Source organism: Candidatus Limimorpha sp. (genome assembly GCF_056203535.1).
In genome coordinates, this window is record NZ_JBADWU010000105.1 from 1 (window position 1) to 115343 (window position 115343).

100 protein-coding genes and 2 pseudogenes (1 of these 102 running past the window's edge) are annotated in these 115343 nt (G+C 45.4%); 43 read left to right on the plus strand and 59 right to left on the minus strand.

The features are described 5' to 3' along the window. A partial coding sequence (locus AC06MN_RS12290) for a leucine-rich repeat domain-containing protein (protein WP_475672680.1) occupies positions 1 to 612 on the minus strand: 612 nt, incomplete at its 3' end. Between the two features lie 409 nt (positions 613 to 1021). Between AC06MN_RS12290 and AC06MN_RS12295 the strand changes: the two genes are divergently transcribed. The 3 genes from AC06MN_RS12295 (at position 1022) to AC06MN_RS12305 (ending at position 3242) form a co-directional block, all read left to right on the plus strand. Beyond that, positions 1022 to 1693 carry a YggS family pyridoxal phosphate-dependent enzyme gene (locus AC06MN_RS12295; protein ID WP_475672681.1) on the plus strand — a complete coding sequence of 224 codons (672 nt, stop codon included), beginning with the start codon at positions 1022 to 1024 and terminating at the stop codon, positions 1691 to 1693. Positions 1694 to 1696: 3 nt separating this feature from the next. Then, the gene (locus AC06MN_RS12300) at positions 1697 to 2653 is read left to right on the plus strand and encodes a calcium/sodium antiporter (protein ID WP_475672682.1); all 957 of its coding nucleotides are present in this window, start codon (positions 1697 to 1699) and stop codon (positions 2651 to 2653) included. Between the two features lie 85 nt (positions 2654 to 2738). Continuing rightward, positions 2739 to 3242, plus strand: a complete 504-nt coding sequence (locus tag AC06MN_RS12305; RefSeq protein ID WP_475672683.1) for a hypothetical protein — start codon at positions 2739 to 2741, stop codon at positions 3240 to 3242. Between the two features lie 78 nt (positions 3243 to 3320). Here the strand turns inward: AC06MN_RS12305 and AC06MN_RS12310 are convergent, their stop codons facing one another. Beyond that, the gene (locus tag AC06MN_RS12310; RefSeq protein WP_475672684.1) at positions 3321 to 3872 is read right to left on the minus strand and encodes a hypothetical protein; all 552 of its coding nucleotides are present in this window, start codon (positions 3870 to 3872) and stop codon (positions 3321 to 3323) included. Between the two features lie 78 nt (positions 3873 to 3950). Between AC06MN_RS12310 and AC06MN_RS12315 the strand changes: the two genes are divergently transcribed. The 3 genes from AC06MN_RS12315 to AC06MN_RS12325 all read left to right on the plus strand — a co-directional run bounded on the left by AC06MN_RS12315 (position 3951) and on the right by AC06MN_RS12325 (position 6663). Further along, the gene (locus AC06MN_RS12315; RefSeq protein WP_475672685.1) at positions 3951 to 4871 is read left to right on the plus strand and encodes a DMT family transporter; all 921 of its coding nucleotides are present in this window, start codon (positions 3951 to 3953) and stop codon (positions 4869 to 4871) included. 11 nt (positions 4872 to 4882) lie between these two features. After that, positions 4883 to 5659 (plus strand): TrmH family RNA methyltransferase, encoded by a 777-nt coding sequence (locus AC06MN_RS12320; RefSeq protein WP_475672686.1) that lies wholly within the window; start codon positions 4883 to 4885, stop codon positions 5657 to 5659. A 113-nt stretch (positions 5660 to 5772) separates the two neighbouring features. Then, positions 5773 to 6663, plus strand: a complete 891-nt coding sequence (locus AC06MN_RS12325; RefSeq protein WP_475672687.1) for a DMT family transporter — start codon at positions 5773 to 5775, stop codon at positions 6661 to 6663. Between the two features lie 9 nt (positions 6664 to 6672). Here AC06MN_RS12325 and AC06MN_RS12330 read toward each other — a convergent pair whose 3' ends face one another. From AC06MN_RS12330 to AC06MN_RS12370, 9 genes are all read right to left on the minus strand, one after another. Beyond that, on the minus strand, positions 6673 to 8295 hold the full coding sequence (locus tag AC06MN_RS12330) for an ABC transporter ATP-binding protein (RefSeq protein WP_475672688.1): 1623 nt from the start codon (positions 8293 to 8295) through the stop codon (positions 6673 to 6675). Beyond that, complete coding sequence (locus tag AC06MN_RS12335) at positions 8292 to 8558, minus strand: PqqD family protein (protein ID WP_475672689.1); 267 nt, start codon at positions 8556 to 8558, stop codon at positions 8292 to 8294. The genes AC06MN_RS12330 and AC06MN_RS12335 overlap by 4 nt, the downstream gene beginning before the upstream one ends. After that, positions 8555 to 8992, minus strand: a complete 438-nt coding sequence (locus AC06MN_RS12340) for a S24/S26 family peptidase (RefSeq protein ID WP_475672690.1) — start codon at positions 8990 to 8992, stop codon at positions 8555 to 8557. The genes AC06MN_RS12335 and AC06MN_RS12340 overlap by 4 nt, the downstream gene beginning before the upstream one ends. Next, a complete protein-coding gene (locus AC06MN_RS12345; RefSeq protein ID WP_475672691.1) occupies positions 8989 to 9861 on the minus strand; it encodes a hypothetical protein in 873 nt (290 codons plus the stop codon). The genes AC06MN_RS12340 and AC06MN_RS12345 overlap by 4 nt, the downstream gene beginning before the upstream one ends. 23 nt (positions 9862 to 9884) lie before the next feature. After that, on the minus strand, positions 9885 to 10997 hold the full coding sequence (locus AC06MN_RS12350) for a nucleotidyltransferase domain-containing protein (protein ID WP_475672692.1): 1113 nt from the start codon (positions 10995 to 10997) through the stop codon (positions 9885 to 9887). Further along, positions 10994 to 11752 (minus strand): hypothetical protein, encoded by a 759-nt coding sequence (locus AC06MN_RS12355; protein ID WP_475672693.1) that lies wholly within the window; start codon positions 11750 to 11752, stop codon positions 10994 to 10996. The genes AC06MN_RS12350 and AC06MN_RS12355 overlap by 4 nt, the downstream gene beginning before the upstream one ends. Positions 11753 to 11770: 18 nt before the next feature. Continuing rightward, on the minus strand, positions 11771 to 13351 hold the full coding sequence (locus AC06MN_RS12360) for an AAA family ATPase (protein ID WP_475672694.1): 1581 nt from the start codon (positions 13349 to 13351) through the stop codon (positions 11771 to 11773). Positions 13352 to 13396: 45 nt separating this feature from the next. Continuing rightward, positions 13397 to 14590: an MFS transporter gene (locus tag AC06MN_RS12365; RefSeq protein WP_475672695.1), complete on the minus strand. Its 1194-nt coding sequence runs from the start codon at positions 14588 to 14590 to the stop codon at positions 13397 to 13399. Positions 14591 to 14653: 63 nt separating this feature from the next. Further along, positions 14654 to 16825: a glycoside hydrolase family 3 N-terminal domain-containing protein gene (locus tag AC06MN_RS12370; protein ID WP_475672696.1), complete on the minus strand. Its 2172-nt coding sequence runs from the start codon at positions 16823 to 16825 to the stop codon at positions 14654 to 14656. Between the two features lie 31 nt (positions 16826 to 16856). On the opposite strand from AC06MN_RS12370, the gene AC06MN_RS12375 reads away from it, so the two are divergent. After that, the gene (locus AC06MN_RS12375) at positions 16857 to 17003 is read left to right on the plus strand and encodes a hypothetical protein (RefSeq protein ID WP_475672697.1); all 147 of its coding nucleotides are present in this window, start codon (positions 16857 to 16859) and stop codon (positions 17001 to 17003) included. Positions 17004 to 17005: 2 nt separating this feature from the next. On the opposite strand, the gene AC06MN_RS12380 is transcribed toward AC06MN_RS12375, so the two are convergent. The 14 genes from AC06MN_RS12380 to AC06MN_RS12445 form a co-directional block, all read right to left on the minus strand. Further along, positions 17006 to 17905 carry a diaminopimelate dehydrogenase gene (locus AC06MN_RS12380; RefSeq protein WP_475672698.1) on the minus strand — a complete coding sequence of 300 codons (900 nt, stop codon included), beginning with the start codon at positions 17903 to 17905 and terminating at the stop codon, positions 17006 to 17008. A 264-nt stretch (positions 17906 to 18169) separates the two neighbouring features. Further along, positions 18170 to 18319 carry a hypothetical protein gene (locus tag AC06MN_RS12385; protein WP_475672699.1) on the minus strand — a complete coding sequence of 50 codons (150 nt, stop codon included), beginning with the start codon at positions 18317 to 18319 and terminating at the stop codon, positions 18170 to 18172. A 9-nt stretch (positions 18320 to 18328) separates the two neighbouring features. Continuing rightward, the gene (locus AC06MN_RS12390; protein ID WP_475672700.1) at positions 18329 to 19039 is read right to left on the minus strand and encodes an FHA domain-containing protein; all 711 of its coding nucleotides are present in this window, start codon (positions 19037 to 19039) and stop codon (positions 18329 to 18331) included. Positions 19040 to 19079: 40 nt separating this feature from the next. Next, on the minus strand, positions 19080 to 20621 hold the full coding sequence (locus AC06MN_RS12395) for a PP2C family protein-serine/threonine phosphatase (RefSeq protein ID WP_475672701.1): 1542 nt from the start codon (positions 20619 to 20621) through the stop codon (positions 19080 to 19082). 11 nt (positions 20622 to 20632) lie between these two features. Continuing rightward, complete coding sequence (locus AC06MN_RS12400; RefSeq protein ID WP_475672702.1) at positions 20633 to 21232, minus strand: FHA domain-containing protein; 600 nt, start codon at positions 21230 to 21232, stop codon at positions 20633 to 20635. Between the two features lie 92 nt (positions 21233 to 21324). Continuing rightward, positions 21325 to 22545: a hypothetical protein gene (locus AC06MN_RS12405; protein ID WP_475672703.1), complete on the minus strand. Its 1221-nt coding sequence runs from the start codon at positions 22543 to 22545 to the stop codon at positions 21325 to 21327. A gap of 410 nt (positions 22546 to 22955) precedes the next feature. Then, positions 22956 to 25034, minus strand: coding sequence for an SUMF1/EgtB/PvdO family nonheme iron enzyme (locus AC06MN_RS12410; RefSeq protein ID WP_475672704.1), 2079 nt, complete (start codon positions 25032 to 25034; stop codon positions 22956 to 22958). A 99-nt stretch (positions 25035 to 25133) separates the two neighbouring features. Then, complete coding sequence (locus AC06MN_RS12415; RefSeq protein WP_475672705.1) at positions 25134 to 26708, minus strand: AAA family ATPase; 1575 nt, start codon at positions 26706 to 26708, stop codon at positions 25134 to 25136. A 498-nt stretch (positions 26709 to 27206) separates the two neighbouring features. Beyond that, positions 27207 to 28937 carry an SUMF1/EgtB/PvdO family nonheme iron enzyme gene (locus AC06MN_RS12420; RefSeq protein ID WP_475672706.1) on the minus strand — a complete coding sequence of 577 codons (1731 nt, stop codon included), beginning with the start codon at positions 28935 to 28937 and terminating at the stop codon, positions 27207 to 27209. Continuing rightward, the gene (locus tag AC06MN_RS12425; protein WP_475672707.1) at positions 28930 to 30105 is read right to left on the minus strand and encodes a PP2C family protein-serine/threonine phosphatase; all 1176 of its coding nucleotides are present in this window, start codon (positions 30103 to 30105) and stop codon (positions 28930 to 28932) included. Before AC06MN_RS12425 ends, AC06MN_RS12420 begins: the two co-directional genes overlap by 8 nt. Next, a complete protein-coding gene (locus AC06MN_RS12430) occupies positions 30106 to 30606 on the minus strand; it encodes an FHA domain-containing protein (protein ID WP_475672708.1) in 501 nt (166 codons plus the stop codon). It lies immediately after the preceding gene. A gap of 20 nt (positions 30607 to 30626) precedes the next feature. Beyond that, entirely contained in the window at positions 30627 to 31889 is a 1263-nt protein-coding gene (locus AC06MN_RS12435; protein WP_475672709.1) for a DUF1330 domain-containing protein, read from the minus strand. Between the two features lie 160 nt (positions 31890 to 32049). Next, positions 32050 to 32793 (minus strand): caspase family protein, encoded by a 744-nt coding sequence (locus tag AC06MN_RS12440; protein ID WP_475672710.1) that lies wholly within the window; start codon positions 32791 to 32793, stop codon positions 32050 to 32052. Continuing rightward, positions 32790 to 33164, minus strand: coding sequence for a LytTR family transcriptional regulator DNA-binding domain-containing protein (locus AC06MN_RS12445; RefSeq protein ID WP_475672711.1), 375 nt, complete (start codon positions 33162 to 33164; stop codon positions 32790 to 32792). Before AC06MN_RS12445 ends, AC06MN_RS12440 begins: the two co-directional genes overlap by 4 nt. A 110-nt stretch (positions 33165 to 33274) precedes the next feature. On the opposite strand from AC06MN_RS12445, the gene AC06MN_RS12450 reads away from it, so the two are divergent. From AC06MN_RS12450 to AC06MN_RS12465, 4 genes are all read left to right on the plus strand, one after another. Next, the gene (locus AC06MN_RS12450; RefSeq protein WP_475672712.1) at positions 33275 to 34939 is read left to right on the plus strand and encodes a BspA family leucine-rich repeat surface protein; all 1665 of its coding nucleotides are present in this window, start codon (positions 33275 to 33277) and stop codon (positions 34937 to 34939) included. Positions 34940 to 35006: 67 nt separating this feature from the next. Beyond that, positions 35007 to 36791 carry a BspA family leucine-rich repeat surface protein gene (locus AC06MN_RS12455; RefSeq protein WP_475672713.1) on the plus strand — a complete coding sequence of 595 codons (1785 nt, stop codon included), beginning with the start codon at positions 35007 to 35009 and terminating at the stop codon, positions 36789 to 36791. 225 nt (positions 36792 to 37016) lie between these two features. Continuing rightward, positions 37017 to 38324: an ATP-binding protein gene (locus tag AC06MN_RS12460; protein ID WP_475672714.1), complete on the plus strand. Its 1308-nt coding sequence runs from the start codon at positions 37017 to 37019 to the stop codon at positions 38322 to 38324. Positions 38325 to 38417: 93 nt separating this feature from the next. Further along, positions 38418 to 41795 carry a C25 family cysteine peptidase gene (locus AC06MN_RS12465; RefSeq protein WP_475672715.1) on the plus strand — a complete coding sequence of 1126 codons (3378 nt, stop codon included), beginning with the start codon at positions 38418 to 38420 and terminating at the stop codon, positions 41793 to 41795. Between the two features lie 99 nt (positions 41796 to 41894). Here AC06MN_RS12465 and AC06MN_RS12470 read toward each other — a convergent pair whose 3' ends face one another. Beyond that, the gene (locus tag AC06MN_RS12470) at positions 41895 to 44204 is read right to left on the minus strand and encodes a glycoside hydrolase family 95 protein (RefSeq protein ID WP_475672716.1); all 2310 of its coding nucleotides are present in this window, start codon (positions 44202 to 44204) and stop codon (positions 41895 to 41897) included. Between the two features lie 53 nt (positions 44205 to 44257). Between AC06MN_RS12470 and AC06MN_RS12475 the strand changes: the two genes are divergently transcribed. Genes AC06MN_RS12475 through miaA form a run of 4 tightly spaced genes read left to right on the plus strand, consistent with a single transcriptional unit; the run spans position 44258 to position 48661 of the window. After that, positions 44258 to 45424 carry a putative manganese transporter gene (locus AC06MN_RS12475; protein ID WP_475672717.1) on the plus strand — a complete coding sequence of 389 codons (1167 nt, stop codon included), beginning with the start codon at positions 44258 to 44260 and terminating at the stop codon, positions 45422 to 45424. A gap of 50 nt (positions 45425 to 45474) precedes the next feature. Continuing rightward, complete coding sequence (locus AC06MN_RS12480) at positions 45475 to 46254, plus strand: universal stress protein (protein ID WP_475672718.1); 780 nt, start codon at positions 45475 to 45477, stop codon at positions 46252 to 46254. 23 nt (positions 46255 to 46277) lie between these two features. Then, complete coding sequence (locus AC06MN_RS12485; protein ID WP_475672719.1) at positions 46278 to 47759, plus strand: CCA tRNA nucleotidyltransferase; 1482 nt, start codon at positions 46278 to 46280, stop codon at positions 47757 to 47759. Next, entirely contained in the window at positions 47759 to 48661 is a 903-nt protein-coding gene (miaA, locus tag AC06MN_RS12490; protein WP_475672720.1) for a tRNA (adenosine(37)-N6)-dimethylallyltransferase MiaA, read from the plus strand. The genes AC06MN_RS12485 and miaA overlap by 1 nt, the downstream gene beginning before the upstream one ends. Here miaA and AC06MN_RS12495 read toward each other — a convergent pair. Beyond that, positions 48639 to 48902 carry a DUF1905 domain-containing protein gene (locus tag AC06MN_RS12495; RefSeq protein ID WP_475672721.1) on the minus strand — a complete coding sequence of 88 codons (264 nt, stop codon included), beginning with the start codon at positions 48900 to 48902 and terminating at the stop codon, positions 48639 to 48641. The two genes, miaA and AC06MN_RS12495, sit on opposite strands and share 23 nt — an antisense overlap. 182 nt (positions 48903 to 49084) lie before the next feature. Between AC06MN_RS12495 and AC06MN_RS12500 the strand changes: the two genes are divergently transcribed. Both AC06MN_RS12500 and cdaA read left to right on the plus strand, forming a co-directional pair. Beyond that, positions 49085 to 52456, plus strand: coding sequence for a C25 family cysteine peptidase (locus AC06MN_RS12500; protein ID WP_475672722.1), 3372 nt, complete (start codon positions 49085 to 49087; stop codon positions 52454 to 52456). Between the two features lie 234 nt (positions 52457 to 52690). Continuing rightward, positions 52691 to 53461, plus strand: coding sequence for a diadenylate cyclase CdaA (gene cdaA / locus AC06MN_RS12505; protein WP_475672723.1), 771 nt, complete (start codon positions 52691 to 52693; stop codon positions 53459 to 53461). A 96-nt stretch (positions 53462 to 53557) separates the two neighbouring features. Here cdaA and arcC read toward each other — a convergent pair whose 3' ends face one another. Then, entirely contained in the window at positions 53558 to 54496 is a 939-nt protein-coding gene (gene arcC / locus AC06MN_RS12510) for a carbamate kinase (protein WP_475672724.1), read from the minus strand. Positions 54497 to 54641: 145 nt separating this feature from the next. Between arcC and AC06MN_RS12515 the strand changes: the two genes are divergently transcribed. The 3 genes from AC06MN_RS12515 to AC06MN_RS12525 all read left to right on the plus strand — a co-directional run bounded on the left by AC06MN_RS12515 (position 54642) and on the right by AC06MN_RS12525 (position 58849). Continuing rightward, a complete protein-coding gene (locus AC06MN_RS12515) occupies positions 54642 to 56834 on the plus strand; it encodes a RelA/SpoT family protein (protein WP_475672725.1) in 2193 nt (730 codons plus the stop codon). A gap of 124 nt (positions 56835 to 56958) precedes the next feature. After that, positions 56959 to 57402 (plus strand): Fur family transcriptional regulator, encoded by a 444-nt coding sequence (locus AC06MN_RS12520; protein ID WP_475672726.1) that lies wholly within the window; start codon positions 56959 to 56961, stop codon positions 57400 to 57402. A gap of 163 nt (positions 57403 to 57565) precedes the next feature. Further along, a complete protein-coding gene (locus AC06MN_RS12525) occupies positions 57566 to 58849 on the plus strand; it encodes an adenylosuccinate synthase (protein WP_475672727.1) in 1284 nt (427 codons plus the stop codon). Between the two features lie 84 nt (positions 58850 to 58933). Here the strand turns inward: AC06MN_RS12525 and ftcD are convergent, their stop codons facing one another. Genes ftcD through AC06MN_RS12550 form a run of 5 tightly spaced genes read right to left on the minus strand, consistent with a single transcriptional unit; the run spans position 58934 to position 62804 of the window. Further along, positions 58934 to 60634: a glutamate formimidoyltransferase gene (gene ftcD / locus AC06MN_RS12530; protein WP_475672728.1), complete on the minus strand. Its 1701-nt coding sequence runs from the start codon at positions 60632 to 60634 to the stop codon at positions 58934 to 58936. A gap of 57 nt (positions 60635 to 60691) precedes the next feature. Continuing rightward, on the minus strand, positions 60692 to 61096 hold the full coding sequence (locus AC06MN_RS12535) for a HEPN domain-containing protein (protein WP_475672729.1): 405 nt from the start codon (positions 61094 to 61096) through the stop codon (positions 60692 to 60694). Continuing rightward, positions 61093 to 61407: a nucleotidyltransferase domain-containing protein gene (locus AC06MN_RS12540; RefSeq protein WP_475672730.1), complete on the minus strand. Its 315-nt coding sequence runs from the start codon at positions 61405 to 61407 to the stop codon at positions 61093 to 61095. The genes AC06MN_RS12535 and AC06MN_RS12540 overlap by 4 nt, the downstream gene beginning before the upstream one ends. Positions 61408 to 61467: 60 nt before the next feature. Then, positions 61468 to 62190, minus strand: a complete 723-nt coding sequence (locus AC06MN_RS12545) for an energy transducer TonB (RefSeq protein ID WP_475672731.1) — start codon at positions 62188 to 62190, stop codon at positions 61468 to 61470. Between the two features lie 5 nt (positions 62191 to 62195). Then, complete coding sequence (locus AC06MN_RS12550; protein WP_475672902.1) at positions 62196 to 62804, minus strand: radical SAM protein; 609 nt, start codon at positions 62802 to 62804, stop codon at positions 62196 to 62198. A 74-nt stretch (positions 62805 to 62878) separates the two neighbouring features. Here AC06MN_RS12550 and AC06MN_RS12555 point away from each other — a divergent pair, with 74 nt between their 5' ends. Both AC06MN_RS12555 and AC06MN_RS12560 read left to right on the plus strand, forming a co-directional pair. Then, complete coding sequence (locus AC06MN_RS12555; protein WP_475672732.1) at positions 62879 to 63553, plus strand: queuosine precursor transporter; 675 nt, start codon at positions 62879 to 62881, stop codon at positions 63551 to 63553. Between the two features lie 218 nt (positions 63554 to 63771). Next, complete coding sequence (locus AC06MN_RS12560; RefSeq protein WP_475672733.1) at positions 63772 to 65130, plus strand: ATP-binding protein; 1359 nt, start codon at positions 63772 to 63774, stop codon at positions 65128 to 65130. A gap of 20 nt (positions 65131 to 65150) precedes the next feature. Here AC06MN_RS12560 and AC06MN_RS12565 read toward each other — a convergent pair whose 3' ends face one another. Next, the gene (locus AC06MN_RS12565) at positions 65151 to 65924 is read right to left on the minus strand and encodes an MbnP family protein (RefSeq protein WP_475672734.1); all 774 of its coding nucleotides are present in this window, start codon (positions 65922 to 65924) and stop codon (positions 65151 to 65153) included. A gap of 212 nt (positions 65925 to 66136) precedes the next feature. Here AC06MN_RS12565 and AC06MN_RS12570 point away from each other — a divergent pair, with 212 nt between their 5' ends. The 4 genes from AC06MN_RS12570 to AC06MN_RS12585 are packed head-to-tail and all read left to right on the plus strand — an operon-like array spanning position 66137 to position 69350. Further along, complete coding sequence (locus AC06MN_RS12570) at positions 66137 to 67231, plus strand: DUF2027 domain-containing protein (RefSeq protein ID WP_475672735.1); 1095 nt, start codon at positions 66137 to 66139, stop codon at positions 67229 to 67231. Further along, positions 67231 to 67770, plus strand: a complete 540-nt coding sequence (locus tag AC06MN_RS12575) for a methylated-DNA--[protein]-cysteine S-methyltransferase (RefSeq protein ID WP_475672736.1) — start codon at positions 67231 to 67233, stop codon at positions 67768 to 67770. The genes AC06MN_RS12570 and AC06MN_RS12575 overlap by 1 nt, the downstream gene beginning before the upstream one ends. A gap of 22 nt (positions 67771 to 67792) precedes the next feature. Further along, positions 67793 to 68770: a T9SS type A sorting domain-containing protein gene (locus AC06MN_RS12580; RefSeq protein ID WP_475672737.1), complete on the plus strand. Its 978-nt coding sequence runs from the start codon at positions 67793 to 67795 to the stop codon at positions 68768 to 68770. A gap of 43 nt (positions 68771 to 68813) precedes the next feature. Beyond that, positions 68814 to 69350 (plus strand): very short patch repair endonuclease, encoded by a 537-nt coding sequence (locus AC06MN_RS12585; RefSeq protein ID WP_475672738.1) that lies wholly within the window; start codon positions 68814 to 68816, stop codon positions 69348 to 69350. 55 nt (positions 69351 to 69405) lie between these two features. Here the strand turns inward: AC06MN_RS12585 and AC06MN_RS12590 are convergent, their stop codons facing one another. The 6 genes from AC06MN_RS12590 to AC06MN_RS12615 all read right to left on the minus strand — a co-directional run bounded on the left by AC06MN_RS12590 (position 69406) and on the right by AC06MN_RS12615 (position 75941). Further along, positions 69406 to 70575 carry an alkaline phosphatase gene (locus AC06MN_RS12590; RefSeq protein WP_475672739.1) on the minus strand — a complete coding sequence of 390 codons (1170 nt, stop codon included), beginning with the start codon at positions 70573 to 70575 and terminating at the stop codon, positions 69406 to 69408. 230 nt (positions 70576 to 70805) lie between these two features. Next, positions 70806 to 71756 (minus strand): transketolase family protein, encoded by a 951-nt coding sequence (locus AC06MN_RS12595; protein ID WP_475672740.1) that lies wholly within the window; start codon positions 71754 to 71756, stop codon positions 70806 to 70808. Between the two features lie 79 nt (positions 71757 to 71835). Further along, positions 71836 to 72678 carry a transketolase gene (locus AC06MN_RS12600; RefSeq protein WP_475672741.1) on the minus strand — a complete coding sequence of 281 codons (843 nt, stop codon included), beginning with the start codon at positions 72676 to 72678 and terminating at the stop codon, positions 71836 to 71838. Positions 72679 to 72803: 125 nt separating this feature from the next. Beyond that, positions 72804 to 73889: a phosphotransferase enzyme family protein gene (locus AC06MN_RS12605; protein ID WP_475672742.1), complete on the minus strand. Its 1086-nt coding sequence runs from the start codon at positions 73887 to 73889 to the stop codon at positions 72804 to 72806. A 152-nt stretch (positions 73890 to 74041) separates the two neighbouring features. Further along, positions 74042 to 74833, minus strand: coding sequence for a zinc ribbon domain-containing protein (locus AC06MN_RS12610; RefSeq protein ID WP_475672743.1), 792 nt, complete (start codon positions 74831 to 74833; stop codon positions 74042 to 74044). Between the two features lies 1 nt (position 74834). Continuing rightward, the gene (locus AC06MN_RS12615) at positions 74835 to 75941 is read right to left on the minus strand and encodes a Nif3-like dinuclear metal center hexameric protein (protein WP_475672744.1); all 1107 of its coding nucleotides are present in this window, start codon (positions 75939 to 75941) and stop codon (positions 74835 to 74837) included. Positions 75942 to 76176: 235 nt separating this feature from the next. Here AC06MN_RS12615 and lpxK point away from each other — a divergent pair, with 235 nt between their 5' ends. The 7 genes and pseudogenes from lpxK to AC06MN_RS12650 all read left to right on the plus strand — a co-directional run bounded on the left by lpxK (position 76177) and on the right by AC06MN_RS12650 (position 83018). Continuing rightward, on the plus strand, positions 76177 to 77226 hold the full coding sequence (gene lpxK / locus AC06MN_RS12620) for a tetraacyldisaccharide 4'-kinase (protein WP_475672745.1): 1050 nt from the start codon (positions 76177 to 76179) through the stop codon (positions 77224 to 77226). After that, positions 77198 to 78025, plus strand: a complete 828-nt coding sequence (locus AC06MN_RS12625; RefSeq protein WP_475672746.1) for a purine-nucleoside phosphorylase — start codon at positions 77198 to 77200, stop codon at positions 78023 to 78025. The genes lpxK and AC06MN_RS12625 overlap by 29 nt, the downstream gene beginning before the upstream one ends. Next, positions 78025 to 78780: a UDP-2,3-diacylglucosamine diphosphatase gene (locus tag AC06MN_RS12630; protein ID WP_475672747.1), complete on the plus strand. Its 756-nt coding sequence runs from the start codon at positions 78025 to 78027 to the stop codon at positions 78778 to 78780. Before AC06MN_RS12625 ends, AC06MN_RS12630 begins: the two co-directional genes overlap by 1 nt. Before the next feature lie 21 nt (positions 78781 to 78801). Next, positions 78802 to 79137 (plus strand): annotated as a pseudogene (locus AC06MN_RS12635) (BRO-N domain-containing protein); the annotation flags it as partial. A gap of 73 nt (positions 79138 to 79210) precedes the next feature. Beyond that, positions 79211 to 80581, plus strand: a complete 1371-nt coding sequence (locus tag AC06MN_RS12640) for a dipeptidase (RefSeq protein WP_475672748.1) — start codon at positions 79211 to 79213, stop codon at positions 80579 to 80581. A gap of 74 nt (positions 80582 to 80655) precedes the next feature. Continuing rightward, positions 80656 to 81873 carry a cytochrome c biogenesis protein gene (locus AC06MN_RS12645; protein ID WP_475672749.1) on the plus strand — a complete coding sequence of 406 codons (1218 nt, stop codon included), beginning with the start codon at positions 80656 to 80658 and terminating at the stop codon, positions 81871 to 81873. Positions 81874 to 82187: 314 nt separating this feature from the next. Next, a complete protein-coding gene (locus AC06MN_RS12650; protein WP_475672750.1) occupies positions 82188 to 83018 on the plus strand; it encodes a serine hydrolase in 831 nt (276 codons plus the stop codon). 140 nt (positions 83019 to 83158) lie between these two features. On the opposite strand, the gene AC06MN_RS12655 is transcribed toward AC06MN_RS12650, so the two are convergent. Beyond that, a complete protein-coding gene (locus tag AC06MN_RS12655) occupies positions 83159 to 83962 on the minus strand; it encodes a helix-turn-helix domain-containing protein (protein ID WP_475672751.1) in 804 nt (267 codons plus the stop codon). A gap of 170 nt (positions 83963 to 84132) precedes the next feature. On the opposite strand from AC06MN_RS12655, the gene AC06MN_RS12660 reads away from it, so the two are divergent. Beyond that, a complete protein-coding gene (locus AC06MN_RS12660; RefSeq protein WP_475672752.1) occupies positions 84133 to 84744 on the plus strand; it encodes an HXXEE domain-containing protein in 612 nt (203 codons plus the stop codon). A 578-nt stretch (positions 84745 to 85322) separates the two neighbouring features. Here the strand turns inward: AC06MN_RS12660 and AC06MN_RS12665 are convergent. The 8 genes and pseudogenes from AC06MN_RS12665 to AC06MN_RS12700 all read right to left on the minus strand — a co-directional run. Next, on the minus strand, positions 85323 to 87842 hold the full coding sequence (locus AC06MN_RS12665) for an N-6 DNA methylase (protein WP_475672753.1): 2520 nt from the start codon (positions 87840 to 87842) through the stop codon (positions 85323 to 85325). Positions 87843 to 88241: 399 nt separating this feature from the next. After that, positions 88242 to 91106 (minus strand): M16 family metallopeptidase, encoded by a 2865-nt coding sequence (locus tag AC06MN_RS12670; protein ID WP_475672754.1) that lies wholly within the window; start codon positions 91104 to 91106, stop codon positions 88242 to 88244. A gap of 127 nt (positions 91107 to 91233) precedes the next feature. Continuing rightward, entirely contained in the window at positions 91234 to 93318 is a 2085-nt protein-coding gene (locus AC06MN_RS12675) for a protein-disulfide reductase DsbD family protein (protein ID WP_475672755.1), read from the minus strand. 64 nt (positions 93319 to 93382) lie between these two features. Beyond that, entirely contained in the window at positions 93383 to 94705 is a 1323-nt protein-coding gene (gene tilS / locus AC06MN_RS12680; RefSeq protein WP_475672756.1) for a tRNA lysidine(34) synthetase TilS, read from the minus strand. Continuing rightward, a complete protein-coding gene (locus AC06MN_RS12685; protein WP_475672757.1) occupies positions 94705 to 95592 on the minus strand; it encodes a Fic family protein in 888 nt (295 codons plus the stop codon). Before AC06MN_RS12685 ends, tilS begins: the two co-directional genes overlap by 1 nt. Before the next feature lie 65 nt (positions 95593 to 95657). Beyond that, positions 95658 to 96224, minus strand: a complete 567-nt coding sequence (locus AC06MN_RS12690) for a flavin reductase family protein (RefSeq protein WP_475672758.1) — start codon at positions 96222 to 96224, stop codon at positions 95658 to 95660. Next, positions 96221 to 96814 carry a hypothetical protein gene (locus AC06MN_RS12695; protein ID WP_475672759.1) on the minus strand — a complete coding sequence of 198 codons (594 nt, stop codon included), beginning with the start codon at positions 96812 to 96814 and terminating at the stop codon, positions 96221 to 96223. The genes AC06MN_RS12690 and AC06MN_RS12695 overlap by 4 nt, the downstream gene beginning before the upstream one ends. Positions 96815 to 96871: 57 nt before the next feature. Further along, positions 96872 to 97156: pseudogene (locus AC06MN_RS12700) on the minus strand (flavin reductase family protein); the annotation flags it as partial. A 264-nt stretch (positions 97157 to 97420) separates the two neighbouring features. On the opposite strand from AC06MN_RS12700, the gene uvrA reads away from it, so the two are divergent. Genes uvrA through AC06MN_RS12715 form a run of 3 tightly spaced genes read left to right on the plus strand, consistent with a single transcriptional unit; the run spans position 97421 to position 101591 of the window. Further along, entirely contained in the window at positions 97421 to 100231 is a 2811-nt protein-coding gene (uvrA, locus tag AC06MN_RS12705) for an excinuclease ABC subunit UvrA (RefSeq protein ID WP_475672760.1), read from the plus strand. A gap of 41 nt (positions 100232 to 100272) precedes the next feature. Beyond that, positions 100273 to 101052 carry a leucyl/phenylalanyl-tRNA--protein transferase gene (aat, locus tag AC06MN_RS12710; protein WP_475672761.1) on the plus strand — a complete coding sequence of 260 codons (780 nt, stop codon included), beginning with the start codon at positions 100273 to 100275 and terminating at the stop codon, positions 101050 to 101052. 14 nt (positions 101053 to 101066) lie between these two features. Beyond that, on the plus strand, positions 101067 to 101591 hold the full coding sequence (locus AC06MN_RS12715; RefSeq protein WP_475672762.1) for a prolyl-tRNA synthetase associated domain-containing protein: 525 nt from the start codon (positions 101067 to 101069) through the stop codon (positions 101589 to 101591). Positions 101592 to 101691: 100 nt separating this feature from the next. Here AC06MN_RS12715 and AC06MN_RS12720 read toward each other — a convergent pair whose 3' ends face one another. The 7 genes from AC06MN_RS12720 to AC06MN_RS12750 all read right to left on the minus strand — a co-directional run bounded on the left by AC06MN_RS12720 (position 101692) and on the right by AC06MN_RS12750 (position 105619). Next, positions 101692 to 102606, minus strand: a complete 915-nt coding sequence (locus AC06MN_RS12720) for a tetratricopeptide repeat protein (protein WP_475672763.1) — start codon at positions 102604 to 102606, stop codon at positions 101692 to 101694. A gap of 4 nt (positions 102607 to 102610) precedes the next feature. After that, the gene (locus AC06MN_RS12725; protein WP_475672764.1) at positions 102611 to 103009 is read right to left on the minus strand and encodes a hypothetical protein; all 399 of its coding nucleotides are present in this window, start codon (positions 103007 to 103009) and stop codon (positions 102611 to 102613) included. A 1-nt stretch (position 103010) separates the two neighbouring features. Then, positions 103011 to 103379 carry a hypothetical protein gene (locus tag AC06MN_RS12730; protein ID WP_475672765.1) on the minus strand — a complete coding sequence of 123 codons (369 nt, stop codon included), beginning with the start codon at positions 103377 to 103379 and terminating at the stop codon, positions 103011 to 103013. 11 nt (positions 103380 to 103390) lie between these two features. After that, positions 103391 to 103816, minus strand: a complete 426-nt coding sequence (locus AC06MN_RS12735; protein WP_475672766.1) for a hypothetical protein — start codon at positions 103814 to 103816, stop codon at positions 103391 to 103393. 401 nt (positions 103817 to 104217) lie between these two features. After that, positions 104218 to 104526, minus strand: a complete 309-nt coding sequence (locus tag AC06MN_RS12740) for a hypothetical protein (protein ID WP_475672767.1) — start codon at positions 104524 to 104526, stop codon at positions 104218 to 104220. Continuing rightward, positions 104519 to 104719: a hypothetical protein gene (locus tag AC06MN_RS12745; protein ID WP_475672768.1), complete on the minus strand. Its 201-nt coding sequence runs from the start codon at positions 104717 to 104719 to the stop codon at positions 104519 to 104521. Before AC06MN_RS12745 ends, AC06MN_RS12740 begins: the two co-directional genes overlap by 8 nt. Before the next feature lie 42 nt (positions 104720 to 104761). Then, positions 104762 to 105619: a BRO-N domain-containing protein gene (locus tag AC06MN_RS12750; protein ID WP_475672769.1), complete on the minus strand. Its 858-nt coding sequence runs from the start codon at positions 105617 to 105619 to the stop codon at positions 104762 to 104764. Positions 105620 to 105771: 152 nt separating this feature from the next. Between AC06MN_RS12750 and AC06MN_RS12755 the strand changes: the two genes are divergently transcribed. Further along, positions 105772 to 106962 (plus strand): anaerobic sulfatase maturase, encoded by a 1191-nt coding sequence (locus tag AC06MN_RS12755; RefSeq protein ID WP_475672770.1) that lies wholly within the window; start codon positions 105772 to 105774, stop codon positions 106960 to 106962. On the opposite strand, the gene AC06MN_RS12760 is transcribed toward AC06MN_RS12755, so the two are convergent. From AC06MN_RS12760 to AC06MN_RS12770, 3 genes are read right to left on the minus strand one after another with little or no spacing between them, the layout of a single operon-like run. Further along, entirely contained in the window at positions 106952 to 108994 is a 2043-nt protein-coding gene (locus AC06MN_RS12760; RefSeq protein ID WP_475672771.1) for an alpha-L-fucosidase, read from the minus strand. The genes AC06MN_RS12755 and AC06MN_RS12760 overlap by 11 nt on opposite strands. A gap of 12 nt (positions 108995 to 109006) precedes the next feature. Further along, the gene (locus AC06MN_RS12765) at positions 109007 to 110335 is read right to left on the minus strand and encodes an MATE family efflux transporter (protein ID WP_475672772.1); all 1329 of its coding nucleotides are present in this window, start codon (positions 110333 to 110335) and stop codon (positions 109007 to 109009) included. A gap of 8 nt (positions 110336 to 110343) precedes the next feature. Continuing rightward, complete coding sequence (locus tag AC06MN_RS12770) at positions 110344 to 111123, minus strand: MBL fold metallo-hydrolase (protein ID WP_475672773.1); 780 nt, start codon at positions 111121 to 111123, stop codon at positions 110344 to 110346. Positions 111124 to 111521: 398 nt separating this feature from the next. Here AC06MN_RS12770 and AC06MN_RS12775 point away from each other — a divergent pair, with 398 nt between their 5' ends. The 5 genes from AC06MN_RS12775 to AC06MN_RS12795 all read left to right on the plus strand — a co-directional run. Then, the gene (locus AC06MN_RS12775; protein ID WP_475672774.1) at positions 111522 to 111743 is read left to right on the plus strand and encodes a DUF6140 family protein; all 222 of its coding nucleotides are present in this window, start codon (positions 111522 to 111524) and stop codon (positions 111741 to 111743) included. A gap of 1 nt (position 111744) precedes the next feature. Next, positions 111745 to 112821, plus strand: a complete 1077-nt coding sequence (locus AC06MN_RS12780; RefSeq protein WP_475672775.1) for a hypothetical protein — start codon at positions 111745 to 111747, stop codon at positions 112819 to 112821. Between the two features lie 18 nt (positions 112822 to 112839). Next, entirely contained in the window at positions 112840 to 113697 is an 858-nt protein-coding gene (locus AC06MN_RS12785; protein ID WP_475672776.1) for an MORN repeat-containing protein, read from the plus strand. 11 nt (positions 113698 to 113708) lie between these two features. After that, the gene (locus tag AC06MN_RS12790) at positions 113709 to 114908 is read left to right on the plus strand and encodes a hypothetical protein (RefSeq protein ID WP_475672777.1); all 1200 of its coding nucleotides are present in this window, start codon (positions 113709 to 113711) and stop codon (positions 114906 to 114908) included. 130 nt (positions 114909 to 115038) lie between these two features. Then, positions 115039 to 115343, plus strand: the 5' portion of a protein-coding gene (locus AC06MN_RS12795) for a hypothetical protein (protein ID WP_475672778.1). Its footprint extends 52 nt past the window's final position; 305 of the gene's 357 nt are visible here — the first part of the coding sequence; its start codon is at positions 115039 to 115041; its stop codon lies beyond the right edge, outside the window.

The window sequence follows — 115343 nt, forward strand, 5'->3', positions numbered from 1 at the left end:
TTGCTGCGTTATGCTTGCCGTGCCAAAGTCAGGGTTTGCCGATGCAACCGTGAGGACATACACGAAGCCTTCCGTTATTTTGTCGGCAACTACCCTCCAGCTGTCTTTATAGTCATTCTCCTTGCCGCAAGGCACGGTGACGGTTAGCGATTCTGTCATGCCGTCAAAAACATTATTGCCTAAAGTAGGCGGCGTGGCGGGCTTGGCAATGATATGGGTGAAATTGCAATGCGCAAAAGCCATTTCTTTAATGCTTGTCACGGCGTTGCCGATGGTGAGCGAGCCGTTGAAGCCTGAGCAATTAATAAAAGCTACCCATCCAATGCTTGTTACGGAATTTGGAATGGTGAGCGAGCCAGTGAAGCCTGAACAATTAAAAAAAGCATAGTTTCCAATGCTTGTCACGGAGTAGGACGTGCCGTCATTATCTTCTACAGTGGAAGGAATGACAAAATCATGGGCGGTAAAGCCCTCGGTGTGTCCTGTCAGCTCAACGGTGGGCGGGTTGGTGCCTGTAACGTGGTAGTTCAGGTTTTCATAAGTGAAATCTTGCGCCTTCAGCGCGAAGCAACAGCACAATAAGGCTGCAAGAATGAGAAGCATTTTCTTCATTATTTATTTATTTATTATCTGTAAAATTGGCGGCAAAGATACGGAAAAATCGGTTTGCTTTCAAGTGTTTTTTGTTGGAGACAAATCCAACACAAATCTTTCATTAATCCTTGCTTTCTTCTTTCTTTCTTGCGTCAGCCAATCAGTGTAATTTATGCGCGGTTCCTGCGCTCCCTGAGCTTAGGTTGCTGAGCATGTCGAAGCATCGAAGGGATTTATCGAAGGATGCGCATTTAAAATTTCCGTGTCAATCCGTTAAATCCGTGTTCGATTTAAAGCAGTCTATTGAAAATCAGCGAAATCAGCGGTTCCAATAAATCCGTGCATCGTATCTTTGATTGAAAATTAGCAATAACTTGCTCACTATTCTAAAAATCATTCTTATTTTTGCACGTCAATAGCAATTACCATGATTAAAGAGAATTTAGAAGCCGTCCGCGCAACGATACCAGCAAACGTCACCTTGGTTGCCGTTTCAAAGACGAAACCCGTCAGCGACTTGCAGGAAGCCTACGATGCCGGACAACGCATTTTCGGCGAAAACCATGCCTTGGAAATGCGCGACAAACACGAAGTCTTGCCCCACGACATACAATGGCATTTCATCGGTCACTTGCAAACCAACAAGATAAAATACATCATTCCTTTCGTTTCGCTGATTCATTCCATTGATTCACAGAATCTTCTGGAAGCCGTTAACAAGGAAGCGAAGAAACACGGACGCGTTGTAGACTGCCTTTTGCAGTTTCACATCGCCAACGAGGAAACCAAATTCGGCCTCAATCTGGAAGAAGCCGAAAAACTGCTGAACTCCGATTCTTTCAAGCAAATGGAGAACGTACGCCTCTGCGGCGTGATGGGCATGGCCACTTTCACCGACGATGAAGACGAGATTCACAAGGAATTCCGCCATTTGAAAACGATTTTCGACACGCTGAAACAGAAATATTTCGCCAACCAGCAGCAATTCAAGGAAATCTCGATGGGCATGTCCGACGACTACCCGATTGCCATTGCCGAAGGTGCAACATTGGTGCGTGTCGGCAGCAGGATTTTCGGCGCCCGAAACTACAATGTCTAAGCCATGTTGCTCACATTCACACTTCTTATTGTTGGTTTCGTTGCCCTTATTTTAGGAGCCAATTGGCTCGTTGATGGTGCGACAAGCGTCGGCATACGCGCCAAACTATCACCTTTAATAATAGGATTGACGATTGTGGCCTTCGGAACATCACTGCCCGAACTCATCGTCAATATCTTTTCGTGCGCCAAAGGAAGTTCCGGCCTGGCCATAGGCAATATCATCGGCAGCAACACGATGAACATTCTGCTCATTCTCGGTGTCAGTGCCATGATTTACCCGATTGATGTCAACAACATATCCATAAAACGCGACATTCCGGCAGGTTTCGTTGCCACACTCGCATTGACATTGATGGCCAACGATTTCTTCATCGGCAGTTCAAAGACGGTCAATTGGATTGAGGGCATCGTTCTGCTTTTGCTTGCCGCCGCCTATCTTTACATGACGATGGCCAAAAGCGAGTCGCCGACAGGAGATGCTGATATTGAGCAGATTCCTTTACCTTGGGGCAAAACCATCCTCTTGCTTTTCGCTGGCATCGGAGGTCTCTATTTAGGCGGTGAACTTGTTTCGCGCAACGCACAGTCGCTGGCACGTTTATGGGGCATGGATGAATCGATGATAGGCTTGACGATAGTTGCCACCGCCACTTCCCTACCCGAACTGATTACTTCCATCGTTGCCGCCACAAAGAAAAACTCCGACATTGCCATCGGAAACGTGGTTGGTTCCAACATCTTGAACATTTTCATCGTTTTGGGCATCAGTGCATTGATCATGCCACTTGAGTTCGAACCGATGATGAATATTCAGCTTCTTATACTTTTCACCGCCAATGCCCTGATGCTGCTTTTCGTATTAACAGGCAAAGGCCGACACAAACTTTCGAGGGTTGAAGGCTCATTTTTGCTGTTGGGCTATGCCGCATTTATAACTTATTCTATCATTAGCGCATAATTTGTGTAAAAACACATATTTTCGGCAAGATTTTTGTATAGTGGAAAGCATCACTTGAATTATTAACAATTAAATACTTAGAAAAATGAAAAAATTCACCCTAATTTGTTTGGCTATCGTCGCCACCATGTTTTTTGCTTCATGCAGAGGCCCACAAGGTCCTGCCGGCAATGCCAATGTCGCTTCATCAACCGTTACTGTTTCCTCGCAAGACTGGTATTGGGACAACAACACTTCGTGGCGCGTTGACATCGATTATGCCGCAATCAACCTTGACATTCACGATTACGGAGCAGTTCTGGTTTACATGAACGATAGAAACACATGGAGGCAGATTCCTTTGACATTCTATTACTCACAGACTGACAATCAAGGAGTTGAACAGTTTTATTCTTCATCGCTTGAAGTTTCGTCATACCAAGGCGGTGTCAGTATTTTCTGGACAGAAAACGACTTATACGATGGTTACAGACCTGACACGCACCAATTTAAGATTGTAGTCATTGCCTCCGGATTGTACTACGACCGCCAGGATGTCGACTACAGCAACTACGAAGCCGTCAAGACTGCTTTCCAACTTGCCGATTAACAATCAATAGAAACAACAAAAACAAGGTGGCTCAAACGAGCCACCTTGTTTTATTTTATTAATGCGATTACGTCATTTTCAGTCCGTCAGGCCGAAAGTCGACTTTACCGATTCATAATCATCATAATCTACTTCAGGATGCGCATTGTAGAGACCTGCACCTATCACTACGATTCTGAAGTCATGAGTCTCAGGCTGGTAGCCATCATAGAAATCACTCTCCGTCCAAAGCACGCTCACGCCTTCCAAATAGAAAGAAACGTCCAATGACGAAGAATAAAACACTTCTTCTCCAGCATCATTAGTTTCGGAATAGTAGAACGTCCTTGGAAGCTGATTCCAAACATTATCGGTTTTCATATACACCAGCACGGCGCCACTGCCATAAATGTTGGCATTGATGGCCGCATAGTCGAAATCGACTCTCCAAGAACCATTATCCAAATACCAATCGTTAGGATAAACCGTTAAGGTTGAAGAACATACATTTGCGTTGCCATCGTGACCATCAAGACCATCATAGCCAGCAGGACCTTGAGGACCAACAGGTCCCATGGGGCCTTCTTTTGCACACGATGCCAACATGAAAACGGCTAATAAAGCCATACTCAAAAATTTCACTTTTTTCATTTTACTGCAATTTAAAGGTTGATAATTTTTTCTTTTATAATTCACGCTCCAAAGATACAATTTAATACCTTTGCGGCCATGAAAGAAAGTTATATTTTGACACATGCGGCTGGCATAATCGCCATGACAGCTTGGGGATTATCGTTCATCTGGTCGACGCAAGTTTATGAAAGCCTGAATCCTACCACAACGATTTTCCTACGTTTAGTCGTGGCAACAATTTTCTTCACAGCCATTCTATTCATCTTCCGCCTCAACGAGAAAATCAGGAAAGAGCATCTCGCACTTTTTGCATTGGCAGCACTTTTCGAACCGTTCCTCTATTTCATTTGCGAAGGCTACGGTTTGAAAAACTCCTCACCCATCATCGGGTCGGCCATCGTCGCCATGATACCGTTGGTGACCCCTATCGCTGCGGCCATCTTCCTGAAAGAGAAGCTTACACCCATGAACATTGTAGGACTTGTCGTTTCATTCGTTGGCGTCGTAACCATGCTGCTTAACAAGAACTTAGATCTCACGGCATCACCAAAAGGCATTCTTTTTCTTTCGGGTGCCGTCATTGTTGCCGTTGGCTATTCCATCGCCCTCATCAAATTGACAAAATTATACAAACCATTGACAATCACATGGATGCAAAACATCATCGGCATGATTTACTTCATTCCGTTGGTCATAGTGATGGGACGCCTTGATCCATCGCCTAACTATGCCAACGTGCGAGCATATATCGTTCCATTGGTTTGCCTTGGCGTGTTTTGCAGCGCCATCGCCTACGCTTTGTGGGCCTTCGCCTACAGCAAATTAGGCGCTTCGAAAGCCAATGTCTACACCAACCTGATTCCCGTGTTCACCGCCATTTTCAGCTATTTCATCATTCACGAAAGCCTGACGCCACAGAAAATCATCGGCATCGTCCTTGTCGTTTTCGGTCTCGTGCTTTCGCAACTTAAAGACTTGAGACAGGCAAGATTATCAAGAGAAAAATCCACAAAATAAAGACTATCGGCATGATTACCAGCAAGACAAACCCTAAGATAAAGAACATCGTCAAGTTGCAGAAAGCCTCCGAACGCCGCGAGCAGAACCTCATCATCATCGAAGGGCAACGGGAGATTGAACGTGCCCAGAAATGCGGCTTTGAGATTGACCAGCTTTACGTCTGTCCCACCCTTTTGCGCGAGCCGTTAAGCATCACCGCCAACTGGACGGAAGAGGTTTCGGAAGAAGTGTTCGACAAAATCGCCTATCGCGAAGGCAGCGATGGACTGCTGGCTTTGTCAAGGCCTAAATACAAGAGCCTGAACGAGTTCCGTCCAAGAGAAAACGCCTTGGTCATCGTGTTGGAAACCGTCGAAAAGCCCGGCAATTTGGGTGCCATCATGCGTACCGCCGATGCTGCTGGCGTTGATGCCGTCATCGTGGCCGACCCACAGACCGACATTTTCAACCCTAACGCCATCCGCGCCAGCATAGGCTGTATGTTCAGCGTGCCTGTATATGCCTGCTCGACGGAAGAATGTATCAGTTGGCTGAAAAGCAATCACATCAAGATTTACTGCACCTACCTGAAAGCCTCCATCGATTACCTGGATGCCGATTTCCGAGGCGCATCAGCCATCGTGATGGGCACTGAAGCCACGGGCATTTCTGATGCCTGGGTGGAAGCCGCCGACCAGAACATTATCATCCCGATGAACGGCATTGCCGATTCGCTGAATGTTTCGGTCACCACGGCCATTGTCACTTTTGAAGCCATTCGGCAAAGACGGAGAGAGCAGTTTTAATGCCTCTGGCTTTTGGCTATTGGCTTCTGGCACAATGATTCCAAATATAACACCATTACATTTTATTGAATAAAGTGCCAATAGCCAGAAGCTAAAGGCCAAAAGCAAAAAACATGAAAAAAGACTACTTACTGCTGCATCTATCGGTCTTCATTGCCGGATTCACCGGCGTTCTGGGGCGTCTCATCAGCCTCGATTCCGCCGTGTTGGTCTGGTATCGCATGGCCTTTGCTGGATTGCTTATGCTGGTCTTTCTAATCATCACCAAACAATTCAAAAAGAGCGATTTCCACGACAAGTTGCAAATGGGTGGCGTCGGCATGTTGCTTTGCCTGCATTGGGTTTTCTTTTATGCCAGCATCAAGTCATCCAATGTTTCCATTGGCGTAGTTTGCTTCTCGTTAGTGGGGTTCTTTACAGCCCTGTTCGAGCCTATCATCAACAGGCACAAGTTCTCGGCGCGCGAGTTTCTTTTCAGTCTGCTCACGTTGTTAGGCATTTACCTCATCTTCCAGTTCGATGCACGTTATCGCTTGGGTATTTGCTTAGGCATCGTCTCTTCGGCTTTATATGCCCTTTTCGCCATTGCCAACCAAAGAGTTGGTAAAAACTACGAAGCCAAAAACATGCTGTTTTGGGAAATGACAGGCGGCCTCATCGGATTGTCGGTTTTACTCCCCATCTATCAGATTTTCATTCCAATAGGCAGACTCATTCCAACCGGATTAGACCTGGCCTATCTTTCATTTATGGTCATTATCTGCACCATCGGATTATGCCTGCTACAAATCATTGTCCTGCAAAAAATTGCTGCTTTCACCGTCAATCTGACCTATAATCTGGAACCCGTCTACAGCATCATCCTTTCCATGTTCATCTTCAAGGAATACAAGGAACTGAATGTGGCATTTTATTGCGGCATTGCGTTGATTATCCTGTCGGTAGCCTTGCAAACTTGGAGCGAGGTGAGAAAAAGGGAAAGCGTTTCCGACACCAAATTATAATAGTCCAAACTACCCAATCTTCACCACTGCATCAGCCTCAGCCACGACTGCTTCGCGATGCGAAATGAATAGAATGGTTTTCTTGCCATGATAATACTGCTTCAGGTTTTGCAGCAGCTTACATTCCGTTTCGGCATCGACGGCGGATGTGGCCTCATCAAGAATCAGGATATTGCCTTCATGCAACAAGCCACGCGCAATGGCGATGCGCTGCGCCTGGCCTTCGCTCAAGCCGCCGCCACGCTCGCTGCATGAAGTTGCAATGCCTTGGGGCAAATCGAAGACAAAATCAGCCACTGCACGATGCAAGACTTCATTGATTTCATCTTCCGAAGCATCAGGCTTGGCCATCAGCAGGTTGTCACGGATGGTGCCACTGAAAAGGCTGTTGCCCTGCGGGACATACATGAAATTGCAACGCAAACCCACATTGGCAGGACGTCCTGCAATTCGTATTTCTCCTGATTCAGGTCTCAGCAATGCCAGAAGCAATTTCGTCAAAGTGCTTTTCCCGGCACCCGTCTCGCCTACAATGGCCGTCAGTTTTCCGGCGGGGAAACGTGATGAAAAGCCGTCAAACACTTTTTTCTGCTGATTCGGATATGAGAAAGTCAATTGACGCACCTCAATTTCAGGAACTTCGGTAATGGATTCAGGCTCCGTTTCTTTCTCCAAAGGCAAATCCTGAAGGTCCATCAGACGCTCCACCGATGTCAAAGCACGGATGAAATTCGGCACCACCTTGGCGAGACTAGCCACCGGGCGTTGCACCTGCCCTACCAGTTGCAGGAAAGCCGTCATCATGCCGAAAGTGACCGCACCGCTACGGATGCCGAACACGCCCCACAGAAAAGCCACGGCATAGCCTGATGCGAAACCCAGACTCATGAACGTGCGTGCAATGGCTCCGTAATTCAAGCGTTTTCGCGTGTCGCCATACAAATCCTTCTGCAACCAGCGCAAGCGATCCACCATACGTTTCGCACCTGCAATGGTAAGCACGACGATACGATTCTGCAGTGTTTCCTGCAAATGCGCCTGAATGGCACTGTCCTTGGCACGAATGGCATTAGTCAGGCCACGCAAAGTATTGAAAAACAAGCGGCTTCCCAAGACAGCCACCACCATCAGCACAAGCAAAATCCAAAGCAGATTGGGAGCCATCATCAACAGGAAAACCGAAGCGGCCAGCAATTGGAAGACCGTTATCACCACGCTTGGCAAACGCGAACAGCAAAAATCCACCACTATGCTCACATCCTGTTCCAAGCGGTTAATGGCATCGCCACTATGAAAGGTATCTCGGCCATCCCACTGGCTGTTAAGCACATGGGCATATAACGACCGTCTGATTCTTATCTGCGTCTTGATGGAATTGAGGCCCTCAAGATAATCATACGCCACATGCGAAAGCAATTGCAAGAGCATGATGCCAATCATAGCCCAAACGTAAGGCATGATGGGCTTGTCGAGGGTTCCCGTCGCAATGTCGACCAAGGTCTTGCAAACTGCCACAAACGACAACGATGCCGCCACGCCTATCAGTCCGATAAGCACGCAAAGCAGCATCCGGCCACGGGCAACGCTTGCAAAGCCATGCAGACCTTTTATGCAGGATTTGAAATTTCTCATTCCATTATGCCGATTCGCTTCCAATCGTCCAAAACGACGGCAGCATCATGTTCCGCCTGGTCTTTAGGAATGCCGTAAGCCTCGACAAGAAGGTCGACGAGCGTTGCCAATTCGAAATCCTTCCCTTCGACTGCATCCCACAGATAAGCCGAGGAAGCATTCATCGACACCATTTGCGTGAAATCGGCAACGGCATTGCCTTCCGCAACAAGAATAAACTGGTCGCCCAAAGGACGAAGCACTAAATCTTTCTTTGTTCTCATATTCCTAATTTCAATTTTTTCCTATAAATCCACAACAAGCGTTTCCTGAAAGGCAACATTTTAAGCCAAAGTCGGCCTTTTTTCGGCCTCACACGTTTCCCATTCGGCTTGACGATGCCAACCGCAGTTCCCAAAACATTGCATACCCTCGCCGCTTCCGTTCCCTGCAGGTTACCATCTCCCATAAGCGTCAGATTATCACCCGATTTCGCAATGACGCGATGCAAGACAAAGCGTCCATCTTTGAGTTTTGCCAAGACAATATCGCCGACCTCAACAACATCATTTTTCCTCAAAATCACGCTGTCGCGTCCTCCCTCGATGAACGGACGCATGCTCACGCCTTTGGGCGTGAAACGCACTTCGCGGCCTTCGGCGAGGAAAGCGTCAAAGCTTTCCATCATTACTTCGTCAGGGAGGATAATCTCGGTCATTTCATGATGGTTTTTGAAGACAATTGCGCAGCATCGGCATCAGGCAGACAATCCAGATGATAGAACGGCACCGAAACCACAGTCTTTTCCATGGTCTCATGCAAGCCGTCATACATCTCGCGGTTCATTTTCAAGCCCGAAACGGAAGAATACAATGCAGCGTAGGCTTCGGGCAGGGCGCAGCTACGAATCCTGTTTTCGGGTGCCTGGGCCAACTTCACGATGCCGCCGACAGGCACGCCTTTATTTATATAACACGGCGTTTTGCCACTCCAAGGCGAGCCGTAGACCCATACCGTGCCGTCGTCCTGAATCCTGACAATAGGATTATCGTCGTTAAGCAGACGGCAGCCAGGTACATTTTCAAGCCAAAGGCGGCTGTGCGTACTCTTGCCCGTGCCGCTCTTGCCGAGGAAAAGATAGCCCTTGCCTTGGTTTTCAATCACCGAGGCGTGCATTTCAAGGATGCCGTGAGTCGCATTGACGAAAGCAAACATCAACATGCAGGAGGTGTCGATGACGAAATGCAGGTCGGCATTTTCCAGCAGTTTCAGTTTTGCCTTTGAAAAATCAGGCGTGGCCAAAAGCTTGGCGCAACAAGGCTGCATGGCTGTGGGTGCCATCTCGAAAAGCCAGTCTTCACCACAACGGTAAATTGAAATCATCGGTGCATCCTTTTCAACCACTTCATTGAAATACAGTTTCTTATCAGCATCAGCGAATGATTCAACACTAATTTCAAAAGACACGGGATTCTCTCCCTGATTTTCAAATGGTTTGTAATTCTCCAAGCCATCAATAATGGAATCGTTATCCGAAATGACGGAAAACACAGACCCTGCTACTTTATAATATCTACTAATTTTCATCTTTCAAAAAAACAAATGCAAAACTACACAATATTTTTCTTTATGCCGCCAACCATTTTTTCACGGTATTGACGCAAGGCTATTTTCGGAAACACCCAAAGCAACCGCCATTGCCTTACCTGAATACTTAAGAAAGTTGTCAGACGGCGTTTCCATCCGATTTGTTTTCTATGCGTCTTCGCCATACTCCATTCAATGCCGAAATTACCTTCTTTCAATATGATTTCCACGGCACGTTTCGCCCTTTTGACGCATTTGCCATCGTAAAAAGGCATTTCATCCTTTGGCAATCCCAGCCAATCAACAGCGATGCAGCCGAACACCTGCCAGGCATCCATCAGATGAAGGCGGCGCAACATGTCGCTCAATTCATTTCTGTTGATGGTTTCACACTTCGCATGAAGCAAAAGGATCCAATCGCACAACTGGCGCATTCCGATGCCGCCCGAAATAAAATGATGATATGCATGATGAAATACGAACAGGGCATTGAAAGTGTCGGCAGGAAGCCAAACATTCACTCCGTTTATCATCATCGAATTGCCCCCGATTGCCATTCCTTGGTCGGAATAAGGCTCATAGATGACATTCATTTCACGATAATAGAACAATGATGTAAGCCTATGGATTTCGACAGTCACGCCATCAACAACGACATGGTAATTCAGTTCCGTACCATAACCCTTGGCGGCTTCCGCTTCGCCCGCCATTTCATTGACCAAGGCACAGGCCACATCATATTTCTGTTTGCCTACATACAAATCGATGTCGCCACACTGACGCAATTCGGCGACAGGATAATTGGCCGCCATCCCCTGCCCTTTCATCAGCACCGACTCGATGCCATTATCGCGCAAAGCCGTGACGATTCGCGCAATCATGGCATTGATGCGCTGATGTGTCCGAGCCAATGCGACGAGCTTATTGCGCAGAAAGTCCTTGTTTTTTTGCGGCAGCGCCCGTCCTGCCTCACATTGCAATCCTGCATGACAGACAAGTCCCATCGTAGTCTGTCGGCGTGCCGTTTCAAGGACATTTTTCCAATCCACCTTACGCACGGCATCCTCCGAGCCATTCCACAAGGCGGAACGAAGCAGAGAGAAATACATGCTATCAGATTCCTTTATGATACTCAACGAATTACGATTTCAGACATTCTGCGCATCTTGCCACGAACTATCGTATTGTCGCTTTCGGTAGCAACATGATACAGCACGGAATCGCCGCAGAAAACATCCATAGCAAAGCCACGGTAAAACGCGCCTGGAGGCAACATGACAGTGAAGACTTTCGCAGTGTCATTCGACAAGGCAACACCTTCGGGACAATCCAGCCAGACTTCATTGTTGCCTTCCGATGATGACAACGCCAAAAGCTGCTGGTCTTCCTTGCCAATGTGACGCACAACATAGTTTCCCCACAGCCTGTCAATTGTATCGTTATCGGTAAAGCGCAAGGCCGTAACCGTGGCATTGCCTTTCAACAGCACCTGCAAGCCTCCGCATACACTGCTGAATTTCTGTTCCCTAAGTTTTCCGCAAGCCACCGTCGGACGCGCTGGCAAGTCAATGCCCGAAGGCAAATACTGCTGATGTTGGAAGAGCCTTATTGTAGGATTTCCGTTACAAAAACCCACATAATTCTCCTCGGGCATAACGGCAAAATAATAATCGCTGCCTTCCACCTTCTGCTGGCGGCAAAAAGCATATTCCTGCGAGAACGAGCTATCGCGAGCCAACATGCCATCGAAATCAAAAACGACCTGCTTCCCATGTCCTCCAGCCGAATCGTTGTTCAGATAGAATACATCTTTCGATGGAGCCTTTTCGCTGCAAGAAAGCAACATCAGATTTGTCAGTAAAAGCGTTACCGAAAACAGTTTCTTTAACATTATCCTATCACATTACAATCATTCAATCACACATTCTTCAATATGGCATTGATGCTCCTTGGTCTTTTCATCGTAATTGATGCCCACAAAAAGCAAGTTGCCACGATAATGTTCCAGCAGGTCATCATATTTCTTTTCCTTTATCTGGTTTATCGCCGATTCCGCCGACTTGTTGTTTTTCAGTTCGATAATCATGGCCGGAATGTTCGGGACGTATGGAATCAGCGCCAAATCGGCATAGCCTTTGCCCGTGGGCAATTCCTTTATGACCGTGTATTTCGTGTTTGCATAGAAATAGGCCAAACCAATCGCACTTTGAAACGATGCCTCATTGTTGTAAGTCAGCGGATTGGTGGTGCGGATATGCGCCTCACTCAAGGCGGCGGCCACAGCAGCCTCATCCTTATTGATAGTGGCCTCAAGCAACTGCTTGGAATCATTTATCATCTTGATAATGGGCTGATAATCCTTTTCGTGCTGGACTGAAATCACCCACTGCTTGCGGATTTCCTCATTCGGTATATAGCAGAGTTGCGTTTCCCTATCGTAGGCCAGGTAGCCGAGATGTATCAGGTAGGTGAACACATCGTCCTTGCCGTGGAAATCCGTCATCGTGTTCAGGTAGGAATCCACCTCGACAGGCGCCTTTCCGCCACCCATCATCGTAATGACATCATCCTTCATGCCATCGAAATTCATCAGAATGTAGAGTTTCAAGGCCTCGTATGAACCTGTCTGCGTCCAGTAACTGCCGTATTCACGGTTCATCATGGCACTCACAACCGAACGCGGACTGAAAATCTCCCTCACCGTCTTTAAATCATAGCCATCATACCAGCGCTTGCACTCCTCGTAATCCATGCCATACTGCTCGCAAAGACCTTTTGTTTCTTCTGCCGTGAAACCCACAAATTCGGCAAGTTTCATCGGATTGGTCATCGAATACTCGGTGAAAAGGTTGAGTTTCGACTGTATTTTGTCGCGCACAATGGGCAGAATGCCTGTAAGATAGGCAAGCGAAATGGCAGGCGAAAGGTCAGTATTCTTGAAAAGTCCGTTCAAAAATTCGAGATACGCATTGAAGAGCTTGCTTTCAACTTGCTCGCGAACAAGCACATCATATTCGTCGATGATAACGGCGAAAGTTTCGCCGGTCTTGGCATACACACGCTGAATGGCTATCGGAAGCGTATCATCCTCATAGAGTTTGACTGAAGGGAAAGTTTCCCTGAGTTCATCCTTAACCATCTCCGTGATGAAATCAATCAGGTTACTTTTATCCTTAATGTTCCTATACACCGCATTTAAGTCGAACTTGATCACATTCAGCTTGTTAAGATATTCTTCAAAGCTCTTATCCTTGGCAATCTTCAAGTCCATGAACAATTCCCTTGAGTCGCAGCCTTTCGAATAATAGGCCGAAATCATATTGCCTGCCATACTCTTTCCGAAACGGCGTGGGCGGGAGATACAGAGGAAATTGTTCTCCGTATCAACAAGTTTGTTCAGTTCGGCAATCATCATCGATTTGTCGATAAAGATTTCTGATTTTTTAGCTCGCTGCAACAGCACGTTGTTCGGATTGAGATAGATGCCCATGGCTTTATGATTTTTTCAAAGCGCAAAAATAAAAACTTTTCCCATTTACCGCAACTTATTCCGCTCATAATGCGGCGCAACGACAGCGATGAAGAACGCCAAGGCGACAACGACCATAATGTCGGCCACCAGATAAGCCGCACTGAACGAGAAATGTTCGGAAATGGCACCGCCCGAAAAAATGCCAATACCAAGTCCTAAATCCCAGGAAGTCAGATAAGTAGAAGTAGCCGTACCGCGCTGACTGTTCGGTGCCAAATTGATGAACAAGGCATTGAAAGCGGGGAAACAAGTGCCGAAACCCATACCGCAAAGCATGGCAATCGAGAGGAATGCCACAGAGGTAAATTTCGCATTCAAGTCGTTGACATAGTGGCACAAAGCCAAACCCAACATGGCGAGCACTACGATGGCGAGACCTATCACGATGGTGAACGACACCTTACCTTTGTCGACCATACGGCCCGAGAACAAACGCGAAGCAATGAGGCCAACGGCATAAACCGTGAAGAACAAACCGCTGCTGATGGCAAGGTCCATCTCCTTTGCATAAAGAGCTATGTAGTTGGAAATCTGTCCGTATGCGAAAGCCAGCAGCATGAAAGAAACGCCTGCCAGCAGACCTTTAATGAGAATGAAACGGTCGAACGACAAAGGCGGACGCTTCAACGGAGGACGGAATTTCGTCTCAATACGCGAAGCAAACAAAGCTGCCAAAAGACTACACACCATGCAACCGATGAAAATAACATTGAAGCTATATTTCTCATAGACAAACAATCCCGTCATCGGCCCAACCGCCATCGCGATGTTATTGGCCACGCCAAAATATCCAATACCTTCTCCCCTTCTTGCCGACGGCACGACATCAATCACCAAAGTGTTGCCGCCTACTGAAGTCAAGCCGAATGACAAACCGTGCAGAATGCGCACAATGATAAGAATAGTGATGGTTGACGCAAAAAGATAGCCGCAAAAAACGGCTGTAAACACCGACAAGGCAAGCAGATAAAGCGGTTTGCGTTTGAAAGCATCCATCATGTAGCCCGAGAACGGACGCACGCACAAGGTTGCCAAGGTGTAGCACGAAATGACCGCCCCGACCACCGAATTGCTCGCCTGAAAATTCTGCTGGATGAAGAAAGGCAGTACTGGCAGCAATAGGTAGAACGAAAAGAAAAACAGAAAGTTAGCAATGCAAAGGCAAATGTAATTCTTATTGAAAAGTTTCTCTACCATAACCCTTTTGAAAAAACGTGCAAAGATACGTTTTTTCGGGAAGCATCGTTGTAATGGAAAACATCAAATTTTAGCGGAACACTCCAATCTCACATCGTCTGACGAAGCCCCCACCATAAAGGTAAATTTGCCAGGCTCGAAATGCCAGCCTTTTTCGGTGGAAAAAACGGACAAATCACTTTCAGAAAGCGTGAAAGACACAGAAGCCGTTTCACCTTTATTAATATGCACCCTTCGGAAGCCTTTCAGCAGTTTTGAAGGCGGCGTAAGGGAAGCCTCTTCATCACGGACATAAAGCTGAACCACTTCATCGCCATCGTAGTCTCCTACATTTTTCACCGAACACGAAATGACAAACAGAGCATCAGCATTGTTCGGATGTTGCTCTATTTGCAAATCGCTGTATTCGAACTGCGTGAAACTCAGGCCATAGCCGAAAGCATACAAAGGTTTTGAGGAACTTTCAACATAATCGGAACAATTGGGCTGGGAATAATAAACTGGAATCTGGCCCACATTACAAGGAATGGAAATCGGCAAACGGCCAGCTGGATTGTAATCGCCCCAAAGGATGTCGGCCAAAGCCGAACCGCCTTCCATGCCCGGATACCATAGCATCAGCAAAGCATTGGACTTTTCAGCAGCAAGGTTTTTCAGCATCGGACGACCTTCAATATAAACCGTAACGACTGGTTTCCCAAGGGAATAAACGGCTTTCATCAACTCGTTCTGCTTGCCTAACAAATCCAAAGTGCAGCGGTCGTAGCCTTCGCCACATTCCATATCGGAAAGCGACGGAGTGGCTTGCGTAAAACTCGAATTGGAGTCACGCGCCGATGAACCACCGACAACCAAAACCACGGCATCAGCCGATTGTGCGGCTTTCACCGCCGATTCAATGTCTGCATCCGATTCATCACGCACCGAGCAGCCTTTAGCATAGACCACCTCTGCCCTGCCCTTTTCACAGATTCCTTCCAACATCGTAACGATTCTCTCAGGCTCTTGCGGTGACGTGTAATCGCCCAACTGATTGTACATGTTATCCGCATTCGGGCCGATTACGGCGACTTTTTTAATTGTTTCAGCAAAAGGCAAAATGCCATCATTTTTCAGCAGAATTGCCGATTCCAAAGCGACTTGTTTTGCAAGGCTAATGTTTTCGGCAGAACCGACTTCTTTTTCCGCAAGTGTCTCATCCACAAACGGATTGTCGAACAGGTCCAAATCAAATTTCAGCTGCAAGACATGACGCACAGCACGGTCTATGTCATCTTCGGTAATTAATCCACGCTGCAAGGCCTCTTTCAGGAAACCGCCGTAACTATAGCCGCTAAGATCAATATCGACGCCCGCTTTCAAAGCCAAAGCCGCGGCTTTGGCAGGATCAGCCGCCACATGATGGGTGGCAAATAAGGCATTTATGGAAAACAAATCGGAGAAAACGACACCATCGAAACTCCATGATTTACGCAAAACCTCTTGCAAAAGCCAAGCATTTGACGTACATGGCACGCCGTCGATGGCATTGTAGGATGTCATCACCGATTGGGCACCGCCTTGTTTTATTGCCATTTCGTAGGCAGGCAGATAATCGTTCATCAAGCGGTTTTTCCCCACTTCAGCGGCGGCTCCATTATGTCCGCCTTGCGACATGCCATACGCTGCGAGGTGTTTCAAAGTGGAAACCACGTTTTTCTGCATTCCTTTTACAACGGCAGCACCAAGAGTACCAGTAAGATATGGATCTTCACCCATGGTTTCCTCCACCCGCGACCAACGTGGGTCACGGGCAATGTCCAAGACTGGACCATAACCCACTTGTGCGCCTTGCAATCGGATTTCCTTGCCCATAACCTCACCCATTTTTTCGAGCAGTTTTGGATTCCAAGTGCTCGCCTGTGCAATGCCTGTCGGGAAAACCGTTGTGCCGATTGCCATGTGGCCATGCGGTGCTTCCTCACAAAACAGCAACGGAATGCCCAAGCGCGTATTTTCAATGGCATAACGCTGCATTTCGTTCAGCATGATGGCCGCTTGTGCAGGTTTCAAACCCGTTTCCACCGTCTTTTGCGACCAAGGGTCGGCACGCAAAACGCCATAACATGAGCCCAACGGCAACGTGTCCATCATACCTTTGAAACTCTCGCTGAACCAGAGCGAATCGCCTTCCTTTTCATAAAAATTGAAACCAATCGGACATGACAGCTGACCGCATTTCTCGTCGAGGGTCATTTGGGAAATGAGTTCACCAACCTTGTCATGTTTGGAGCATGAAGAGCACAAAACAAGAAAAAACACAATCAAAAAAGGAAAAGAAAGCCGCCAACTAGCAGACTTTCCAACGGCAACCCAGTTGGGTGCCGTTGCGCTGCTGAAAAAAAGTATTGTCATCGTTTTGAGTGTTTTGTGAGACTACACTAATTTTCCAATCCAGTCTTCCTTGTCGCCAGGCAGCATATCCACCACTGGGATTTCAATCATCGTGTAGCAACCGGGCTGCAAACGCATGGTGGCACGCGCCACGTTCACAAGCACTTGGCCCGTCAAGGCGGGATTGTTGATGCTCATGTTGAAATCGAAACGCTGGTTTTGGGTCATGCCCGAAACGCCTTTGCGCACCATGTTGACGCCATGCCCCATATCGCGCACATCATCGACGCTATTGACGGCAAAAACATGAGTCTCGTCGTTGGCGAAATACGGGTCGGCCTTGATGTCGGCAGTCACCTGTTCAAGACTTGCTCCGTCTTCCAATTCCACATATACCATGCGGCGGTGAATGCCTTCGCCCAAAGGAATGGTCACCGACAAAGCGTTTTTCACGCCTTTTTTGCCGCGCACACATACGCTGTGACCCATCGACATGCCTGGACCGAAATTTGTATAAGTCAATCCCTTAGGGGCAAGTCCTTGAAGTAAAGTGCGAACCACCGAATCCGAACCAGGGTCCCAGCCCGCAGCAATCACGCTGACGGTTTTCGTTTCCTTATTGATAGGCATCAGCTCATGACGGTATTCAGGAATCGACGTGTGAATGTCGAAAGAATCGACCGTATTGATGCCCAAAGGCAGAATCCGTTTGGCATATTCGGGACAGCTGCGCGTCGGCAAGGCCAGAATCGCGACATCGACATCATTCAGTTCCTGAATATCTTTCACCACCTTATACGGCGTCAGTTCCAAAGGCTTATCGTCATCGCCCTGACGGCGCACAATGCCGGCAATCTCAAAATCGGGTGCCGTTTCCAAAGCCTGCACCGCATAACGGCCTATATTGCCGTAACCTACGACAGCTGATCTAATCTTTTTCATTTCAATTGAATTTTGATGAGCAAAAATAGGAAAGTTTGCGATAAAAGCATTCCCTATTGATAAAAAACATCACTTTTGCCGGATGAAAACAATGCAACAGCAAGTACAGTAACATAGGTTGCAATAATTTAGGGCAATAATATACAATTTGACCTTTTTATAACCAAAACACTCAAAACCTTTCTCTACCCGCCTTTGAATCTCGCAACTGCTCGATTCAAATCAGCCTTTCAGCGTTTTCAACTATAATCTTTCATTCTATGCCTAAATGTATAATATTGCCAAAAACATAGGCGATACGATTTTCACGGCTGCCTTCTTTCTTATTGTGTTCTCGGCATACCACACTTCAGCCATGCCTCCCTTGCCCAGAAGGCGTTGAAGCGTGTAGCCATTGATTGTCTTTCCTTGCATACCAAATCGTTATTTTTTGCCATTATCTTTCACAAACCTGGCGCCACAACCAAACGGGCAGCATCCGTCAGCCTCCAGCTTTTTCCAATGTATTGTCATAGGTATGTTCTTTCCGCATTTCGGACACTTGTAGCGTGGCTGATACTTGAGCTGAATGTCAGTCAATTCTTCAGTGATGTCGTTGTTCTTGCCCAAGGTGAAGATACCCATAAGAGCTGAAACGACAGAACCGATACTGATGACAACAATTCGCGCTTCGCCACCGACAAAAGGCATCAGGATTAGACCAACGGCGGCAGGAACAAGAGTGGCTATCAGCCTTGGCAACTGCGTCTTCTTATTTATCTCCTGCCTTAGTTTGACCACCTCATCCTGATATGCGATATAAGCCTTTTTCATATTGGCAAATTCCACCGAGAAATCAGTTCTGTTGGCGTTTTCGATTTCCTTTATTTTTTCAAATACATCATTGACATCCAAGACATAGCAGTCGCCATAGGACAGGCCGCCTAAACGGACATCATCGCCTTTCTTAATCCGTGTCGATGCCACCTGCTCGCCATTGACAAAAGACCCATTTGACGAATCATTATCAATATAAGTGAGCATGCCGTTGTCGTAATCCAATTTGCCATGATGGCGGCTTACTTTTTTAAAATTATCGGGGACCTTGATGTCATTTGGTCCCGTTTCTTCCCTTCCAATTTTAATTTCAATCATAAAACTAAAGTGTTGCTACAATCATACAAGAGTCAAATTTTCAATCATTTTGAGACCCCGGCTGTTGTTGGCCGGTAGTCTCTGGCTGTTGAACAGGTTCAGTAGCAGTTGTCTGGTTGGTCTGCGAATTGCCTGCCGGCTGCTCGTCTGGCGTTGTGGCCTGCTGGCTAGTAGTTTCAGGTTGTTGGACAGGTTCATTGACAGTTCCATTAAGCATCTCGCTAATGTTGTTCAGCTTGCCTTCTTTCTTTTTATCATTATTGACAGTGTTGATGGCCTCAGCTTCACTGCTGATTCGCTCGACTTCAGCCTCGGCTTCCTGAGTCCGTCTCTCCGCTTCTTCAGCGGCTTTTGCATCGGCTTCGGCTTTTTCCCTTGCCTTCTTCTCAGCCTCACGTTCAGCTCTCCTTGCTTCCCTTTCTGCCTTCTTCATATCCGCTCGATTGGTTTTCCCATCATCTGTTTCTGTCACCGGGACTTCAGTTTTTTCCTCTGTTTTCCCAGCATTTTCATCATGAGACTTATTTTCAATGACAAACAGCAAGCACAAGGCTAAAATAATCAAGGCAAAAAGAATGATAAGCATGTCCTTGCTAGTGAGTTTCTTCTTTTTTGGCTTGTCACCTTGATCAGAATGTCCGAAGTGCAAAGGAGCAGAAGATGAACTCTGAACAAGATTTCGCCCTGATTCTGCTTTTACATCCCCTTTAACTACAGCTGCAGGAACAGATTCCGTTTCAGAGGCAGGAGCATCATCAATTTCATCAATGGAGAGCGTCTTCAGGTATTCCTGATAGTCATCCATGATTTCGCTTTCGGTAATCCAAGTCAGTTCACTATCGTCACCATTGTTGAAAGCATCCTTTGCTTCAACCTGAATAACCAGCGCCGTGTTGTTGTCTTTTGAAAGTTTGTTGCACTGTTTTGCCAGCCTTTGGCATTTCTCTTCAAAAGGTATCGAAGCATCGAGCATCATGGGAACAAGTTCATGATCGCCCCAAGCCTCAACCACGCCATCGGAACAAAGCAGGAAAATGTCGCCTTCTTGCAACTGGTTGATTTTCACAATAGATGCCGTTGCCACCTTGCCTTTTGCATTGGCCATGATGGCATTGGAGATACGGTTCGACATGGGATGATGGCGTCCTGCTTCACGGGTAATCTCGTGATGGCGCATAAGCTCGCCAACCAACGACTGGTCCCATGTATGCCACAGCTTATGTTCCGAAGGACGGAACAAATAGATGCGGCTGTCGCCGATATGAGCGGCATACCAAAAGTCCTTCGAGAAAAAAAGGCCTGTAAAAGTGGTGCCCATTTTCTCCAGTTCGGGTTTCTCATCCAGAATCTTGTTGAGACCTTGCTGAGCCTTGTCCAATTCGTTTTGTATCCGTTCCTTGTTCAGGTCTTCTACCGGATTATCGAAATACTTCAGCAATTCTTTTACAATGAAGCCACTGGCCATTTCGCCACAAACATGACCTCCCATGCCATCGCAAACGGTTGCCAGGTTGTTGTTGTAGCCATAGCTGTCTTCATTGTTCTGGCGTTTGCCAATCTGAGTGAATTCTTTAATAATCATATACTTTTTTTTTAAAAGTCTGTTTCATCCTTATCCACTGCGCGGCTCGATTTGATGGTGACACGGAACATGGTTTCGCCCAAACGGAACGAATCACCACTTTTCAGATACACTTCTTTTCCGTTTTCCAAATCCTTGCCATTCAAGCGCAACCCATTCTTGCCACTGGGCAGATTCTTGAGGGTGAATCCGCCGTTCGATTTCTTTGTAATGGCAGCATGTATGCGGCTCATCTTCTTATCCTCGGTCTTAACTTCAACATCAGGACGATGTTCCGGACCGCTTTCGTTTTTCCGACCCACGGTATTGTATCCTGACGAAATGGTGAACAACTGGGCGGGGGTCAATGTACTTGCCAAAGTTTCCAGGAACAACGAGGCTTCCGCAACTTGTTGGCCAATGATAGTGTGATCGCCATCGGTTTTTGTTTCAGGCTCAGGCGTTGGCACCGAATTAAACTTCGATGCAAGCGACTGAGGAACGACCAACACCTTCTGCTGATGACAAAACGGGCATGTTACCTTGATGGATTTCCCAACCAACTCTTTGGTGATGTCAAAAGGAATCTGTTTCCCGCATTGAGGATTCGAACAATTCGTACTAACTTTCATAATTCAAATATAAATATAAATAACTATTCATTATTCCATAAAGCAACAATCTGAAACATCGTTGCAACCTATTTTCAGAGCATTATTCATTATTATAAATCACCCACACCCATGTCATTATCCATAATGTTAGGGTCAAAAGACAAATCAGCTGTTGTGTCGATATCGTTGCAAGCGATAATGCCTTCAGTTCCCGCCAGACTTGGGTCTATCGGAGTTTCAACGACATCAAGTCCGTTGATTTTCATAACACTGCTTTCATCAATAATGACATTGCCTTCGTCGTCCATCTGACTATCCATGACCACCACATCAAATTTTCCGTCGGTATCGGTATCCAGAATCAAGTCAGGTTGGTCGTTACCATTCAAATCGGCGACAACCAGGTCAGGCATATCATCATCATTCGTATCAAGAATCATGACGACTTCGTCTGAAGTGATAGTCAATGGATCAGGTTCAACAGGCACCGGTTCGTCTCCATGCTCAAGGCTAATGATGTCGGAAGCATCAGTAAGATTGCCTTCATCATCAATTACTGGATCGACGACCAACGTATCCATTTGGCCATTCGAATCCATATCGACAAGCATATCTGGCATTGCGTTGCCATTAGCATCAACAATGGCAATGTCGGCCTGGCCATCCCCATCCAAATCTAAAGTATCGATATAATCATCTTCTGAGAATTCGGTTCGCACCTCCGGTGTTGGTTCCGGTTCTGGTGTCGGTTCTGGTTCTGGTGAAGGTTCCGGTTCTGGTTCCGGTTGATGATTCTCATTGATCGTGTTTGTCGTGTGATGAACATCAGCCCAGTATTGGTTTTGTTCCTCGGGCGTCATGCTGTTCCATTCGCTGCCATAATAAGTGCCGTAGGTATGTCCATGCCAAGTAAAGATGCCTCCGCCCCCCACTTCCGCCCTTGCAGCAGCAAAGGCCTCGTTGAACGACATATCATCGTTGACCGACGTGGCTATCGGCATGTCGTGTCCTTCGAGGTGTTGTTCGACGACGGGATTTTCATGATTATCAGTATTTTCAGGATCGACAGGATCATCAGGATTATCAGGGAAGACCTGAATAGGCGTAAACAGGCCTGCAGCCACGCCCGCCACGGCAGCAGCACTGGCTATTCCGGCGGTCTTCGCCCTTGCGCGTTTCTTGTCTGCACTGGCATTCTGTTCATTTTCGGAAGCAACACGCTCTTCCGTTGTTGTTTCCTCATTCACTTTCTCATTCTGATCACAAACGGTAGCATCTTCATCGTCAACCGTTTCATCCTTCTTCTTGTCGTACAATGTATCTTCTGACATAATAGTATTTTTTATTGTTTTGTTGTATTAATCAACTGCAAATATAATTAATTTTTCAAACCACAAAAAAAAGCAGCTTTTTTACCCGTAATGTTCGCCTTATTAGTCAAGTTGACAATTTAAGATTCCCTCTCGAGGGAATGGAGAACACGACACATTGAAAATGCGGCGGCGCGTAAGGTTCACACTAAACGCGATGACAGGCCGCCGCCGATCCCATAATTTATCCCAAGGCACTCCGTTCCCGACCGCAGGGCGGGAATCTACCGCTGCCAAAGGCGGTATTTATTAGGCCATTGGCCAGCCCGCACTTCGGCTGCCTTCTCCTTCGCGCCACTTGCTGGGCGCTCCGTTTCGACACCCGAAGCTTTCCGTCTGTCCCTGTCTCTGCTTCTTACGCTTAACAAGAATTACAGAGCCAGGCGCAGGCCAAGGCGGTTGCCCGTGCTGTCGGGGTTGCGGCTGACGCGGTGCGACACACGGCAGTACCTCGCGTTGCAGTACCAGCTGCCGCCACGGATCACGCGGTTAGAGCCTGTTGCAGGGCCTGTAGGGTCGGTCTGTGCGCTGCTGCCGTAGTCGCCGTACCAGTCGCTGCACCATTCCCACACGTTGCCGCTCATGTCGTAGAAGCCAAGTTCGTTAGACTGTTTAGTGCCCACAGGCTTCGTTCCGCTATCGTTTGTCGTGCTTGTGTACCATGCCACGTTGTCCAAGGTCTTGCTGCCGCTGTACTTGTAGCCGCGGCTCTGCTTGCCGCCGCGGGCGGCGTATTCCCACTCCGCCTCGGTGGGCAGGCGGAACTGCCTGCCGTTCAGCTGCCAGGCGCATTGCTGGTTCAGCTTGGTGATGAAGGTCTGGCAGTCGTCCCAGCTTACCATCTCCACAGGGCGCTGGCTGTTGCCCGTGTAGTAGCTCGGGTTGCTGCCCATCACCGCCTGCCAAAGGGCCTGCGTCACCTCGGTCTCGCCCATGTAGTAGCTGCTCAGCGTCACGCTGTGCGCGGGCTTCTCTTCACTATCGGCTCTGCCCTGCTCGGCGGTCGCGCCCATGGTGAAGGTGCCGCCCTCAACGGGAAGCATCCTGAAGGTTACGCCCTTGGCGGTGAAGGTAAGCGGTGTGCTGGAAAAAGAGGAATTTGCATTCTTCGTCTCTTGCACAGGAGCGGCTTTGATCTTCATCTCCACCTTAAATGCAGTGCGGCTTTCGCTCACGTTAATCTTCTTGCTGTAGTCGTCGTAGCCTTCAGCGGTGGCTTCCACTTGATGCGTGCCATAGTCAAGTTCCATGACTTGTTTCTTTGTCTTGCCAAAAGCCCCATAGTCCTGGCCGTCGATGGTAAGCTGTGCTTCGGCCACGTTGCTGGTGAGCGTCACTGCGGCACTGGTTGCTGTTTCTGCTTCTACAGGAATTTCTTGCTCTTGGATGGACAATGATACACTGTCGGGTGCCATTGGCATAGAGTCTTCCGAAACTTCCAGCGTTATTACCTCATCTTGCTGTGTTTCCCCCTCCTTTCCCGATTTCGAACTCACGCCTATGACGATGCCTACTACGGCTAAGGCGGCCAAAGCCACCCAAAGCCAAGTGCGCTTGGGGTTCCCGCCCGAAGGCTTCGGCTGTGGTGCCGGCCTTGGCGATGGTTTGGGCTGGGGTTTCGGCTGCGGGCCGTCAATTTCGGTTTCGTCCGTATCGACGCAAGCCGCGGCCTGTCCGCCGAAATGCGCCAAGGCGGGCCGCTGTTCGCGGTCCTTCGCCAGATAGGGTTCCAGAAAACTGCGCCATGCCCTTGGCAATGCACTCAGGTCAAGCGGATTCTGAACGATGGAGAGCTGTATCTCAAAGTCGCTGCTGTTGGTAGTGTCGTAAGGCACCTTGCCTGTCAGTAAGTGGACGAAGGTCACGGCAAGGGAATATATGTCGGAGCGATAGTCAACACGCTTTGGATCCTTTACTTGTTCAGGGCTCATGTACATCAGTGTACCCAAGGTTGACCCCGTCTTGGTGCCCGATGCCGCTTCCTTCACCTTGGCGATGCCGAAGTCCATCAGGCGCACGTTGCCTTCGGTGTCGATGAAGATATTGCTTGGCTTGATGTCGCGGTGCACCACACCCTTCTTGTGGGTGTAGTTCAGCGCATCGGCCATCTGGTTCCACCACTTCTCAATCTGCTGCTCGCTGAAGCGCTCGCCGCGTTTCATGCGGGCCTTCAGGTCGTCGCCCTCAAGGTATTCCATAATGATGGCGGGGCGGCCGTCGAGTTCGTCATAGTCATACACCTGTCGGATGTTCGGATGATTGAGTCCAACCATCACTTCCGCCTCGTTGCGGAAACGCGTCACCACATTCTCGTCGTCGCAGAATTTCTTCTTCAGGAACTTCACTGCGGCTTTCTTGTGTATCTTGTTTTCGGCATACCACACCTCCGCCATGCCGCCTTCGCCGAGCAGCTTTTGAAGTGTGTAGCCGTTAATTGATTTGCCTTGCATGTTTTATTGTGCTTTCAATTTATGGTGCAAAAATAATAAAGAGCATTTGTTATAGATTTGTTTCGTAAAGAATGCTTGCTGCCGCGCCGGTCTGCGCTGCTACAGCTCCATTTCCTCAATCTTGCATTGGTGTTCCTTCGTGTCGGCGTCGTAGTTGATGCCCACGAAGAGCAAATCGCCACGATAGTGTTCTAATAGGTCGTCGTATTTCTTTTCCTTGATCTGGTTTATCGCCGATTCAGCCGACTTGTTGTTTTTCAGCTCGATGATCATGGCGGGGATGTTCGGGACGTAGGGTATCAGCGCCAGGTCGGCGTAGCCTTTGCCCGTAGGCAGTTCCTTGATGACGGTGTATTTCAGGTTGGCGTAGAAAAAGGCCAGGCCTATCGCGCTCTGGAACGAGGCTTCGTTGTTGTAGGTCAACGGGTTGGTGACGCGCGTATGCGCCTCAGTCAAGGCGGCGGCGACGGCTGCTTCGTCCTTGTTTATCGTGGCTTCAAGCAATTGTTTCGAATCGTTCACCAATTTGATGATTGGCGCATAGTCCTGTTCATATTGGACGGAGATGACCCATTGCTTGCGGATTTCCTCGTTGGGAATGTAGCAGAGTTGCGTTTCCCTGTCGTAGGCCAGATAGCCGAGGTGTATCAGGTAGGTGAACACGTCGTCCTTGCCGTGGAAGTCGGTCATCGTGTTCAGGTAGGAGTCCACCTCGACGGGCACTTTTCCACCGCCCATCATCTTTATGACATCGTCCTTCATGCCGTCGAAGTTCATCAGGATGTAGAGCTTCAAAGCCTCGTAGGAGCCGGTCTGCGTCCAGTAGCTGCCAAAAGAGCGTTTCGTCATGGCACTCACCACCGATCGTGGGCTGAAGATTTCATGCACACCGTTCAGGTCGTAGCCGTCGTACCAGCGCTTACATTCCTCGTAGTCCATGCCGTACTGCTCGCAAAGGCTTTTCGTCTCTTCGGCGGTAAAACCCACATATTCGGCAAGCTGCGACGCGTCGGTCATTGAATATTCCATGAACAGGTTGAGTTTCGACTGTATCTTGTCGCGCACGATGGGCAGGATGCCGGTGAGGTAGGCCAATGAAATGGCAGGGCTTAACGTCGAGTTCTTGAACATGGCGTTGAGGAAGCGCAGATAGTCGTCGAACAAGGCTTGCGGCACCTTTTCACGGACAAGAACATCGTATTCGTCGATGATGACAACGAAGGTTTCGCCCGTGACTGCATACACTTTTATCAGCGATTCAGGAAGCGATTCCGCTTCTGAAAACTGAATTCCGAACGCTACTGACAATTCAGCCTTCACTTTCTCCGATATGATTTCAATCAGATTCGGCTTGTCTTTCACCATCATGTACTCGGCATTCAGATCAATCTTTATCACGTTCAGCTTGTTGAGGTATTCCTCATAGCTCTTGTCTTGCGCTATCTTCAGGTCCTTGAAAAGCTCGCGCGAATCGCAGCCCTTCGAGTAGTAGGCGGCAATCATGTTGCCCGCCATGCTCTTGCCGAAGCGGCGCGGACGCGACACACAGATGTATTTGTTTTCGGTATCGACAAGTTTGTTCAGTTCGGCAATCATCATCGATTTGTCGACGAATATTTCAGACTTTCTGGCCTGCTGTAGCAGCACATTGTTCGGATTCAGGTAGATGCCCATGATGAAAACGGTTTATCTGGCAAAAATAACAATCTGTTTCGACATATTGCCTTTTTTCATTCAAAAAATTTGGCAACAATACACAATTTGATCTTTTTATAGCCAAAACATTCAAAACCTAAAAAACCTTTCTCTATCCGCCTTTGAATCTCACAACCGCTCGATTCATCTTTCATGTCGCTAAAGGTGCCATTCGCCGAGGCTCATTCAGCCTTTAGCCCGGAATGGGCTGCCCTTTCAGGGCGCGGGCGTGACAGTTCCCCGACAGGCAGCATCATACAGGACATAAATCTTTCGTAAACCCATTATAAACGCCCAAAGCACACCGGCCATTTGCCCAATGCGCTTGCGGGGGTTCGGTTTTGCGGACGCATGCGGTGCGGCTTTTTTCCGGAAAGCTTCGGCTGTCTTTTCCTTCGCGCCACTTGCTGGGCGCTCCGTTTCGACACCCGAAGCTTTCCGTCTGCCCCTGTCTCTGCTTCTTACGCTTAACAAGAATTACAGAGCCAGGCGCAGGCCAAGGTAGATGAACGTGTCGTCGGGGTTGAAGTTGTAGCGGTCCGACACACGGCAGCACCTCGCGTAGCCGTCCCAGCCGCCGCCACGGCTCACGCGGTAAGAGCCTGATGTTGGTCCTGTAGGGTCGGTCTGTCCGCTGCTGCTGTAGCTGTCCTTCCAGTCGCTGCACCATTCCCACACGTTGCCGCTCATGTCGTAAAGACCAAGCTCGTTGGCCTGCTTGGTGCCCACGGGTTTTGTACCGCTATCGTTTGTCGTTCTTGTGTACCAAGCCACGTTGTCCAAGGTGTTGCTGCCGCTGTACTTGTAGCCGCGGCTCTGCTTGCCGCCTCGCGCCGCATACTCCCACTGCGCTTCCGTTGGCAAGGCGAAGCGCTTGCCGCCAAGCTGCCCAGCAAGCAACTGGTTCAACTTATTGATAAAGGTCTGGCAGTCATTCCAACTCACTCGCTCAACAGGCAGGTTATTGTCTTTGTAATAACTCGGGTTGCTGCCCATCACCGCCTGCCAAAGCGCCTGCGTCACCTCGAACTTACCTATGTGGTAACTGCTCAAAGTAACCTTATGAACCGGACTTTCATCACTGAAGGCTTCGTTGTCATAATTCGGAATGTCGATGTTGGGAACCTTTTTGAAAAGGCCAATGCGTTTTTCCTCGCAATGTGCCCCCATCCAGAAAGTGCCGCCTTCGACCTTCACCATGGTGAAGCTGACGCCGTTCACCGTGAAGGTCAGGCTGCCGTCTGAGGCTTCCTTTACTTGGGAATCGATAACCGTTTCGTCCGTATTGTCAGTCAGGATAACGACTTCTTCCGCTGGCTTTTTCGTTATAGGGCTTTCGGCCTTACCCAACAGCGAAAGGAAGTCCGCAATGCTTTGCGGTCTGTCCTTCTGGCGCAGTTCCATAGCCTTCGCCACAGCCTGGCGGGTTGGGAACGAGCAGCTGTCAGGCAGGGGCCGCAGTTCGTCGTCGTTGGCGCGGTCGGCCGAACTGGGCGGTCTCTCGCCGGTAAGCAGCTTGTACAACGTGGCTCCCAAGGCGTAGATGTCGGTGGCAGGCGTGAACTTCTTCACGCTGTTGCCCATCTGCTCGATGGGCGCAAAACCCGGCGTCTTCCCCGCCAAGGTGGAGGTGTTCTCTCCCGACACCTCGTCGTATTGCTTCGACACGCCGAAGTCTATCAGTATGGCGCGGCCATCTTTGCCTATCATGATGTTGCCCGGCTTGATGTCTAAGTGCAGGCGGTTCAGGCTGTGCACATAACCCAGCGCATCAGCCACCTGCGTGATGTAGCCCACGGCCTGCGCTTCGGACAGCCTGCCCTTGCGCTCCACCATGTCGCCCAGCGACTCGCCGTCGATATAGTCCATCACGTAGTAGGCCGTGCCGTTCTCTTCAAACACATCCGTCACACGGACGATGTTCGGATGGCTCATGCCGTTGATGGCGCATGCCTCCTCGACGAACTTCTTCCTGAGGTGCGCCAACATCTTTGCCTGGCTCTCGGTGCCTATGGTGACGCGCCCCGTGCCTTCCTCGCGGTTGCAGAACTCCTTCACGAAAAACTCCTTGACGGAAAGGCGCGTGCCCAGAAGGACGTGGCGCACCTCATACACGCAGCCGAAGCCGCCCGAGTGTATGAAACGCTCAATGCGGTAGCTGCCGTGAAGCACCGTCCCGACGGGTAATAATGGTATCTCTTTATTCATTTCTGTAGTTGGATTTTAAAGATAACTTGCTGCAATCGAAAATCGTCCTATCATAGGCAAGTCTCGTGTTGTCAGCCACAAAAGCCACTTTAGGTCTCCTGGCATGCCTCTTTGCCGGTTTGCAACCTCGGAGCATGATTCCGAAAACAGCCAAAAACAAAAAAACAGACAGCACCATCAGGAGAAGCTGTTCCTTGGTGAGGGGCAGTCTGAAAAGCGAGGGCGTTTCCTTCGCCCGGTTTGGCTTGTGTGTTTTTGCCGGCTTGTTGATTTGCTCAGGCTTCAATTCCACGACAGGCAGATTGTCATTAGGCGTATCGAGGACAACGTCAAATTCGACACCTTTGTCCGGCTGAGGAGGGACCAAGCCCTCGTCGGTGGCTTGTTCAGCACCGGTCACTTCATCAACGGGAATGAGATAGCAAGTGAAGTTATCGCGCGTCTTGCCATAACATTCTTCTTTTATCAAGGCCAGTTTCTTTTCGTCGTCGACATCCATCGAGAGAATCTCGAAAAGGCGTACGTCCGAAAGCTGCTCGAGGATACCATCGCAACAGAGGAAGAAATAGTCGCCGCCCTTTATGTTTTCCAAATGGTGGATTTCAGCCTGGGCACGCTTCTCGGCATGAGGCTGGCAGGCCCGGAGGATGACGTTGCGTCGCGGATGGTGAGCCGCTTCCTGAGGAGTCATCTCCCCCAGTTTCACCATCATATTGACCCATGAATGATCCGACGACTGATAGACAATGCCTTTCCCCGGCCTAATCTGATAGATGCGGCTGTCGCCGATATGAGCGGCGAGACAACCCGCAGGGCCGAAACACACGCAGGTGAGCGTGGTGCCCATTTTCCTTTCACCGTCGTCAGTGTCGGCGGCATCAAGGGCATCGTAACCGGCAGACAAGGCTGCCTGGAAGATGTCGTCAGTAACAGCCTCGTTTTCGGCGGTCTTCTCCGTCAAGGCCTGGCCTAGCGCTTGCGCCATGGTCTGGCTTGCCACTTCGCCATGGGCATGGCCGCCCATGCCGTCGCACAAAATAATGACTTTTTGGTTTTCGCCGGTGGCCTCAAAGCGAGGCCACACGGCGTCTTCCTGGTTTTCCTTTTTGCCAATCTCGGAAAAACCGATAGGCTTTCTGATTTTAATATCCATGATTTGCGATTCCATTCATTGCCCCAATTGCGTCGCTACAGCAGAATAATTCGCCTTCTGAAGCAGCACTTTGGTATGTCCCATCGTCATGACATCGCCCAGCTTGAGAGCTACGGCAACACCCTCTTCCACACGCTTGCCGTTCAGCAGCAACGGATTAATGGTTTTAAGCGTTTCAAGAATACATTTCATTTCATTGCCTTCCTTTTTCACGACAATGCTGGCATGTTGTCGGCTCATATAGGCATCAGAAGGCGTGATGACGATGTTTGTGTAGTCGGATTGAGGTTGTCGGCCTACCACATTGCGGCCAAGCTTCAGCGGGAATTCTTTCCCGTCCACGTATAAGGATGGCATAGCTACATCCGCTGCTGGGTTGGGGCTCAGCTTGAACTTCAGCAGGGCACCACATTGCGGATTTGGGCAGTTGACGGAAGCCGTACCGACAGCATTGTCAGGAATATTCACACGGATTGACTGTCCGCATTTCGGACACTTGATAATCTTCTGAACCATAACCGTTCCCCTTTCCTACATTATGCGAAATCATCGACGTTGGCATCGTTCATATAATCGTTCATCGCCAGAGGATCGTTTGCCATGCAGTCATCTACAGGCATCTCGATTCCTGCATCAGAAACGTCGATAAGGAGATCGTTTTCTGCTGCAACCACAACATCCTCTTCATCCAACCTCATGTTTTCATTCATATCGGGGAGTATGATGTCGGCCGTGTTTGTCTGGTTAATGTCGATCACAAATCCGGTTTCGCCTTCAACCTGTATCGTTGCCACATTGACTGTTTGATCAGCTATGCTGACGTTGGTATCCACACTGATAACCTCAACGCCAAGGTCTTCCAGTTGCACACTCGAATCATCAACAACCTCAACATGACCGTTAACAGGCATGGCCACATTGGCGTCTGATATGTCGATGGCTTCATTTTCCGTGAAACTGCCATCGTGATTTTCATCATGAATGGCCAGGTCGACAATAGCGTCATCATCGACATCGACGAGGAACACCTGTTCACCGTCGACATTCACTTCAGCCACATCAACAGTGACACCATCGACATCCACTTCCTCGATGGCAACGACTTCGTAGCCGCCCTGAATGTCATCAGCCGTAACATGGACATCAACAGAGACGATGTCTTGTTCTGAAGCATTATGGAGTGTTTCTCCATGATGGTTTTCTCCGTCGGCGACGATATCGTTGTCTGCCACGTCATGGCTGTCGTTCGCTTCACCATCATATCCGGCAGCTTCTTCACGGACAGCCTGATACTCCACCGAATGGTACCATTGGTCGTGCTGTTCGTCGCTCATGGCATTCCATTCGTTGCCGTAATAAGTGCCATAAACGCCACCGCGCCATTCGAACACGCCACCAGGGCCTACCTGTTCGCGGGCTGCAGCAAAAGCCTGGTTAAACGACATGTCGTCGTCGACATGTGCAATATGGATGTCGTTACCCATGAAAGTGCCAGCCGTAGCATCAGGAGCGAGTTCGCTTGCATGCGAATGTGGGGTTTCAGTGTCGGCAGGAATTTCCGGTTCTTCTTCCGTGCCGCCAAAAACTTGTGAGCCGGCTAAACCCGCCGCTGCACCGACGACACCGCCAGCTACGCCATAAATGACATTTGATGAACGTGAAGACTTCTTCTCTTCCGTGATTTCACCGTCTTTCACATTGTCGTTGTTTTCCTTTGTTTCCGGTTCAGGCACTCTTGCCATTTCAGGATCCATGATTGTCTGATCGTCATCGAATTGATTTTTTACGTTGTTTTCCATAATGTAAATGTTTAAAATGTTAATTACTGTTTGTTAGTTTTAATTGATTTGACGAGGCAAAAATAGGGATAAAATATTGCCTGCAAAGCATTTACTAACAGCAATTGACGAAACCCCTCTCAGAAATGACGAAACCACACAGCAGGATGAGGAAAGGCTTTTACCGCCAGTCGGCCACAATCATGTCATTGTTGAACTTGCCCCACATGACAGGATGCTGCCGGTCGTAGCTTTCACGTATCACTTGATAATGAACATAATTGTAAATCTCTTTTGCCGTAACGACCTTGTCGCCATTGGCATCGGCTGATCCGCACAAGCCTTTTACTAAAAAATAGGTAAACAGGCCGTTTTCCCCCTTGGGAAATTCCTGAGAGGTCTCGTTGGAGCGTGACGAGAGGAAAAACATAACGGGATTGTTTTTGCCGACATTAGCGCCCGTTGTCCTGGTCTTTTTCGTACGCAGCTTGCCGCTGTAGCACGAGTCGGCATAAACGACTTTGTTTCTTGCCTTGCAACCTTTGAACAAGGTCTGCATATCCTTAAAGGATAATCCCGTCCCCGTATTATCAATATCGTAGCAGCAAAAACCCGACTGGCTGCCATGCCCCGAGTAAAAGAAGACGACCATATCGTCGGCATCAGCTTGGGCAAACTGGTTGCGGATGGCATTGTAGACATTGCGCCGCGTGGCCTGTTCGTCGCACAAGGTGGTGATGTGCGTGGTGTAGCGGCGCATCACGCCGGAAAACTCCAAGGCATCCTGCTTGCAATAGCGCAAGGTGGCATCGGGCAAACCCTGATAACGGTTCACGCCCACGGCAACGACATAAATATCAGTCTTAGCACAAAGCTGCAAAGGCAGAATGGCCAGCAGCAACAACGATAACACTATTTTTTTCATTTCTTAAGGGATAAATTGTTCACTAAAAGCTGTTTCAGTTCGCGCGCCGCCTCCTTGGGCACTTCAAGCGTCATCGGCTTGTGGCTGAAGTCGGTCATAACGACCTGTTTCCTTGCCACATTGACCCCAACTAAGTAAGAAGTATTAATAATGTATTTACGGCCTACGCGAATATATTGAGCCTTGTTGTCGGCACCCAAAGTCTTGGCTATCAAGCCTTGCATCTGCAAAAGGCTGATGGTAACCAGCACCTCGTAGGAATTGCTGAAAAAGACGTGGCAATAATTGCCATCGGCCTCCATGTAAACGACTTTCGTCAAATCGACCTTGACGAATTCGTTTGTCGTGTTAAAGTATAGTAATGATGCCATAATGTGTATTTTGGTGCAAATATATGTAAAAAAGTTTTGCAGTCGCACATATTTGATTCAATATAATATTTATTTATTTTTGCGCCATAAAAACTATAATACAATTAATCATGCAAGGAAAATCAATCAACGACTACACCCTACATCACCTCCTAGGCCGAGGCGGCATGGCAGAGGTGTGGTATGCTGAAAACAGCATTGAGAAAGCGGCGGCGGTGAAGATACTGCGCGAAGACTTCGCTCACAACCCCGACATTGTGGAACGCTTCAGGAACGAAGCCAAGGTGATGGTGAAACTCAACCATCCCAATATTCGCCAGGTATATGGCTATGGCGATGTTGACGGACGCCCAGCCATCATCATGGAATACCTCGATGGCGACGACCTCAAGGCCCGCATGAAACACGGCGAACACTTCAGCCAACAGCAACTCGCGAAGTGGTGGAACCAAATGACCGACGCACTGAGCTATACCCACAGCGAAGGCGTCGTCCATCGCGACATCAAGCCTTCGAACATCTTCATCGACACCAAAGGCAACATCCGCCTCTTGGACTTCGGCATCGCGAAAATCAAGGAAAGCATCTCATCGACTCAGACGGGATCCATGTTAGGCACGCTGATGTACATGAGCCCCGAGCAGGTGAAAGACCCCAAGCGCGTTGACTACCGCTCCGACCTCTACTCGCTCGCCGTCACCTTCGTGCACCTGCTCACCGGCAAGGCGCCCTACGACAACACCAACAGCAGCGATTTTGAGATACAACTCTCCATCGTGCAAGAACCACTCGACCTCTCCGCCGTGCCAACGGCATGGCGCAGCTTCCTTGAACCCTATTTAGAGAAGGCTTCAGAAAACAGACCACCGCTGAGGCATTTCGGGGCTTCCGCACAGCAGGCAACGCCAGACGATGCCACCGTGCACGACACATTCCAAAGCCGACGGACGGAAAACACCAACGATGGAACGGTAGCCGATAGCCGGACTCACTTTGAACCGAAACACTACAGCATAGTGGCAAAAGACAAGGATGACCTCCAACGGATTATAAAGCAAAGGATGGAAAAGTTCGGCCCCAACTGCAACCTCAACGACATCGATGTGTCGATGGTGACGGATATGAGTAAGTTGTTTTATGAATCTGAATTCAACGGCGACATCTCGAAGTGGAACGTGTCGAAAGTGACGAATATGAGTGACATGTTTTACGGCTCCCCATTCAACGGCGACATCTCGAAGTGGAACGTGTCGAAAGTGACGAATATGGCTTGCATGTTTCGTAAATCACAATTCAACGGCGATATCTCGAAGTGGGACGTGTCGAACGTGACGGATATGAGTGACATGTTTTACGGCTCCCCATTCAACGGCGACATCTCGAAGTGGGACGTGTCGAACGTGACGAATATGGATGGGATGTTTTCCTGCTCCCAATTCAATGGCGACATCTCGAAGTGGAACGTGTCGAAGGTAACGGATATGCATTGGATGTTTTATGGCTCAAAATTCAACGGCGACATCTCGAAATGGAACGTGTCGAACGTAACGGATATGAGCGACATGTTTGAATGCTCCCCATTCACCGGCGACATCTCGAAGTGGAACGTGTCGAACGTGACGGATATGCGTTGCATGTTTTACGGCTCCCCATTCAACGGCGACATCTCGAAGTGGGACGTGTCGAAGGTGACGAATATGAAAGCCATGTTTCGGAATTCTCCGCTTGAAAGCCACAAGCCTCAGTGGTACAAATGGTTTAAAGCTATATTCTGATAAAAGCCGAAAATTATTGAAAAAAAGCAAAAGTGGAACAGAAATGTACAACTGAAAAGTGAATATCATGCAAGGAAAATCAATCAACGGCTACACACTTCAAAAGCCGTTAGGCACTGGCGGCATGGCCGAAGTGTGGTATGCCGAAAACTCATTAGGCAAGAACGCAGCCGTGAAGTTCCTCAAGAAGGAACTCTGTGGCAATCCCGACATCGTGGAACGCTTCCGCAACGAAGCCCAGGTGATGGTCAAACTTAACCATCCCAATATTCGGCAAGTGTACGACTACGCCGAGCTCGACGGACAACCCGCCATCATCATGGAATACCTCGAAGGCGACGACCTCAAGGCTCGCATGAAACACGGCGAACGCTTCAGCCAACAGCAACTCGCAAAGTGGTGGAACCAGATGACCGACGCACTGAACTATACCCATAAAAAAAATGTCGTGCACCGCGACATCAAGCCGTCGAACATCTTCATCGACACCGAAGGCAACGTGCGCCTTCTGGACTTCGGCATCGCCAAGGTGAAGGAAAGCATCTCGTCCACGCAAACCGGCGCGGCCATGGGCACCCTGCTCTACATGAGTCCCGAACAGATCGACGACGTGAAGCGCGTGGATTACCGCACCGACGTGTATTCGCTCGCCGTCACCTTCGTGCACCTGCTCACGGGCAAGGCGCCTTACGACGCCACTACCACAAGCGACTACCAGATACGCAAGTCGATAGTCGAGAAACCGCTCGATCTTTCGGCATTGCCAACGGCATGGCGCAACTTACTGCAACCCTACCTCGCCAAGAAGCGCGAACAGCGCCCCGCCTTGGTACATTTCAGCGAACCCGCCAAGGCACCCGATGATACGGATGAAACCGTAATTGACGAACCAAAACAGGAACCCAAGCCGAAAGCTGAGCCTCAGCCAAAGTCAAAACCAGAACCTATCCCGAAGCCAAGGAAGAAGTGGCCGATTATTGCAGGTGCCGCAGCGGTGGCGCTCATGGTGCTGGTCGTATTGCTGACAATGCAAACTAATTCAAAAGCACCCAAAAATCGCGAAGCTTTGAAAAGCATCATAGCGGAGAGGATAGAGAAATACGGTCCAAATTGTAACCTTAACGACATTGATGTTTCGAAGGTGACGGAAATGGATTCGTTGTTTTTCGAATCCCAATTCAACGGCGACATCTCGAAGTGGGACGTGTCGAACGTGACGAATATGAGTGAAATGTTCTACTATTCCCAATTCAACGGCGACATCTCGAAATGGGACGTGTCGAACGTGACGGATATGAATCATATGTTTTCCCTCTCCCAATTCAACGGCGACATCTCGAAGTGGGACGTGTCGAACGTGACGGATATGAATCATATGTTTTCCCTCTCCCAATTCAACGGCGACATCTCGAAGTGGGACGTGTCGAACGTGACGGATATGTATAGTATGTTTTCCGGCTCCCCATTCAACGGCGACATCTCGAAGTGGAACGTGTCGAACGTGACGGATATGAGTGACATGTTTTACGGCTCCCCATTCAACGGCGACATCTCGAAATGGGACGTGTCGAACGTGACGAATATGTCGAGTATGTTTAAATATTCCGAATTCAACGGCGACATCTCGAAGTGGGACGTGTCGAACGTGACGAATATGAGTGAAATGTTCTACTATTCCCAATTCAACGGCGACATCTCGAAATGGGACGTGTCGAACGTGAAGGATATGAATGGTATGTTTTGCGAGTCCAGATTCAACGGTGACATCTCGAAATGGAACGTGTCGAACGTGACGTATATGCACAGAATGTTTAAAAATTCTCCTCTCGAAGGCCGCGAGCCAAGCTGGTAAAGGGAATGAATGATGCTTAAGACGCTAGTACCTCACGCACACGCTGCCGCTGATGCGGTTGCGCTTGTTGTTGACGAATCGTGCCAAATTCATAAATGAAATAAAAAAGCTGCACCCATATCATTTATTATTACTACATTTGCCGCATGAAAAATAATGCAACAGCGGTTACAGTAACACGGGTTGCAATAATTCAAGCATCATAAAAACTTAAACATCAACAAAATGAAGTTCTACGACAGAGAGAAGGAATCAGCAGCACTTGCAAGAATCGAATCCATTTCCAAGGATTTTGCTCAAATGACAGTCATCAGCGGCCGACGGCGCATAGGCAAGACCGCATTGATCAAGCATTATCCGAAAAGCATACCTTTCGTCTATTTTTTCGTTGGACGCAAAAGCGAGGCCATGCTCTGTCAGGAACTTACGGAAATCATAAGCGAAACACTTGATGAGGAATTGGGCGACTTCACTTCCTTTTCAAAACTGTTCGCCGCCATCATGTCAATCTCCAAAAGGAAGAATTTCACCTTGGTTTTCGATGAGTTTCAGAACATTAGCGGCATAAATTCTTCATTTTTCAGCGACATGCAGAACATCTGGGACAGCCGAAAAGACGAAAGCCACATCAACCTCATTCTGTGCGGTTCCATTTATTCCATGATGCGCAAGATTTTCGACGACAGGCACGAACCGCTTTTCGGAAGAGCAACCAACAAATTAAAGATTGAGCCATTCACAATCAGCACTTTAAAAAACATCCTTTCAGAACACAATCCCAATTTCAGGCCCGATGACTTGCTGGCATTTTACATGATTAGCGGCGGCGTAGCCAAATATGTCGAGCAATTGGTCATGCAATCAGCCTTTACAAATGAAAAGATTTTAGATGCCGTTACGCAAACCGGCTCCTATTTCATCGACGAAGGCCGCGATGTGCTATCCGAGGAATTTGGCAAGGAATACAGCAATTACTTTTCGGTCATGGCGGCCATTGCAAGCGGAAAAACCACGCGAGGCGAAATCACAAGCCACATCGGACTGGAATCGGGCGGCTATCTGGACAAATTGGAAAAAGAATACAATCTGGTTTCGCGGCAGAGGCCTTATCTGCAAGGCGAAAACACGAGGAATGTCCGTTATTTTATCAATGATAACTTCCTAAATTTCTGGTTCAGATTTATTTACAAATACCGCAGTGCCATTGAAATCGGGAATTTCGGTTATGTACGCGACAAAATTTCTGCCGATTATGAGACCTATTCAGGATTCATTTTGGAACGTTATTTCAGGCAAGTTTACAAGGAAACCGGCTTTTACAGCACAGTCTCAAACTATTGGAACAGAAACGGAAAAGATGAAATCGACTTGATTGCTGTCAATCAAAACGAAAAGCAAATAGTCATCGCCGAATGTAAACGTAACCCACAGCGAATTGATATTGATATTCTGAAAGAAAAATCGAATGCCATTCTGAACGCCCATAAAAAATGGGACACACAATTCATAGGACTTTCGTTAGATGACATGTAACTGAATAACAATTTTGCAGACCATATTCCTTTGAAATTATTAATGCTACACTCAACATTTTTCTTACATTTGCAACCCAAATTCATCACTACAATGAAAAAGTCTTTTTTTATCATTTTGCTCTCGTTGGCCAGCATTTTCGCGAATGCGCAAGCCATCGAAATGACCTATCGTTACAACAATCCTTTTTCAAGGACACTCGATGGGTATGAAATCCTCAACTTTGAAGGATGCCGTCCAATGGGCGACATCGGCGCACCGATTTTGCCTTGGCAAAGCGTCAGCCTGATGCTGCCACAAGGTCAGGAAGCCAAATCCATTTCCATTGAATTCAGCGATTTCGTTGAACTTGATGGCCGTCACAACCTCTATCCCGTTCAGCCCGAACGCCCAATTTCGGCTGAAGGACCGTTTGAATTTGTGAAAAACGAGGAACTTTACCGCTCGGCTGAGAGTTTTCCAACCCGCACGGAAAGCGAAGTTAAGACGCAGTATATGAACGGTGTAGGTTTTGCTCTCAGCGGATTTACACCTATGCGTTACGTAGCCAGCACGGGAACTGTCAGCTATGCCCGCACCGTGAAAGTGAAGGTCGAGACCATGGCAAGCCGCAGCGACCAAAGCCGCAAATTGTGGCTCCGTCCGGAAAATGTGAGCATCATGAAGAAACTCGCTCAAAACGAGGATATGCTTTCAACCTACCAACGCCGTGATGCCATGTTGCCCGAGTATGAAGTCCTCGTCATCACGCCTGAAACCTACATCGGCCATTTCGATGATTACATTACCCAATATGCACAGCAAGGTCTGCGCGTGCGCGTGGCTTCTACAGAAGAAATCTACGATGCCATGGAAGGCCGCGACAACAAGGAGAAAATCCGCAATTACATCGTTAATGAGTACGAAAAATGCGGCATTACGATGGTCGTTTTTGGCGGCGATGTTGACCTTGTGCCACACCGCAACCTCTGGTGCTTCGCCCAAGAAGGCTATCAAGACAATGTCCCATCTGACCTCTATTATGCTGGTTTAGACGGAACTTGGAACGAAGACGGCGACAATAAATGGGGCGAAATCGGCGAAGATGACCTCTTCCCTGAAATCGGCATTTCGCGTCTTCCTTTCAACAACATGAACGAATTGGAACTTTTGCTTGGCAAGACTTTCAGTTATCTCAACGAACCAGTTTTGGGCGAATTTCACAAGACCACGCTCGCCGGTGAACACTTAGGCGACGGCTATTATGCTTCAAGCGATTTGGAACGCCTTGTCGGACAAAGCGATTTCAACGGCTACACGACCTATGGCTATGATGAAGACATTTATGAAATTGGTCGCGTTTACGAAACTCCCTACCATTGGTGGAATCCAGACGAACTGCGCGATGCCATCCGCGAAGGAACACAATATGTCAACCATTTCGGACACGCAAACACTTCATACGTTGGCGGTTGGAATAATTGGGACATCAATTCCAATCTTTTTGCCGGTGCCAATGGTGTTGACCACAACTACACCGTTTTCCATAGTCAGGGCTGCATTTGCGGCGATTTCGCCGACGACTGCATTCTTGAACGCATGGTTTTGAATCAGACCGGTGTCATTGTTGCATCGGGCAACTCACGCTATGGCTGGTACAGCACCGCTGGCGATGCATCATCGGCACACTTCAACCGCGAACTCGTTGATGCTCACGTCCATGACCGTATTCCTGAATTGGCCTTGGCTTTCAAGGATGCAAAAATCATGATGGCGCCATACGTCACAATGTTTGGCGAAAGCGGCACAATGCGTTGGACACTTTATGCTCTCAATGTCATCGGCGACGGCACGCTCTCCGTTTGGTTCGACGAACCATTCACTCCAATCGTGGAATATCCTGAAGTGCTTGAATTGGGCACACGACTCATTCCAATCGACGTGAAAGACGAAAACGGCAATGGCCTGCTCCATTTCCGCTGCAACCTTTTCAACGGCGATGAACTCATTGGCGTTGCCTACACCGATGAAAACGGTCACGCTGACATTGAATTTTACCCTGTCAATAATGATGATACACTTACCGTGGTTGTGGCAGGCATGAGCGCTTGGCCGCAAAGTTTCGAAATGACTTTCCCAAATGCCGATTGCTCATACATCATTTACGATGCCTACGAAATCCATGATGAAGACGGTCAAGTCGATTTCAGCGAGAACCAGACCATCGATATAACATTCCGCAATGTAGGTAATTTGGATGCCGGCAATTTCACTGCAACATTGACTTGTGACAACCCTGATTATGCGGTTGTTACAAATGGCGAAGCCAACATTTCCGGATTGGCATCCTATCAATATTTCACATTGGAAAACGCTTTTGAGTTCACGGTCAGCGACAGCATTGCCGACAATACCGAAATAGCTTTCACTTTGGTTTGCAACGATGGAACAAGTTCGTGGACAAGCCATTTCAAAGTTCCCGTCCACGCACCATATTTCGCCGTGACAAACATTGAACTTGAGGAAGTTGATGGCAACGGCAACGGCATCGCGGATTACGGCGAGACCATGGCTCTGCATTTCACCATTCAGAATACGGGTTCAAGTTTGGCATCTGAAACATATTTCGGCGTTTACTGCTCCGCTCCAGAAATCAGTTTTGAAGAAAACATTTTCACCATTGGCGAACTCAATCCAGGCGAAAACGCCCAAGTGGATTTCACTTTCAGCATTGCGCCCGACATGACCATGCCGACTGCATTCGAATTGATACTTGCATCATATTCAGGACGTTATGTCGTCTACGACAATTATTATGTCAATGTCGGTTGCGAAATCGAAGACTTTGAAACCGGCGATTTCTCGAATTACGATTGGCAATTCGAAGGCACACACAATTGGACGATTTCAAGCAACGGCGCTTACGAAGGCTCATCTTGTGCAAAATCACCGCAAATCAGTGACAATCAGAGCGCTTCCATTTGGCTTGACTATGATGTGGCTTGCCAAAACGAATTCAGTTTCTATTATAAGGTGTCATCCGAAAACGCCTACGACTGGTTGAGTTTCTATGTGGACGGCGAACTTCTCGACCGCTGGTCAGGCGAACAGGATTGGACCCGTGCCACATTCATACTTCCGGAAGGTCAGCACCAACTGAAATGGGAATACTCTAAGGATGCCGGTGCATCAAGCGGACAGGATCGCGCTTGGGTTGATTTCATCGTCTTCCCGCCAGATGTCGTCGTGTTAGGTGTCGGCAGCGAAACTTCAGACGATGCCCCCCTTTATCCTAACCCATCAAACGGTTACTTCACAATCGTTCTGAACGAGACCTCCGAAATCAACATTTTCAATGCCTTAGGTCAAAACTGCATGACTTTGAGCAAAGCCGAAGGCAAACAGAACATTCACCTCGACAAGAAGGGTTTGTATTTCATCCAAATCAGCAATGCCAGCGGTGTGACAACAAAGAAGATGATTATCGAATAATCAACAGACATCTATATCAAATGAAAAGAGTGTCCAGATAGGACACTCTTTTCGTTTATACCAAAATCAAAACTCGTTGCCAACAAGTGATTTCAAAACTCAACGAACCACCACCTTAAACTTTTTTCCTTCTGGTGCCGAAACGCGGTAATCAACGACCTTTCCATCCTTCCATTCGCAATCAACGACGGCTCCGCCACGAGCGCAAAGTCCTTTGAATGAACCGTTTGGCCAACAATCTGGTAAAGCCGGCAATAATTCGATATAGCCATCGTGACTTTGAATCAGCATTTCAGCAATGCCCGCCGTGCCGCCGAAATTGCCATCAATCTGGAAAGGCGGATGTGCGCAAAACAGGTTCGGATACGAGCCTGCGCCATTGCCGTTATAAGTCGCGCCCTCCATAGGCATACATGGCGACAACAGATTTTTCAGCAACTTATAGGCATGATTTCCATCGCCTAAGCGCGCCCAGAAATTCACCTTCCAAGCCATCGACCAGCCTGTGCCTTCATCACCGCGACGCTCCAAACTGACACGGCAAGCATCCAACAGCTGAGGCGTCTTGGTTTTTGTAATCAAATCGCCGGGATACAAGCCGAACAAATGCGACACATGACGGTGATGCGGTTCGGTTTCTTCGTAATCTTTCAGCCATTCCATCAAGTAACCTTTCTCGCTGACCTGCATAGGAGGAAAACGTAACTCTGTCTGTTTCAAAGAGTCAGCAAAAGCAAGGTCTTCATTCAAAATAGCGGAAGCAGAAGCCACTGCATCGAAAAGTTCGGTGATAATCTGCACATCCATCGTGCTGCCCATGCAGACGCTTGCCGTGCGGCCATCGTCTAAACGGAAAGTATTTTCAGGCGATGAAGTCGGTGCCGTGACCAACCAGCCGTGTTCAGGTTCCTCAATCATCACATCCATGAAAAACCGTGCAGCACCTTTTAGCATCGGATATATTTCTTTCAGAAAATCAGCGTCTTCCGTAAAAAGATAATGCTGCCAAGCATGTAAAGCCAGCCATGCGCCGCAAGTATTGGTTGCTCCCCACGAAGGATGTTCGCCGGGAGCCGAAAAGCCCCAAATGTTGGTTCCGAAATGCGCTACCCAACCTTGCGCATCGTAAAAATCGCGTGCTGTTTTTTCTCCTGTAACAGAAAGATTTTCAGCCAGTTTCACCAATGGCAAATGCAGTTCCGAAAGATTGCAAACCTCAACCGGCCAATGGTTCATTTGCACATTGATATTCAAATGATAATCGCCATTCCAAGGCGTCTGAATCGTGTTTGCCCAAAGTCCCTGCAAATTCGGCGGCAGCAAATCCTCGCGCGTGGAACTAATCAAAAGATAACGGCCATAATTGAAGTAAGCCATTGGCAACCAGGCATCTTCCTCATCAAGAAAACGCTGCCAATGCTCTGACAAAGTCATCGTATCATTGACAATCGCTTCACCAATTTGCAGGCTTGCCCTATCAAACAAGGCGTGATAACTTTCAAGATGTTGTTGCAATTCAGTTTCATAATCCAACGAATCAAAGAATTGAAAATCAACATCTTCAAGTTTATTCATTCTGTTTTTCCAATTCGTTTGGGATATGAAATAAAGCGTTGCCTCATTTGCATTTTGCAAAACGACGCAGGAATCATTGAAAAACACCTCTCCTCCATTATTTTTCAGGCACACGACCGCTTGATAACGCATACCTTTCACATTTTCCTGACCGCTTTCCAACATTCCGAACATCACGATTCCGTTTTCCGATGTGATGATTTCAGCGCGTTCGGGACGATTCAGATTATAAGCAAACGACACCATGTTTTCCTGATTGGCAGTGAAATGAATCACGCCAAAATCATCTTTGCGCGAGGCAAAATAATCGCGGCGATAGGAAACGCCACCTTTATTAAATAAGGTGTAAGCCATAGCATCGCTGACATTGAGACCGCGCTCGTAATAAGTCGCAGGAGCATCGTTTTCATATAAATAGGTAATATCCAAATCACCCAAAGTCTGATAGCAGCCGTAAGGCACATTCGCTCCGCTCCCGTGACCAGAACCTTCTCCTCCACAGACAAACGATTCATACATAAGCTGTTGCGCTTCATAATTCTTGCCTTCCAAAAGCAATTCACGGATTTCGGGCAATGCCGCTTTCGCTTTCGGATTGGCATCGTCATTCGGACTTCCCGACCATAAAGTTATGTCGTTCAAAACAATACGTTCGTTTTCAATGCCGCCATCAGGCATCATGCCCAAATGGCCGTTGCCCAAGGGCAAAGTCTCTTCCCAAATTTTGGCCGGTGCATCATAGCGCAAAACGATTGAATCATCACATTCATTTTCAGCATTTTCGCACGAAACCAAGAATGGCAACAAAAGGAAAATCAGGTAATGTTTTCTCATTGGATAGAAATTTGACAACAAAAGTAGTATTTTTGCACCCTTAAATCGAAGTCATGCACGAATTTTTGGATTTATTTTTCGACGTACTGAGAAACAGCATTTTGGTCACGGGTTTGGTCATCATCATGATGCTGATGATTGAATACATCAACATCAACTCGCAAGGAAAACTTTTTGGCCGACTGAGGAAAAACCGCTTCGGACAAGTGGTTTTGGGTGCCGGTTTAGGCATCATTCCAGGGTGTATGGGCGGTTTTGCAGCGGTTTCGATGTATTCCCATAAATTACTGAGTTTCGGTGCTTTAATTGCCATGATGATTGCCTCATCGGGCGACGAAGCCTTTGTCATGCTGGCCATGATTCCGAAGGAAGCCGTGATACTTTGCGGCATTTTGTTTGTTACAGCCATTGTTGCAGGTCTCATCACCGACCGTTTCGCCAAACCAAAACAAAACGAACATTTGGGCTGCGACGAAGAATATCAGATTCACGAAGAAGACCATCACCACGGCAAGAGCGACGAGAAACCGACCTTGCGCAACATGAAACACGCCAGCGCCGAGCGCATCGCCTTGCTTCTGGGCGTGCTGCTTTTCATTTTCGCCTTGGCTTTCGGCATGTTGGAGCATGACCATGAGCACGAACACGAAGGCCATAGCCACGATACCGAACTGGTTGTCAGTGAAGAAACACATTGCGATGCGCATGACTTTGAAATGGAAGAGGCACACGACCACACGCATCTCAACATCTTCGATGAATACTGGATGAACTTAATCTTTGCCCTCGTGAGTTTAGTGGTGGTTTATTTCATCGCCACTTCGCCAGAGCATATCATCAAGGAACACCTTTGGGAACATATCATCAAAAAACATTTCCTGCCCATTTTCCTATGGACTTTCGGCGCACTCGTCGTCATCGAAATCGGACTGCATTATTTCCACATCGAAAACTGGGTTAGTTCCAACATTCCTTGGATGATTCTGTTCGCCATTCTCATCGGCATCATTCCCGAATCGGGGCCGCACATGCTTTTCGTCACGCTGTTTGCCACGGGCGTCGTGCCGTTCTCAGTGCTTTTAGCAAGTTCTATTTCCCAGGACGGACACGCTTCTCTCCCGCTTTTGGCCGAAAGCAAGACCAGTTTCCTGAAAGCCAAAATCATCAATGTGATTGTGGCGGCCATCGTTGGTTACGGGTGTTATTTTGTTGGATTTTAGAGTTTTTCCAAAAATAAATGCTACCTTTGCATTGTTAAAACATACTCAAAATGAAAATCATCCTTGCCACCGATTTCAGCGATGCTAACAAGACGCTTTCGGAATATGCCATTGATTTACTGAAAGATAAAGAAGGTACTTTGTTGCTTTTTCATGCTTATGAATCACCCGAAGACTATGATGAAGCCGAAGCCAAAATGAGTTCGACGGTGAATCTGCTTTCCGATTTCGGCAACATCAACGTAAAATCCGTTCTAGTTCAAGGCGACCCTGAGACCTGTTTGCTCAACTTAATTGATACTGAAAAAGCCGATCTCGTCCTGATGAGCACCCGAGGCCGTGGCAACAAAGGTTTTCTTGAAGGCAGCCTCTCGAAAAAAATCATGAGTTCATCGCCTATTCCTCTTTTGTCCATTCACGAAGACTATCAGTATCGCGACAGCAGCGAAATACTTTTCGTCACGAATTTCAACAAAAGCGACATTGATACCATCAAGAAAATCTTCGACCTTTTAGAACCTTTCAATCCAAATCTTCACATTGTTCACTGCCTCATCGACGGCGACCCAGGAAAAGCATCGAGACTTCTGACTGAACTTGAATCGTCACTTAACAAACTGAACTTCAGCGAAAACATCAAATACAAACTCATTTTTTCCACCGACCCGAAAGTGGCTTTGAAGACGTATTGCAACGAAAACAACATTTCTTTGGTAGCCTTCACACCGCGCGAAAAGCATTTCGATGACCTTTTTTTCAAGGACAGAGTCACGAAAAACGATTTCTACAACCTCCATCTTCCGCTGCTGACTTTCAAAAAGCAGTCGTAGCAGCTGATTAAGAGAGCAAAAATATGCCATACGATTTTACAAAACATATTGATAATCAAATTTTTAAAGTCATCACACAAGCCAGCAAGCAGCTTGGCTACCGCAGTTATGTGATTGGCGGCTATGTGCGCGACATTTTGCTATGCCGCCCTTCAAACGACATTGATGTCGTGACCGTTGGCAGCGGCATCACGTTGGCGAAAAAAGTCGCCGCCATGCTGCCCGGAAAAAAAGAAGCCAAATATTACGGCGCTTTCGGTACGGCAATGATTAATTATAAAGGTATGGAAGTCGAGTTTGTGGGCGCACGCCGCGAGTCATACGACCGCAACAGCCGCAAGCCCGTAGTGGAAGACGGCACTTTAGAAGACGACCAGAACCGACGCGATTTCACCATCAACGCAATGGCTATCAGCCTCAACGAAGATGATTTCGGCACTTTCGTCGACCCGTTCAACGGCATGGCCGACTTGGAGGAACTCACCATACGCACCCCACTCGACCCCGACATCACCTATTCCGACGACCCGCTGCGCATGATGCGTGCCATCCGTTTCGCCTCGCAGCTGCATTTCTATATTGAACCTGAATCCTTCGATTCCATCAAGCGCAACGCCGAGCGAATCAAAATCGTTTCGATGGAACGCATCACCGAAGAACTGAACAAAATCATACTATCCAAGCAACCTTCAATCGGCTTTAAATTGCTGGACGAAAGCGGATTACTGAAACTGATATTTCCACAATTGGTACAACTGAAAGGCGTTGAAACCGTCAACGGCAGAGGTCATAAAGACAATTTCTTGCACACTTTGCAAGTCCTCGACCAAGTGGCCGAAAAGAGCGACGATCTCTGGTTGCGCTGGGCCGCCATTTTACACGACATTGCCAAGCCACAGACCAAACGCTGGGAAGAAGGCACTGGCTGGACTTTCCACGGGCACGAGTTCAAAGGCTCAAAAATGGTGCCTAAGATATTCTCCGCCATGAAGTTGCCACTGAACGAAAAGATGAAATATGTGCAGAAACTTGTGCTATTGCATCTGCGCCCCATCGTGCTTGCCGAAGACATCGTGACCGATTCCGCCGTCCGCCGTCTGCTTTTCGATGCCGGCGACGACATCGACGACTTGATGCTCCTTTGCCATGCCGACATCACTTCGAAGAACGAGGAAAAGATTCGCAAATACCACAAGAATTTTGAAATCGTTCAGGAAAAGCTGAAGGAAATCGAGGCAAAAGACCACCTCAGAAACTGGCAGCCACCTGTCGACGGCATTGTGATTATGGAAACCTTTGGCTTGCCGCAAAGCCGCGAAGTCGGCGTAATCAAAAATGCCATTCGTGAGGCTGTTTTGGACGGTGTCATCGGCAACAATTTCGCTGATGCATACGCATTTATGAAAGCTGAAGGCGAAAAATTAGGCCTGAAAGTCGTCAAGGAAATCAGTGAACCTGTGGTGGTGGCTTCCAATGGCCCCGTGCCTCAAAAACTGAACGATTGATGAAGACTTTAATCGTCATAGCGGGACCAACCGCATCGGGCAAGACCGCTTTTTCGATTGCCTTGGCCAAGGCTTTGAAAACGGTCATCATTTCAGCCGACAGCCGACAGTTCTACAAGGAAATGAGCATCGGAACAGCTGCCCCAACACCTGATGAATTAAGTCAAGTAAAGCATTATAACGTACACAATATCAGCATTGAAGACAAATACGATGTCGCCGAATACGAAAAAAACGTACTTGAATTGTTAAAGACGCTTTTTCAGAAACATGATTCTGTGATTCTTACCGGTGGTTCGGGATTGTTCATTGATGCAGTCTGCAACGGCATTGACGAAATGCCCGACATTACTGCTGAAACGAGAGAAAAAGTTGAAAATATTTACCGCGAAGACGGATTAAGAGCCTTGCAGAACGCCGTGCAACAGCTTGATCCTGAATATTTTTTCATTGTCGACCAGCAAAATCCTCGCCGTTTGCAACGCGCCTTGGAAGTCTGCTACCAGACAGGAAAGACATTCACTTCATACCGCCAAAGACAAACCAAACCGCGCGACTTCAACATCATCAAATTCGCCTTGCTTTGGGACCGGAAAACTCTCAAACATCGCATCGACCTTCGCGTTGACATGATGATGGAACAAGGCCTGTTGGAAGAAGCCCGAAGTCTCTACCCTATGCGCCATCTGAACGCCTTGAACACAGTCGGTTACAAGGAACTATTTGCTTATTTTGACGGCAATTGCACGTTAAAGGAGGCCATTGAGCAAATCAAGATTCACACACACCAATACGCCAAACGCCAAATTACTTGGCTGCACAAGGACGACAGCTACATTTGGGTGAAAACAGATGAGATGGAGAAAGTATTAGAAACGCTTACTTCCTCTCTTTCAGTGTAACACGCACTGTGTCTCCAAAATTCTTTCCAATTTGCTTTCGGATAGCTTTCGTAATTCCGATGATAAAACAAGGCGTTCCCATTTTGACTACTTGTCCGTCATAAGGCACACCGTCAAAAGTGGCATGAACCGGCAGACGGCCTTTGCCAAAAAGTGCCTTGATGTCGTATGGCACTTCAACGTATGCGGCATCCATACCTTCGTTTCTTATAATGACTGCATCAAAAGAAAGAGACTCCATAATTATTTTTGAACGCAAAAATAGATATTTTCCCCATTCCCTGATTGGGAATCAAATTTGCATGTATCTTTTGCGTGTTCATGTTACAAATCATTGATTCAATCAAATTCATGAGAATTTAACACACTTTTCATACTCTAATCATCAGACTTTTCTTAATTTTGCCCCAAATTTTATTACAAATGAAAAGACTAAGTTTAATCCTTGCCATGATGGTTTTTGCACTCGTGGCAAACGCTCAGAAAATTGAGCACATCTATTACTACAGCAATCCTATTGTGAACACCCAGAACGGGTATCAACAGATTGGTTTTCAAGACTGTTCACCAATTAGCAATGTTGGTGAGCCTACCCTGCCTTGGCAAAATGTCAGCCTGATGCTGCCTCAAAACATGGAAGCCGCAAGCATCAGCGTTGAATTTTCCGATTTCGTCGAAATGGACGGCGAATACAACCTCTACCCTTACCAAAGACCACGTCCTTATTCCGAGACGAGAGAAATCCCTTTTGAGAAAAACGAAAACATTTACAATTCTTCCGAAGTTTATCCTTCGAGAACCAACAGCGATGTCAACACGCAGTATCTCAACGGCGTAGGTTTCGCTTTCAGCGGATTTACACCTGTCAGATATGTGCCTGCCACGGGCAAGGTGAGTTATGCCAAGACCGTGAAAGTCAGCGTTGAATGTGAAGCCAGCCGCGCTGACCACAGCCGCAATCTTTGGCTGACACCTGAAAATCAGGCTGCAATTCTCCGTTTGGCGCAAAACGGATCGGTGTTGAACACTTACGAGAAACGCGGTCGCGAAATCAGCGGATATGACATGCTCATCATCACATCAGAAGAATGGATTGAACCTTTGGCTGAATACATTCAGTTGCAAACCAGCAGAGGCATCCGCACCCATATCGTTAGCCTTGAAGAGATTTACGATCAGATGGAAGGCCGCGACGAACCTGAAAAAATCCGTTATTACATCAAGCAGGAATACGAAAACAACGGCATCAGCATGGTGAACCTTGCCGGCGACGTTTCCATTGTGCCTTTCCGTTACCTTTGGTGCTTTGCCCAGGAAGGTTACGAAGACCAGTTGCCGGCCGATATGTATTACGTTTGCCTTGACGGAACCCAGAACGATGACGATGACGACCGTTGGGGCGAAGTCGGCGAAGACGACTTGCTGCCCGAACTCAACATAGCACGTCTGCCTTTCAACAACCAGAAGCAGTTCGAGACCATTATGCACAAGACTTTCAGCTACACGCTGAATCCTGTCCTTGGCGAGTTCACCTCTCCTATTCTCGGTGCCGAACACCTCGGCGACGGCTATTATGGCAGCGACGATATGGAACGCCTCATCGGTGGCAGCAGCGATTACGACTACACCACCGTCGGTTATCCTGTTGATTACGATTTCAAGAAATACTACGCCACGAACAGCGTCAACTGGAGCGGTACTGATTTCAAGAATGTCATCCGCACCGGCGGTCAATATGTTCACCACGTGGGTCACGCCAACGCCGATTATGTGGCAGGTTGGACCGGCAGCATGATGCCCGACAATTTCTTCGATGGCAATGACGGTGTGAACCACAACTACATGATTTTCCACTCCCACGGCTGCATTTGCGGCGACTTCCCACATTCCTGCGTACTCGAAAAAATGATTACCATTGAGACTGGTTTCGTCTGCACCTGCGGCAATTCACGCTATGGATGGTATTCACCTTGGGGCGACGGCATGGCTGCCCACATCCACCGCGAATTGGTTGATGCTTTCTGCGGCGACCACCTTCAGTTCCTCTGCGAAGCCATGCGCGAAGCAAAAATCCAAACAGCGCCATACGTCACAATGTATGGCGAAGAAGGTTGCTTCCGTTGGAACATCTACTGCCTCAACCAATTGGGCGATGTCGCTTTAACTCCTTGGTTTGAAGAACCATTCAATCCTGATGTCACCTACAGCAACGGCTTGTTAATCGGCACCGAAAGCACTACCGTCAACGTGATGCAGGACGGCAGTCCGCTCAATAATTTCCGTGTCAGCCTCTATCGTGGCGATGAACTTCTCGGCTTCGGCCATACCGATGACGAAGGCAACGCGACCTTGGTTTTCGACAGACCAATTGATGCCGTTGGCGAGATGCAACTCATCATCACAGGCCAGAGTGCTTGGCCACAAATCCTTGATGTCATGGGCTTTGACGGCGAAGAACCTTACGTTTACGCCGATTTCAAGGAACTTGACAGAGAGCCAATCAGTGAAGAGACCTGCGGACTTAGCGTCACGCTTCACAACATCAGCAACACGGCAGCCAACCATGTTGAAACCACACTGAGCACCGATTGCGATTACATCACCATCACAAACGGAACGATGAGCCGCGACAATGTCGCCGCCATGAGCGATACCGACATCGACAATGCCTTCCAATTCACCATTGCCGACAATACGCCTGATTATACGAGAGTCGTCTTTGAAATTGCCTGCAACGATGGCAACGAAACCCACACGACACAAAGAGGTTTCCGCATTTTTGCTCCGAACATTGAAATCACGGAAGTGGAATTCGACGACAGCCTCGGCAACGATGATGGCCTGATTGATGCCGGCGAAGAAATCATCCTTCACGTTAAAGGCATAAACAAAGGTCACGCAATGGCATCTGAAGTGATGCTCTCCGCCTTATGCGAAGACAGCGAAATCCATATTGAAAACGGTTCATTGCCTCTCGGCGATGTCGATATAAACGGCACGTTTGCCACCGACATTACCTTCACCAGCGATGAAGACATTATCGGAGGAACAGCCTACACAATCAATTTCCTGCTTACCACCGGTGCATACGAGATTCCTTACAATTACATTTTCTCGGTCGGCTATGCCCTCGAAAGTTTTGAAACCGGCGATTTTAGTTTCATGGGTTGGGATCTCGGTGGCGAGCAGCCTTGGTTTGTGACCAGTGAAGAGGCTTACGAAGGCGAATACAGCGTCCGTTCCGGCGCAATCGACGATGACGAAATCTCAAGCCTCATCCTTTATGCAAACACAAGCCTGGATGGTGATTTGAGTTTCCATTACAAGACCTCAACGGCCAGCCACGATTATTTTGTTCTTCTTATCGACAATGAAGTCATCAAGATTTGGGACAAGGAAAACGACTGGAAACTTTACAGCACCGAAATTAAGGCCGGCAGCCATGTCATTGAGTTCCGCTACGACAAGAGTCCTAATGGCGTCGGCGGTCAAGACTGCGTCTGGATTGACAACGTGATTTTCCCTCCTACTTTCATTGTGACTGACGTTGAAGAAACTACAACCGAAAAACGAAACAACATCTATCCAAACCCGAACAGCGGGAATTTCACCATCAGCCTTTCTGAAGATCATTCCAACATTCTGGTTTACAACCAGCTCGGACAATGCATCAAACGCCTTGACAATGTTTCGGGCTACCAGACCATTTCACTTGGCGAAGCCTCTCAGGGTTTGTATTTCGTTCAGATTCAAAACGGAACAAACGTCGAAACATTCAAAATGATTGTAAAATAACGGCAATTTATCCAAAAAAGTCAAGAAAAGCCCGCTTAAGCGGGCTTTTCATATTTTAGAAAGTTGAATAGCAAAGATTTAAAGAGTCGTTATGTAAGACTAATGGACCATTTTAGTTCATGTTTGGGATAAAACGCATCTGACGCTTCGACAAGTCCAGCAATCAGCAACAATTAAACTTTTAAACAATAAACAACTAAACATTTTCACTACCTTTGCGGCAAAATTAAAATCATGTTAGACCTTTTCATTCAAATACGAATTATCGACATCATCGACATCACTTTGGTTGCCGCCCTGCTTTACGGCTTGTATTCATTGGTAAAAGGCACAACGGCAACGAGCATTTTCCTTGGCGTTGTATCCATCTGGCTGATATGGCAAGTGGTGAAAGCCTTACAGATGGAACTGTTAAGCAGCATATTAGGTGCATTCGCCAGCGTCGGTTTCATTGCACTTATCATCATTTTCCAACCCGAACTACGACGGTTTTTGTTCACCATCGGCACACAGGCACGGAAAAGCAAACTCACAAGAAAATTCCATTTGTTCAAAGTCAACAGTAATATCATCCTCAATGTCGATGCCATCACGCAAGCCTGCCAAAACATGTCTGACATCAAGCAAGGAGCTTTGATTATCATCACCAAACAAAACAAACTCGACGACATTGCCATGACAGGAGTCGAAATCAACGCCGACATCAGCAATGCGCTGATTGAGAATATTTTCTTTAAAAACAGTCCGCTTCACGACGGCGCCATGATTATCAGCAACAACCGCATCCGCTCGGCACGCTGCATCCTGCCCGTCACAAACAAGACGGACATTCCCGGCCACTATGGACTCCGGCACCGTGCCGCCATTGGCATCACCGAAGACAATGATTGTTTCGTCTTGGTCGTTTCGGAAGAAACCGGCACCATAAGCATGGTGAAAAACACAGTCATCCGTTCACTCAAACGCGAGGAAGTGAAATCGGCAATCGAAAAGGAACTGGAATGAACATTTGAAGTTTAAACCTTCATTCGGCAAAATTCAACAAAAAAAGGAGCGCAATTGTCTTGCACTCCCTTAATAATATCAACTAAGAACTATCTTCTATCTAACGATTCTTGTGCCACAAGATGGGTCGCCCAAACGTGTAGCCTCGGTGATGATGGCTTCGTGCCCCGTTGCTTCAACAAAGAGAATGGCAGCATGCACTTTCGGTGCCATGCTTCCTTCGGTGAATTGACCTTCAGCAAGATACTGTTTGGCTTGAGCCACGGTAATAGTGTCCAAGGCCTGTTCGTTTTCCTTGCGGAAATTGATGTAAACCTTCGGGACATCAGTCAGGATATAAAACTCATCAGCATGAATGTTGATGGCAGTCATGGCCGAAGCCAAATCCTTGTCAATGACAGCCTCGACACCACACAGACAACCGTTTTTCTCAACAACAGGAATACCACCGCCACCAACTGTTACGACAATATTGCCTTCAATGGCCAGACGCTGCACAATGTCAACATTCTGAATTGCAATCGGTTTCGGTGAAGCCACTACCTTACGCCAGCCTCTTCCCTTTGGGTCTTCCTTGTAAACAGCACCAGTTTCAGCTACATATCGTTCGGCATCTTCCTTCGAATAATACGGGCCGACCGGTTTGGTAGGATTCTGAAACATCGGGTCGTCTTTGTCGACTTCAACTTGAGTCACTAAAGTCACCACGTTTCTCTTGATGTTTTCTTTGGCGAACACCTTGTTCAACCCCATTTCAATCATAAAGCCAATCAAGCCTTGCGTTTCGGCAACGCAGAAATCGACAGGCATTCCAGGAACATCAAAATTCTGACTTCCAGCCTCTTGCTGCAACATCACATTACCGACTTGAGGGCCATTGCCATGACCAATAACAATGTTATAATCACCTTTCAGGAATGGCAGCAGTGACTGACATGTTTCCGTCACATTCTGCATCTGTTCCTTGTAAGTCCCTTTTTGACCGCCTCTCAAAAGCGCGTTTCCGCCAAAAGCGATAACAGCCAATTTCTTCATAAATGTCTAATTTATAGTATTTTAATTTAATTTTACCTCAAAAAAGAAATGCAAAGATACGGATTTTTTTAATTAAACTGAAAATATTTCCTCTCAAAATATACAAGAAAAAAAAGAATATATCTACTTTTGCAGTCTAAAACTCATGAACATGTTAGCTGACACCTACTCACAGGAGGAAAAAGAGGAAATCGAGCGACGACATCAGGTTTTGCTTGACGCATGGAAGACCCGTAAAGAGGCCCAAGATGTCGAGATGGTTGAAAAGGCATTTTATTTTGCCGCCGAAGCTCACAAGAATCAACGCCGCAGATCTGGCGAACCCTATATCTACCACCCTATCGCCGTGGCAACCATTGCCGCACAAGACATCGGTTTGGGCCGCACATCTATTATATGTGCGTTGCTTCACGATGTGGTGGAAGACACCGAATACACTACTGATGACATTAACGGAATGTTCGGCGAAAAAGTGGCGCGAGTTGTCGACGGGCTTACCAAACTTGACAAGAGCGACGACATAGAAAGTGTTCAGGCAGAGAACTTTAAGCATACCATCAGTTCGCTTTCCTACGACATACGAGTGGTGCTCATCAAGCTGGCCGACCGGCTGCACAACATGCGCACACTCGACTCGATGCCGCCACATAAACAGTTGAAGATTGCTTCCGAAACAGTTTATCTTTATGCGCCTCTCGCCTACCGTTTAGGCCTTCACTCCATCAAGATCGAATTGGAAGACCTTGCGCTGAAATACACCGACCCGACGCTCTACAACAGCATCAGCAAACGTATGGATGAAGTGCGCTCACAACGCACCAAGGAACTGAAAGCATTTGCCGTCCCGATTGAAGAGACTTTGAAGCAATTCGGCATCAAGGCGAGAATCAAAATCATTGAGCGCAGCATCAATTCGGTTTGCCAGCGCATCCGCAAAAAGGAGCTGCCTTTCGAAGACCTTTACGGCACTTTCCTCGTGCGCATCATCGCCGACTGTCCCTTGGAAATGGAAAAAATGGAATGTTGGCGAATTTATGCCGTCCTGACCAGCATCTACAGGCCAAACACCGCCATGCTCAAGGACTATATTTCCATCCCGAAAATCAACGGCTACGAATCGCTCCATTCCGTTGTGATGGGACAAAACGGCACTTGGGTCGATGTGCAGATACGCAGCAAACGCATGGAAGAACTGGCCGAAAAGGGATTTGCCGCCTATTGGAAATACAAGACCGACAAGCAGACGGAAAGCGGTTTCGACGAATGGCTTAAAAAGGCGCAAGACCTCATCGGCAACAGCGGCAGCAATGCCATTGAGTTTGTCGACAACTTCAAGCTCGACCTTTTCGCCAAGGAAATTTTCGTCTTCACGCCACAAGGCAAAATGATTTCGATGCCACGCGGCGCCACCGTGCTCGATTTCGCCTACTACATTCACTCCGAAATTGGCGACCATTGCATTGCCGCAAACGTCAACAACAAACTTTCGCAACTCAACCAAGCCCTACGCACCGGCGACCAAGTTGAAATCATCACCTCGGAGGCACAGCATCCACAGGAAAAATGGTTCGAGTATGTGGTTACTGCCTTTGCCAAATCGAAACTGAAAAACGGCATCAAGGAATACCGCAAGATTTTCCGCGACGAAGGCGAAGCCACCTTCAACGAAATCATGAAGAAAATCGGCGAAGAGCCTTCAAAGGCCAACCGCAGCAAAATCATGGAAGCCGCAGGCATCACCAGTTCTGTCGACTTCACCTATTTTGTCGCCACAGGAAAAATCAACGAGCAGAGCATCCTGAGCGTGCTGAGACCACAATCGTCCAACAACAGTTTCCTCAGTGCCATCACATTCGGCATGTGGGGAAATTCCAGCAAGCCGAAAGATGAAAAGCCGACGCTGAAATCGTCAGGCGAATTCGATTTCCAAGTTGCCACCTGCTGCAACCCTATTCCTGGCGACGACGTCATAGCCTTCAACTTTCCAGGCGAGCCACTTCACATCCATCGCAGCAGCTGTCCGAAAGCCATTGAAATGTCGTCGCGTTACGGGGGCAACATCGTGAAAGCCAAATGGCAGCCAATGAGCGAAATCGCTTTCTTAGCCGCATTGAAATTCATCGCTTTAGACCAAGTCGGATTGCTCAACAAAATGACGGACCTATTCTCAAACGAGATGAAACTCAACCTGCATTCGCTGCAAATGGAATCGAAACAGGAATTGGTGGAAGCCACAATTTCCATCTACGTCCATAACACAAAGGAACTCAACGCACTCATCGAGCGACTCAACAAAATAAAGGGCATTCAGAAAGTGATTCGCATTAATAACGATTAAACTGCTTCTGGCTTTTGGCTATTTGCCAGCAACAATCAGTAATTTTTGCGTATAAAATATTGTTGTCAGGATAAAACAAGACAAATGATTTTTTTCTTATTTTTGCCGAAACATCATTGAGGAAATGAAAGAATCGACAGATAATACTTTATTGACGGTCAGGAAACTATTCACCGACTATTTGCAGGAAAAACAGCTTCGGAAAACACCAGAACGTTTTGCAATACTGAAAGAAATCTATTCCATAAAAGGCCATTTTGGGATAGAAATGCTTTACAACCGGATGAAAGACAATAAGTACCGCGTAAGCCGTGCCACCTTATACAACACTATCGACCTGCTGCTCGATTGCGGTCTTGTCATCAAGCATCAGTTCGGGCACAATTGCTCTCAGTATGAAAAATCCTACAAATTCCGCCAGCATGACCATTTCGTCGATTTGGAAACAGAAGAAGTCCTCGAATTTTGCGATCCACGTCTATTGGAAATTCAAAAGGCAATTGAAGAACAGTTAGGGGTGGAAATCACACAACATTCGTTGATTTTTTACGGACGCAAGAAAAAGTAGTTAGGAGTTAGAAGTGAGGAATTAGGAGTTAGAAGGAAAGAGGAAGGGGAAAAATTGGTCACACATACGCCCTGAAAAGGCAATTTAATATAGCGAAGGGCAAAGTGAGCTTGCGAACGGCACCTTTCGCAATAATAAAAAACGACAACACAAAACACAAGATATGAGTAAAATAGACATACTCCTCGGTTTACAATGGGGAGACGAAGGAAAAGGCAAGGTTGTTGATGCCTTGACACCTAAGTATGATATTGTAGCACGTTTCCAAGGTGGTCCAAATGCGGGTCACACCATCAAGTTTGAAGGCAAAAAATTCGTCTTGCACAACATTCCGTCGGGCGTGCTGACTCCGGGTTGCATCAATGTCATTGGAAATGGTGTAATCATTGAACCGCATATTTTAAAAGGTGAAATAGAAGGTTTACATGAAGCCGGATTTGACTTGAAAGACACGTTGAAGATTTCCAACCGTGCTCATCTGATTCTGCCCACACACCGTGCATTGGATGCCGCCAACGAAAAGGCTTTGGGCAAGATGAAAATCGGTTCCACATTGAAAGGCATCGGCCCGACCTACACCGACAAGACGGCCAGAAAAGGTTTGCGCATCGGCGACATTAGCTCATCGGAATTCAAGAACCGTTATGAAAAACTGAAAGCAACTCATCTACAGCAGATTGCATCGTTGCAGTTCGACATGAACGGCTTCCAATTGGATGGCATCAGTTTTGACGAATATGAAAAACTGTGGTTTGAAGGCATTGAATACCTGAAGCAATACGAGTTCATCGATAGCGAATATTTCCTCAACGAAGCCCTCGACAACGATAAGAAAATCTTGGCCGAAGGCGCACAAGGCTCCATGCTTGATGTTGATTTCGGCAGCTACCCGTTTGTGACCTCTTCGAGTGTCATTGCCGCTGGCGTTTGTTCTGGTTTGGGCATTGCGCCTAACCGCATCGGCAAGGTGTTTGGCATTTTCAAGGCCTACTGCACGCGCGTCGGCACAGGTCCCTTCCCTACCGAACTTTTCGATGCCACGGGCGATACGCTCCGTGAAAACGGCGGCGAATTTGGCGCCACGACAGGCCGTCCGCGTCGTTGCGGCTGGCTCGACTTGCCCGCACTGAAATATGCCGTCATGCTCAGCGGTGTAACTGACCTTATGATGATGAAATCCGATGTAATGGATGATTTCGAGACCATCAAAGTGGCCACTGCTTACCGCTATAACGGCAAGGAAACCAAACATTTGCCATTTGCCGCATGTACCGAAACCATGGAACCAGTCTATACCGAATTGCCAGGCTGGAACCAAAAAATCACCGACACAATTCCACAGAAGTTGGAAGATTACATCAAATTCATTGAAGATTACATTGGCGTTCCTGTTTCATTCGTCTCTTACGGTCCGGACAGAACCGAGAACTTTTATCGGAACAAATAACCCGTTTTTCAATATGTCAAAATGAAAAAGCTGCACCGTTTGGTGCAGCTTTTTCTATGATAGGAATCAGTATTTGTTGTTCAATTATTTTCCGTTGATTACATTCTCAACAATGGCCAAGATTTCCTTTTCCTGCTGCAAAGCGGCGGCTTCAATGTCGGCTGCTTGCTTCAAAATGTCGGCCTTGAAGGCTTCATCTTTCAGACTTGCGGCATTAATCTTGACATTCAGATGCGCTCCCATGACAGCAGAACGGGCGCACAAAGCACCGACACCAGCATCGGAAACTGAATTCGGATTGCCAATCTCAGCCATGGCACGGACAACTTCAAAAGCGCTGTAAGCGGCTTTCATGGTACGGAAAGGAACCTCAGTAGCATACTTCGTGGCATCCTGAATGGCCTTTGAGCGGGCAGCCTTTTCTTCGTCGGTCTTCTTTGGCAGGCCGAAAGCATTCATGATGGTATTGAAAGCGTTGGTGTCTTCATCGACCAGAGCGAGCAGTTCATCCTTGATAGCCTGACCTTTGACAGCCCATTCGGAGAACTCTTCCCAACGGTCGTCCCAACCTGGCTTGTGTGACGAGAGGTTGGCCACCATGGTAGCGAGCGATGCGCCAAGAGCTCCCATATAAGCGGAAATGGAACCGCCGCCTGGAGCCGGGCTTTCGCTTGCCGTTTCGTTGGCAAAACCTGTGCAGGTCATGTCGACGAGTTTCTTCTGGCTGTTGTCTTCAATCAGATATTCAATGACTTTTTCCTTTGGATTGAAAGGCTTCAAATCATCGAGGCCCATCGACTTGATGGCTATCTTCATGATTTCCTCTTCGCTGACGCCGAGCGAACGCTGCTGCTTGGCAAGATAGAAACGGCCAGCATCCATCAGAACCTTCTTAGGAATCAAGCCGACGATTTCACAGCCTGTGACACGCACACCACGGGCGGCAGCCTTAGCGCAGACTTCCTCGAAGCAGACATGAACCGGAGAAACGCTGATGTTGGTAATGTTCATGGAGACCTGAGCGATGCCGTAATCTTCGATGAACCAACCGATTGCCTTGGTGCATTTCAAAGTGCCAGGAATCATGATGGTGTTGCCGTTTTCATCCTTCATCGGCTTGTCGGTCACCTTATCGCCCATGCGCTTCGGACGGCCCTTTTCGCGGACATCGAAGGCGACGGCATTGGCACGGCGTGTGCTGGTGGTGTTCAGATTATAGTTGATGGCGACTAAGAAATCGCGGGCACCGACTTGCGTTGCGCCGGTATGAGCCACGTGTTCGTTCCATTCGTTAGGACCGAAATCAGGCTTCCATTGCTCGGAACCGAGGCGCGATGACAAGGATTCATATTCGCCCGTACGGCAATAAGCCAAATTGCGGCGTTCAGGACGGAAAGCCGCATCTTCGTAGCAATAAATCGGGATATTCAATTCATTGCCAAGGCGTTCGCCCAATTTGTGAGCGTATGCAACGACCTCTTCCATCGTGATGTTCGACACAGGAATCAGAGGGCACACGTCGGTGGCACCCTGACGCGGGTGAGCGCCGTGATGCTGCGACATATCAATGAGTTCGGCAGCTTTCTTCACCACGCGGTAAGCGGCTTCGCAAACATTTTCAGGTTCACCGACAAAGGTGATGACGGTGCGGTTGGTGGTCATGCCAGGGTCGACATCAAGCAATTTGACGCCTTCCACTTTTTCGATTTCAGCGGTCACCTGATTGATAATGTTCATATCGCGGCCTTCGCTGATGTTCGGTACACATTCGATAAGTTGTTTCATATAAGGGTAGATTTAAAAATTCAAAGATTTAAAATTTAAAATTTAAGATTTAAGGATTTATGATTCTATGGATAAAAGTCTTTCAACTTCCGCAACCAATTCCTTAGAAGGTTCGATGATTGAAAGTATTTCTTCTTCATCAACAGAGAATATACAATTATAATCACCTTTTTCTCTCAATTGCTCCATACGGGAAAGGAATGCGCCATATTTTGAATCTACCTTCCCCGTTTTTACAAAATTGAGTCCAAACACTGTCAACATGCCACTATGAGTATGGGCAACAAATTCATTTTTTATCAGCAAAGCCTGAACAGCATGAAAGCAAGCATAATAATAACGATTTGAGGCAATATCCCAAAACTTCTGTCTGCACATTTCATCAGCCTGATCCAAAAAGCGATGGGCTTTCTCCATTTCAAGGTCGACTACAATCTTTCTATCTTCATCACTTAACTTCATACCAATTGGATTGCATCGTTTGTAACATTATAATAAAATGGTGTCATTTTATAGTTTTCCCACTCCAGATTCGTATACATCACTGGATTAATCATTTCGCCCAAATCCCAGCCCAGCATCCTCAAAGGATAAGAAATTGTGTCGTAATCTTCTGGCGTCAAACGTTCCTTGTCAAGAAGAATAAGGACATCCCAATCGGAACTATCACGCGCATCGCCTCTTGCACGGGAGCCGAAAAGCAAAGCCTTTCCTCCCTTCGGCAAATTCAGGAGAAGCGATTGGCGAATCATATCCACGATGTTTTCTTTCATTTATAAAATGACTTTTGCGCTGCAAAGGTAATGCTTTTTTCGGGACGAAATGAGAAAACGTCAATTCTTTGGGGGATTGTTCAATTGAAAGCTAAGGGGAAGCATATACCCCACCCTTACAGCCTTGCCATTATGAAAGCCTGGTTTCCACTTCGGCATCGACTGCACAACTTCAACCGCTACTTCATCACAGCCATGACCTATGCCGTGTAAGACTTTCACATCCGACACGCTGCCATCAGTTTCAACAATAAAACTGACAAACACTCGGCCTTCCACACCTGCGTCTTTTGCCTGTTGCGGATAGACAACGTTATCCTGAACGAACTTCATCATTTCATCCTTACCACCAGGAAATTCAGGCATTTGCTCGGTAATTTGGTATACATCCGAAAACTCATCTTCAAATCCATCCACGATGTAACCGGTCAGACTTTCCATGTAATCAGGCTCATAAATATCAGACGAATCATCCGTAATTTCCATATTATCTGTTGGTTGAGTGTCGGAAGCCTTGTTTGAAGAGGCACCATTATTGCCGCACGACGACATTCCGAGCATAGAAGTCAGTGCCATACCCGAAATCATCACGGCCTTTCCAAGCCTTTGCCGTTTTTCAAGTTCGCGCTCCAAATAGCGCACTTCGGCTTCGCATTTCGGGCAAGTGCCCAAGCAATCGCCTTGATAGGTACATTCACTGATGACTAATTCTATGTCGTTTTCCGCTGCAATCTGCTTGCGGATTTCCTTCAGGATCTTGCAAGTTCTTTTTCCTTTTGTCATAATGCTTACCTTATTATATAGTTAAACTCGTCAATTTCAGTCACGCCCATCGATTTCAGGGTTGCAATGCTTTGCTGCACATCGGCATCAGTATTGAAATTCGGGATATGTGGCACACGAACCACAACATTTCGCGCCCCACGACGTTGCAACAACCATTCCAAATTTTTCAGAGTCAAAGCGTTATCTTTTCCCGTATAGGTCTGATAGATTTCAACATTCATATCCTTGATGTCAACGATATAGCCATCTACAACTTCATCAACCATTATCACGCTTTCTTCGGGCACACTGAGGCTGGTTTCCACCACGATGCTCCATTGCGGTCCGCACAAAGCACGAAATTCCCTAATGAAATCCACCTGTAGCAGAGGCTCTCCGCCGCCGAAGGTGACGCCGCCTTTCGTAGCAAGGAAATAAAGCTGGTCGATTTTCACCTCTTCATAAAGTTCCTTGGGAGTGTAAAGTCTTCCTTTCGCAGCATCCCACGAAGTCTTGTTGAGGCAATATTTGCAACGCAAAGGACAGCCATTGAACGTCACCAAAGTGGTAACGCCCTCACCGTCAATCACAAGACGATGGCGGCTGACTGCAAAGATTTGTGCTTGTGTCATATCGGCTGCTAAAATAATCATTTTTTCGTAATGATGAAAAAATCTGTATTTTTGCGGCATCAAAACATCATTATATGAATAAGGTATCGGAAAACCCTTCAAAAAACCGAGCTGTCTCTGACGAGAGACTTTTGCCTCCTTTAGTCATTATTGTCGGTTTAATCATCGCTTGCTACCTGACGGCCAACGTGATGGCGGTCAAACTCATCAAGGTCGGGGATGTCACCATTTTCGACGCGGGCACCATCATTTTTCCCATCACCTACATGCTCGGCGATGTGCTGACCGAAATTTGGGGCTTCAGGACGGCGAAGCGCGTCATCTGGCTCACCTTGATTTGCCAAATCATTTTCACGCTGTTTGCCTGGATTGGCATCAGTCTACCCTACCCAGCCGAAACAGAAAGCATGGCGGCGGCCTACCGGCAAGTGTTCGGTTTCGTGCCGCGCATCATGTTAGCTTCGCTGACGGCTTTCCTATGCGGAGAACTCATCAACGCTTGGACGATGGTGAAAATCAAGGAAAAGACGGGCGAAAGGCTGCTTTGGGTGCGCACCATCGGCTCATCGGTGTTTGGCTATGTTGTTGATACCACGCTGTTTGTCTGCATCGCTTTCATCGGCACAGTGCCAACACGCGACATCTTCACCATGATTGGCATCCAAATCGTTGCCAAACTGCTCATCGAAGCCTTGGGCGGAACGCCTTTGGCGTATGCGGCAATTCGGTTTTTGAAGAAAAGATTTTAATCAATGTGAGACGCGATGAATCGCGTCTCTACAGGGAGAAATTTTCCATCAAAATTCATGTCATCTGACAGAAAATCATTTTTTGCAATGAAATTTTACGGCCATAAAATTTACGGCCATAAAATTTGATAAAAAAGGCTTGAAGTTTAACAAAAAAGAATTACCTTTGCAGCGAAATTTTACAGTCATAAAATTTACGACCATAAAAAAGTGATGCGATGAACAAGTTCTACGACAGACAGCAGGAGACGGCAAGGCTGATGGAAGTCATGCGACAATCATACGAAGATTATTCCCGATTTGTAGTGCTCACGGGCAGAAGGCGCGTAGGCAAGACAAGTTTAGTGAACCATTTGATGCAGGAAAACCAAGCGACGGCTCCCGGATTGTATTTTTTCGTTGGAAGAAAAAACGAAGCCGCACTGGTAAGCACATTCAGCGATGAGATCCGTGAAAAACTTGGGGAATTTGTTCCAGAGGGCATCATGACTTTTCGCGGGCTTTTCCAACTGCTGATGGAGATTGGCAAACGCAGGAAATTCGCACTCTTTATCGATGAATTTCAGGAGTTTGACAATGTAAATCCAGGCGTTTTCAGCGACATTCAGGAATTGTGGGACCGTTACAAAAAAGAGACTCACGTCTACCTGATTGTGTCGGGCAGCATTTTCCGCATGATGGAGAAAATCTTCAAAGACGAGGAACAGCCACTTTTCGGCCGCGATGACTGCACGATTAAGCTAAAGCCTTTCAGCACCGACACAATGCGCGAAATATTAGGCGACTACAAACCCGATTTCACCAACGAGGATTTGCTGGCGCTCTGGACCATCACTGGTGGTGTGGCACGTTATATCGAACTACTGATGAACAACCGCTGCACAAATGTAAAGAAAATGCTGCATTATGTCTGCTCAAGCGGCGACAGCTTTTTCGTTGACGAAGGCAAGAAAATACTCATTCAGGAATTCGGAAAACAGTACGGAACCTATTTCAGCATCCTCGACCAGATTGCCCACGGCGACGTGACACAAAACGAAATTGAAGCCTCGCTCGGCATGAAAAGTCTTGGCGGACAGCTGAAAATACTGGAAGAGAAATACGGCATCATCAGGAAGAAACGCCCGATTGGAGCGAAAAGCGGCAGTCAAACAGTACGTTACGAGATACAAGACAATTTTTTCCGTTTCTGGTTCCGATACATCCATCGCCATTCATCACTCATTGAATTGCAAAACATGGCAGCCTTGGAAAAAATCATGACTGATGACTACACGACATTTTCCGGCATAGCATTGGAACGCTGGTTCCGTCAGAAAATGGTGGAATCGTGCCGTTACAGACAGATTGGCGGATGGTGGACGACAAACGGAAAGAATGCCAATGGTGAACATGATGATTTTGAAATAGACATCGTTGCCGAAACACTTTATGGCGAAATTGAGGCTTACGAAGTGAAACGTAATGCCCAGAAATACAATCCCAACCGACTCGCCGAAAAAACCGATGAGATGCAACATCACCTGTTCAGCAACAAGGACATACGGAAGATTGGGTTGTCTATCGAAGACATGTGATGGATTTACGATACTCTATTTCACTCGTATAAAAATGGAATTATTTCCACATTAAACACATCCTGCCCGTTCTCTTTCAACACTTGCTGTGCCGCCTGATTCTGCATGATGGCACCACCCCATGCGTTGAAATCGTATGTGTGCGGGTTGCGGAACCAGTTGGCGATGTCCATGTCGATTTGCAGCGTGTTATGTTCTTTGCCCGTGGCATGAAAAGTATCTTCAAAAGGAATTTCGACTTGGAAATAGTTTTGGTAAAATTCTGTCAAATCTTCATTTTGTCCAATGCCGAGATGCACGTTTATAGGTGAAAGACTGCCGTTTTCATCAAGCCATTTGCCGTTGAGTTTCATGTAATGATAGCCGCCGCCAAGCGGTTCCGGCCAAAACATGTCGGACTCAGGCGGATTGACGAAAAGTCCGGTCTGGTTGTCGGATTCGTCCAATCCAAAGGTGAAACGCAAGGCGACATATTGTCCGACGGGAATGAATTGAGACGCAAATGTTTTTGCCAGATTGTCGTTTTCGTCAAGATAAAAGATATGGCCGTCTTGGTTTATCGGAAGCCATTTCCCTTCTGCGTTCTTGATTTCAATGTTGGATATAAACCATTGTATTTCAGTGATGAGGAATTGGTTGCCTGCTTCGTTTTGATAACACAATGAATCAGTTACAAGTTCTTTTCCGTCGACAGAATAATGGATGTTGAGACCAACGGATGATTCTTTTGGCTCTTGCTTGCAGGATGCCAGAAACAGCGACATCGCGAATATGAATGTGCAAATCTTTCTCATAAAAACGGATTTTAAAATGCAATGATACGCTTTTTCGCCCGAATAGTGTATTTTTGCAGCAAAATAATGTAATTTAATAAATATGTAACGCTTTTTTAGCTGTTGGTTTCAGACCTTTGGCAAATGACAAAATCTAAGATTTAAAATGATTTGTGCCAGAAGCCAAAAGCTAAAAGCCAGAAGCAGAATTGAGCGACAAAAACACAAAGAATATGGCAGAATTTAAAGTAGGCGATAAAGTGAATTTCATCAGCGCAGTGGGCGGTGGTAAAGTTACGAAAATCATTGATACACGCATGGTTATGGTTGAAGTCGAGGATGGTTTTGAAATCCCGACCTTGATTACGGATTTGGTCCTGGATTACCGTTCGCAACCGCAAGTTTCGCATCAGCAGAAAGTGGTCGATACGGTACAGAAAGAGATTCAGGCCAAGGAACTTCTCGAACAGGAACGCGCCGACGCAGCCCGCAAGGGTGAGTTGCGCCGTTTTGCGAAAGAAGCTGAAAAAGAGGGCGTTTATCTGGCTTTCATACCGCACGAACAGCAGTGGCTTCTGACGGGTGCTATGGATGTGGTGCTCGTCAACCATACGCCTTACGAGATGCTTTACACCTTCACGATAAAGGAAGAGGAAAAGTTTGTGAATGTGGATTATGGTCAGGTCGACAAACATGAAAAAGTCGTGATTGAATCCATTTCACGCGACGATTTGGAATATTGGCTGAATGGTATCGTTCAGGCTGTCTTTACCAAGGAAGAGTCTGACAATGTGCTGCTTCCGTTGAACGCGCCTTTCTCGTTGCGACCAGGCCGTTTCTTCAAGGAAGGCAGTTATGCGGCATCGGGCATTCTCGGCGAAAAGGCCGTTATGATTTGTCTTTCCGAACTGGTTGCCTTGAAGAGTGGCGATGGCGATTTTGCTAAAATCATGAAGGAAGGCATTGGCTCTCAGGCTGCAAAGAAGGAACTGGTGAAGAAGGAATCGCCTATTGACAAGCACAGAACCGCCCCGGGCGAGGCTACTGTGGATTTGCATATCGGCGAATTGGTCGACAACATTTTGGGCCTTTCAAGTCACGATATGTTCCGCATCCAGACGGATTATTTCAAGAAGATGCTCGACAGCGCCATCGCTTCAGAATATACTAAGGTGACTTTCATTCACGGCGTTGGCAACGGTGTCTTGAAAAACGCTATCATCGACGAACTGAAAAACTACAAGAATACCGAAAACCGCATGGCCAGTATCGCCAAGTTTGGTGTAGGCACCATCGATGTCATCATCACCGACAAGCAGAAAGATTGATGCTTTATTCCGTTGATTATGAGTCGCCTGTCGGCAAACTGACTTTGGCTGCCAATGAAAAGGCACTTGTGGGTTTGTGGATGGAAGGGCAACACTATTTCGGTTCTTCCTTGCAGGTTGAGACGATGTGCCATGAAATTGTTCCAGTTTTAGGAAACGTCGTTTCGTGGTTAGATGCTTATTTTGCAGGCGGGAAACCATCATTGGAAAATATGCCTTTGTCGCCACAAGGAACTGATTTCCAACTTTCGGTTTGGAAGGCATTGTGTACAATTCCTTACGGAAAGACAAACACTTACGGAGCCATTGCCCGACAATTGTCTGCTGAATTAGGCCGTAATGTCTCGCCTCGTGCCGTGGGCAATGCCGTAGGCCATAATCCGATTTCCATCATCATTCCTTGCCATCGCGTAGTGGGTGCTAATGGCAGTCTGACGGGCTATGCGGGCGGTTTGGAACGGAAAAAGTATCTTTTACAGCTTGAAGGTGTGAATTTGTCCGTTTCGGTCAAGAAAAACTGTAATTTTGTAAATAATTAAGAATGAATAAACACTAATAACAATGAGAAAAGTATTTTTATCTTTGGTTTTATCGGTCCTCGCTTTTGTAGGCGTGGCCAATGCACAAGTCAATCCGTTCAGCACATCATCGGGCTATCTTTTCAGCACCAATGTTGACTGGACGACAATTCATTACGGCCTTTGCCGTTTCACCGATGGCTTTTCAAACATCGAGTATCTTAGTTCTGCCGATGGTTTCTTTGGCGGCTCTGCTGCCGTCGATGGCGTGATGTATGGCACCAACGACCAAATGTTTTTCTACAAGTTCGATTTGAACGACGGTTCCATCATACAAAAGAAATCGACCAACCACTATTGGTATGATATGGCTTACGACTACACGACCAGCACCATGTATTGCATCCAGGAAAACGGTTTCGGTAAAATCGACTTGGAAACGGGTCATTCTACGACGATTCGCACCTATGCCAGTTTCTATTTCTGGGCCATCGCCTGCACCAGCGGCGGCACGCTTTATGCCATCGACATGGACGGCTATCTCTACCAGATTGTGAACAAGGAAACGGGCGATGTCTATTGCATTGGCAATACAGGCTTGGCTTCGCAGTATCTCTGCTGTGCTGCCATCGACCCGAATACCGACATCATGTATTTCCAATATTGCACCAATACGTGCGACAAGCTCTATTCCATCGATTTGGAGACGGCCCAAGCCACATTCATCTGTGACTGCGATGAACTATCAGGCTTGACCTTCGATTTCGAATACGATGCTGTGAATGAAAACGAAATGAATGTCAATGTCTATCCAAATCCAGCTGCTGATTATCTGACAGTTAATGCCGAAAATATCAGCCGCATTACCATTATCAACACTTTGGGACAGGTCGTCAGCGACATGAAAGCCGATGGCAACGAAGTGCGCGTGGATGTGTCGCAATTGCCAGCTGGCAATTATTTCGTGAAGGTCAGGACGGAAGGAAAGATCAGGACACGGAAGGTTGCAATAATGGATTAAGGATTTTTTCTTTTTGCGCAAAAGCAGAATAAAAACACCGTCCATGACAGATATTTTCACACCTGAGCAGCGCAGCCACATCATGCAACAAATCAAAGGCAAAGACACCAAGCCTGAGATGATTGTGCGAAAATATCTGTTTTCCAAAGGGTTCCGTTTTCGCGTGAATGTGAAGCGTTTACCAGGCAAGCCCGACATTGCCTTGCGCAAATACCGCACCGCCATTTTCATTCACGGCTGTTTCTGGCATGGCCACGAAGACTGCAAATTAGCTTCACACCCTCAAACCAACAAGGAGTTTTGGGAAGCAAAAATCGCTCGCAACAAAGCCCGCGACATCGCGACACGCGAAAAACTCAAGGCCATGGGATGGAACACGATGATCATCTGGGAATGTCAATTGAGCAAAGTCAGCATCCGTCAACAGACCTTGGAAAGCATAGTCCAAATCCTCGATGATACTTTTCTGAAACTCAACCAGCCTAAGAAAAAAGTCGTGTTATATCAGCAATCAGAAACAAGTTATTCGCAAGCCGCCGAAAGTTCATCATACGGAAACGAAATCGCAAACATAGACTGAAAACAAGAGAGACCGACTCTTATGAATCGGTCTCTCTGCTGATTTATAAAATCCTTTACTTGTTATGATGTGAATCGAAATTGGCTTTTACAGGATCAACTTGCTCAATCGTTTGTGCAACAGTATCATTTTTGATTATTCCGCAAGCATTCAGAATCTTACCCTTCAAGTCGCTGTTTTCCATCCAGCCCGTAAACTGTTCTGCACCAGGACCGTAGGCAAACACCATAACAGGCAGACAAGTATGGCTTCCTGTGGAAAACGCCATGCATGGATTGTTGTAATGTCCTTTTGGATCTCTCAAGCTCAGACCGCCGGTTTCGTGGTCGGCAGTGACAACAAGCAAAGTGTTTTCGTGGGTTTTCGTATAATCCAAGGCAACCTGAATGGCATCGCTGAAATCCTTCACCTCGCCAACCATATAGGCGGAATCATTATCATGACATGCCATATCAATCAATGAGCCTTCAACCATCAGGAAGAAACCGTTTTCGCTGCCATCCAAGGTCTCGAGAGCGGTTTTCACAGCACGCGGCAGGAAATCGCCTCTTTCGGAAATGACAGGTAAATGTTCTTCTTCAACCAACACGGCATATTTCTTATTGGTGACAACAATATTGGCCAGCGTATCATACACTTTCCAGCCTTTTTGTGTCATTTCTTCAAACAAATCACGACCATCATTGCGCTGGTTGAAATACTTGGAACCACCGCCAATCATCACGTTGAGGTTGTCGCAATTCATCATCTGCTCGGCAATCGTTTCATACTGACTTCTTCCTGGCACCTTGGCATAGAAAGCAGCTGGCGTAGCATGCGTTGCATAGCAAGTGACGACAATGCCAGTGGTCTTTCCGTTCTCGGCCAAAACATCAAGTACAGAGGGCATCGGAATGGAATCGGGCGTCATGCCTACCATGCCGTTTCGCGTTTTGCCACCGCAAGCCAAAGCCGTTCCTGCCGCAGCCGAATCGGTAATTTCATTGCTGGCGGACTTGGTTATCACAATGCCCGAATACGGAAATTCAGTGAAAGCCAAATCGTTGTCCGATGCCAACATAGTGGCATAGATTTGGGGCAGCGACATGCCGTCACCAATCATGTAAATAACATTGACAGCCTTTGGAGGTTCAGGGGCCTGCACCTCAATTTCCTTTTCCTTGCACGATGATAAAACACTCAATGCCAAAAGGATAGAGAATAATAAGATTGACAATTTACGCATATAAATTTAAATTTAAGATTATGATACGACCCTTGACGGACTCATTTGATTGAACATCGACAAAAACCTATTCGAACACTGATTGAACGGATTCTCACGGAAATGTTTTGCTCGCAAAACATCAATCCGATAAATCCGTGTTATCAGTGTTCGATTCTAAGCTATTTTTTCAAATGTAATAAATCAAATCTTTCTTTTTTCTACCAATAAGCATACCATGATTAAGTTTGTTATTTCCTTGCAACGACTTTTTTCACAGCCTCAACAATGTCTGGCGTATCCAAATGATAAGCCTTCAAAAGTTCATCAGGTGTGCCGCTTTGACCGAAAACATCGTTGACGGCCACCATTTCCATCGGGCACGGATTGTTCATGGCCAAAACCTGAGCAATGCTGTCGCCCAAACCGCCATTGCGCTGATGTTCCTCAGCCGTCACGACACACTTCGTCTTTGCCACAGATTTCAGCACGGCATCAACATCCAAAGGCTTGATGGTGTGAATGTTAATCAATTCGGCATTGATGCCCATTTCCTTCAGAATCGGCAGTGCCTGAACCGCTTTCCAAACCAAATGACCGCAGGCAAAAATGGTGACATCGGTGCCTTCCTGCAACATTTGGGCCTTGCCGATTTCAAATTTTTCGTCAACAGGCGTGAAATTCGGCACTTTCGGACGGCCAAAACGCAGATATATAGGGCCATCGTATTCAGCCGCAGCAATCGTGGCAGCCTTCGTCTGATTGAAATCGCAAGGAACGATAACTGTCATGTTGGGCAGCATTTTCATCAGGCCGATGTCTTCCAGAATCTGATGCGTTGCGCCATCTTCGCCTAACGTGACGCCAGCATGAGAAGCCGCAATCTTCACGTTCTTATTGGAATAAGCCACCGACTGACGGATTTGATCGTACACGCGACCCGTTGAGAAAGCGGCGAAAGTGCCCGTAAACGGCACGAAACCACTCAAAGCCATTCCGGCAGCCATGTCAATCATGTTGGCTTCAGCGATGCCAGTCTGGAAGAAACGCTCAGGAAATTCCTTTGCGAAATCGCCCATCTTCAATGAGCCAGTCAAATCGGCGCAAAAAGCGACTACTTTCGGGTTGCGGCGACCCACTTCAAGCAAACCTTCGCCAAATCCCGATCTTGTATCTTTATTGTTTTGTACTGTGAAATCCATATTATTCTTGGTTATCGGTTTTCGGTTATCGGTTTTCAGTCTTTCAGTTACTGAATACCGAGAACTGAAAACCAGTTATTTAATAATCTCCTAAAGTTTCCTCCAATTGTGAGAGCGCATTGGCGGCCTGTTCATCGTTCGGAGCAGAGCCGTGCCATCTGTGTGTGCCCATCATGAAATCGACACCCATGCCCATTTCGGTGTGCGCCAGAATCAGTTGCGGTTTGCCTTGATGTGCGCCTTTACGGGCTTGATTCAGAGTGTCAACCACTTCCTGCATGTTGTTGCCGTTCATCTCGATGACCTTCCAGCCGAAAGCCTCGTACTTGGCACGCATATCACCAAGATTCATCACGTCGTCGGTCGAGCCATCAATTTGTTTCTTATTGTAGTCAACGATAGCCACGAGGTTGTCAACGCCTTTGGCTGGTGCGTACATGGCGGCTTCCCAAATCTGGCCTTCTTCCTGTTCACCGTCGCCCATCAGCACGAAAACGAGATGATCATCGCCATTCAGACGTTTGGCCTGTGCCGCACCAATGGCAACGGAAAGGCCTTGACCCAACGAACCGCTGGCAATGCGGACACCTGGCAGACCTTCTGCCGTTGTTGGGTGTCCTTGCAGACGGGTTCCCAAGCGGCGGAACGTAGCCAACTCACTGACAGGGAAATAGCCACGATGCGCCAAAATGCTGTAAAACATCGGGCTGATGTGACCATTCGACAAGAAAAACATGTCCTCCCCCGCTCCGTCCATACGGAACTGTTCAGGATTGATTTGCATTTGGTCGAAATAAAGTGCCGTAACGATATCCGTTGCGCCCAAAGAACCACCCGGATGGCCTGACTGACAGCCATGCACCATGCGTATGATGTCGCGGCGCACCTGTGAGGCAATTCTCTCCAATTGTTTGATTTCCATTATTCTAAAATATTGAATTATACTATATTATTTCTATTTTCGATTAAATTTTACACGTTAGCAAAGGTAAGGGAATTATTATGATTTGCAAACTGGAAACACCATTTTTTGATGAAATACGCAAATCACAAATTATCAATCACTTCCTTCATCTCGTCGAGTTTCTCCAATGCCGACTCAAAGAGTCTCCATTGCGCACGGGTGCGCACCATGTTGTGGCAAGGATACTTTATTCTATAATAGGTGTCGCCATTGATGTAATCGGCAAGGAAACGCACGGCCTGCATGTATGGAAACAGCAGCGCGGCATACGGAAGATTTTCTTTTTCAATTGGCAATAGGAAAGACTTGGTTCCTTTGACATAGCCTTTAGCAAATGCCTTGAAAATCTCCATGTTGAACGTGACATTCTCAAGATTGTCATCATCCTCAGCACCCGTATTGGCTGCCGAACGCAAGAAATCGCCGAAATCGGAGAAGATAAAACTCGGCATGACCGTATCCAAATCGATGACACACAAAATGTTGCCTTCCGCATCAAAAAGCATGTTGTTGACTTTGGTATCGCAGTGGCAAATGCGCTTAGGCAGTTTCCCTTCGCGATACAGTCTTTCGCCCAATGTCATTTGTTCCGCAAATTGTTGAATCTGAGAAACATACTTTTGCACTTCCTCATCTTTCATTCTTCCAGCCTTGTCATTTGCGACGGCTTCATCAAGTTGCTTCAATCGGAATTCGATGTTGTGGAAATCGGGAATGATTTCACCAATCGGTTCCTTCAAATCGGCCAAAAGCGACTCGAAATCACCGAAAGTCAAGCCTGCATAATAGGCATATTCAGGCGTGACCGTTTCGTAAGTGAAGGAATCGGAAACGAAACCCATCATGCGCCAATATTTCTCATTTTCAACGATGTAGGTCTTTCCCATATCGGCTTTCAGGAAATGCAGCACGCGACGGCTGATGTCTTCAACACCTTGATTTTCATATTTTTGCCGAATGTGGCGCGTTACGGTTTCAATGTTGTTCTGCAACATCTCCACATCAGTGAAAACGGCATTGTTGATGCGTTGCAAGACATATTTCGGCTTGTTCTCACCTTTCAGAAAGACTTTGAAAGTGTCGTTAATCAAGCCATTGCCCAAAGGCGAAATCTCGCCAATCTGTTCTTCAGGAATGAAATGGGCGGCAATTCTTATAAGTTCGTTCATAACAGATTATTTTGCTGCGAAAATAAACAAAAAAGACATATCGGTCATTTTGCTAACTGAAAAAATGTTTTCGTTTGTTTCTGCTCATCAAACACAAAAAAGAGCGACTAAAAGTAGTCGCTCTCAAGTCACTACGCTATCAAAAGCATCAATTATTCAGTGTATTGTTCGATGATACCCTTGTCGACAAGGATACGACCGCAATATTCGCAAACGATGATTTTCTTGTGTGTGCAGATATCCAACTGATGTTGCGGAGGAATCTTGTTGAAGCAACCGCCACAAGCATCACGGGCAATGCCGACGACGGCCAGACCATTGCGGGCATTCTTACGGATGCGCTTGTAGGCGACAAGAAGACGGTCTTCAACCAGTTTTTCACATTCAGCCGAACGCTGAAGCAGCAGTTCCTCATCCTTTTCGGTGCCTTCAGTAACCGATTTCAGTTCGGCTTTCTTCTCAGCGAGGATGGTCTTGCGTTCAGCGAGACGTGTCTTGGCCAGTTCAATTTTAGCAGCAACATCTTCATCTCTGGCCTGAGCCTCGCGGATGCGCTTTTCCGAAAGCTGAATGTCTAACTTCTGGAATTCGATTTCCTTGGTCAAGGAATCATATTCGCGGTTGTTTCTGACGTTATTCTGCTGCTCCTCGTACTTTTTGACGAGCGCTTCGATTTCCTTAATCTTAATCTTATGGTCAGCGACATCCTTTTGGTTTTTCTTGCTTTCCTCCTTAAAGTTAGCGATACGGGTTTCAAGACCTGCGATTTCGTCTTCCAAATCCTGGATTTCGAGTGGAAGGTTGCCTCTGTAAGCCCTGATTTCATCAATTTTCTTATCGACTTGCTGCAAGGTATACAATGCGACAAGTTTCTGTTCAACACTAACCTCAACAGACTCATCAGCCTGATTTTGAGCTACTTTCTTTTCTTCGTTATCTGCCATTTTACTTAGACTTTACAAAATAATGAACTGAATTCGTATTTGTTTCAGCGATTTCGGCTGCAAAGGTAGAAAAATTTTTCTGAATTAAATCCCTAATTAATTCCTTTGTAAACTGTTCGGTCTCAAAATGTCCGCCATCGACCATCAAAATGTCGCCATCAGGCTCGAAAAAATCGTGATATTTCATGTCAGCTGACAAGAAAGCATCGGCTTGGGCGGATTTGGCATCGCCAAAAAGGAAAGAACCCGCACCGCCACAAAGCGCCACACGCTTTATCATTCTGCCCGTCAATGCTGAATGACGCAGGCAAGGCGTTCCGATTGTCTCACTGACAAGATTCAGGAAATCGGTCTCCGGCATTTCGGTCTCAAATTCGCCAATCATGCCCGAACCCGCCAACGGAAATTCATTCTGCAACTGATAGACATCGTAGGCAACCTCTTCGTAGGGATGCACCTTCAACATGGCCGAAACCACGCGATTCAGCAAATGGTCAGGAACAATGGTTTCGACACGGATTTCATTTTCAAAATGCAACTTTCCCTGTTCGCCGACAAAAGGATGCGTCTCCTCCCCTGCCCTGAAACTGCCTTGTCCGGCAGCATTGAAACTGCACGAATCGTAATTGCCAATGCAGCCCGCACCAGCCTCAAACATGGCCGAGCGCACCTTTTCGGCATAATCGGCAGGACAAAAAACGACCAGTTTCATCAAGCGGCCATTCATCGGCTGCAAGATATGCAGGTTTTTCAGGCCAAGCATTTCACCCAGACGGCGGTTTACACCTAAACAGCTGTTATCCAAATTGGTATGCATGGATATGATGGCAATGTCGTTTTTTATCGCTTTCATCACGGCACGCTCAATGGGACTTTTAGGCGTCAAGTGTTTTAAGCCTCTGAAAATCAAAGGATGATGACTCAGAATGAGATTACACGATTTGGCAACAGCCTCATCGACCAAAGCTTCGGTGACATCCAAGGCAATCAGTGCCTTCGACACCTCAGCATTTTCGTCGCCGACCTGAAGGCCTGCATTGTCATAACTTTCCTGCCAACTTAAAGGCGCAACCTGCGTAAGACAGGATAATATTTCTTTTACGGTCATATATTTTATGATTTGATGAGCGAAAATACGAAAATTTAGCGAACTGATGCTCTATTTTTATTTTTGCATACAAACAATTAATTATCAATTATTTAGCAACAAGCAATTCATCTTATTATGATTTTTTGGCCAAAAGTCTAACACAAAAAAATGTCCATTTACATCAATTCGGCAGTTGCAACTGCCGAATTGATGTAAGCGCAAACCGAAAAAAAATCTATCTTTGCCATTCAAAATGCGAAAAATACTGCTTCCCATATCATTAATTTACCATATTGTGCTGAAAATCAGGCATAAATTATTCGATTGGGGCATTTTGAAAGCACGGCAATTCGATTTTCCCATCATTTGCATCGGCAATCTTTGCCTCGGCGGAACCGGTAAAACGCCAATGACCGAATACCTTATTAATATATTGAAAGGCCAATTCCGCGTTGCCACACTCAGCCGTGGCTATGGAAGAAAGACAAAAGGATTCGTTTTGGCCGATGAATCAGCGAATTACGAAGCCATTGGCGATGAACCGTATCAGTATTTTCGCAAATTCAACGACATTCAGGTTGCCGTTGATGAAAACCGCGCAGAAGGCGTGCAAAAACTTATCAATCAAGCAAATCCGCCTGAAGTCATCCTTTTGGACGATGCCTTCCAACACCGACAGATTCAAGCCGGACTGAACATTTTGCTCACTGACTACAATTGCCTTTATTCGGAAGATTTTCTCCTTCCCGCAGGCACCTTGCGCGACATCAGAAGTGCCGCCAAACGCGCCGATATTATTGTCGTTACAAAAGCGCCAGAAAAATTATCAGACAAAGAATTTGAAAGACTCAAATCGAGACTCAAAACCTCTGACAATCAAAATGTTTTCTCTTCCTATTTGACTTACGGTGCGCTTGTTCCGCTGAATGAAAAGGCAAAATCCATCGACTTAAATGATGTGAGCTGCGCCATTGCCCTTTGCGGCATCGCAAAGCCAACGCCTTTCATTGAAGAAATAAAAAGACGCTTTTTCCAAGTCAAGGAACTCATTTTCAGCGACCATCACGATTTCAGCGCAAGCGACATGGAGAAAATCGTCAAGACTTTTGAAACATTCGGCAAGCAAAAAGCCATTATCGTCACAACCGAAAAAGATGCCTCGCGTTTGATGAAAAATTCATATCTTTGTCAATTCAATAATCTTCCGATATTTACGTTACCTATTAAAGTGCGTTTTCATCAGGAAGATGCATTTAACTCAGAAATAGATACTTATGTTAGAAGAAATACTCAAAACCGTTGATTTTATCAATGAAAAGACACGAGGATTCAAGCCTGAAATCGGCATTGTTTTAGGTTCGGGATTAGGCGGTTTGGCCGATGGCATCGATGTCCAACATGAAATCGCCTACGAAGACATCCCTGGATTTCCGGTTTCGACCGTCAAAGGACACAACAGCAAGCTGCTTTTCGGAAGCATTTGCGGCCACAAAGTGGTTGCCATGCAAGGCCGTTTCCATTATTATGAAGGCTACACAACGGCACAAGTCACTTTCCCGATTCGAGTTCTCAAATATTTGGGAATCAGATTTATAATCCTATCCAATGCTTCCGGCGGCGTCAATCCAGACTTCCATGTCAGCGACATCATGTTCATCACCGACCACATCAATCTGCTGCCCAATCCGCTAATTGGCGTGAACGACGAACGCATCGGACCACGATTCCCTGACATGGGCGAAGCTTACAACAAGAAACTATTGCAACTAGCTAATGATGTTGCCGAAAAACTGAACATCAAGGTTCAGCATGGCGTTTATTTGGCCGACACAGGTCCATCTTACGAGACACCTTCTGAATATCAATATTATAGAGTCATTGGTGCCGATTGCGTCGGTATGTCGACTACCCCCGAAGCCATCGTGGCAAGACAATGCAACCTGCCCGTTTTCGGCGTTTCGGTCATCTCCGACCTTGGCGGAAAAGACCTGCATTGCGTCGTGACACATGAAGAAGTCATCAACGCCGTGGCAAAAGCCGAGCCGAAACTCGTCGCCATCATCAGTGAACTCATCCGCCGTTCCGACAAAATACAATTCTGATGGCTATCTATTTCATTACCGATTCACATTTAGGCATTCCCTCCATCGAAGAAAGTCAGAAGAGGGAGAAAAAACTGTTGCGTTTTCTTGATAGCATCAAGCCCGACTGTGAAGAACTTTTCCTCATGGGCGACCTGTTTGACTTTTGGTTTGAATACAAAACTGTGATTCCCAAAGGTTTTGCAAGAATCCAAGGAAAATTGGCTTCATTCGTTGATGCTGACATTCCTGTTCATCTTTTCATCGGCAACCACGACTTGTGGTCGTTTGGCTACCTGAAAGACGAAATCGGAATTCAATTGCACCGCGAACCCGAAACCATAACACGCAAAGGCAAGAAAATTTTTCTCGTCCACGGGGATGGCAGAGGTCCTGGCGACAAAGGCTACAAATTCCTGAAAAAAGTCTTTGAAAGAAAATCCAACCAAGTATTTTTCAGATTGTTACATCCTGATATTGGCATTGGTTTGGCTTTGAAATGGTCGCACAACCACCGATTGAAAAAAATGAAAAACGAAGTGGAACGTGGTTATTATGACAATGTTGAGGAAACGCGACTTTACAAGTATGCACAAGAACAATCCCAACTTGACCCAAGCATTGATTTCTTCATTTTCGGTCATCAGCACAAGCCCATGCAATACAAAACCGGCGAGCACGCCCAGACTACCATTGTCGGCAACTGGATTCGGGATTTCAGTTATGCAGTTTTTGACGGAGAAAAGGTTGAATTAAAGCGGTTTGAGGAAAGATGAATCAACTAAAAAGACAACATTATGACTAAAAAAGAAGCATTACAACTATTCGAGGAGCGAAAAGTCCGCACCGTTTGGGATGACCAAGAAGAGAAATGGTATTTTTCGGTAGTGGATGTGGTAGCAATCTTAACAGGCAGTCCAAATCCTCAAAACTATTGGAAAGTCCTAAAACACAGACTAACGAAAGAAGGAAACAAGTCGGTTACAAATTGTAACCAACTGAAATTAATTTCTCCTAAAGACGGCAAGCATTATTATACAGATGTAGCTGATACCGAGCAACTTTTCCGTCTCATCCAAAGTATTCCTTCTCCAAAAGCAGAACCTTTCAAGCAATGGATGGCGCAAGTGGCATGCTAACAAATCTTTAAATATTTGAATTTTTAAATTTTTAAATCTTTAAATCTTTAAATAAAACATACACACAATGGAAACAACAAAACAATACATTGAAGCCAACAAAGACCGCTTCTTGGATGAACTTTTTGGCTTGATTAGAATCCCTTCAATCAGTTCTGAATCAGCGCACAAGCCAGACATGATTCGTTGTGCCGAATATTGGCGCGATGCCATTCTGAAAGCCGGTGCCGACAAAGCTGAAGTGATGCCAACCGACGGAAATCCAATCGTTTACGGCGAAAAAATCATCGACCCGAAACTGAAAACCGTTTTAGTTTACGGTCACTACGATGTCATGCCCGTCGACCCAATCGAGCTTTGGAACACCAATCCTTTTGAGCCCGTCATCAAGGACGGCAAGATTTGGGCACGCGGCGCCGACGACGACAAAGGCCAGTCGTTCATGCACGCCAAGGCTTTCGAAACCATGGTCAAGACCAACACTTTGCCTTGCAATGTGAAATTCATGCTCGAAGGCGAAGAGGAAATTGGTTCGGGCAGCCTTGCCAAATGGATTGTCACCAACAAGAAACTCGTCAAAGCCGACATCATTTTGGTTTCCGACACCAGCATGATTGCAACCGATGTCCCAAGCATCACCACAGGTTTGAGAGGCCTCGCCTACTGGGAAATCGAAGTCACTGGTCCAAATGCCGACCTCCATTCAGGTCTGTTCGGCGGTTCCGTTGCCAATCCGCTCAACGCCTTGTGCCAAATGATTGCCAAATGTACGGACGAGAACAACCACATCACCATTCCGCATTTCTACGACGATGTCGTCAACTGCTCACGCCGTGAACGCCAATTGCTCAACATGGCTCCATACGATGAAAAGGCTTACAAGAACAGCCTCGGCGTGAAGGCTTTACGCGGCGAAAAAGGCTACACCAAGATTGAGCGCGTAGGCGTGCGCCCGACCTTCGACCTCTGCGGCATGTGGGGCGGTTACACCGGCGAAGGCAGCAAGACCGTTTTGCCATCAAAGGCTTACGCAAAACTTTCATGCCGTTTGGTGCCTAACCAAGACCACGAGAAGATTGCCAAACTGGTGAAGAATTACCTTGAAAAGAATGCACCGAAATATGTCACCGTTAAGGTTACGCCTTTGCACGGCGGACAAGCCTACGGCTGCCCAATCGACCTGCCGGCCTACAAAGCTGCCGAACAAGCCTACATGGACACCTACGGCAAGCAGCCAATCCCGATGCGCTCAGGCGGCAGCATTCCGATTATCTCCGCATTCGAGCAGGTGCTGGGCATCAAGTCCATCCTGATGGGCTTCGGTCTTGGCGAAGATGCCATCCACTCGCCAAACGAAAACTATCGCCTCGATCATTTCTACAAAGGCATCGAGACCATCATCGCTTTCTATCAGCATTTCGCCGAAACCGATTGCTAAACGGAAACGACAGTCAAGAATTGGGTTGTCAAGCATTTGGCAACCCGATTTTTTTGCATCTATGATTGACTTATATGCTCAAAAAAATCCTCATATTACTTTGTTTCACAATCATTTGCAGAAACATTTCAGCATCGGAAATGCTTCAAGAAGAAATCACGGCACAATTGGAAACTCTTTATGTTTTTCAAGACGGTCTGGTAAGGCCTTTGGGAGTCACTGTTGGCGAGGCGAATTTGGATTGCCTCAATGGTAAAAGGCTTTTCCCTTATTCGGTCGACGGGCAAGTGATTTGGTTCGGCGAAAACGACTTTTTGCCTGCGCAAATGTCAAGCGACGAACAACTGTTTATCAGAAAGATAAGCACTTACCTTGACGAATTAGCAGAACAAGACAACATCGAGGAGCTACATGCCGCCATCAAAAGCATCAAGGCTTATCAATTGAAAAACGGCGGCGAAACCCAGCCTTCGGCATTTGCTGAAAAAACTGATTGTTTTTACAACAATATAACCATCAACAATCTTGTTTTCAGTATTTTACTAATAGTTTTCATTTCGACTACCATTCTGCTTTCCCGTCACATTATCAAGCATCGGCAAATTTCCACAAGGTTTAATTTGCTTATCGCGGTTTTCATCCAAATCTACATTGTCCTTAACCTTTCTTGCCGATGGATTATCGGGCGGCACATCCCACTTACAAGCAACTACGAAATCCTGTTATTTCTCTCTTTTTGTTTGACATTGACGGCCATTTACCAACCAAAAGAGCATAACACGGCATTGATTTGCAATCCAATTGCATTAGCCATCATTCTGTTATCCAATCTATTATGTAACAATTCCATTAAAGCGTTAGATTCCGCATTGGATTCGCCGTTACTGGGCTATCATGTCGCCATCACCATCATTTCATACGCCATTTTCTTCATCATGGCTTTGAACGGCATCATCGGATTGCTCACCAAAAACGAAAAGACCGACCAGAAAATGCGACGCTTCAATTCCAAGTTGCTCCTTCCCGGCACCATTTTTCTTGGTATCGGCATCCTAATCGGTTCCATTTGGGCAAAAACCGCCTGGGGATCCTATTGGAGTTGGGATCCAAAAGAAACATGGGCCTTGATGACGTTACTCGTCTATGGTTTCGGCATTTTCGCAAACAAATCACCTATCTTTTTGAAAAACAAAAACTTTCATTTTTTCTGCATCAGTGCTTTTGCCTTTGTGATTTTTACTTTCTTTGGGGTGAATTACCTTTTTGAAGGCTTTCACAGTTATTTGCATTGAACTGATTCATGCAAGATAGGGAGAAATCAGTTTGCATTGCGGACTGAGCGTGAACATAATTAAATCGCCTTTTTTCACAATGCCCGAAAAAACAAATCAATTTGCACGATAAAATAAGTTCTGCCATGATAAAAGACATGTCCTTCATCCCAGACCTTGACACACATGTTGAAGTGAATTGATGTGAATTAAAGAAGCTCATCATATATCATCAAAATAGGCTCGTTTTTTTCTTTCTGTTGATACAATAAAACTGTTTTGCGCGTTATTCACTTAAAGTGACTCTTTTTTTCATTTCATTATTTGCAATTTCCATGAAACAAATCATCACAGTATTATTGTTGCTTATCACAGCTTCCATCTCTTTAGCTCAAGGCAACAATGCCGAAATGGTTTCAGCATATATCGTTGACAATCAAAAGAATGCTGGAATAAACGAAGATTCGCTTTGTCCCCTTTTCAGCGTTGTCAAGTTTCCGCAAGCAGTTTATGTCGCCCATTGCCTGAGCAAATCCGGCAAATCGCTTGATGACAAAATCATGGTCAGGAAACGCCGCCTGATGAAAGGCACTTGGTCGCCAATGATGAATGGTTTCAAGATGCGCCGTAAGTTTTCGTATGCGGAACTGCTGCGATTATCGCTTCAGGAAAGCGACAACAATGCCTGTGACCTGCTTTTCGACCTATTCGGCAGCCCTGAAAAAGTCGAGGAATACGTTGCCGGACTTGGCTTCGGTGACATCAAAATCGCAAAAACAGAACGGCAAATGATGGATGACAGGTCTGCTGCATCATTGAATGTGGCCAGCCCGAAAGCCATTGCCGGCCTGCTACAATGGTTTTTTGATCATCACAACGACAACGAATATCTGGCTTTCGTTTGGCAGCTCATGTCGGAATGTAAGACAGGCATTTCCCGCCTACCCTCCGTTTTGGCTGAAGGCGACAGCATCATTCACAAGACCGGAACCGGATTCAGCACCGAGAAGGGTGTTTCTGCCATCAACGATGCGGGAATCATCATGCATCCTGACGGAAGCCACTGCATAGCTGTGGTTTTTGTCCTCAATCATCCGGATGGAGTCGATTCAGCGGAAAGGCTGCTTGCGGAAACAGCGGCCAGATTGCTACAAAAGTTGCAATAATTTCAACCGTAACCTTATATGGAATTCCCATTCATTTGATCAGATGTGCTTTTATGAAACTGCAAGCACTTTTTTGTTTAATTTGCAAATACAATTCTATTCAGGCAGCATCAGGTAACAGCAAGAATAACAAATTTCTCTCAATATCTTTTCTCCTTTATTATACTATCTCGATAGGCTGTCGGAGCCATTCCTGTGTAATGTTTGAAGTATTTCCTAAAAGTATATTGCTCAGGGAAATTCATTTCCGATGATATTTCCTTTATAGACTTCTTTGTCTGATTAAGCATAATTTTTGCGTGAGCAATAGTAAATGCTGCGATGATTCTTGACGGAGAGATTCCTGCTGTTTTCCTAATAATGGAAGAGAAATAACCTACGGACAAATTAGCTTTCTCAGCATAATAGGCAACACTTCTGTCTGACATCATGCCACTTTGAAGTTGCATTACAAAATCGAACAGAACATTTTCGTTAGCAGTCTCTTTCACACCAACCATTCCTGATTTTTGATACAGAAACAGAGCAACGCTCAAAATTGATTCCTCTACAATCTTCTCTATCATTATGTTATAGACAGCCTTCTCGTCGCTGTCGTTTGAAGAATCACGCTTGATTTTAATATTCATTATTCGTTCAACATTACTTTCAATACTATCAAAAAGTTCCCTGTTTATCTCAAAACAAGGGTGATTGATAATATGTAGATTGATGACAATTTGAGATATTCTGTTGAGGATAGAAAAAACAACGTATGGCTCTGCCGAAATAAAATGTTCGGCATAATCTGCTGTCAAATCGGTTTGCTGGATGACAAACAGAGGAGAAACGATGAGCAACATACCTTCTTTCTGCGTATATGACTTACCGTTGATTAGAAGGTGCCTGCTACCACGCAGACATAGAATCACACCGACCTTGTCAAAATATTGATTGTCCAGCATATTGCTTCAAATTTTGAACACAAAAATAATAACGATTATTTGAATTTGCTCAATGGCACGGTAATTTTTGTGACAAAACATCAATTTTGCTCAATAGATAACAACTTTTGCTCATTTGTGTTACTAGAAAACCCAGTATTTTTGTGACATTAAAATTTAAATTTATTCTTATGAAAAAAACATTAGATTGGCTTTATGAAAACTGGATGAAAAGCACGCCAGTTCTTGCAATTTACTCTTTTATCCTAATTTGGATCTATGTAAAGGACGTCAACTTCGCCTTGTCCCTGATATGGCTTCAGTGTACGGCTTATTGGCTTCATGAGTTTGAGGAGTACATCTGTCCTGGTGGATTCCTGTCATTCTTCAATCAAAAGGCTCTTGGATCTACAATTCCAGAAAAGCCACTCACAAAGGCTGGATCTTTCTGGATAAACATACCGCTGATGTATGTCCTTCTCCCCCTTTCCGGCATCCTTTCACAACGCTATGGTTTACAGTGGGGATTGTGGACGGCTTATTATTCCACTCTCAACGCTTCGTCTCATGTTGTAATGTTCTTCTTGTACAGAAAATACAATCCCGGATTGGTAGTAAGCTCATTCATCAATGTACCGTTAGGCATCTATACCATTTATTATTTTCTCTCTAACAACATCATCAGTACGCAGGCTAATATCATCAGCATCATCGTTGGTGTTATCGCAATGCTTTCAATGATGATTTACGGCTTCGCTTATCTTGTTCCGAAATCAAAACGCGAAGGATACCACAAAGCATAAATAAGAAGTCAATAAAAGCTAATATTGGAGTCTCTTATAGTTCAGCAAGCTCCAAACAAAAAAGGCTGCCCAAACGGACAGCCTTTTCAATTTCGTATCATTCAAACGATTACTTCACGACTGAAATACGCTTTGTGGTTTCGCCATTTTCACAAACGGATCATCTATCTTTTTGAAAAACAAAAACTTTCACATTTTCTGCATCGCTGCCTTTGCCTTCATGATTTTCACTTTCTTTGGGGTGAATTACTTATTTGAAGGCTTTCATAGTTATACAAGTTGAGCTGAAATGAAAAACTGCATTTCGACAGCTACGAAGAAAACATCAACTGGAACGACTGACCAACCATTTCACCGCGATGAATGCTGAGTACTCACGCAAGAGTACTGCAATACCCTCGTTAGAGTACTGCAATACTCCAGTTAGAGTACTCCAGTACTTTAGTTAGAGTACTGGAGTATTCCAGTTAGAGGATTGGAGTATTCATTAGGAGGTACTGAGGAATGAGCAGTATGTTTTTCTTGTAATTGCCTACAATGATAGTGCTACAAAAGACTAAAGATGGTTTTTCGACATTTTACAAATTTCCTATTTTAGCCTTATTTTTTATCCCCATTAAATTTTCAACATGGTTTTGAATTGAATAAGATTGAGCTTTTTCCTTTGCTTCATTTTTATCAGCAATAATCTTTGTCACATCTTTAATAATTTTATCGACTAAAGCCTTATTTGTTGGTATTGGAATTTTTACTTCAAGCAGTCTATTTCCCAAAGTAGATATTGTCCCTTGCCTGAAAGATTTTGATTCAATTTGTTTCTGGACAATTTCCAGGCCCAACAATGCTAACAGAAGATATGGCGATAAAAGATCTTTTCTCAAAACTTTAATCTTTCTGAAATGACTTTGAAACACTATTTTTAAATCTGATTTCGTAACCATAGCTGCACGTCCCATCAAATACGTTCCATCATTCACTACTAAAATATCTTCCGACTCTATATTTTGTTTAGTTTTATATTCATCATAAATGTCTTCCGAGACACAATGAGTACAATCAGAAGTTATTTCCCAATTAGATATTTCAGAAGTCCTAACAAAAGGGACGTCCCCTGTTCCATAAAATTCACTTCCTACCTCATGTCCTCTTGTTATTTTTACTATTTTTTCCTTTTCAAGCTCCGCTAATGTCTTAATTTCAAAATTCCCAGATTTAACATACTCATCAATTTCATTCTGAAGGTCTGGATTATAATATTTCGGCAAAAGAATATTATCTTTCAATTCATTTATATTCATAAACCAGCCAAGATGAGAATGTTTATTCACTGCTCCACTCTCCAATTTTTTCAGATATTTTGGAATTTCAAGAATTTCATCACTTTCTGTTTTTCTTCCTCTTTTATCATGTCCACATGTTTTAGCATAACTCATAAAAAACCTATAGTCTCCACGAGGATTATTTGTTCTTTTCAAAAACACCAAATGAGTTTTCGTTGGAGTATTCGGTAAAAAAGTACTCATTGGCATATCTATCAACCCTATGATTTCTGCTTTCCTAAGTATTTCTTGAACAATATAGCCATCTGTTGGATTACACAGAACTCCATCAGGCAATACTATTGCCAATTTACCACCTTCTCTTACAAAATCAAGGCATCTATCTACAAACAATATCTGCGGTGGCATTGATTCAGAGATTTTATTTGTTTTCACCCAACTATTATTGTTTTTATTAAAAGTCCATTTATATGCTACTGGATACTGACTAAGTTTTTCTTCTCCTTGAACTTTTATCTTTGAGCCAAACGGAGGATTCGCCAGAAGCATATCAAACGACCCAAGATGAATACGGCTCTGAGTTTTAACATCCCATTTATTGGGGTGTTCCAAACTATCCTCGCAAAAAATTCCGCTACGGCCATCTTTCATAAGAACCATGTAGGCTTTTGTAATTTTACAGAGAAAATCATCTTTTTCAATACCGCAGAAGTTTATATTAGCCTTAGAAATTTTTTCTTCCAAAATTTCATTTTCCGGCCAATTATACTTTTCACCTTCTATTTCTATTTTTTTATGTATGTATTTTAAACTCTCAATTAAAAAACCACCAGACCCACATGCAGGATCTATTATCACGTCCTCCTTTTGCGGATCTAATATTTCTATAGCAGCTCGAACCACATTTCTTGGTGTAAAATACTGTCCATTGCCCCCTCTGATAGCCCCATGAATAAACACTTCAAAAGCATCGCCGATAACATCTCTTTCTGTATTTAACAAAGAATAATTCTGAAGTTCTCCAACGACATACGCTAACGAATTAGCATCTAAAGTAATATTGTCTTTTTTTGACAAAACGTCCGAAAAGCGAGAAATCGCCTCCGAAAATCGACTTTGAATTCGTTTTTTCACATCCATTACTGATTCATTTACGCCAGCCCTAAATGTAACTATATCATCATCTTTAGTATATTTCTCATCATATATTTTACAAAGTAAAATGTTAATAATTTGTCGAGCTAATTCTTCATCTCTAGTTGTTCCAACTGCATTCGCAGCCAAATAATTACGAATAGAGACAAACTTTGATTTCAAATTATGTGTAGCAATAAGATCCTTCTTCTTGAACAACCCAATGTCTTCCAACCTTTGACCAAATTTTGGAATATTTACAAGATTACTTTCAAAGTAGATTCTACCTTCTTTTATGTATTTTCGAACATAGTGTGTTTCCTTTCCATTGAACCAAACACCTATCTGAGCTTCACAAAAACTCAAATAATGCCGTAATTGCAGAATCCCATCTTCTCTTGTGTTTTTCTTACATTCAACAACTATAATTTCATCACCTCTTTTTCTTTCTTCTGTCTTAAACACAACAATATCAACAGGATATTTTAATTCTACATCAGATGGAGAGGCTTTAACCCTAAACTGCGGTCGAGTCTGAATATGATTCTTTGGATAGCCATAATCCTCAACAAGAATTTTTGAAAAAACTTGAGTAGCTTCAACTTCTTCTGGCGATGCCTTAACTTGCTCTCCTGAAATGTAATCAAGGATGTAACCTTCCTTTAGCTTTTGATTTTCACACATAAGCATTTACGTTTTCAGCTTTTGCAACTTACCGAGAGCAACGGGAAACGCAAACACCCTAAAATGCAATAAGCGCGGATTTCACTTATCGCATTCCGAGGTATTTGGCGTAACCCGCACACTTGATAAGTTCCGTCCACGCTAAGCGCAGACATTTACTGAACTTATTCTATGTGTGCATTTCTTCTAATCGCCAAATTTTCGGAATGCCTCGAATAAATAGCAAACGCTATGATTTATAATATTTTAAATTACTTTCTCTATTTTTCTTTCAATAACAATTGATTTGATTTGTTTAATCGTAAATTTTGGCAAAGATAAGGAATTTTTGAAAAGAGCAAAGACAAAACAATACAACTAAAAAAGAGCCGCTCGCAAGCGGCTCTTTTTAGTTTTTCATCATTCCTTGATGATATCCTTATATTTCAGTTGCGTCACCTTGCCGAACTGGTTCAGGTCTTTTGCATTGATTTGCTTCAAGTTACCCGACATCATGATGACTACAGGACGATCTTTAATCATTCTGGTGTAGAAATCGTAAATGTCCTTGTACTCCACATTTCTTATCAAGTCCGTCATTTCGGCACGCGGATCATGGTCGTAACCTTGTTCAATCCAGTTTTGGACGGCGAATGGCTTTGAACGGAACGAATAATAATCGCTGGCACGCGACATAATCAGGGCCTCTTTCGATGCCTTGAATTTCTCTTCTCGCTCAGGCATATTGACAATTAAATCCCTGAAGGCTGTGATGCCGTCGATGGTTTTGTCGGATTGAGTTCCCAAGAAGCCGTACAACGAGCCAGGAATACGGTTCAGATAGTCGTAAGTAAAATAGCTGTAAGCCGTGTAACCTAATGAACGGAACTCACGAATCTCCTGGAAAACGATTGAATACATGTCCGTTCCGAAATACTTGTTGAAAACACTGCACAAAGCCTTATCTTTCTGATTCAACTTTTCGCCCGACACATTGAAATAGATGTTGCTCTGGCGGAATTTCTTGCTGCTGGCCACCAAAACCTGTGGTTCAGCGTAAGTTTTCATCTGGCGGATTTCCTTTTTGCCTTTCAAAGTGCCATCAAGCAAATGGCTTTCTTTCAACATGTTGACAACAAGTTTCGGGTCAGTGTTGCCGCTGTAGGTAACATGACCATCATATTTCAAAGCCTCTGCTACTTCGGCTAAAAGCTGTTCGCCCGAAAGTTTCTTCCATTTCTTCAAAGGCATTTTTGACAGATAAGTTGACTTTTCGCCATACAAGGCATATTCGCGCACGGCACGCGCCCAAGTGGCGGCATCGTCACGCGACATGGTCATATTGGAGACTTCACTTTCAATCAGGAGTTTCTTCTTGCTTTCATCGTTCGACGGATTGAACAGTTTTTCGTGACACAGTCCGAGAATGGTGTTCAAATCCTTCTCGAAGCCTTCAATTTGCACTGAGAAATTGGCATCCGAACTATAGCAGTAGATGTTGGCACCCAATTTCTGAAGCTCGAGACGGAATTCTTCAAAGCTCTTATCCTTCGTACCTTGCACTTCGAGATAACTAATGGCGCGTTCCAAATCGGGGTCTGCAAGATTGCCATAATTGTAACAGATATTCATGTTGAAAATATCGTTGCGCGTATTGATGGTCGAATAGAGTTTAAAATTATCGTTCACATCGCTGATTTTCACATCCTGTCCAAAATTGATGACTTGAGGCGTGACCTCAGGCATCTGCTGGGCTTCGATAGCCTTGGCAAAATCCGATTTCTCGTTGGTGTTCTTGGCCTCAATCGGTTTCCAATCAGGCTTTTCGACCTTGTCCTTTTCGGGGAAACCCATCTTTGAGCGATAGGCTATGTAATTGTCGCCGAAATATTTATTGGCAATCGCAACGACTTCATCCTTCGTGATGGTCTTCATTCTTTCGGTTTCGTCAAGATAATCCTGATAAGTTTGTCCTGACATTTCCAAGCTCATGAACAGGTTGGCGAGACTTTCCAGCGATTCCGTATCAGAAATTCTGCTCTTCACCATATTGACCCTTATAGCCTCAAACAAATCATCGCTAAATTCACCTTTTTTCAGTTTGTCGAGACAGCCAAAAATCATGTTCTCAGCATCTTCGTGTTTCTGACCTAAGATTTTCGGAATATAAATAATGACATTTCTGCCACAATCTTCCAACGACAACGGCATAAGCATGGCCGCCATGATGTCGCCATTCAGCATCAGTTTGTCCATCAGACCCGTTTCGCCATTGCTGAAAATGCTGCAAGCCACCGACAATGGCAACAGGTCTGGGTCACTGGCCTTTACGCCGGGGAAAATCAAGGTGCCGACTTTAATAGGGGTCTGGCGAACTTCCTTTACGATTTTGCCGTCAAATTCAGGCATATTGTATTCAGGCTGAGCAGGTATTTCGCCACTGCGCCAAGTACCGAATTTTTCGGCCACCATCGGTTCGATTTCCTCAATGTTGAAATCGCCGACCAAAATCAAGGTCATGTTGTTGGCTACATAATAGGTATTGTAGAACTCGCGCATCTTCGAGGGCTGCGGATTTTTCAGATGTTCAGTGTAGCCGATAACCGGACGGCCGTAAGGGTGCTCACCGAAAGCCTCGCGGAAAAGTCCTTCCTGATATGCGTTAATCGGGCCGTCGCCATACATGTTCTTTTCTTCATAAACGGTCTCCAATTCCGACTGGAAAAGGCGGAAAATCGGGTTGCGGAAACGCTCCACATACACATCCATCCACTTCGAAAGCTGGTTCGACGGGAAGGAATTGAAATACATGGTCTGGTCGTAAGACGTACCTGCATTCAAACCTTGACCACCCATTTGGGTGAGAATGACATCAGTTTCATTCGGGATGGCATAATCCGTCGAAGCAATCGACAACTCGTTGATTTTACGCTGGATGGCCTTGCGTGCTTCAGGGTCGCTGGTCTCGTGCAGTTTGTCGTACATCAGCGAGATGCTATCCAGATAAACCTTTTCGGCTTCCCAATTGGTGGTGCCAATCTTGTCCGTTCCCTTGAACATGATGTGTTCAAAATAATGCGCCATGCCAGTTGCATCGGCAGGGTCGTTTTTGCTGCCCGCATGAACATAAACACAGCCATAGATTTCAGGTGTTGCGTGATCTTCGCACATCACCACTTTCAGACCATTATCCAAATGTATGGTCTTGGTTTTCAAGTCTTCCTGCTGGGCAAAAGAGAGACCCACCATCAGCAGAAATGCAAATAATAAGATAACTTTTTTCATTGTGTATAATATTAAGTTGATTATCAAACGGACAAAGGTAGTGATTATTGTCAAGGCATTGAATCTCAAACAAAAAAAAATCACCGCAAGAATTTTCCTGCGGTGATTTTTTAGAAGTTTTCAGTTTTTACTGATAACGTTCAGGAACATATTTTCTGCCATTCTTGTAGTTGTCAAGACCTTTCTTCAGGAAACTGAGGAAAGCAGCTTTGTCCTTACTGTAAGAACGAGGAATCATCAGCATGTCGCCATCGTTGTCGAGCAGCACATAATAAGGCTGTGCGTTGGCGCCGAAACGAGTTTCCTGGAAGTCGATGTTCTTCGAACCGATGGTCTTCTTCACCTTCCCGTTCTTTTCGGAAACGGTCCAGTCTTCCTCAGCCATCTCAGTCTTGTCGTCAACATAAAGAGCGACAATGACATATTCATCACGCAACATCTTCAGCACTTCAGGATCACTCCAAACGCTGTTTTCCATTTCACGGCAGTTGTTGCAACCGTGACCTGTGAAGTCGACGAAGACCGGCTTGTCTTGTGCGCGGGCACAGCTCAAGGCTTGTTCGTAATCGAAATAACCGCTCAAATCGTGAGGCAATTCAAGGATGTCGCCATATTTCGGCTCTTCGCAAATGTCGGATTCAATCTGTGAATCAACGTAAGTGATGGTCTTGTTCAGGTTGAAATCCAAGGTCTGTTGTGGAGGCAGATAGCCCGACAGAGCCTTCAGAGGAGCGCCCCACATGCCAGGAATCATATAGATAACGAAGACGAAGTCGATGATGATAAGCACCAAACGGAACACGCCCAGCTCCTTGACTTCCTTTTCGCCCTTGAAACGGATCTTGCCCAAGAGGTAGAAGCCCAGCAAGGTGAAGCACACGATCCAAATGCCGAGGTAGACTTCGCGGTCGAGCAAGCCCCAGCCGTAAGCCTGGTCAGCAGTCATCAGGAACTTGAAGCCGAGGGCAACTTCGACGAAGCCCAAAACGACTTTCACTGAGTTCATCCAACCACCGCTCTTTGGCAGTTTTTGCAGCATGTTCGGGAACATGGCAAACAAGGCAAAAGGCAATGCAAATGCAATTGAGAATGCCAGCATGGAAATGATTGGTGCCCAAACCTGACCATTAGTGGATTGAATCAAAACGGTGCCAACGATAGGACCTGTGCATGAGAATGACACAAGCACCAAAGTCAAGGCCATGAAGAAAATACCGCCGAGATTCTTTGTGTTCTGCTTTTCATCGCTCTTATTCAACATACCGCTGCCCAAGGTGATTTCAAATGCACCGAAAAATGAAGCGGCAAACACCATGAACACGATGAAGAATATCAAGTTAGGAATCCAGTTGGTAGCCAGCCAGTTGAAGATACCCGTCGTAACGCCTTCACCGCCAATAAAATAAGTAACAAGAATCAGGATGGCAATTGGCAGAGTGTAAAGCAACACGATGAAGAGGAAATACATCAAAGCCTTGAAGCGACCTTCCTTCTTGCTTTCGCCTTCACCGTGCATGAAGAACGACACGGTCATTGGCACCATTGGGAAAACGCAAGGTGTCAGCAAGGCGGCAAAGCCCCAAAGAATAGCGGCCAAAATCATACCCCAAAGACTGGTATCCGTGCTTTCGGCACCTTCGGAAGTGAAATATTCGTAATCATCGCCACCGGCCTTAATCACCTGATTGTCTTCTTGATTATCGGTTTCATTCTCTGCAATTTCTTCAATATCGGCAGGCATTTCGCCATTGGCACCGGCAACTGGCACATTGAAATCCTCAACCAAAGAAACGCAGCCGCCTTCCTTGCAAGCCTGATAAGAAATTTCGCCAACAACGGTGAAAGGCTGGTCGGTCAGTTTCTTCAAGCGTTGGGCGTAAGTCGCTGTGCCCGAGAACTGCACATACTCGACTTCAAAAATATCGTCATAATAGTTTTGGCCAGGAGTGACATCTCTTCCCGTTCCGACAAGTTCATAGAACTCGTTAGGTTCGATTTCGAACACCGTAGGCATCGGGCCCATATCCGGCATCGAAGTGGAATAAATGTGATACTCAGGATCAACCGTTGCAGTTGCAACTAAATCAAACTCAGTCTCATTGACATTTTCGATTGAAAACGCCCATTTGACAGGGTCGACAATCTGCGCCTTTACGCCAAAAGGCATTATGGCCATGAAAGCCACAAGCAGACAAAGGAATAATTTCTTCATTTTAAGTAAAGATTTAGTTAAAAAATTGAATTCAATAATTGGGGCAAAAATACAAATTATTAGTTTACGATAAACAACATTCAAAAACCGATTTCGTATCTTTTTGCACTTTGTATCTGTCGTCAATGCGCTGCCCGACAACCCACAAAATATCGCCATTTGCCGAAACCAACAGCCACTGGTTCTCTTTCTGACAATTTGTATATTTCTGATTCACAAAGAAATCGCTCAACAATTTGGAACCCTTCATGCCGAAAGGATGGAAACGGTCGCCTTGCCGCCAATGGCGCAAAGTCAATGGAAAATCGATTTTATCCAAATCAAAAGTTCCGACTGAAGATTTTTTTCCCACTTCAAAACCTTCCCATTTTTCAAAATAAGCGCAATGCATCCTGAAAGGCAAATCGAAATCCTCCTGTCCGGCTTCAATGGTGTAGATTTCATCCGGCTTTTCAGAAATTTCAGTCAATTGCAGCACTTCGCGTTCGATGGCAACCTGATGCGAAGGCGAATAAAAATGCTTTCCAAGACCATTCTCTAAACCATCAAAAATGAAACGGCATTGGTCGGTATTGAACCCGTATTGCCGTAACCATTCAAAGAGCAACTGAAAGCCGTTATCACCTTGAAAGACAGACTTTTCAACACTTTTAACCGAACCATCAACCGAAACCAATTGCGAAAACTTTTCATTCAATAATTGACGATATAGTTCATTTTCCGAAGCCAAAAATCCGATTGATTTTCCGATTGAATTTCGTGCATCAGCAGAGATTTCATCCATCAAAGGCATCAGCTGGTTGCGAATCTTGTTGCGCAGATAAACCGTTTCGGCATTGGTATGGTCTTCACGCCAAACGATTTGGTTTTCAACAGCATACTTTCTAATTTGCTCTCGCGAAGCCCACAGCAAAGGCCGAATCAAGACACCGTTTTTCGGTTTCATGCCTTTCAAGCCGTGCAAACCTGCTCCGCGCAGCAAATTGATGAAAAAAGTTTCAATCTGGTCGTCGGCATGATGCGCCAAAACGATTTTATCGTAACCCAATTGTAACCTCAGTTCTTCAAACCAGGCATAACGTAAATCACGCGCCGCCATCTCAATGGAAACACCTTTCTCTGCCGCATATTTCTCCGTATCAAAATGATTCACAAAACATTGCAAATCATTTTTTTCGGCATAACCACGCACAAACTGCTCATCGCCATCGGATTCCTCGCCGCGCAAATGGAAATTGCAATGCGCCACGACAAAATGTGCGCCCGCCTTTTGCATCAAGTCAGTCAGAACCATCGAGTCCACACCCCCACTCACGGCCAGCACCAGTTTTTCATCCGGCTCAAACAGGTGATACACCTTATTATATTGTTGCAATTCGGAAAGCATCAGTATTTGATTTTAAAATAGTCAAGCACCATCTTGTATTCATCTTGCGCTGTCAAGCAGGTATCTCGCAAAAAACCAACAACTTGCGGCCAGTCGTTCAAGCCTCGGTAATAATAGAATTTCAAGGCATCGGTAATGATAAACGGAACAATTCCATTTGCCAGACATTCCTTGAACATAATCAGCCTGCCTACTCGACCATTCCCATCTTGAAACGGATGTATGTCTTCAAAACGTTTATGGAAATCGAGAATATCATCAAAACACTTGATTTTCTTTGCATTATACTCCAAAAGCAAAGCCTTCATCCGTGCATGGACTTCTTCGGGCTGACAAGTTGCGTGGCCACCGACCTCATTCGGCAACTTTTTATAATCGCCAACACAAAACCATATTTTACGGCTATCGTTGGTACCCGATTTCAAAATACCGTGCAATTCCTTGATAAATTTCTCGGTCAGTTTTTCTTCTGCATGGTCAACTATCAAATCGAAACAACGGAAATGATTGACCGTTTCAATCACATCATCGACGGAAACCGCTTCGTCGGAAACGCCTAAAGTATTGGTTTCAAATATATAACGTGTCTGTTCATGTGAAAGGCGACTGCCTTCAATATGATTTGAGTTGAAAGCCAAATCAATCTGCGAGCGATGATAAATGCCGCCTTTGCGGTTGGCCGTTTTCTCGTCACGCAGCACAGACAGCAAAACATTTTGTTTACTGCGCTTGCTTTTCCGCATCGGAAGTTCGGCATCAGCTGGAATGTTCCACGTTTTACCCGTCAGAAAAGCACCTTCGATTTTACCTAAAGCGCAATAATTCCGGACCGTACGCTCCGAAATTCCGTGTTGGCTTGCAAATTCGCTGACAGAAACAAAATCCATTATCGGCAAGTTTTTTCAAAATTTCACTGCAAAAATACGCATTTCTTGCCGATACCGGCAAGAAATCACTTCTTTTTCTTCACCGAAAAACCAAAGCCACCGATTTTTTCGCCCAAGCCGTAGTATTTTCCATGAGAAAACGCCAAAGGCCGCGCATGATTCAATTGGAAAGCGCCTGTGCCTTTGTCAATCAGTTTTTCATCGGCATTGATGGCCACGACTTCGGCAATAAACATGTCGTGTGAACCGAGTTCCTTGATTTCGACCACCCGACATTCAATGTTCAAAGGCGATTCCTGAATCAAAGGAGCCTTCACGATTTGCGCTTTTTCAGCGTGCAGGTGCATCTCCTTGAATTTGTTGTAGTCTCTGCCCGAGCGCACGCCGCACCAGTCGGTGGCCGCCGCCAAATCTTCCGTTGTCAGGTTGATGACAAACTCCATGTTCTTCTTAATCAATGCGTAAGAATGTCGTTCCTTGCGGATGGAGACATAGCACATCGGCGGGTCGCTGCAAATGGTGCCCGTCCACGCCACGGTCAGAATGTTGTAGTTCTCCTCGCAATCGCCGCACGAAACCATCACGGCTGGCAGAGGATATATCAGTGTTCCAGGTTTAAAGGGGATTTTCATTGTTGTTTAGTTTTATTTCGGCAAAGAATATTATTGTATCTCCTCGGTTTTCTATGAAAGCCATGTTTTATAGCCATCATTTCAAACTTTTCACTAAAATCACGATTTTCTTCATAATTACTTTCCTGCTTCACAAAAAGCTGAAGAACTAGAATAAAGATACGGAAATTCACTCCACGGCAAACCGTTATCAAAAAGTCTTGACCTTTCACTCTTCCATTCAAATATATTCTTTTCATATCTTCCCATTCAATCTTTCTGTATTCGGGATAAAGTTTTGATCCTGAAAGCCTTGTTTGTTCTAAACCCTCTTCTGTTATCTTAAGATTGACTTTTACATCGGTTATTTTATGCATTATTAGCCTTAAAAAAAGACAAAAAATGAAATAAACAATTATATACAGCCATCCAAGATCAGTGAAATAACTTCCAAGGTAAATGTATGCTAATTCTAATCCCCAAGTACAACTAATTATCAAAGCCCCTAATAATGAGATAAAATCCGTCCAGCCCCCGGCATACTTCACAATGGTATATCCTTCAGGTCTTGGAACGATTTGCTCTTGTGCATTATTTTCTTCCTCATTCATAACCTTGCAATTTCATCATCAAATTTCAGCAATCAAATCCAGTTCCGGATAAAGCGTCTTCTTGAACTCGTTGTAGTCTCTGCCCGAGCGCACGCCGCACCAGTCGGTAGCTGCAGCCAAATCTTCCGTCGTCAGGTTGATGACAAACTCCATGTTCTTCTTAATCAAGGCGTAAGAATGCCGTTCCTTGCGGATGGAGACATAACACATCGGCGGGTCGCTGCAAATGGTGCCCGTCCACGCCACGGTCAGAATGTTGTAGTTTTCCTCGCAATCGCCGCACGAAACCATCACGGCTGGCAAAGGATATATCAATGTTCCAGGTTTAAAGGGGATTTTCATAATTTATTAGTTTACAATATAATAATCAACCTTAGATTTGCTGCGCGAACCGCCTCATATCTGATTTGCAGGGCAAAAGTAGTAAATTTGCACGATAACAAACAACAGTCATAAACAAAAAATGGACAATGGAGCCGGACGGTACACAATTTGTGGCAAGCTATAGATTTGCATGACAAAAGACACACCAATTGTTTTCAACAATTTTCATCACCAACTCAAAATCGTTTTTTTCGTACCTTTGCAGTTTAAAATTTCACGGTTTTGGAAGCAAAAGGAACATCCTATATTGATATTCGGAATGCGAATGTCAACAATTTGAAGAACCTGAGTCTGAAAATCCCTAAGAACCAGTTGGTTGTCATTACAGGACTTTCGGGTTCGGGCAAGTCGTCGTTGGCTTTCGACACCTTGTATGCCGAAGGTCAGCGCCGTTATGTGGAGAGTCTGAGTGCCTACGCGCGGCAGTTTATGGGCCGACTGAACAAGCCCGATGTGGAAAGCATCAAAGGCATGTCGCCCGCCATCGCCATCGAGCAGAAGGTCAACACGCACAACCCACGCTCCACAGTAGGCACAAGCACAGAGATTTACGAATTTCTGAAACTGCTTTTCGCCCGAATTGGCAAGACCTACTCCCCCATTTCTGGCAAACTGGTCAAAAAGCACCAGGTGATGGACGTGGTGAATTTCATCATGGCCTTGGAAAAAGGCACGGTGGTTTACATTGCGGCGCCGCTGCTGCTGCCCGAAAACCGCACACTTGCCGAACACCTCAACATTCTCATGCAGCAAGGGTTTTACCGGATTCTTGTCAATGGCGAAGTCGTTAAGATTGAGGATTTTATCGACAGCAAGAAGAAAGTCGCACCAAAGAATGTGAAACTGATGATTGATCGCGTGCGCGTCAACGAAAACATTCAGGACGAACTCGGCCGGCTTTCCGATTCCGTACAAACCGCTTTCTACGAAGGTAAGGAATGTTGCCAAATCATCTACGAAAGTGACGGCGAGCGTAAAACCATCGATTTTTCATCGCGTTTTGAAGCCGACGGCATCGTTTTTGAGCCGCCGACCACCAATCTCTTTGCTTTCAACAATCCTTTCGGTGCCTGCCCTACCTGTCAGGGTTTCGGCAGTGTGATTGGCATCGATCCCGAACTCGTTTTTCCGAATAAAAGCCTTTCCGTTTACGACAACGCCGTGGCCTGCTGGCGAGGCGAAAAAATGAGCGAATGGAAAGACGCTTTCATCCGCGCCACGAGTCATTTTGATTTCCCGATTCACAAACCGTATTTCGAGCTTAGCGATGCACAAAAGGAATTGCTTTGGACCGGAAACCAATATTTCGAAGGCATCATCGATTTCTTTAAATATGTTGAATCACAATCATTTAAGATACAATACCGCGTCATGCTTTCGCGTTATCGCGGGAAAACGGTCTGCCCCGAATGTCACGGCACACGACTGAAAAAAGAGGCGCAATATGTGAAAGTCGGCGGTAAGAGCATCTCCGATTTGGTGCTGATGCCTTTGGACGAGCTGAAACGCTTTTTCGACACTCTGAAATTAGACGAAACCGACCTTCAGATTGCCAACCGCCTTCTGATTGAAATCAACAACCGACTTGATTTTCTGATAGATGTAGGCCTGAGTTACCTGACTTTGAACCGACTTTCAAACTCACTTTCGGGCGGCGAATCGCAGCGCATCAATCTGGCCACTTCGTTAGGCAGCAGTCTTGTCGGTTCCACTTACATTTTGGATGAACCGAGCATCGGACTTCATTCGCGTGACACTGAGCGACTTATCTCCGTATTAAAGCGTTTGCGCGACATTGGCAACACGGTCATTGTCGTCGAACACGACGAGGAAATCATCCGCAACGCCGACCAAATCATCGACATTGGTCCAAAGGCCGGAAATTTTGGCGGAAAATTAGTGTTTCAAGGCGATTTGAAGGATTTGGAGCAATGCACGGAAAGCCTGACGGCGCAATACATGACAGGCAAAATGGAAATACCGATGCCAAAACACCGCCGCAAATCGAGCAACAGCATCATTATAAAAGGTGCAACGCAACATAATCTGAAAAACATCACGGTGAAATTTCCACTGAACACGATTACCGTCATTACGGGCGTGAGCGGTTCGGGAAAATCCACTTTGGTGAAAGACATTCTTTATCCCGCCATGAAACGGCAATTGGGCGACAATGTGGAACGCTGCGGCAGTTTCGGCGCCTTGGAAGGCAACCTGAATCTCATCCAAGCCGTTGAGTTCGTCGACCAGAATCCTATTGGAAAATCATCTCGCTCAAATCCTGTGACTTACCTCAAGGCATTTGATGAAATACGTCAACTGTTTGCCGACCAAAAACTCGCCAAATTGAGAGGTGTCAAGCCATCGCTTTTCTCGTTCAATGTCCCCGGCGGACGATGCGACGAATGTGAAGGCGAAGGTGTCACGAAGATTGAAATGCAATTCATGGCCGATGTATATCTGCCTTGCGAATCGTGCCACGGAACGCGCTACAAGGAAGAGGTTTTGGAGATAAAATATGACGGAAAAAACATTTCCGACATTCTCGAAATGAGTATAGATGAGGCAATTACGTTCTTTGCCGAGTCAAGCGAAAAGAATACGCCCGTGGTGGGCAGAATCCTCTCACGTCTGAAACCCTTGCAGGAAGTCGGATTGGGCTATCTGAAATTGGGACAGTCGTCAAGTTCGCTTTCTGGCGGCGAAGCGCAGCGCGTCAAGTTGGCGTATTTCCTTATCAAAGGACAAGTTGAGAAACCGACCTTGTTCATCTTCGACGAACCCACAACCGGCCTTCATTTCCACGATGTCAACAAACTATTAGAATCGTTTAACGCACTCATTCTCAATGGTCATTCCATCATTATCATTGAACACAATCTTGATGTCATCAAGTCGGCAGACTGGGTGATTGACCTTGGTCCTGAAGGCGGAAACAAAGGCGGAAACATTGTCTTTGAAGGCACGCCTGAAGATTTGGCAAAATGCAAGAAATCATACACCGGACAAGCCTTGAAAGAGAAATTCAAATAGATAAAGGAACTTGTTAAATAGAGAGTTGTAACTTTTTGATAATGAACAGAATTTACTTACTTGATAACGAGCATCCTTTCTTTCCTTCGGCGGAAAAAGCAAACAAAGATGGACTGTTGGCTTTTGGCGGCGATTTGTCGGCAGAAAGGCTTGTGGTGGCCTACGCCAATGGCATTTTCCCGTGGTACAATGACGATGAGCCTATACTTTGGTGGTCACTCGACCCGCGTCTTGTCATCCGTCCGGGCGAAATGAAAGTATCCAAGTCGCTGAAACACACCATAAAATCAGGCAAATTTGAATGTAGAATCGACACCAATTTCCGCAGTGTCATGGAACATTGCGCCAACACGCCACGCGAAGGCCAGGATGGCACTTGGATTTTGGATGAAATGATTGAGGCCTACTGCAATTTGCATCAACGCGGTTTGGCACATTCATTTGAGACTTACCTCGATGGCAAACTTGTCGGCGGACTTTACGGCGTTTCAATCGGTAAGATTTTCTGTGGCGAATCGATGTTCCATACGGTTACCGATGCTTCAAAAGTGGCCTTTCATTATCTTCACAAATTCCTTCAACTGAATGGATTTAAGTTAATTGATTGTCAGCAAGAAACAAAACACTTAGTAAGCCTTGGAGCCTACACGATCCCGAGAAGCGAGTACTTGAAAGAACTGAAAGACTTGGTCAGCGAATCGACCTTAGTTGGCAATTGGGGAACCGGCGATGTTGAGGAATTTAACATCAAAATCGCATCACCTGAAAAGCTCAAATTCGTGGTTTACGACATGGATTCTGACACTTATTTTGACGATTGATAAATTGCACTCCTATGAAATCCACCGAAATAACGCACGAATTAAGCGAAAGGCAGCAAAAAGTCGTCGACACTTTGAAAGGTTTAGGCATCGAGTTCGACATCTATTTCCATCCGCCTATTCCGACCATTGAAGCGGCCATCGAATACTGGAAAGAGTTTGACTCGACACATTGTAAGAACCTGTTTTTCAGGAATCATAAGGGCAATCGGCATTATCTTGTCGTCTTCGAGTGTATGCACCAAATGGACATCCACGACTTGGAGCAGCGACTTCACCAAGGCAAGCTGACCTTTGCTTCGGAGGCACGAATGGAGAAATATCTTGGCTTAAAGCCAGGCAGCGTCTCGCCTTTCGGCCTCATCAACGACACTGAGAACCACGTTCACCTTTTCTTGGACAAGAACCTACAAAATGCTCCACGGCTGAGTTTCCATCCCAACGACAACACGGCAACCATAGTCATCCGCAACGAAGACTTCATCAAGTTCTTGGACGCTACGGGAAATGAGTATGAGTTTGTGGAGTTGTATGAGTGAAATCTGACTTAGGTCAGAAATATTTCCATTGATTTGGTTATTTGGCGCACTTTTGTTTGGTCATTTGGCGTACTTTTGTTTGGTAATTAGGCCACTTTTTTCATTTACAACCCTCACAATGAAACTCGACTTGCTGATGGCAATCTGGACAAATTGACATCCGTCCAAAATAAGAATAACCGCCATGCAGGTCTGGATTTGAATGAAAACGAATCCATTTCAGTTCATGACTTAATTTTCCACAATTCATACAAAACATAAAGCCCCTGTTGAATCTGGTATCGATATCATTCAAACAAGTCTCAATCTCTTCCCAAACAAATGGCGTGCTACCAGCATCAAAACAGTATTCGCTCCAAACTATTGGTTGTCTGGCAATACGGTCTATCTTGTTTTCATCATTCGTTCGTAAAAAATACAATGAGCGTACTATAGTACGCATATTGTTTGGGATAAATGTTTCTGTAACCATCCCATACCTTTCTGTAAATACCAACGATGTCTGTAATTCCTTTCTGGAGGCACATTCTTCCAACCATTCCATAACATCCATTTTCCCAGGCGTTGGATAACGCATTAGGTCAGAAAGGATAACATTATCGTCAAGACGAGGTTCAATATAACTCAAATCATGATGAAGGAAAGTACGATATAATGACATCTGAGCATTGGAAAGCACGATGTTCTTTGGTCTTGTTATGACCTCGCGAAGACGTAACCATTGCGGACGCTTCCATTTCTCAAGTGCTTTGTTGCACCATTCCAATGCTTTTTTCTCATCCTTGTCAATGCCTTTGCCATAATAAAGTCGATAGGACAACTCTCCTTGCGCCATAGTATGACCTTGGAAAGCAGCCTGCTTCAACAAGTTAATGCCCGTTTTGTATTGCTTATAGTCAACATTGTGATCCAACAACAAGTGTTGCGCGTATTTCCAGCGGTCAGAGGCATAACCAGTTAATGCACCTGTTTTGGCTTCTGCTTTTCTTTGTTCTATTTCTTGGTCTGTAAGCATGGTTTTAATCGACAAATATCTTTTTCTTATCGTATGGAATTGTCTTATCAATCTCATAAAAGGCTTCTTCCTTCTCCAAAACTGATTCCACGAATTCTTTTACATCATAAGTGACACCATTAAGGAACCCCATGATTTTGCCATAAGTCATCAAATTTGCTTGCAACCATGACAATTTCGTGAGACGACCGTCTATGTTCGCGTAACAAATATTGGCGACATTGTATCCACTTTTCTCAAAAGTATCAAGAATTGCCAGACGGGTAATATATGCAGCCATAATGAGATAATCATCATCCCTGCTCAATTCATAATCATGTAGCAATCGTTGTACATTTGAAACACCCTCGGCGATATGCTGATTATCCTTGGTTCCTCCAATTAGTTTGCTAAAAATACCCATATTATTTTCTGATGTATTGGTAAATTGTATCAATTACAGTTTGTGTAGATGTTGATTGCTCAAAAGTCCATTTTTGAATAACTACTTTTTGCCTAATGTAAATAACAGATAGCCGTCCCATATTTTGACCAAGATACACTTGAATAGTATTTGCATCGCCCAAAATTACAGCATCATTGCGCTCTTTTTTAATGGATAAGCCAGATATGGATTCTACTTGCTCAACAACATTAGGCCAATGCGTTCTAATATATGTTGCATTTCCGTCTTGTTTGAGATAAACTTCATGCTCTTTGTCTATTTTTTCAAAGGCTTTTCTTTTCCAGATGATTAGTATTACGACAGCAGCAATAATTAGTAACCATTTCATAACATGTCAGTTTAAAGACCGATTAAAAACTTTAATAGATGTATTGGGAACAGCAATAAAGCAACTATGCATCCACTTGAAGTGTTAGCAGGATTAACAGAAATTCGTTTACCTCTATTAACACAATTCTGACATATTTGAAAATGACAATCATAATCATATCCACTAGTAAAACGCCCTGGGTTTCCTACTATTGGATTGCCACACATTGGACAGCGACCATTATTGAGAAGTCCCAAAGTCTTGAGATAGTTAATCTCATTCTTTTCACTAACTTCTCCTAAAATGAACATTTCTGGTTCATCCCCTGCCTCGTGAGGATGTTCCCATTGCGTACCTGGACGAGACACGAAACCTGCTTTGTTTAATTCATCTGCCATGACTTCATTCCATTCTTGCCATGACATGTTGTTGATTTGTTGAGATGAGTATTTCATTGTTGTTGTTTTGCTGCCTACTCTATAATGCAGTTTTCGGCTTCCCTGCTTGTTATTTGAGCAAGAAGTCTTTGTTTCCTTGAAGGCATAAAGAAAGGCGCAAATCCTTTCCGTTAAATTTCCTTATCCACATGACAGGTGCTGGTTTTACCTTTGGAGCGAATAAGATTTGGAAAAATTCACGCCATAGCGCGAATCCTCCGCGTCCCATCCCCGCTCCATGAAAGTTACCAGCTTCGTCATGAGGGAACAAGAGCGTCAAGCTCAATATGTTGTACTTGTTATGTCTATTTTATACCATAGTTTTCGTTTTTAATCGTTGCAAAACTAAACAAATTATTTTATTTCGCTGTAATCATTTTCCCAAAAACAACACTTTTCTCATTCTTCGCCATTATCTTTCAATATTTTATCAAAGCAGATGGCAATATCTTATCCACAATCACATATTCACCATCAATGTGGAATATCGCGGTAAGTTTCTTGTTTCCGATCAAAAAGGTCTTAGCCTCTGGATGATAGAGTTTTGGCAATTCGTAAATGCTCTTTGGCAGGATCGGTGCAAGATACGACAATGGCTCAATTTCCTTACGGATTCGCTTGGCATATCGTATAGCAGATTCTGTCGTGTAATTTGATGCAATAAACCGCATCAATTCAACGAAACATTCCTCGACATCGTCCGTTACTATTACAATATATTTACGCATAGATTTTGCGCACCGCTTCAATCAATTTCTCCTCAAACTCATCAAGTGTGAGATACTTGTTAGGTTTACCCTCAGCAATGTCGCGTAAATCACGTTCAATGGAGGCCTCCCAAAAAGCTCTCTGTTCTGGCGTTAAGTCGTCTTCAATCGCTTCAAAATCAGTCTTTTCTTCAGTTTCGATAGTCGTATTCATCATTTTATGTTTTTGTATTTGCTGGCAAAATTACACATTTTTTCATTCCTCGCCACCCTTTGGAATCAATTCGTTTTCTCCCAGTGCAATCTGCTTGGCATTCATGGCTGAAACCACAGGCATACCGGTCTCTTTCTCAACGGCTTTGCGAGCGTCATTTGCCACGGTGCCGCCTCTTTTGGCCACGTTTGCACTCTCGGCCATTCCTTTCGGGTTCTCGTTTTTTGAAATTTGTGTCGTGGTGGCTTCAGCAAGCATATTGATGGCAATTTCAAGGTCGGTCATGTTGTCGCGCAGGTTCTCTTTCTTCAAGCCTTTCAACTGCTTGTATTCCTTGGCGGAAAGTCCGCTCCATTGGCGATAGATGATGTCGGTAAGCGAGGCAAACTGCTGTCCCTCCTCCAATCCGGCACGCTTCCACTCATCTGTCAAATGCTTTCTGACTTCTATCGACCTCATTCTCTGATTAATCCACGTTTCCGAATAGCCCAGTCTTCGGTAATCGGCCACAGCCTGGTCAATGGAGAGTTCCGGATCTTGCATCTGGTCAATACGCTGAGCCGCCACCTGTGCCATCCAGCGCTTGAACGGTTCTGCCTTTGGCGATGGAATCGATTGAATGATGCGGAAAAGCTGCTCTGTATCAGCAACATCGGTAAGATAATGTTTTCCATCCGTAGACTGCATTTTCAGTTGGTAACAATTTGTTACCAACTCAAATCCTTCCTTTATCAGCCTGCCTTTCAATACTTTCCAATATTTACGGGCTGTTTGGTAATCACTATCAATCAATACCGATGTCACGTCAACGATGGAAAACCACCATTTTTCCCGGTTGGTATCCCAAGCGGTACGCACACGTTTTTCTTCAAACAACTGTATGGCCTGCTTTTGTGTCATAAATGATGAATTATCGAATAATCGTGCAAACATACACAAATTCAATTAATTCTGCAACTATTTTGCCTAATTTTGCACCCGAAAGCAATCTTTAAACTTCTTATATTTTAATGCTGAAAAACAACACAATAGCATTTCATGAATGGCAAGAGATGACAAGTCGAAAGGCTTCCAGCTTGCTCATCAAACCCGTCGGTTCGGCTTGTAACCTGCGATGCCGGTATTGCTATTACTTGGACAAATCCACTTTATACGAAAACAATCAGCCAAAAATGGATGACGATTTACTGGAACTATTTGTAAAACAATATATTGATGCAAACGATGTTTCAGAAATCACATTCAATTGGCACGGCGGAGAACCGCTTTTAGCCGGATTGGATTTCTACAGGAAAGCCATCAAATTACAGCAAAAATATGCCAATGGCAAACTGATTCACAATACTTTACAGACAAATGGAACGCTGCTTTCTGATGATTGGGCACAATTCTTCAAAGACAACGGATTTCTCATCGGCGTTTCAATAGATGGTCCAAAAGCCATCCACGACGGATTCAGGAAGGCAAATGGCGGTGTAGAAACATGGGAAAAAGTAGTGCGCGGCATGGAATGTCTCTACCGAAACAATGTTGAATACAACACTTTAAGTACAATAAATCATTTATCTGAAAATCAAGGATTAAGTGTTTACCAATTCTTAAAGCAATGCGGCACGAATTACATGCAGTTTTTGCCTGTTGTTGAATATGTAAACAAGAACACCAACCGCATTACAAGCCCCAATGATGAAAACGCTGAACCCACCGACTGGTCGATCTCGGATGATGGATTTGGGCGTTTTATGTGCGACATATTCGATTATTGGGTAAAGCATGATGTCGGAAGCTATTTCGTCCAATTTTTTGATGTCACCTTGGCGAATTACGCCCATCTGCCAAGCGGTCTTTGCGCTTTTGATGAGACCTGCGGCAATAATGCTGTTGTTGAACATAATGGCGACGCTTATCTCTGCGACCACTTTGTCTATCAATCATATATGGTCGGAAACATAAAAGAGAAACCATTACGGGAAATCCTTTCTGACGAGCGATTTTTCACATTTGGCATCGAAAAAAGGAAACAACTCCCCAAGCAATGCCTGAAGTGCGACTATTACTTCGCATGTCATGGAGGGTGTCCAAAACACCGTTTTGCAAAAAGCAAGGATGGAGAATCATATCTGAATTCACTTTGCGATGGCTACAAAACTTTTTTCGAGCAAACGGAACCCTATATGAGATTCATGCTCAATGAATTAAAGAATAATGGTTCTCCTGCAAAAGTGATGCAATTCAATCCGTAATCAGAGAAAATTCAGCTATTGCACCCTGATTGCCATTATTCGTGAAACCATTTGCCACAAACTTCACCACACGACCACAAACCGGTTCAAACCGAACTGTCTGTTCGATGGGATTATTCTTGATGTTGGAAAACTCGCCAGATTGAACAAGTTTTTCGTCGACATAAAGCGAATAAGTAGTGATATGTTGGTCGGCATCACGCGACTGATCAGGCAAATATCGGAAGCCTGAAACATTCATATTTTGCTTTAAATCAATTTCAATATTATTTTTATTATCAGATAGATAATAGCACGTCAACTCATTGCCATCGAACATTCTTTTCACCATCGGGTTGTCAGGGAAACGCACCTCGAATTGCGACATCGGAACATCAAATTCCCGCGAACTGACCGCACTTGTTTTTCCCGTTTCAGAATCGACTGCAATCGCCTTCACATTTGCTTTTGAATTCAATTTAAATGGAATAGTATATATTTCTGATTTACAATTCGGTGTTGTTCCGTCAATTGTATAATGAATCACAGCATTTCCATCCCCTGATTTTATGCTGACAAGGTTTTCAAAGTCACGATTTATGATTGGTTCGGAAAGCAAAGCATCGGCACAAAAAGCCTCGACATTATTGATGCACAGACAACCCTTTGAATCCTTAAAGCGGATTCTTAACTTATCCATTCTAACCGTCTGGAAACGAATGATTCGCTTATACCCTATTGTCGTCAAATCATCGTAGGTTTCTATGGGCAGCCATTTGCCGTTTATATAACGGTCGAGGCTGAATTTCTTCACTCTTTGTCCCAACGGGATGTATTCCTGAATCATAACGCGGTTCAAGGCGGTGGTTTGCGGAAAATCAAACACCAATTCGCCATGATTTATGCCATCTTCCGTAGCCCAATAAGTGTTCCAATCGTCATCCAAAACCTTGCTTGCGGAATATGCCTTTCCTCTCTCATTGCTTGACGATACTTTTGTATTTTTCAATAAGTTATCATCCATATCTTCAACAATCACTTTATGCCATTCCATGATGCGGATTGAGTCATTTTTGGTGATTTTTCCCGAAAGACTGACAGGAAAATTAAGCAGCAAATTCGAATTGTGCCCAACACTATTATAATAGATGTCGACCAATTTTGCCACGCTCTTAACCTGATGGTCTTCCCGATGATGATAGAACCATCCTGGACGAATGGAAACATCCGTTTCAGAAGGCAACCAAACATCACCGTTTTCGCAACCCGTATTGAGCAAATTCATATCATCACGTTCACCAAAAACTATTGTAGACCAATGGTTTGCACCAGCAAAGCCATCCTCGTTGCCCACCCAGCGGATGCTCGGAACTTCACCGCCAAAAATCATGGCATCAGGATGATTCTTATGAATAATGTCTACGGCTTTCTGATAATTGTAATAGGTTTTTGCCTCGATGGAACGTTGCTCATCGGCACCGCCATACCAGCCCGTGCCACCGTTTGCGCCATCAAACCAAAACTCAAACAGTGGTCCGTAATTAGTTGTAAGTTCCTCTATCTGACGATGATATGTGTTCACGTAGGCCTCAGTTCCATATTCTGCATTGTTTCGGTCCCAGGGCGAAACATAAATCCCGAATTTCAAACCATATTTGCGGCAAGCATCGGAAAGTTCCTTGACCATATCGCCATTACCATTCTTATACGGCGAATTTTTAATGCTGTAATCCGTTGTCTCCGTGGGCCATAGACAAAATCCGTCATGATGCTTTGCCGTCAGAATTACGGCTTTCATGCCTGCATTTTTCAAGGTTTTCACCCATTGCTCGCAATCCAAAGTATCGGGATTGAAAGTGCTTGCCGGACTATTGCCGTAGCCCCACTCCATGTCATTGAAAGTGTTGATTCCGAAGTGAATAAAGGCGTATGTCTCCAATTTATTCCACTCAATCTGTTGCTTTGTCGGCACAGATCCAATGGGTTCAGGAGCCTTTGTGCAGGCGGAAAACACGCTTGCGAAAAACAGAATTATCAATAAATGTCGTTTCATTTTATCGGGATATCAGATTTTCTTTTTCGACCAATTTGCCTTTCGGATATAAGCAAATGAAATCAGGCCAATGGCGATATTATAAAGCAATTCGGCCGTCCAAACGCCTGCTATTGTGGAAGTTTTGGTCATCATGTAGATGTAGAGAATATAAACTACAAGCACGCCAAACTCCAAAATCATGGCGGCATCGGTGTTGCCCGTGCCAGAAACCGCTTCGAAAAATACCATTGCAACGGCACCGAGAATAGTAGCGGCACATATCACGTAAACCGCTGGAACTGCGGCTGTTGCCAATGCCATATCATCGGTGTAGATTTGCAAGACCAATTGCGGAATAATGAGCGTCACGGCTACCAAAATCGAAGCGCAAATGACACCATTCTTGGCAACTTTCAGCAAAAGCGACATTACCTCACTGCTTCTTCCCTCGCCTATCGTTCTGCTTGTCAAAGTGTTAGCGGTAGCAGCAAAAGCAAATCCAGGAATAATCAAAATCATGTAGGTACTGCGCACGACCGATGAAATGCCGATGGCCATCTCGCCCATTTTCTCAATCAAGACAAAGAAAGCGAACCATGCGCCAAAGGAAAACAGGCGTTGAATCATACTCGGGAAAGCCACTTTCAGCAGCTCGCCCATCAGTTTGGGTTGCAGTTTGTGCCAACGGAACATGCCGAATTTTTCATGCGGAACGGTAATATAAGTGTAAATCCAGAAGAAACAAAATGCCGTGATTTCGGCCATCAGCGAGGCCAATGCAGCACCGCCGACGCCCATCTCCGGCAGATTGCAATTTCCGAAAATCAGGCACCAGTCGAAGAAAATATTCACCACAGCCATGATGACAGTCGAGAACGTTATCACCTTGGTGTTGGAGATTCCGACATAAAACGAACGGAACAAATAATTGAAGACCACGAAGATAATGCCAAACTGACGGTATTTCAGATAGTCCATCGCCGAGCCATAGATGTTCTCGGAACTAATGATGACACGCATCAGGCTCTCGCTGCAAAAGAACAAAATGCCAAAAAGCAAAATGCCAAGCAGCAACACGAACATGGCGCCATGTTGGAAAACCTCACCGATTTTCTTGAAATTGCCTTCGCCAAAACGACGCGCGATAAATATCTGAATGCCAATGGCAAAACCCATTGCCAAAGTCGTAAACACATAATAATAAAGGCCCGCCATCATTGAGGCACTCATCTCGATGGTGCCCAAATGACCTAAAAAAGCCGTGTCGGTAAAAGTAATGATGGTCTGGGCCAAATTGCCCAGCATGATGGGATAGGCAATACGCCAAATCTCACGGTTTGAAACGGAAGTCTTTAACATTCAATGATTTACTTTTGTAAAAATGCCGGAACAGGAAGATGCATGCCTAAAACCAGCCAATGATTGGTCCGGGCTTGCTCAAGCAACATTTTGCGCGAAGCAATTGCCTGCTCCTTGTCTTGGTCAAAATTAGCACAATATTCCGGATGTTCCAATTGTAATGCGGCACCATGCACAAAGTCACCTGCAACAAGCACATTGCCAACAAGATAAGCCGCGTGTCCTGGTGTATGTCCAACCGCATTTATGGGCTTCACTCCACAAGGCAATTCATCGCCAAAGGCAAAACAATGTGGTTTGTAGGCCGCTGCAACAGCTTGATACAATTCATTTTTAAGCCATGCATTATGCTCTATCTCGGAAATGTACAGTTCTGCATTTGAATATCTCGCCTGTCCATCCACAAGCAAACCGCCGATATGGTCGCCATGGGCATGGGTGACAAAAATATAGTCAATGTCATTCGTTTGAATTCCAATGCTTTCCAAACGATCTGCCGTTTTTCCGTCAGGTAGACCTGCATCAAAAAGCATCTTTTTTCCGTCTTTCTCAATTAGAAATGTCGAAACGCTTGAAGGCACACCATCCCGCAAACTCAGGGCTTGCATGAGAGAATCAGGTGCATCGGCAAACAGTTCACGAGGCATCAAACGAGGCTCATCATTGTCTTGCAACCATGTAATTTTCACATCGCCAACTATCTTTGTTTCAACAAATTCCGTTGAATTCTTCTCATGACAAGCCGTCATGGAAGCCAACAAAATCATAGCAACAATCATTCTGTTCATAGGTATGAAATTTTACTGCAAAAATAGTAAAAATCTAAAGTCTTTTTTTCCTATTTTTCTTCTATTTCTTCCTACATTGTTTGAAATTTCAAATTTATACTTATTTTTGCGCCTTGATAGTTCGGGGAGAAATCCGAACTACAGAAGGCAATTAGTGCTTGTATCTCGGTATACAAATTCTGGAAAAATTGGTAATGAGATATGTAACACAATTTGCCAGCCTTTTTGTATTCAATTATTTGATTACATACAGGCTAGGTGAACGTGTACTATTTTTATTACCGAGGTTGTTCCAGAGCCTGTATACCAAAAATAGGCAATAATCAAGTTTCCTAGCCTTCTTTGTGCATTGTAAACTGCTGAATCTGGGAAGCTATAAGCGCGAAAACAATTTCATTATGCCACTATTCAAAGTAACTGTTACGAGCAGCAAAAACACAAACGGCATCCGCTTGGAACGCGGCATGAGTGTTGATGTAGTGACAAACAGCATGAGTAATCCTGTAATTACAAATGGAGGCCAATTGGTTGTAGATGCTTTTATGAGAATTTACGGAATTGATATTAAAAGAGTTGGAGCATTAAGCATGGCATATTTAGACGTTGAAAGGATTGGATAATATGAGCAACTACCTAAAATGTCCTAATTGCGGATCTTCAAATACAGATTTGTCAGATGATGCAAGTTCTAAAATTGGTTGGGCTGGCATAGGAGAATTTGCTATCGGTTTCGGAGCAGGAATGCTAGGATTAGGTGAATTGGTTGAAGATGTTGATTTGATGGGCAATGTTGATGCCGAATTTAAATGCAACAGCTGTGGATATGTCTGGAGACCAGATTCAATTTACGGTGCTGTGACCGAAACTTGGATAGAACAAAATGTGGAGTTATCAGGCTTAAAAGGAATAAATGTCCATGCCAAATTTGAAGTTCATGGAATGCAAAATCGTCAAGGAGTTTGTCAGGCTTTTTTCTACAACTCAAATAAAACACCTTTAAAGGATTCAAATGAGAGTTATTGCACCCAAGATGGCAGTGTCGCTACAGGTGATTATTATCAAGCTCCTTATGAAGATACCATTTTCAATGATTTTTCCCTGTTTATTCCGTATGAAGAATTTCACTTGAACAATTCTGCATTGGTATTATTCGATGTATATGTATCTGATGGTAATAATTGGATTGCAAAAAGTAGCCAAAACAGATTCAATTATATACACACCCCAAAGCCTAAAATTCTTCCAGAACCACAAAAGGAAAATGTTTTGAACGAGTTAAAAAAACAACACAATTCCACAATGGCTGAAGAAGAATATCTTGCTGAATATAAGGAATGTATAGAAGATGGTTCAATTGGAGTTAATGAACGCAGATTGTTGGACAAGTTAAGGGACAAACTCGGCATTTCGTCCAATAGAGCGAAAGAATTGGAAGACTCTTTATCACCAAACCGTCTTTCAGAAAATGAGATTGAATACCTTAATGAATATAAAACAGTCTCAAATGATGGCTATATTTCCGATAAGGAACGACATCTTTTGGAAAAACTAAGGAAAGTACTTAACATTTCTGAACAAAGAGCCAAATATTTGGAAAACAGTTTTCCCGCAGATGAAAAAGAAGTTTTATCTATATCCAAAAATCAATCAAATGACGATTGGATACCGAATAGTAACACTGCAAGTCCGATTATATAAACTAAAAAAAATACAATTATGACATTACTAATCATTATTATCGTTATCATTATCGTCGTGGCAATTTCTAAGTCTTTGAATCAAAACAACACTTATTCTCCTCCCAGTCAAACCAATATAGAAAACAATGATGGGAGTAGATTTGTTGGCACCATTGATTCAAACGGGACAGGACATGGAACCTATTTTTATTCTGACGGAGGCAGATATGAAGGTGATTTCGTCAATTCTATGAAATGTGGACATGGAGTTTATCATTGGCCTGATGGCGAAAGATATGAAGGAGAATGGGGAAATGACATGAGAAATGGATATGGAATAGACTATCAGATAAATGGAAATCGATATGAAGGCCAATGGAAAAATGATAATATGGAAGGAAGAGGAACTGTGTTTTCTCCAGACGGAATCATTTTAGAATGTAATTGGCAGAACTCAATTGCTAACGGAAATGGTGTTATGACTTGGCCCAACGGCGTTAGATGGGAGGGTAGATTTTGTGGAGAAAAATTTGAAGGAAAGATTATCAGGAATGATGGCAGTTGTTTTGAAGGGACCATGAATATGGATACAATGGATGGATATATTAAAGGTGGTTATTCTGATGGGAAACATTATGAAGGCAAACTAATAAATGGCGGCTTTTGTGAGAAAGGGACAATGACATATCCAGATGGAAGGAAATATGTAGGTCAATGGAATAACGAAACAGATGTGTGGGAAGGAAAAGGTATATTGTATTGGCCTAATGGAGATCGTTATGAAGGTGAAGTGAGCAAAGACAATCTCAATGGCTTTGGCATTTATTACAGAGCCGATGGCAAATCCAGAAAATGTGAATACAAAGACGGTAATTTCGTTAGATGGATTGATTAATACATTTTGTTATGAGCGACAGAGCATACATAAAAGCGGCTGATAAGGTTGAGAAATTCATGGAAGGGGCGTTGGACAAAGAAATCACTGCCCAAATTAAGAAAAAGGCAATAGTTGGTGGATTATGCATGGCTATTCCTTTATTCGGAATTGAGACCATAATTTATGCCTCTTGTTTGTGGAAAGAATATGGTGAAATAAGCAAAATCAGTGGTGTTCCATTTAAAGACAATGCAGTTAGGAATATCATTGGTGGGTTTATTCTCAACATCATCATCACTTTTATCCTCAATCTCATCATCGACCTAATTCCCGGACTAATCATCAGTAGCATCGGCTGTTTTGTGGTAGGTTATACTTCCCTCGAACTTTCAGGAATGGGTTATGTTAAAATGCTGAAAAAACTTCATGGCCAAAAAGCTAAGGCAGATCTCAATATCAATAAGGGTATATCTAATGTAAAAGGAGGCAATGGACAAAGTCAAATTCAGCAGACAAACAACGGAATTAGGGAAGAAAAATACAACAGTGGAGATAGGTATGTAGGCACTTTTAATTCTAATGGTCGTCGTAGCGGTAAGGGAACATATTATTGGACAGGAGGAGCAAGATATGAAGGCAATTGGGAAGATGGTCCAAGGAGCGGATATGGAATCCAATATTATTCTAATGGGAGTCGGTACGAAGGCAAGTGGAAGAATGACGAAAGAAATGGACAAGGAACGTTTTATTGGACTGACGGAGACAAGTATGTTGGAGATTGGAAAGATGATAAAATGGAAGGAAATGGAACCTATTATTTTGCCGATGGAAGAAAATATTCAGGATATTGGAAGAATGACAAAAAAAATGGACAAGGAACATTTTATTGGACTGACGGAGATAAGTATGTTGGAGATTGGAAAGATGATAAAAGAGAAGGAAATGGGACCTATTATTTTGCCGATGGAAGAAAATATTTAGGATATTGGAAAAATGAAAAAATGAATGGACAAGGAACGTTTTGTTGGCCAAATGGAGACAGATATGAAGGTGAGTTTAGAGATGGCCTAAGGAATGGACATGGAATCCAATATTATGCAGATGGGAATCGATATGAAGGTGAATTTAGAAATGATAAATTTAATGGTGCGGGGAACCACTATTACACCAACGGGGTCTTAAGACGATGTGAATACAAAGACGGCAATTTCGTTAGATGGATTGATTAAGATAAATTATTGATTAATAAACAAATAAAAAATTATCATTATGACGTTTCTAATTATTCTATTCTGTGTTTTTATTTTTGTCATTTCGATAAAAAGCAGATCAAAACAAATCTCAGTATTAAACAGCACATTGGAACAGACTACTGAAAAGACAAAAAACTCCTTGATTAAGGATGTGGTTTTACTTGTCATTGGAATAATCTTAATTTTTGTCGGCAGGAACAAATACATTGCCGACGAAGGTTTGTTCAGTTGGTTTTGGGGTGCTCTTATGTTTGTTATTGGTGTTGTATTTGCAATCGGATATTTAATTTCTGCCTTGAAAAACTTTTCAAGATATACGGAATACAAAAGTATGAACGCCATTCAATATAAGAAGCACCAGGAACTGACGGAACAGCAAATTAAAAAAGAAGACGAACAAGCTGTGCAGGC

Coding starts and splice junctions, on each gene's coding strand:
- AC06MN_RS12655 (WP_475672751.1), bottom strand. CDS start 83,962: ATGCTGGACAATCAATATTTTGACAAGGTCGGTGTGATTCTATGTCTG.
- AC06MN_RS12480 (WP_475672718.1), top strand. CDS start 45,475: ATGAAAATCATCCTTGCCACCGATTTCAGCGATGCTAACAAGACGCTT.
- AC06MN_RS12590 (WP_475672739.1), bottom strand. CDS start 70,575: ATGCGTAAATTGTCAATCTTATTATTCTCTATCCTTTTGGCATTGAGT.
- AC06MN_RS12790 (WP_475672777.1), top strand. CDS start 113,709: ATGAGCGACAGAGCATACATAAAAGCGGCTGATAAGGTTGAGAAATTC.
- AC06MN_RS12440 (WP_475672710.1), bottom strand. CDS start 32,793: ATGAAAAAAATAGTGTTATCGTTGTTGCTGCTGGCCATTCTGCCTTTG.
- AC06MN_RS12355 (WP_475672693.1), bottom strand. CDS start 11,752: ATGTTAAAGAAACTGTTTTCGGTAACGCTTTTACTGACAAATCTGATG.
- AC06MN_RS12545 (WP_475672731.1), bottom strand. CDS start 62,190: ATGACAAAAGGAAAAAGAACTTGCAAGATCCTGAAGGAAATCCGCAAG.
- AC06MN_RS12670 (WP_475672754.1), bottom strand. CDS start 91,106: ATGAAAAAAGTTATCTTATTATTTGCATTTCTGCTGATGGTGGGTCTC.
- AC06MN_RS12630 (WP_475672747.1), top strand. CDS start 78,025: ATGGCTATCTATTTCATTACCGATTCACATTTAGGCATTCCCTCCATC.
- AC06MN_RS12390 (WP_475672700.1), bottom strand. CDS start 19,039: ATGATTGAAATTAAAATTGGAAGGGAAGAAACGGGACCAAATGACATC.
- AC06MN_RS12435 (WP_475672709.1), bottom strand. CDS start 31,889: ATGGAAAACAACGTAAAAAATCAATTCGATGACGATCAGACAATCATG.
- AC06MN_RS12760 (WP_475672771.1), bottom strand. CDS start 108,994: ATGAAACGACATTTATTGATAATTCTGTTTTTCGCAAGCGTGTTTTCC.
- AC06MN_RS12425 (WP_475672707.1), bottom strand. CDS start 30,105: ATGGAATCGCAAATCATGGATATTAAAATCAGAAAGCCTATCGGTTTT.
- AC06MN_RS12385 (WP_475672699.1), bottom strand. CDS start 18,319: ATGCAAGGAAAGACAATCAATGGCTACACGCTTCAACGCCTTCTGGGC.
- AC06MN_RS12470 (WP_475672716.1), bottom strand. CDS start 44,204: ATGAGAAAACATTACCTGATTTTCCTTTTGTTGCCATTCTTGGTTTCG.
- miaA (WP_475672720.1), top strand. CDS start 47,759: ATGAAGACTTTAATCGTCATAGCGGGACCAACCGCATCGGGCAAGACC.
- AC06MN_RS12615 (WP_475672744.1), bottom strand. CDS start 75,941: ATGACCGTAAAAGAAATATTATCCTGTCTTACGCAGGTTGCGCCTTTA.
- cdaA (WP_475672723.1), top strand. CDS start 52,691: ATGTTAGACCTTTTCATTCAAATACGAATTATCGACATCATCGACATC.
- AC06MN_RS12650 (WP_475672750.1), top strand. CDS start 82,188: ATGAAACAAATCATCACAGTATTATTGTTGCTTATCACAGCTTCCATC.
- AC06MN_RS12360 (WP_475672694.1), bottom strand. CDS start 13,351: ATGGGCATCTATCTCAATCCGAACAACGTGCTGTTGCAGCGAGCTAAA.
- aat (WP_475672761.1), top strand. CDS start 100,273: ATGAACAGAATTTACTTACTTGATAACGAGCATCCTTTCTTTCCTTCG.
- AC06MN_RS12570 (WP_475672735.1), top strand. CDS start 66,137: ATGGCAGAATTTAAAGTAGGCGATAAAGTGAATTTCATCAGCGCAGTG.
- AC06MN_RS12310 (WP_475672684.1), bottom strand. CDS start 3,872: ATGAAAAAAGTGAAATTTTTGAGTATGGCTTTATTAGCCGTTTTCATG.
- AC06MN_RS12625 (WP_475672746.1), top strand. CDS start 77,198: ATGTTAGAAGAAATACTCAAAACCGTTGATTTTATCAATGAAAAGACA.
- AC06MN_RS12315 (WP_475672685.1), top strand. CDS start 3,951: ATGAAAGAAAGTTATATTTTGACACATGCGGCTGGCATAATCGCCATG.
- AC06MN_RS12450 (WP_475672712.1), top strand. CDS start 33,275: ATGCAAGGAAAATCAATCAACGACTACACCCTACATCACCTCCTAGGC.
- AC06MN_RS12405 (WP_475672703.1), bottom strand. CDS start 22,545: ATGTCAGAAGATACATTGTACGACAAGAAGAAGGATGAAACGGTTGAC.
- AC06MN_RS12550 (WP_475672902.1), bottom strand. CDS start 62,804: ATGACACAAGCACAAATCTTTGCAGTCAGCCGCCATCGTCTTGTGATT.
- AC06MN_RS12415 (WP_475672705.1), bottom strand. CDS start 26,708: ATGGGCATCTACCTGAATCCGAACAATGTGCTGCTACAGCAGGCCAGA.
- AC06MN_RS12340 (WP_475672690.1), bottom strand. CDS start 8,992: ATGACCGAGATTATCCTCCCTGACGAAGTAATGATGGAAAGCTTTGAC.
- AC06MN_RS12400 (WP_475672702.1), bottom strand. CDS start 21,232: ATGAAAGTTAGTACGAATTGTTCGAATCCTCAATGCGGGAAACAGATT.
- AC06MN_RS12295 (WP_475672681.1), top strand. CDS start 1,022: ATGATTAAAGAGAATTTAGAAGCCGTCCGCGCAACGATACCAGCAAAC.
- AC06MN_RS12330 (WP_475672688.1), bottom strand. CDS start 8,295: ATGAGAAATTTCAAATCCTGCATAAAAGGTCTGCATGGCTTTGCAAGC.
- AC06MN_RS12565 (WP_475672734.1), bottom strand. CDS start 65,924: ATGAGAAAGATTTGCACATTCATATTCGCGATGTCGCTGTTTCTGGCA.
- AC06MN_RS12695 (WP_475672759.1), bottom strand. CDS start 96,814: ATGAATGAGGAAGAAAATAATGCACAAGAGCAAATCGTTCCAAGACCT.
- AC06MN_RS12735 (WP_475672766.1), bottom strand. CDS start 103,816: ATGAAATACTCATCTCAACAAATCAACAACATGTCATGGCAAGAATGG.
- AC06MN_RS12370 (WP_475672696.1), bottom strand. CDS start 16,825: ATGACCCTCGACGAGAAATGCGGTCAGCTGTCATGTCCGATTGGTTTC.
- AC06MN_RS12720 (WP_475672763.1), bottom strand. CDS start 102,606: ATGCTTACAGACCAAGAAATAGAACAAAGAAAAGCAGAAGCCAAAACA.
- AC06MN_RS12750 (WP_475672769.1), bottom strand. CDS start 105,619: ATGACACAAAAGCAGGCCATACAGTTGTTTGAAGAAAAACGTGTGCGT.
- AC06MN_RS12430 (WP_475672708.1), bottom strand. CDS start 30,606: ATGGTTCAGAAGATTATCAAGTGTCCGAAATGCGGACAGTCAATCCGT.
- AC06MN_RS12305 (WP_475672683.1), top strand. CDS start 2,739: ATGAAAAAATTCACCCTAATTTGTTTGGCTATCGTCGCCACCATGTTT.
- AC06MN_RS12675 (WP_475672755.1), bottom strand. CDS start 93,318: ATGAAGAAATTATTCCTTTGTCTGCTTGTGGCTTTCATGGCCATAATG.
- AC06MN_RS12325 (WP_475672687.1), top strand. CDS start 5,773: ATGAAAAAAGACTACTTACTGCTGCATCTATCGGTCTTCATTGCCGGA.
- AC06MN_RS12320 (WP_475672686.1), top strand. CDS start 4,883: ATGATTACCAGCAAGACAAACCCTAAGATAAAGAACATCGTCAAGTTG.
- AC06MN_RS12540 (WP_475672730.1), bottom strand. CDS start 61,407: ATGAAAGAAAACATCGTGGATATGATTCGCCAATCGCTTCTCCTGAAT.
- lpxK (WP_475672745.1), top strand. CDS start 76,177: ATGCGAAAAATACTGCTTCCCATATCATTAATTTACCATATTGTGCTG.
- AC06MN_RS12460 (WP_475672714.1), top strand. CDS start 37,017: ATGAAGTTCTACGACAGAGAGAAGGAATCAGCAGCACTTGCAAGAATC.
- AC06MN_RS12500 (WP_475672722.1), top strand. CDS start 49,085: ATGAAAAGACTAAGTTTAATCCTTGCCATGATGGTTTTTGCACTCGTG.
- AC06MN_RS12775 (WP_475672774.1), top strand. CDS start 111,522: ATGCCACTATTCAAAGTAACTGTTACGAGCAGCAAAAACACAAACGGC.
- AC06MN_RS12560 (WP_475672733.1), top strand. CDS start 63,772: ATGAACAAGTTCTACGACAGACAGCAGGAGACGGCAAGGCTGATGGAA.
- AC06MN_RS12665 (WP_475672753.1), bottom strand. CDS start 87,842: ATGTGTGAAAATCAAAAGCTAAAGGAAGGTTACATCCTTGATTACATT.
- AC06MN_RS12475 (WP_475672717.1), top strand. CDS start 44,258: ATGCACGAATTTTTGGATTTATTTTTCGACGTACTGAGAAACAGCATT.
- AC06MN_RS12780 (WP_475672775.1), top strand. CDS start 111,745: ATGAGCAACTACCTAAAATGTCCTAATTGCGGATCTTCAAATACAGAT.
- AC06MN_RS12495 (WP_475672721.1), bottom strand. CDS start 48,902: ATGGAGTCTCTTTCTTTTGATGCAGTCATTATAAGAAACGAAGGTATG.
- AC06MN_RS12575 (WP_475672736.1), top strand. CDS start 67,231: ATGCTTTATTCCGTTGATTATGAGTCGCCTGTCGGCAAACTGACTTTG.
- AC06MN_RS12445 (WP_475672711.1), bottom strand. CDS start 33,164: ATGGCATCATTACTATACTTTAACACGACAAACGAATTCGTCAAGGTC.
- tilS (WP_475672756.1), bottom strand. CDS start 94,705: ATGCTTTCCGAATTGCAACAATATAATAAGGTGTATCACCTGTTTGAG.
- AC06MN_RS12335 (WP_475672689.1), bottom strand. CDS start 8,558: ATGAGAACAAAGAAAGATTTAGTGCTTCGTCCTTTGGGCGACCAGTTT.
- AC06MN_RS12660 (WP_475672752.1), top strand. CDS start 84,133: ATGAAAAAAACATTAGATTGGCTTTATGAAAACTGGATGAAAAGCACG.
- AC06MN_RS12725 (WP_475672764.1), bottom strand. CDS start 103,009: ATGGGTATTTTTAGCAAACTAATTGGAGGAACCAAGGATAATCAGCAT.
- AC06MN_RS12585 (WP_475672738.1), top strand. CDS start 68,814: ATGACAGATATTTTCACACCTGAGCAGCGCAGCCACATCATGCAACAA.
- AC06MN_RS12465 (WP_475672715.1), top strand. CDS start 38,418: ATGAAAAAGTCTTTTTTTATCATTTTGCTCTCGTTGGCCAGCATTTTC.
- AC06MN_RS12555 (WP_475672732.1), top strand. CDS start 62,879: ATGAATAAGGTATCGGAAAACCCTTCAAAAAACCGAGCTGTCTCTGAC.
- AC06MN_RS12455 (WP_475672713.1), top strand. CDS start 35,007: ATGCAAGGAAAATCAATCAACGGCTACACACTTCAAAAGCCGTTAGGC.
- AC06MN_RS12745 (WP_475672768.1), bottom strand. CDS start 104,719: ATGAATACGACTATCGAAACTGAAGAAAAGACTGATTTTGAAGCGATT.
- arcC (WP_475672724.1), bottom strand. CDS start 54,496: ATGAAGAAATTGGCTGTTATCGCTTTTGGCGGAAACGCGCTTTTGAGA.
- AC06MN_RS12365 (WP_475672695.1), bottom strand. CDS start 14,590: ATGGTAGAGAAACTTTTCAATAAGAATTACATTTGCCTTTGCATTGCT.
- AC06MN_RS12755 (WP_475672770.1), top strand. CDS start 105,772: ATGACAAGTCGAAAGGCTTCCAGCTTGCTCATCAAACCCGTCGGTTCG.
- AC06MN_RS12300 (WP_475672682.1), top strand. CDS start 1,697: ATGTTGCTCACATTCACACTTCTTATTGTTGGTTTCGTTGCCCTTATT.
- AC06MN_RS12525 (WP_475672727.1), top strand. CDS start 57,566: ATGAGTAAAATAGACATACTCCTCGGTTTACAATGGGGAGACGAAGGA.
- AC06MN_RS12535 (WP_475672729.1), bottom strand. CDS start 61,096: ATGAAGTTAAGTGATGAAGATAGAAAGATTGTAGTCGACCTTGAAATG.
- AC06MN_RS12785 (WP_475672776.1), top strand. CDS start 112,840: ATGACATTACTAATCATTATTATCGTTATCATTATCGTCGTGGCAATT.
- AC06MN_RS12515 (WP_475672725.1), top strand. CDS start 54,642: ATGAACATGTTAGCTGACACCTACTCACAGGAGGAAAAAGAGGAAATC.
- AC06MN_RS12715 (WP_475672762.1), top strand. CDS start 101,067: ATGAAATCCACCGAAATAACGCACGAATTAAGCGAAAGGCAGCAAAAA.
- AC06MN_RS12580 (WP_475672737.1), top strand. CDS start 67,793: ATGAGAAAAGTATTTTTATCTTTGGTTTTATCGGTCCTCGCTTTTGTA.
- AC06MN_RS12410 (WP_475672704.1), bottom strand. CDS start 25,034: ATGCAAGGCAAATCAATTAACGGCTACACACTTCAAAAGCTGCTCGGC.
- AC06MN_RS12770 (WP_475672773.1), bottom strand. CDS start 111,123: ATGAACAGAATGATTGTTGCTATGATTTTGTTGGCTTCCATGACGGCT.
- AC06MN_RS12685 (WP_475672757.1), bottom strand. CDS start 95,592: ATGGATTTTGTTTCTGTCAGCGAATTTGCAAGCCAACACGGAATTTCG.
- AC06MN_RS12485 (WP_475672719.1), top strand. CDS start 46,278: ATGCCATACGATTTTACAAAACATATTGATAATCAAATTTTTAAAGTC.
- AC06MN_RS12380 (WP_475672698.1), bottom strand. CDS start 17,905: ATGAAAAAGATTAGATCAGCTGTCGTAGGTTACGGCAATATAGGCCGT.
- ftcD (WP_475672728.1), bottom strand. CDS start 60,634: ATGAAACAACTTATCGAATGTGTACCGAACATCAGCGAAGGCCGCGAT.
- AC06MN_RS12645 (WP_475672749.1), top strand. CDS start 80,656: ATGCTCAAAAAAATCCTCATATTACTTTGTTTCACAATCATTTGCAGA.
- AC06MN_RS12640 (WP_475672748.1), top strand. CDS start 79,211: ATGGAAACAACAAAACAATACATTGAAGCCAACAAAGACCGCTTCTTG.
- AC06MN_RS12595 (WP_475672740.1), bottom strand. CDS start 71,756: ATGGATTTCACAGTACAAAACAATAAAGATACAAGATCGGGATTTGGC.
- AC06MN_RS12420 (WP_475672706.1), bottom strand. CDS start 28,937: ATGAATAAAGAGATACCATTATTACCCGTCGGGACGGTGCTTCACGGC.
- AC06MN_RS12520 (WP_475672726.1), top strand. CDS start 56,959: ATGAAAGAATCGACAGATAATACTTTATTGACGGTCAGGAAACTATTC.
- AC06MN_RS12740 (WP_475672767.1), bottom strand. CDS start 104,526: ATGCGTAAATATATTGTAATAGTAACGGACGATGTCGAGGAATGTTTC.
- AC06MN_RS12765 (WP_475672772.1), bottom strand. CDS start 110,335: ATGTTAAAGACTTCCGTTTCAAACCGTGAGATTTGGCGTATTGCCTAT.
- AC06MN_RS12605 (WP_475672742.1), bottom strand. CDS start 73,889: ATGAACGAACTTATAAGAATTGCCGCCCATTTCATTCCTGAAGAACAG.
- AC06MN_RS12345 (WP_475672691.1), bottom strand. CDS start 9,861: ATGAAAATTAGTAGATATTATAAAGTAGCAGGGTCTGTGTTTTCCGTC.
- AC06MN_RS12600 (WP_475672741.1), bottom strand. CDS start 72,678: ATGGAAATCAAACAATTGGAGAGAATTGCCTCACAGGTGCGCCGCGAC.
- AC06MN_RS12730 (WP_475672765.1), bottom strand. CDS start 103,379: ATGAAATGGTTACTAATTATTGCTGCTGTCGTAATACTAATCATCTGG.
- AC06MN_RS12690 (WP_475672758.1), bottom strand. CDS start 96,224: ATGAAAATCCCCTTTAAACCTGGAACACTGATATATCCTCTGCCAGCC.
- AC06MN_RS12395 (WP_475672701.1), bottom strand. CDS start 20,621: ATGATTATTAAAGAATTCACTCAGATTGGCAAACGCCAGAACAATGAA.
- AC06MN_RS12610 (WP_475672743.1), bottom strand. CDS start 74,833: ATGGCAGATAACGAAGAAAAGAAAGTAGCTCAAAATCAGGCTGATGAG.